The 113,460-nt window shown below is 70.6% G+C and carries 102 protein-coding genes and 1 pseudogene (2 of these 103 running past the window's edge); 52 read left to right on the forward strand and 51 right to left on the reverse strand.

From position 1 onward, the window contains the following. Both OG570_RS18590 and OG570_RS18595 read right to left on the reverse strand, forming a co-directional pair. Positions 1 to 542, reverse strand: the 5' portion of a protein-coding gene (locus OG570_RS18590) for a hypothetical protein (RefSeq protein ID WP_326957956.1). 1,318 nt of this gene lie to the left of the window's left edge; the window shows 542 of its 1,860 coding nt (coding positions 1-542); its start codon is at positions 540 to 542; its stop codon lies beyond the left edge, outside the window. Positions 543 to 711: 169 nt separating this feature from the next. Then, on the reverse strand, positions 712 to 1,710 hold the full coding sequence (locus OG570_RS18595) for a hypothetical protein (RefSeq protein WP_326951655.1): 999 nt from the start codon (positions 1,708 to 1,710) through the stop codon (positions 712 to 714). A 247-nt stretch (positions 1,711 to 1,957) separates the two neighbouring features. On the opposite strand from OG570_RS18595, the gene OG570_RS18600 reads away from it, so the two are divergent. The 3 genes from OG570_RS18600 (at position 1,958) to OG570_RS18610 (ending at position 4,007) form a co-directional block, all read left to right on the forward strand. Then, complete coding sequence (locus OG570_RS18600; RefSeq protein WP_326957958.1) at positions 1,958 to 2,530, forward strand: papain-like cysteine protease family protein; 573 nt, start codon at positions 1,958 to 1,960, stop codon at positions 2,528 to 2,530. After that, positions 2,527 to 3,294 carry a hypothetical protein gene (locus tag OG570_RS18605; protein ID WP_326944292.1) on the forward strand — a complete coding sequence of 256 codons (768 nt, stop codon included), beginning with the start codon at positions 2,527 to 2,529 and terminating at the stop codon, positions 3,292 to 3,294. The genes OG570_RS18600 and OG570_RS18605 overlap by 4 nt, the downstream gene beginning before the upstream one ends. Before the next feature lie 71 nt (positions 3,295 to 3,365). Then, complete coding sequence (locus OG570_RS18610) at positions 3,366 to 4,007, forward strand: dTMP kinase (protein WP_326957961.1); 642 nt, start codon at positions 3,366 to 3,368, stop codon at positions 4,005 to 4,007. Here OG570_RS18610 and solA read toward each other — a convergent pair. From solA to OG570_RS18625, 3 genes are all read right to left on the reverse strand, one after another. Further along, positions 4,004 to 5,131 (reverse strand): N-methyl-L-tryptophan oxidase, encoded by a 1,128-nt coding sequence (gene solA, locus OG570_RS18615; protein WP_326957964.1) that lies wholly within the window; start codon positions 5,129 to 5,131, stop codon positions 4,004 to 4,006. The two genes, OG570_RS18610 and solA, sit on opposite strands and share 4 nt — an antisense overlap. Beyond that, a complete protein-coding gene (locus tag OG570_RS18620) occupies positions 5,128 to 7,317 on the reverse strand; it encodes an FAD-dependent oxidoreductase (RefSeq protein WP_326957966.1) in 2,190 nt (729 codons plus the stop codon). Before OG570_RS18620 ends, solA begins: the two co-directional genes overlap by 4 nt. A 63-nt stretch (positions 7,318 to 7,380) precedes the next feature. Then, positions 7,381 to 7,854, reverse strand: coding sequence for a hypothetical protein (locus OG570_RS18625; RefSeq protein ID WP_326944288.1), 474 nt, complete (start codon positions 7,852 to 7,854; stop codon positions 7,381 to 7,383). A 64-nt stretch (positions 7,855 to 7,918) separates the two neighbouring features. Between OG570_RS18625 and OG570_RS18630 the strand changes: the two genes are divergently transcribed. Then, on the forward strand, positions 7,919 to 8,890 hold the full coding sequence (locus OG570_RS18630; RefSeq protein WP_326957968.1) for a helix-turn-helix transcriptional regulator: 972 nt from the start codon (positions 7,919 to 7,921) through the stop codon (positions 8,888 to 8,890). Here the strand turns inward: OG570_RS18630 and OG570_RS18635 are convergent. Further along, a complete protein-coding gene (locus tag OG570_RS18635; RefSeq protein ID WP_326944286.1) occupies positions 8,887 to 9,672 on the reverse strand; it encodes an IclR family transcriptional regulator in 786 nt (261 codons plus the stop codon). The two genes, OG570_RS18630 and OG570_RS18635, sit on opposite strands and share 4 nt — an antisense overlap. A gap of 164 nt (positions 9,673 to 9,836) precedes the next feature. Here OG570_RS18635 and OG570_RS18640 point away from each other — a divergent pair, with 164 nt between their 5' ends. From OG570_RS18640 to OG570_RS18675, 8 genes are all read left to right on the forward strand, one after another. Beyond that, the gene (locus OG570_RS18640; RefSeq protein ID WP_326944285.1) at positions 9,837 to 10,154 is read left to right on the forward strand and encodes a bifunctional 3-phenylpropionate/cinnamic acid dioxygenase ferredoxin subunit; all 318 of its coding nucleotides are present in this window, start codon (positions 9,837 to 9,839) and stop codon (positions 10,152 to 10,154) included. A 182-nt stretch (positions 10,155 to 10,336) separates the two neighbouring features. Continuing rightward, positions 10,337 to 11,014: an MtrAB system response regulator MtrA gene (gene mtrA, locus OG570_RS18645; protein ID WP_005150760.1), complete on the forward strand. Its 678-nt coding sequence runs from the start codon at positions 10,337 to 10,339 to the stop codon at positions 11,012 to 11,014. Between the two features lie 7 nt (positions 11,015 to 11,021). Next, positions 11,022 to 12,746: an MtrAB system histidine kinase MtrB gene (gene mtrB, locus OG570_RS18650; protein ID WP_326944284.1), complete on the forward strand. Its 1,725-nt coding sequence runs from the start codon at positions 11,022 to 11,024 to the stop codon at positions 12,744 to 12,746. After that, positions 12,743 to 14,455: an LpqB family beta-propeller domain-containing protein gene (locus OG570_RS18655; RefSeq protein ID WP_326944283.1), complete on the forward strand. Its 1,713-nt coding sequence runs from the start codon at positions 12,743 to 12,745 to the stop codon at positions 14,453 to 14,455. Before mtrB ends, OG570_RS18655 begins: the two co-directional genes overlap by 4 nt. Before the next feature lie 970 nt (positions 14,456 to 15,425). Then, a complete protein-coding gene (locus OG570_RS18660) occupies positions 15,426 to 15,677 on the forward strand; it encodes a hypothetical protein (RefSeq protein ID WP_326957970.1) in 252 nt (83 codons plus the stop codon). Positions 15,678 to 16,603: 926 nt separating this feature from the next. Then, positions 16,604 to 17,293 carry a ribosome hibernation-promoting factor, HPF/YfiA family gene (hpf, locus tag OG570_RS18665; RefSeq protein WP_326944281.1) on the forward strand — a complete coding sequence of 230 codons (690 nt, stop codon included), beginning with the start codon at positions 16,604 to 16,606 and terminating at the stop codon, positions 17,291 to 17,293. Positions 17,294 to 17,499: 206 nt separating this feature from the next. Further along, positions 17,500 to 20,385, forward strand: coding sequence for a preprotein translocase subunit SecA (gene secA, locus OG570_RS18670; RefSeq protein WP_326944280.1), 2,886 nt, complete (start codon positions 17,500 to 17,502; stop codon positions 20,383 to 20,385). A gap of 87 nt (positions 20,386 to 20,472) precedes the next feature. After that, the gene (locus OG570_RS18675; protein ID WP_326960076.1) at positions 20,473 to 21,672 is read left to right on the forward strand and encodes a cytochrome P450; all 1,200 of its coding nucleotides are present in this window, start codon (positions 20,473 to 20,475) and stop codon (positions 21,670 to 21,672) included. 183 nt (positions 21,673 to 21,855) lie between these two features. On the opposite strand, the gene OG570_RS18680 is transcribed toward OG570_RS18675, so the two are convergent. Further along, the gene (locus OG570_RS18680; protein WP_326944278.1) at positions 21,856 to 22,317 is read right to left on the reverse strand and encodes an Rv3235 family protein; all 462 of its coding nucleotides are present in this window, start codon (positions 22,315 to 22,317) and stop codon (positions 21,856 to 21,858) included. Positions 22,318 to 22,528: 211 nt separating this feature from the next. On the opposite strand from OG570_RS18680, the gene OG570_RS18685 reads away from it, so the two are divergent. Then, positions 22,529 to 22,903: an HAD-IA family hydrolase gene (locus OG570_RS18685; protein ID WP_247063642.1), complete on the forward strand. Its 375-nt coding sequence runs from the start codon at positions 22,529 to 22,531 to the stop codon at positions 22,901 to 22,903. A 4-nt stretch (positions 22,904 to 22,907) separates the two neighbouring features. Here OG570_RS18685 and OG570_RS18690 read toward each other — a convergent pair whose 3' ends face one another. Then, the gene (locus tag OG570_RS18690) at positions 22,908 to 23,669 is read right to left on the reverse strand and encodes a TrmH family RNA methyltransferase (RefSeq protein ID WP_326944277.1); all 762 of its coding nucleotides are present in this window, start codon (positions 23,667 to 23,669) and stop codon (positions 22,908 to 22,910) included. Positions 23,670 to 23,703: 34 nt separating this feature from the next. Here OG570_RS18690 and OG570_RS18695 point away from each other — a divergent pair, with 34 nt between their 5' ends. Both OG570_RS18695 and OG570_RS18700 read left to right on the forward strand, forming a co-directional pair. Beyond that, entirely contained in the window at positions 23,704 to 25,110 is a 1,407-nt protein-coding gene (locus OG570_RS18695; RefSeq protein WP_326944276.1) for a WS/DGAT/MGAT family O-acyltransferase, read from the forward strand. Continuing rightward, entirely contained in the window at positions 25,107 to 25,598 is a 492-nt protein-coding gene (locus OG570_RS18700; RefSeq protein ID WP_247057468.1) for a DUF6912 family protein, read from the forward strand. Before OG570_RS18695 ends, OG570_RS18700 begins: the two co-directional genes overlap by 4 nt. 493 nt (positions 25,599 to 26,091) lie before the next feature. Here OG570_RS18700 and OG570_RS18705 read toward each other — a convergent pair whose 3' ends face one another. From OG570_RS18705 to rsgA, 4 genes are all read right to left on the reverse strand, one after another. After that, complete coding sequence (locus OG570_RS18705; protein ID WP_326957972.1) at positions 26,092 to 26,955, reverse strand: NAD-dependent epimerase/dehydratase family protein; 864 nt, start codon at positions 26,953 to 26,955, stop codon at positions 26,092 to 26,094. A 51-nt stretch (positions 26,956 to 27,006) separates the two neighbouring features. Beyond that, entirely contained in the window at positions 27,007 to 27,792 is a 786-nt protein-coding gene (locus OG570_RS18710) for a hypothetical protein (protein WP_326957974.1), read from the reverse strand. Between the two features lie 69 nt (positions 27,793 to 27,861). Beyond that, positions 27,862 to 28,749 (reverse strand): hypothetical protein, encoded by an 888-nt coding sequence (locus OG570_RS18715; RefSeq protein WP_247057462.1) that lies wholly within the window; start codon positions 28,747 to 28,749, stop codon positions 27,862 to 27,864. Positions 28,750 to 28,851: 102 nt separating this feature from the next. Beyond that, complete coding sequence (gene rsgA / locus OG570_RS18720; protein WP_326957976.1) at positions 28,852 to 29,874, reverse strand: ribosome small subunit-dependent GTPase A; 1,023 nt, start codon at positions 29,872 to 29,874, stop codon at positions 28,852 to 28,854. Between the two features lie 114 nt (positions 29,875 to 29,988). Between rsgA and OG570_RS18725 the strand changes: the two genes are divergently transcribed. Genes OG570_RS18725 through OG570_RS18735 form a run of 3 tightly spaced genes read left to right on the forward strand, consistent with a single transcriptional unit; the run spans position 29,989 to position 32,153 of the window. Continuing rightward, positions 29,989 to 30,747, forward strand: coding sequence for an SOS response-associated peptidase (locus OG570_RS18725; RefSeq protein ID WP_326944272.1), 759 nt, complete (start codon positions 29,989 to 29,991; stop codon positions 30,745 to 30,747). Then, positions 30,744 to 31,352 carry an alpha/beta hydrolase family protein gene (locus OG570_RS18730; RefSeq protein ID WP_247057457.1) on the forward strand — a complete coding sequence of 203 codons (609 nt, stop codon included), beginning with the start codon at positions 30,744 to 30,746 and terminating at the stop codon, positions 31,350 to 31,352. The genes OG570_RS18725 and OG570_RS18730 overlap by 4 nt, the downstream gene beginning before the upstream one ends. Positions 31,353 to 31,397: 45 nt before the next feature. Then, positions 31,398 to 32,153: an aminoglycoside phosphotransferase family protein gene (locus OG570_RS18735; protein WP_326957979.1), complete on the forward strand. Its 756-nt coding sequence runs from the start codon at positions 31,398 to 31,400 to the stop codon at positions 32,151 to 32,153. A 164-nt stretch (positions 32,154 to 32,317) separates the two neighbouring features. On the opposite strand, the gene ybaK is transcribed toward OG570_RS18735, so the two are convergent. Next, entirely contained in the window at positions 32,318 to 32,794 is a 477-nt protein-coding gene (gene ybaK, locus OG570_RS18740; protein ID WP_326944270.1) for a Cys-tRNA(Pro) deacylase, read from the reverse strand. Between the two features lie 194 nt (positions 32,795 to 32,988). Here ybaK and OG570_RS18745 point away from each other — a divergent pair, with 194 nt between their 5' ends. Further along, positions 32,989 to 33,624, forward strand: a complete 636-nt coding sequence (locus OG570_RS18745; RefSeq protein WP_326944269.1) for a sigma-70 family RNA polymerase sigma factor — start codon at positions 32,989 to 32,991, stop codon at positions 33,622 to 33,624. Next, on the forward strand, positions 33,621 to 33,941 hold the full coding sequence (gene rsrA / locus OG570_RS18750) for a mycothiol system anti-sigma-R factor (RefSeq protein ID WP_247057449.1): 321 nt from the start codon (positions 33,621 to 33,623) through the stop codon (positions 33,939 to 33,941). Before OG570_RS18745 ends, rsrA begins: the two co-directional genes overlap by 4 nt. A gap of 66 nt (positions 33,942 to 34,007) precedes the next feature. On the opposite strand, the gene OG570_RS48285 is transcribed toward rsrA, so the two are convergent. Beyond that, positions 34,008 to 34,082 carry a 50S ribosomal protein bL37 gene (locus tag OG570_RS48285; protein ID WP_371827656.1) on the reverse strand — a complete coding sequence of 25 codons (75 nt, stop codon included), beginning with the start codon at positions 34,080 to 34,082 and terminating at the stop codon, positions 34,008 to 34,010. A gap of 139 nt (positions 34,083 to 34,221) precedes the next feature. Between OG570_RS48285 and OG570_RS18755 the strand changes: the two genes are divergently transcribed. Both OG570_RS18755 and OG570_RS18760 read left to right on the forward strand, forming a co-directional pair. Beyond that, positions 34,222 to 34,434 carry a biotin/lipoyl-binding carrier protein gene (locus OG570_RS18755; RefSeq protein ID WP_326944268.1) on the forward strand — a complete coding sequence of 71 codons (213 nt, stop codon included), beginning with the start codon at positions 34,222 to 34,224 and terminating at the stop codon, positions 34,432 to 34,434. Positions 34,435 to 34,436: 2 nt separating this feature from the next. Beyond that, positions 34,437 to 35,957 (forward strand): sensor histidine kinase, encoded by a 1,521-nt coding sequence (locus tag OG570_RS18760; protein WP_247057445.1) that lies wholly within the window; start codon positions 34,437 to 34,439, stop codon positions 35,955 to 35,957. Positions 35,958 to 36,416: 459 nt separating this feature from the next. Here the strand turns inward: OG570_RS18760 and OG570_RS18765 are convergent, their stop codons facing one another. Further along, a complete protein-coding gene (locus OG570_RS18765) occupies positions 36,417 to 36,671 on the reverse strand; it encodes a WhiB family transcriptional regulator (protein WP_247057443.1) in 255 nt (84 codons plus the stop codon). 274 nt (positions 36,672 to 36,945) lie between these two features. Beyond that, a complete protein-coding gene (locus OG570_RS18770) occupies positions 36,946 to 37,872 on the reverse strand; it encodes a diacylglycerol/lipid kinase family protein (RefSeq protein WP_326944267.1) in 927 nt (308 codons plus the stop codon). Positions 37,873 to 38,207: 335 nt separating this feature from the next. Between OG570_RS18770 and OG570_RS18775 the strand changes: the two genes are divergently transcribed. Then, positions 38,208 to 38,678, forward strand: a complete 471-nt coding sequence (locus tag OG570_RS18775) for a hypothetical protein (protein WP_326944266.1) — start codon at positions 38,208 to 38,210, stop codon at positions 38,676 to 38,678. A 142-nt stretch (positions 38,679 to 38,820) separates the two neighbouring features. Here OG570_RS18775 and OG570_RS18780 read toward each other — a convergent pair whose 3' ends face one another. Both OG570_RS18780 and OG570_RS18785 read right to left on the reverse strand, forming a co-directional pair. Further along, on the reverse strand, positions 38,821 to 39,303 hold the full coding sequence (locus tag OG570_RS18780; RefSeq protein ID WP_326957981.1) for a GNAT family N-acetyltransferase: 483 nt from the start codon (positions 39,301 to 39,303) through the stop codon (positions 38,821 to 38,823). A gap of 1 nt (position 39,304) precedes the next feature. Beyond that, positions 39,305 to 39,895, reverse strand: a complete 591-nt coding sequence (locus OG570_RS18785) for an acid phosphatase (RefSeq protein ID WP_326944264.1) — start codon at positions 39,893 to 39,895, stop codon at positions 39,305 to 39,307. 79 nt (positions 39,896 to 39,974) lie between these two features. Here OG570_RS18785 and OG570_RS18790 point away from each other — a divergent pair, with 79 nt between their 5' ends. Further along, the gene (locus tag OG570_RS18790; RefSeq protein WP_326957983.1) at positions 39,975 to 40,466 is read left to right on the forward strand and encodes a hotdog fold domain-containing protein; all 492 of its coding nucleotides are present in this window, start codon (positions 39,975 to 39,977) and stop codon (positions 40,464 to 40,466) included. A gap of 54 nt (positions 40,467 to 40,520) precedes the next feature. On the opposite strand, the gene OG570_RS18795 is transcribed toward OG570_RS18790, so the two are convergent. From OG570_RS18795 to OG570_RS18810, 4 genes are all read right to left on the reverse strand, one after another. Further along, on the reverse strand, positions 40,521 to 41,198 hold the full coding sequence (locus OG570_RS18795) for a hypothetical protein (RefSeq protein WP_326957985.1): 678 nt from the start codon (positions 41,196 to 41,198) through the stop codon (positions 40,521 to 40,523). An 88-nt stretch (positions 41,199 to 41,286) separates the two neighbouring features. After that, positions 41,287 to 41,721 (reverse strand): MarR family winged helix-turn-helix transcriptional regulator, encoded by a 435-nt coding sequence (locus OG570_RS18800; RefSeq protein WP_247057428.1) that lies wholly within the window; start codon positions 41,719 to 41,721, stop codon positions 41,287 to 41,289. Then, positions 41,718 to 42,176, reverse strand: coding sequence for an SRPBCC family protein (locus OG570_RS18805; protein ID WP_326957987.1), 459 nt, complete (start codon positions 42,174 to 42,176; stop codon positions 41,718 to 41,720). The genes OG570_RS18800 and OG570_RS18805 overlap by 4 nt, the downstream gene beginning before the upstream one ends. A 65-nt stretch (positions 42,177 to 42,241) precedes the next feature. Further along, positions 42,242 to 42,847, reverse strand: a complete 606-nt coding sequence (locus tag OG570_RS18810) for a dTDP-4-dehydrorhamnose 3,5-epimerase family protein (RefSeq protein WP_326944261.1) — start codon at positions 42,845 to 42,847, stop codon at positions 42,242 to 42,244. A 371-nt stretch (positions 42,848 to 43,218) separates the two neighbouring features. On the opposite strand from OG570_RS18810, the gene OG570_RS18815 reads away from it, so the two are divergent. After that, positions 43,219 to 44,400, forward strand: a complete 1,182-nt coding sequence (locus OG570_RS18815) for an NAD(P)-dependent malic enzyme (protein WP_247057421.1) — start codon at positions 43,219 to 43,221, stop codon at positions 44,398 to 44,400. A 52-nt stretch (positions 44,401 to 44,452) separates the two neighbouring features. Here the strand turns inward: OG570_RS18815 and OG570_RS18820 are convergent, their stop codons facing one another. Further along, entirely contained in the window at positions 44,453 to 45,865 is a 1,413-nt protein-coding gene (locus tag OG570_RS18820; RefSeq protein ID WP_326957991.1) for a bis-aminopropyl spermidine synthase family protein, read from the reverse strand. Positions 45,866 to 45,966: 101 nt separating this feature from the next. Here OG570_RS18820 and OG570_RS18825 point away from each other — a divergent pair, with 101 nt between their 5' ends. Genes OG570_RS18825 through OG570_RS18840 form a run of 4 tightly spaced genes read left to right on the forward strand, consistent with a single transcriptional unit; the run spans position 45,967 to position 49,305 of the window. Continuing rightward, positions 45,967 to 47,052 carry an ABC transporter ATP-binding protein gene (locus OG570_RS18825; RefSeq protein WP_247057417.1) on the forward strand — a complete coding sequence of 362 codons (1,086 nt, stop codon included), beginning with the start codon at positions 45,967 to 45,969 and terminating at the stop codon, positions 47,050 to 47,052. Beyond that, the gene (locus OG570_RS18830) at positions 47,049 to 47,732 is read left to right on the forward strand and encodes an ABC transporter permease (RefSeq protein ID WP_326944258.1); all 684 of its coding nucleotides are present in this window, start codon (positions 47,049 to 47,051) and stop codon (positions 47,730 to 47,732) included. The genes OG570_RS18825 and OG570_RS18830 overlap by 4 nt, the downstream gene beginning before the upstream one ends. Beyond that, entirely contained in the window at positions 47,729 to 48,421 is a 693-nt protein-coding gene (locus OG570_RS18835) for an ABC transporter permease (RefSeq protein WP_247057413.1), read from the forward strand. Before OG570_RS18830 ends, OG570_RS18835 begins: the two co-directional genes overlap by 4 nt. Beyond that, positions 48,418 to 49,305 (forward strand): ABC transporter substrate-binding protein, encoded by an 888-nt coding sequence (locus OG570_RS18840; RefSeq protein ID WP_326957993.1) that lies wholly within the window; start codon positions 48,418 to 48,420, stop codon positions 49,303 to 49,305. The genes OG570_RS18835 and OG570_RS18840 overlap by 4 nt, the downstream gene beginning before the upstream one ends. On the opposite strand, the gene OG570_RS18845 is transcribed toward OG570_RS18840, so the two are convergent. The 4 genes from OG570_RS18845 to OG570_RS18860 all read right to left on the reverse strand — a co-directional run bounded on the left by OG570_RS18845 (position 49,295) and on the right by OG570_RS18860 (position 53,009). Further along, the gene (locus tag OG570_RS18845; RefSeq protein ID WP_326957996.1) at positions 49,295 to 50,593 is read right to left on the reverse strand and encodes an erythromycin esterase family protein; all 1,299 of its coding nucleotides are present in this window, start codon (positions 50,591 to 50,593) and stop codon (positions 49,295 to 49,297) included. The genes OG570_RS18840 and OG570_RS18845 overlap by 11 nt on opposite strands. A gap of 82 nt (positions 50,594 to 50,675) precedes the next feature. Next, complete coding sequence (locus OG570_RS18850; protein ID WP_326957998.1) at positions 50,676 to 51,293, reverse strand: LysE family translocator; 618 nt, start codon at positions 51,291 to 51,293, stop codon at positions 50,676 to 50,678. Positions 51,294 to 51,492: 199 nt separating this feature from the next. After that, positions 51,493 to 52,473: an LLM class flavin-dependent oxidoreductase gene (locus OG570_RS18855; protein WP_326958001.1), complete on the reverse strand. Its 981-nt coding sequence runs from the start codon at positions 52,471 to 52,473 to the stop codon at positions 51,493 to 51,495. 17 nt (positions 52,474 to 52,490) lie between these two features. After that, positions 52,491 to 53,009 (reverse strand): GNAT family N-acetyltransferase, encoded by a 519-nt coding sequence (locus OG570_RS18860; RefSeq protein ID WP_326958003.1) that lies wholly within the window; start codon positions 53,007 to 53,009, stop codon positions 52,491 to 52,493. Between the two features lie 203 nt (positions 53,010 to 53,212). Between OG570_RS18860 and OG570_RS18865 the strand changes: the two genes are divergently transcribed. Continuing rightward, positions 53,213 to 54,718: a S8 family peptidase gene (locus OG570_RS18865; RefSeq protein WP_326960078.1), complete on the forward strand. Its 1,506-nt coding sequence runs from the start codon at positions 53,213 to 53,215 to the stop codon at positions 54,716 to 54,718. A 69-nt stretch (positions 54,719 to 54,787) separates the two neighbouring features. On the opposite strand, the gene OG570_RS18870 is transcribed toward OG570_RS18865, so the two are convergent. From OG570_RS18870 to ald, 6 genes are all read right to left on the reverse strand, one after another. Next, positions 54,788 to 58,531 carry a multifunctional oxoglutarate decarboxylase/oxoglutarate dehydrogenase thiamine pyrophosphate-binding subunit/dihydrolipoyllysine-residue succinyltransferase subunit gene (locus OG570_RS18870; protein ID WP_326944252.1) on the reverse strand — a complete coding sequence of 1,248 codons (3,744 nt, stop codon included), beginning with the start codon at positions 58,529 to 58,531 and terminating at the stop codon, positions 54,788 to 54,790. Between the two features lie 540 nt (positions 58,532 to 59,071). Continuing rightward, complete coding sequence (locus OG570_RS18875; protein WP_326958005.1) at positions 59,072 to 59,677, reverse strand: DUF4291 domain-containing protein; 606 nt, start codon at positions 59,675 to 59,677, stop codon at positions 59,072 to 59,074. 235 nt (positions 59,678 to 59,912) lie between these two features. Continuing rightward, the gene (locus tag OG570_RS18880) at positions 59,913 to 63,662 is read right to left on the reverse strand and encodes an ABC transporter ATP-binding protein (RefSeq protein WP_326944249.1); all 3,750 of its coding nucleotides are present in this window, start codon (positions 63,660 to 63,662) and stop codon (positions 59,913 to 59,915) included. A gap of 95 nt (positions 63,663 to 63,757) precedes the next feature. Further along, positions 63,758 to 64,642 carry an ABC transporter permease gene (locus OG570_RS18885; protein ID WP_326944248.1) on the reverse strand — a complete coding sequence of 295 codons (885 nt, stop codon included), beginning with the start codon at positions 64,640 to 64,642 and terminating at the stop codon, positions 63,758 to 63,760. After that, positions 64,642 to 65,709 (reverse strand): ABC transporter ATP-binding protein, encoded by a 1,068-nt coding sequence (locus OG570_RS18890; RefSeq protein ID WP_326944247.1) that lies wholly within the window; start codon positions 65,707 to 65,709, stop codon positions 64,642 to 64,644. Before OG570_RS18890 ends, OG570_RS18885 begins: the two co-directional genes overlap by 1 nt. A gap of 508 nt (positions 65,710 to 66,217) precedes the next feature. Next, positions 66,218 to 67,333: an alanine dehydrogenase gene (gene ald, locus OG570_RS18895; protein WP_326958007.1), complete on the reverse strand. Its 1,116-nt coding sequence runs from the start codon at positions 67,331 to 67,333 to the stop codon at positions 66,218 to 66,220. 172 nt (positions 67,334 to 67,505) lie between these two features. Between ald and OG570_RS18900 the strand changes: the two genes are divergently transcribed. Continuing rightward, on the forward strand, positions 67,506 to 68,441 hold the full coding sequence (locus tag OG570_RS18900; RefSeq protein ID WP_326958009.1) for a zinc-binding dehydrogenase: 936 nt from the start codon (positions 67,506 to 67,508) through the stop codon (positions 68,439 to 68,441). A 63-nt stretch (positions 68,442 to 68,504) separates the two neighbouring features. Here OG570_RS18900 and OG570_RS18905 read toward each other — a convergent pair whose 3' ends face one another. Continuing rightward, positions 68,505 to 69,404, reverse strand: a complete 900-nt coding sequence (locus tag OG570_RS18905) for a zinc metalloprotease (RefSeq protein ID WP_326944245.1) — start codon at positions 69,402 to 69,404, stop codon at positions 68,505 to 68,507. 158 nt (positions 69,405 to 69,562) lie between these two features. Further along, complete coding sequence (locus OG570_RS18910; RefSeq protein WP_326958012.1) at positions 69,563 to 71,125, reverse strand: PucR family transcriptional regulator; 1,563 nt, start codon at positions 71,123 to 71,125, stop codon at positions 69,563 to 69,565. 50 nt (positions 71,126 to 71,175) lie between these two features. On the opposite strand from OG570_RS18910, the gene OG570_RS18915 reads away from it, so the two are divergent. Beyond that, positions 71,176 to 71,796, forward strand: a complete 621-nt coding sequence (locus OG570_RS18915) for a class I SAM-dependent methyltransferase (protein WP_326958014.1) — start codon at positions 71,176 to 71,178, stop codon at positions 71,794 to 71,796. A gap of 32 nt (positions 71,797 to 71,828) precedes the next feature. Here the strand turns inward: OG570_RS18915 and rdmE are convergent, their stop codons facing one another. Next, complete coding sequence (rdmE, locus tag OG570_RS18920) at positions 71,829 to 73,385, reverse strand: aklavinone 12-hydroxylase RdmE (protein ID WP_326958016.1); 1,557 nt, start codon at positions 73,383 to 73,385, stop codon at positions 71,829 to 71,831. Positions 73,386 to 73,576: 191 nt separating this feature from the next. On the opposite strand from rdmE, the gene OG570_RS18925 reads away from it, so the two are divergent. Both OG570_RS18925 and metX read left to right on the forward strand, forming a co-directional pair. Continuing rightward, a complete protein-coding gene (locus OG570_RS18925; protein WP_247057373.1) occupies positions 73,577 to 74,887 on the forward strand; it encodes a bifunctional o-acetylhomoserine/o-acetylserine sulfhydrylase in 1,311 nt (436 codons plus the stop codon). Then, complete coding sequence (gene metX / locus OG570_RS18930; protein ID WP_326958019.1) at positions 74,884 to 75,999, forward strand: homoserine O-acetyltransferase MetX; 1,116 nt, start codon at positions 74,884 to 74,886, stop codon at positions 75,997 to 75,999. Before OG570_RS18925 ends, metX begins: the two co-directional genes overlap by 4 nt. On the opposite strand, the gene OG570_RS18935 is transcribed toward metX, so the two are convergent. Then, positions 75,996 to 76,214, reverse strand: coding sequence for a hypothetical protein (locus tag OG570_RS18935; protein WP_247057370.1), 219 nt, complete (start codon positions 76,212 to 76,214; stop codon positions 75,996 to 75,998). The genes metX and OG570_RS18935 overlap by 4 nt on opposite strands. Before the next feature lie 11 nt (positions 76,215 to 76,225). Next, positions 76,226 to 77,104, reverse strand: a complete 879-nt coding sequence (locus OG570_RS18940; protein WP_326958022.1) for an AurF N-oxygenase family protein — start codon at positions 77,102 to 77,104, stop codon at positions 76,226 to 76,228. Positions 77,105 to 77,183: 79 nt separating this feature from the next. On the opposite strand from OG570_RS18940, the gene OG570_RS18945 reads away from it, so the two are divergent. Continuing rightward, positions 77,184 to 77,813 carry a TetR/AcrR family transcriptional regulator gene (locus OG570_RS18945; RefSeq protein ID WP_247057366.1) on the forward strand — a complete coding sequence of 210 codons (630 nt, stop codon included), beginning with the start codon at positions 77,184 to 77,186 and terminating at the stop codon, positions 77,811 to 77,813. Positions 77,814 to 77,841: 28 nt separating this feature from the next. Here the strand turns inward: OG570_RS18945 and OG570_RS18950 are convergent, their stop codons facing one another. Both OG570_RS18950 and OG570_RS18955 read right to left on the reverse strand, forming a co-directional pair. Next, on the reverse strand, positions 77,842 to 78,348 hold the full coding sequence (locus tag OG570_RS18950; protein WP_326944237.1) for a hypothetical protein: 507 nt from the start codon (positions 78,346 to 78,348) through the stop codon (positions 77,842 to 77,844). Between the two features lie 46 nt (positions 78,349 to 78,394). Then, positions 78,395 to 78,985, reverse strand: coding sequence for an SACE_7040 family transcriptional regulator (locus OG570_RS18955; protein WP_247057361.1), 591 nt, complete (start codon positions 78,983 to 78,985; stop codon positions 78,395 to 78,397). 322 nt (positions 78,986 to 79,307) lie between these two features. Here OG570_RS18955 and OG570_RS18960 point away from each other — a divergent pair, with 322 nt between their 5' ends. The 7 genes from OG570_RS18960 (at position 79,308) to OG570_RS18990 (ending at position 87,689) form a co-directional block, all read left to right on the forward strand. After that, entirely contained in the window at positions 79,308 to 80,120 is an 813-nt protein-coding gene (locus OG570_RS18960; protein WP_442788279.1) for an SGNH/GDSL hydrolase family protein, read from the forward strand. A 137-nt stretch (positions 80,121 to 80,257) separates the two neighbouring features. Further along, on the forward strand, positions 80,258 to 81,871 hold the full coding sequence (locus OG570_RS18965) for a carboxyl transferase domain-containing protein (protein WP_326958026.1): 1,614 nt from the start codon (positions 80,258 to 80,260) through the stop codon (positions 81,869 to 81,871). Positions 81,872 to 81,873: 2 nt separating this feature from the next. Further along, a complete protein-coding gene (locus tag OG570_RS18970) occupies positions 81,874 to 83,859 on the forward strand; it encodes an acetyl-CoA carboxylase biotin carboxylase subunit (protein ID WP_326958028.1) in 1,986 nt (661 codons plus the stop codon). Next, on the forward strand, positions 83,856 to 85,010 hold the full coding sequence (locus tag OG570_RS18975) for an acyl-CoA dehydrogenase family protein (RefSeq protein WP_247057353.1): 1,155 nt from the start codon (positions 83,856 to 83,858) through the stop codon (positions 85,008 to 85,010). The genes OG570_RS18970 and OG570_RS18975 overlap by 4 nt, the downstream gene beginning before the upstream one ends. Positions 85,011 to 85,068: 58 nt before the next feature. Then, a complete protein-coding gene (locus tag OG570_RS18980; protein ID WP_326958030.1) occupies positions 85,069 to 85,581 on the forward strand; it encodes a GNAT family N-acetyltransferase in 513 nt (170 codons plus the stop codon). Positions 85,582 to 85,640: 59 nt separating this feature from the next. Next, a complete protein-coding gene (locus tag OG570_RS18985; RefSeq protein WP_326958032.1) occupies positions 85,641 to 86,486 on the forward strand; it encodes an SDR family oxidoreductase in 846 nt (281 codons plus the stop codon). Between the two features lie 132 nt (positions 86,487 to 86,618). Continuing rightward, a complete protein-coding gene (locus OG570_RS18990; RefSeq protein WP_247057346.1) occupies positions 86,619 to 87,689 on the forward strand; it encodes an alpha/beta fold hydrolase in 1,071 nt (356 codons plus the stop codon). Here the strand turns inward: OG570_RS18990 and OG570_RS18995 are convergent. The 5 genes from OG570_RS18995 to OG570_RS19015 form a co-directional block, all read right to left on the reverse strand. Beyond that, positions 87,678 to 88,541, reverse strand: a complete 864-nt coding sequence (locus OG570_RS18995) for a peptidoglycan recognition protein family protein (RefSeq protein WP_326944228.1) — start codon at positions 88,539 to 88,541, stop codon at positions 87,678 to 87,680. The genes OG570_RS18990 and OG570_RS18995 overlap by 12 nt on opposite strands. Before the next feature lie 2 nt (positions 88,542 to 88,543). Further along, entirely contained in the window at positions 88,544 to 88,765 is a 222-nt protein-coding gene (locus tag OG570_RS19000) for a hypothetical protein (RefSeq protein WP_326944227.1), read from the reverse strand. A gap of 46 nt (positions 88,766 to 88,811) precedes the next feature. Beyond that, positions 88,812 to 90,017 carry an acyl-CoA dehydrogenase family protein gene (locus tag OG570_RS19005; RefSeq protein WP_326958034.1) on the reverse strand — a complete coding sequence of 402 codons (1,206 nt, stop codon included), beginning with the start codon at positions 90,015 to 90,017 and terminating at the stop codon, positions 88,812 to 88,814. A gap of 17 nt (positions 90,018 to 90,034) precedes the next feature. Beyond that, complete coding sequence (locus OG570_RS19010; RefSeq protein ID WP_326960082.1) at positions 90,035 to 91,330, reverse strand: acyl-CoA dehydrogenase family protein; 1,296 nt, start codon at positions 91,328 to 91,330, stop codon at positions 90,035 to 90,037. Positions 91,331 to 91,430: 100 nt separating this feature from the next. Continuing rightward, positions 91,431 to 92,258 (reverse strand): SDR family NAD(P)-dependent oxidoreductase, encoded by an 828-nt coding sequence (locus tag OG570_RS19015; RefSeq protein WP_326958036.1) that lies wholly within the window; start codon positions 92,256 to 92,258, stop codon positions 91,431 to 91,433. Positions 92,259 to 92,358: 100 nt separating this feature from the next. Between OG570_RS19015 and OG570_RS19020 the strand changes: the two genes are divergently transcribed. Continuing rightward, positions 92,359 to 93,192 carry a helix-turn-helix transcriptional regulator gene (locus OG570_RS19020; RefSeq protein WP_326958038.1) on the forward strand — a complete coding sequence of 278 codons (834 nt, stop codon included), beginning with the start codon at positions 92,359 to 92,361 and terminating at the stop codon, positions 93,190 to 93,192. Here the strand turns inward: OG570_RS19020 and OG570_RS19025 are convergent. Beyond that, a pseudogene (locus tag OG570_RS19025) lies at positions 93,187 to 94,391 on the reverse strand (low temperature requirement protein A). The gene OG570_RS19020 and the pseudogene OG570_RS19025 sit on opposite strands and share 6 nt — an antisense overlap. A gap of 152 nt (positions 94,392 to 94,543) precedes the next feature. On the opposite strand from OG570_RS19025, the gene OG570_RS19030 reads away from it, so the two are divergent. The 4 genes from OG570_RS19030 to fxsT (OG570_RS19045) all read left to right on the forward strand — a co-directional run bounded on the left by OG570_RS19030 (position 94,544) and on the right by fxsT (OG570_RS19045) (position 102,328). Continuing rightward, positions 94,544 to 95,437, forward strand: a complete 894-nt coding sequence (locus OG570_RS19030; RefSeq protein ID WP_326958040.1) for an effector-associated domain 2-containing protein — start codon at positions 94,544 to 94,546, stop codon at positions 95,435 to 95,437. Between the two features lie 175 nt (positions 95,438 to 95,612). Beyond that, on the forward strand, positions 95,613 to 97,052 hold the full coding sequence (locus OG570_RS19035; protein WP_326958042.1) for a VMAP-C domain-containing protein: 1,440 nt from the start codon (positions 95,613 to 95,615) through the stop codon (positions 97,050 to 97,052). Then, the gene (locus OG570_RS19040; RefSeq protein WP_326958044.1) at positions 97,030 to 98,079 is read left to right on the forward strand and encodes an AAA family ATPase; all 1,050 of its coding nucleotides are present in this window, start codon (positions 97,030 to 97,032) and stop codon (positions 98,077 to 98,079) included. Before OG570_RS19035 ends, OG570_RS19040 begins: the two co-directional genes overlap by 23 nt. 1 nt (position 98,080) lies before the next feature. Then, positions 98,081 to 102,328: an FxSxx-COOH system tetratricopeptide repeat protein gene (gene fxsT / locus OG570_RS19045; RefSeq protein WP_326958046.1), complete on the forward strand. Its 4,248-nt coding sequence runs from the start codon at positions 98,081 to 98,083 to the stop codon at positions 102,326 to 102,328. A 4-nt stretch (positions 102,329 to 102,332) separates the two neighbouring features. On the opposite strand, the gene OG570_RS19050 is transcribed toward fxsT (OG570_RS19045), so the two are convergent. Next, on the reverse strand, positions 102,333 to 104,171 hold the full coding sequence (locus tag OG570_RS19050; RefSeq protein ID WP_326958048.1) for an HEXXH motif domain-containing protein: 1,839 nt from the start codon (positions 104,169 to 104,171) through the stop codon (positions 102,333 to 102,335). A gap of 22 nt (positions 104,172 to 104,193) precedes the next feature. After that, positions 104,194 to 104,322 (reverse strand): hypothetical protein, encoded by a 129-nt coding sequence (locus tag OG570_RS19055; RefSeq protein ID WP_326958050.1) that lies wholly within the window; start codon positions 104,320 to 104,322, stop codon positions 104,194 to 104,196. Positions 104,323 to 105,018: 696 nt separating this feature from the next. Between OG570_RS19055 and OG570_RS19060 the strand changes: the two genes are divergently transcribed. Together OG570_RS19060 and fxsT (OG570_RS19065) are read left to right on the forward strand one after the other, a co-directional pair. Continuing rightward, complete coding sequence (locus tag OG570_RS19060; protein ID WP_326958052.1) at positions 105,019 to 105,948, forward strand: NB-ARC domain-containing protein; 930 nt, start codon at positions 105,019 to 105,021, stop codon at positions 105,946 to 105,948. After that, entirely contained in the window at positions 105,873 to 107,699 is a 1,827-nt protein-coding gene (fxsT, locus tag OG570_RS19065; RefSeq protein WP_326960084.1) for an FxSxx-COOH system tetratricopeptide repeat protein, read from the forward strand. The genes OG570_RS19060 and fxsT (OG570_RS19065) overlap by 76 nt, the downstream gene beginning before the upstream one ends. 60 nt (positions 107,700 to 107,759) lie before the next feature. On the opposite strand, the gene OG570_RS19070 is transcribed toward fxsT (OG570_RS19065), so the two are convergent. Both OG570_RS19070 and OG570_RS19075 read right to left on the reverse strand, forming a co-directional pair. Further along, positions 107,760 to 107,954, reverse strand: a complete 195-nt coding sequence (locus OG570_RS19070; RefSeq protein ID WP_326958054.1) for a hypothetical protein — start codon at positions 107,952 to 107,954, stop codon at positions 107,760 to 107,762. 78 nt (positions 107,955 to 108,032) lie between these two features. Beyond that, positions 108,033 to 109,214 (reverse strand): TetR/AcrR family transcriptional regulator, encoded by a 1,182-nt coding sequence (locus OG570_RS19075; protein WP_326958056.1) that lies wholly within the window; start codon positions 109,212 to 109,214, stop codon positions 108,033 to 108,035. Positions 109,215 to 109,363: 149 nt separating this feature from the next. Here OG570_RS19075 and OG570_RS19080 point away from each other — a divergent pair, with 149 nt between their 5' ends. Together OG570_RS19080 and OG570_RS19085 are read left to right on the forward strand one after the other, a co-directional pair. Further along, the gene (locus tag OG570_RS19080) at positions 109,364 to 110,575 is read left to right on the forward strand and encodes an acetyl-CoA C-acetyltransferase (protein WP_247057317.1); all 1,212 of its coding nucleotides are present in this window, start codon (positions 109,364 to 109,366) and stop codon (positions 110,573 to 110,575) included. An 8-nt stretch (positions 110,576 to 110,583) separates the two neighbouring features. Beyond that, positions 110,584 to 112,755 (forward strand): 3-hydroxyacyl-CoA dehydrogenase NAD-binding domain-containing protein, encoded by a 2,172-nt coding sequence (locus tag OG570_RS19085; protein ID WP_326944210.1) that lies wholly within the window; start codon positions 110,584 to 110,586, stop codon positions 112,753 to 112,755. On the opposite strand, the gene OG570_RS19090 is transcribed toward OG570_RS19085, so the two are convergent. Further along, positions 112,746 to 113,255: a hypothetical protein gene (locus OG570_RS19090; RefSeq protein WP_326958058.1), complete on the reverse strand. Its 510-nt coding sequence runs from the start codon at positions 113,253 to 113,255 to the stop codon at positions 112,746 to 112,748. The two genes, OG570_RS19085 and OG570_RS19090, sit on opposite strands and share 10 nt — an antisense overlap. 158 nt (positions 113,256 to 113,413) lie before the next feature. Here OG570_RS19090 and OG570_RS19095 point away from each other — a divergent pair, with 158 nt between their 5' ends. Next, positions 113,414 to 113,460: the 5' end (the start) of a GH92 family glycosyl hydrolase gene (locus OG570_RS19095; RefSeq protein ID WP_326958060.1), read on the forward strand. Its footprint extends 2,290 nt past the window's final position; only the first 47 of its 2,337 coding nucleotides appear in the window; its start codon is at positions 113,414 to 113,416; its stop codon lies beyond the right edge, outside the window.

Consider the following 113,460-nt stretch of genomic DNA (forward strand, 5'->3'; position numbering starts at 1 on the left):
CGTTGCCAGGCCCGCTTGCGCAGGGCCGCCAGGACGCCCGCGGCCACCTGCTTCGCGATCGCGGAGGTGACCGCGGCGACGGGTGGGGCGGCCTGGTTCGCGGCCAGTTCTCCACCGGCGGCCACCAGGCCGACGACGAACTTGGTCACCGCGGCGGGCTCGCTGTAGGCGGCCAGCACCACCTTCAGCCGGCTCAGCGCCGCGGCCGCGGTCAGCCCGGAGAAGTCTTCGCTGAGGACGATCTGCGCGATCACCGTGCGCGGGAACTTGACGTCGTAACCGCGGATTCCCGGGGTGAGACCGAGCATTACGGCGGTGAGAACGCCGCGCACAGCGGAATCCGCGGGTTCGCCGTTGTCGTGCGGTTGAACCAGTGCTGTCGGCGTCTTTTCCTGGTATTCCTCCAGCGTTTTCCGCAACGCCGTGGAACGGCCGGAGCCGCCGGTTCCTTCGAGGACCAGAACCGGCGACGGTGGTCCTCCGGCGTCGGTGACCTGTGCTTCCGCCAGCGCGCCGAGTGTGGTGGAGAGGTTTTCTGGCACTTTTCTCCTTGCCGTCCAGTCTCCCCCGACTGGAAGGCAATACTTTAAACGCCGATCCCGGGACCCGTCCCGGAGTAGTTGTGCTCAAACACACTCTTCACCCATTCGAGTGAATCGTGCACTCGCAGGGTAATCAAATTCCGTTCAATTCGGCGGGGCGTTGCGCCAATCAGTTCCACTCCACCGCGACCCCGGCCAACCCCGGACCCGCGTCGTTGAAGAAGGCGCTGCTCACGCCGCCCATGTCGCACGCCAGCTCCTCCGCCACCACCGGCAGGGCGTCGTCGCGGGCGCGGACCTGGCGGGTGCAGCGGGCCGGGAGGGCGTTGCGGTCGAACCTCAGCTGGACCAGGTAGCTCGCGCAGCGGTCGCGCAGCATCCGGTAGTAGCCCGGCGACGCCGAACCCGAGTCGTCGCGGACCTCGAAGCAGAACACGTGGATGTCGCCCTCGGCGAGCTTGCGGTCGAACAGCAGCTCCGTCGCCATCGTGTCCGCGTCCGGGTTGCGGCGCATCCGGCCGACCCGGCAGCCCTCGTCCGTGATCAGCTCGACGTCGTCGATCCGGCAGCCTGGATCGCCGTTGTAGACCGTCAGGTAGCGGTCCGGGCCGTGCCGGCGCGCTCGCGTCACCAAGCGGGTCCTGAGGCTGACCTGGCGGTGCTCGGCGTCGAACGTGATCGTGTCGTGGACCGACAGCAGCTCGAGGTCGCCGTTGTAGTGGTTCGACGACGGGTACGCGCCGAGCTCGGCGAGCAGGTCCTCGACGATCGACCCCATGTCACCGGAACGGAGGTCGTGGAACGACGCCGCCGGCTGGTGGCCGCGGCGGACCAGTCGCGGGCCGATCAGCACCACGAGGGCGTCCGCGGGCAGCTGGAGGACCGATTCCAGGGCCCGGACCGCCGGCAGTGCCTTGGGCACCTCGGGCTGACGCAGCCCGCGTTGCCAGTAACTCAGCGTCGACTGTCCGATTTGGACCCCGCGCAGCGCGAGGTGCGCGCGCAGCCGGGCGAGCGAGAGGCCGCGGTAGGCGATCGCGAGTCTCAAGGCATGGTGGAATTCGCCGGTCCGGAGCGCTTCGGTCAGCTCTTTCGGCAGTTCGGCGACCGATGCCCGGGTCGCCCGGGCGCCATCGATGATCAGTGGAAGGTTCCCGTCTTGTACCACCGCTCGTCCCTTCACCCGACCAGTGTGTGCGCTGGGCGTGAACACCGCGGAACGTTCACGTTAGCAGCGTAGAGTGGGCGTGCCGACCCCCGTTCAGGGTGGTTGGCCACGTGATGGTGACTGTTCCGCGTTCCGGCTACCCCCCGGAACGGTCCGTTCCTCCAGATGGCGTTCTTGCTCCGGGTGATGGCGTTGTTCACCGTGGTGACCACCGCTGGTTCGCCCACGTTCGAGCAGGAGGCCGTCCGTGCTGGTGAAGTCGAGCAGAGTCCACACCGCACTGGCGGTGAGCCTGGCGCTGTGCCTGGTCGTGCCGGCCACCGCCGCCGCGTCCGGCACGCCGTCGAGCGTCCGGAACCAGATCTCGATGCAGGCGCAGCAGCGGACCCAGTGGTGCTGGGCGGCGTCGGGCAACACCATCGCGGCCTACCACGGCGTCACCGTCAGCCAGACGCGCTTCTGCCAGCTGGCGCACAACACGACAGGGACCGACTGCGCGAACCTGCCGGGCACGCTCGCCGACCCGCAACGCGCCTTCGCCCGGCTCGGGTTCACCTCGCCCGGCCGCTACCTCGACAGCCGCATCCCCTACGCCTCGATCCGGACGCAGACCGCCGCGAACCGGCCGGTCGAGACCCGGGTCGGCTACCGCTCGGGCGGCGGCCACACGCACGTCCTCTACGGCTACGACACCAGCGGCGACTGGGTGTACTGGGGTGATCCGGGGCCGGCCAAGCGCTACAACTGGTCGACCTACGGGTACTACACGCAGAATTCGTCCTTCACCTGGACGCACACGCTCACGGGGATCACCCGATGAGCAGGCGGGCGCTGGTGCTCGCCGTGCTGACCGGCGCGGCGCTGCTGATGACGGCACCGGTGTCAGGCGCGGCCCAGGCCGCCGGCATCAGCAGCGCCGACGCCGCGGCGGCCCGGAGCGCGGCCGCCGCGCCCGGGCTCCAGGACACCCTGGTCCGGTTCTTCGCCCAAGCGCCCGGCGCGTCGGCCGCGCCGGTCTCGGTGCGGATCGCGCCGGACGCCTACCCGGTCTACGACCTGTCCCCGGACTTCGTCGTCGGCACGCCGGGCGCGGCACCGGGCGCGTTCTCCTACTTCGCCGTGCCCGTCCAGGCTTCCGACGGCCGGACCGCGACGCTCTGGTCGGTCCGCGGTGACGACGGCGCGTGGCAGGTCGGCAACATCGCTTCGGGCGACGTCGAGACGTCCTTCGCCCGCAAGCTGCCCGCCGGCGCCCAGCTGCTGCACGAACCGCAGGTCGACGCCTGGTACGCGGTCGGCGACGGCCGCGTCACGCCGCTCGCCGGCGGTGCCGCGCTGAGCCTCGCCGACTACCAGCGGGCGGTCGGGGCGAAGTACGCGGACAAGCTGCCCGGCTCGGCCTACGACCGCGACGGCGAGGCCGGCGGCTACGGCGCCACGGGCTCGGTGATGCCCCGCGGCGACGGCGGCCCGGCACCGTCCAGCAACGACACCGGCTGGGTCCCGCTGCTGATCCTGGCCGGCGTCCTCCTGGTCAGCGGCGCGGGTTACTACGTGCTGCACCTGCGGCGGACGACCGCCTAGTCGTACCGGCGGGCTCGGCGTCGATCCCCTTCCACCGAGCCCGCCGGTCCACCACCGTTACTGTGACGCCCATGGGGCGACTGGTGGTCATCGAAGGACTCGACGGCGCGGGCAAGCGCACGCTGACCGAGGGGTTGACGAACGCGTTGCGCGCCAAGGGCGCGAGCGTCGCGAAGCTGGCTTTCCCGCGGTACGGCGAGAGCGTGCACGCGGACCTCGTCAAGGAGGCGCTGCACCGCGGGCACGGCGACCTCGCCGACTCGGTGTACGGCATGGCCGTGCTCTACGCGCTGGACCGCAGCGGTGCCGCGGACGAGATCCGCGCCCTGCGTGACGCGCACGACGTCGTCCTGCTCGACCGGTACGTCGCTTCGAACGCCGCGTACGCGGCCGCGCGCCTGGGGCAGGACGCGGCCGGCGAGGTCGTGAAGTGGGTGTGGGAGCTGGAGGTCGACCGCTTCGGCCTGCCGCACCCGGACGCGCACCTGCTGCTGCGGGTCGCCGCGTCGGTCGCGGCGGAGCGCGCCGAACGCCGAGCGGCGGCCGAGACCGACCGCGAGCGCGATGCCTTCGAGACCGACGACGGCCTCCAGCGGCGCTGCGCGGCGGTGTACGACGAGCTGGCCGCCGCGGGCTGGTTCTCACCGTGGCACGTCCTGGACGGCGTCGCGGGCGTCGACCTCGAAGCCCTCGCCGCGACCCTGCTCGGCTAAAGCAGGCGCGCCGGGTCGAACTGGGCGATCGGGTGCGCGGTCGTCCCGTCGACGACCAGGTCCGCGACGATCTCGCCGACCACCGGCGCGAACTTGAAGCCGTGGCCGGAGAAGCCGCACGCCAGCAGCACCCGCTCCTCGGCCGGGTGCGGGGCCAGCACGAAGCTCTCGTCGGCGGTGTCGGTGTACATGCACGTCACCGCGCGGAGGAACGCGCCGGGCAGCGTCGGCAGGTGGCGCTTGACGACCGTGGCGATCTCGTGGACCTCGGCGTCGGTCACCGTCCGGTCGAGGCCGTCGGGTGTGCACGGCCGGCCGCCGCTGTGGAACGCGACCTTCACGCCGTCGCCCGCCGCGTTGTGCGCGGGGAAGCCGTAGAACGTGTAGCCGTCGCCTTCCCAGATGTAGACCGGGTGCCGGCGGAACGGCTCGACTCCACCCGACGGCGCGAACCAGAACTGCACCTGCCGCCGCACGGTGAACGCGACGCCGAGGTCGCGCAGCAGCTCGCCGGCCCACGCGCCGGGGCACAGCACCAGCCGGTCGGCCGTGTAGTAGTTGTGCGACGTCCCGACGCGCACGCCGCCGGCCGTGGTGCTCCAGGTGAACACCTTCTCCTCGTGGTGCAGTTCGGCGCCGCACCGCGCGGCGAGCTGCAGGTGCGCGGCGACGCTGCCCTCGGGTGACACCAGCCCGGCACCCGGTTCGTACAGCGCGACCTCGTCCGGCGTCGGCGACGTCGTCGGGTACCGGCGGCGCAGCTCGCGAGCGTCGAGCAGTTCGTGCGGCACACCGAACGCTTCCGCCGACGCGACGCTTCCGGTGATCGTCCGCGACGCCGCCGTGCCGACCATCAGCCCGCCGCAGCGGGTGAACAGCCGGCGTCCGCTGTCGCGCTCGAGGCCGTCCCACAGTTCGTGGGCCCGCAGCAGGAGCGGGACGTACTCGGGGCCTTCGAGGTAGGCCTGGCGCGTGATCCGCGAACCGCCGTGGCTCGACCCGAGGTGGTGCACCGGCGCGAACTGGTCGAGGCCGAGCACCCGTTGCCCACGTTGCGCCAGCCGGTACGCGGCGGCGCTGCCCATGCCGCCGAGGCCGAGCACGATCACGTCGTAGTGCGTCATGTGACCCTCCCGGGAACGCGCGTGCCGAAGTACTCGATCTCCACCCGCGTCCCCGGCACGCTGTACTCCACCGGAAGCCAGGCGTAGGCGATCGTTTCGTCCCCGCTGGTGACGTACCCGGCCGCGCGGCCCTCGACGTACACCGGCTCCTTGCCCAGCACGACGCCGTCGACGCGCAACCGGGTCAGCCGGCGGCTCACGGTGGCTTCGGACCGGCCGGCGAGCGCGTCACGGCCGAGGAAGTAGCCCTTGTCCAGCCGGACGGCGGACCCGAGCCCGGCCTCGTACGGATCGTGCTCGGTGGTGACGTCGACGCCCGGCACGCGCACCCCGGCCGCCAGCCGCAGGCTGGTGTACGCCTGGTGCCCGGCGGCGACGATCCCGCGTGCCCGCAGGGTGTCCCACAGCCGGCGGCCCACATCCGCCGTGGCGTGCAGTTCCCAGCCGGGAACGCCCACAGTGGACAGTCGCAACGCGACGACCGGGACGTCGTCCACGTAGGTCTCCTCGGCCGAGCAGTCCGTTGTGGACAGTTCGGGTAGGACGTCGTCGGCGTGCGGCCCCCAGACGCCGACGCAGCAGGTGCCGGGCGTGGTCTCGTGGAGCTGCACGGCGCCGTCGCCCGGCAGGTGGCGCCGCAGCCAGTCGAAGTCCGCCCGGCCGGTGGCGCCGACGTGGAACCGCTCGTCGCCGAGCCGGGCCACGGTCACCTGGCCGCGCACTCCGCCGTCCTCGCTCAGCAGCAGCGTGCGGGTGACCGAGCCCGGCGGCCCGGCCAGGTCGCCGGTCGTCATGGCCTGCAGGAACGGCAGCGCGCCCGGGCCGGTGACCGCCAGCCGCGGCCCGGCGGTCAGGTCGAACATCGCGACGCGCTCGCGAGCCGCGAGCGCCTCCGCGCTCCCGATCGGCGACCAGTGCCGCGCGGCCCAGCCGGTGCGCGCCGAGACGCCGGGCAGGTCCGCGTTGGCCTGGTACCACTGCGGCCGCGCCCACCCGCCGGACGGCAGGAAGTGCGCGCCCAGCTCGGTTTGCCGCTCGGCGAAGGGACTGCTGCGCAGCAGCGCTTCCCGGGGATCCAGCGGGTGCACGATCTCGTGGACCTCGGCGAACCGGCGGCCCCGCACCGAAACGCGGTCGAAGCGGGCCAGGTCGCAGCCGTGGACGGCCAGCGCCGGCTGCCCGTCGACCAGCCAGCGCGCCAGCTCGCGCGCGACCCCGGCGGAGTGCTCGTCCCGGACGGCCTCGGCCACCCAGAAGCCTTCGAGGTCCGGGTGCTCGCCCAGCAGCGGCAGCCCGTCCGGCGTGCCCGGGAGCGTCACGGTGGAGACGGTCTCGGCCTTGGCGTCGCGGAGTGCGGGCAGCAGCGCGGCCGCCGCCTCCCACGCCGCGTCGAAGTCGTCCGAATCGACGTCGAGCGCGCCGACGCCGAGCCGGTCGACGTGCTCGCGGACGTAGAGCGCGCGGTCGTGGTGGCGCAGCACGGGTTTGCCCGCCTGCGCGTGGTCGTCGTTGTGCCCGGCCAGTTCCGCCAGCGGCGACGTCCGCGCGTACCGGTGCGGCAGCGGCACGTGCGGCACCGCCAGGCCGACGAGCGCGCCGGCGCCGGCGCACGACACGACGACGTCGGCGCGCAGCCGCCCGGAAGCCGTGACGACGCCGGTGACGCGCCCGCCGGCGCGGTCGATCGCCACGACGTCGTCGTCGAGGAACTTCGCGCCCCGCCCGGCGGCCCGCCGGGCCTGGGCTTCGGCCGCGTGCCCGGCGTGCAGGAGGCCGTCGCCGGGGACGTGGAACCCGCCCAGGACCCGGGTTTCGTCGAGGAGCGGGTGCAGGTCGGCGCACTCGTGGGGCGCGCGCAGGAAGCCGCGCACGCCCCACGACGTCGCCCAGCCGCGCCGCCGCTTCAGGTCCGCGAGCCGCTCGGGCGTCGTCGCGAGCTCCAGGCTGCCCACCGGGTTGAAGCACCACCGGCCGTCGAGCGTGAGGCCGCTGCACTTCGCGACGGTGTACTTCGCGAACTCCGTCAGCGTGCGGTCCGCGTCGGTGCGGAACACGAGCCCGGGGGTGTCGGGCCGCTCGCCGCCGCCCAGCACCGTGACGTCGGTCCAGCCGCGTTCGGTCAGCTCGTCGGCGAGCGCGCAGGCGACGAGGCCGGCGCCGATGACCACCACCCGGGGCTGTGCCATCGCGGGATCCCTCCGGGCAAAGTTGCGTCTTCGGCAACAACGTGCGTCATGCGCGACTTGCTGTCAAGCGCCCGAAAAGGTGCCGGTTCCGGCCCGGGTGAACTCCATGACCCAGTTGGATTCCCAGGTCTTCCCGCCGTCGGCCGAGAACTCCTGCTCCCACCGCGGCGACGGCCCCGCGGTGCCCGACCAGAGGTAGTGCGCCTTGATCGGCCGGCCCTCGTGGACGTCGTCGCCGTAGAAGTCGCCGCGGCCGTCGGCGAAGGTGCCGACGACCGGCGGCTGGAGGACCCCGGTGCGGTCGTTGGCCCAGTAGATCGACCACTCCTTCCGCTCGACGTCGAACAGACGCAGCGTGAACCCGCGGAAGCCGCGGGCGGGGAAGCGGATCTCCTCGGTGTTGCCGCCGCCCTCGAAGAGGGTTCGGCAGGTGGTGGTGCCGGGGTAGACGTCCCAGTCGTCGCTGCCGGCGAAGATCGTCTTGAGCCGCCGGCTGACGACGGTCCAGGAGCCGTGGAGGAAGTCGAAGTCGTTCATGACGGCGATCCTGGGGCGCCACCACTGACACCTTCTGTCAGTGGTGGCTGGCAGACTCCGGCGGGTGCGAGCGAGCCGGCTGGTGTCCCTGCTCCTGCTGCTGCAGAACCGCGGCCGGATGAGCGCGTCGCGCCTGGCCGCCGAGCTGGGCGTGACCGCCCGGACCGTCTACCGCGACGTCGAGGCCCTGGCCGCGGCGGGCGTGCCGATCTACGCCGAGCCCGGCCCGAGCGGCGGCTACCAGCTGATGGACGGCTACCGCACCCGGCTGACCGGCCTGACCGCCGACGAGGCCGGGTCGCTGTTCCTCACCGGGCTGCCGCAGCCCGCCGCCGAGCTGGGCCTGGGCGCCCAGGTGGCCGCGGCCGAGCTGAAGCTGACGGCGGCGCTGCCGACGCCGTACCGGGACGCCTCGACGCGCATCCGGCAGCGGTTCCACCTCGACGCGCCCGGCTGGTACCGCGAAGCGGACCCGGTGCCGCAGCTGCTCGCCGCCGCGGAAGCCCTGTGGCGGGACCAGGTCGTCGAGGTCCGCTACCGCCGCTGGTCACCGCGCCCCGGCGTCGTGACGCGGCGGCTGCACCCGCTCGGCCTGGTCCTCAAGGCCGGCGTCTGGTACCTCGTCGCGGCCGGGCGGTCGGAGCCGCGCACCTACCGCGTCACGAACATCGTGGCCCTGACGCCGCTCGACGAGCAGGTCATCCGGCCCGACGCCTTCGACCTCGCGGAGTTCTGGCGGGCGCACGTCGAGCGGTACGAAGCGGCGGACATCGACGAGACGGCCGTCGTCCGCCTCTCGCCGGCGGGCATCGCGGCCCTGCCGGACATCCTCGGCCCGAAGGCGGCCCGGCTCGTCTCGCACACGCTCGAACCCGCGGACGCCGAGGGCTGGCGGCGCGCGACCGTCCCGCTGGAGAGCGTCCCGCACGCCGCCGCCGGACTGCTGCGGCTCGGCGCGGACGCGCAGGTCCTCGCACCCGCGGAACTGGTGGCGCACATGGGAAGGACGATCCGGGCGATGGCCCGGCTCTACTAGTCCCGGAAGTAACCCAGCTGCGCGGACAGGTCGTCCGCCGCCTCGGCCATCGGCCGCACGATCTGCTTCACCCGCTGCTTCGAGAGCCGGTACGACGGGCCAGACGCGCTCATCGCGGCGACGACGTCCCCGCCCGGGCCGTGGATCGGCACCGCGACCGCGTGCATGCCGAGCTCGAACTCTTCGTAGCAGGCCGCGTAACCGTCCTCGAGGATCCGTTCCAGCTCGGTCATCAGCTCGTCCGGCTCGACGGTCGTGCGCGGCGTGTACTGCTCCAGCTTCCGCTTCAGCACCCGCTTGCGCTCGGCTTCGGCCATGTACGCCAAGAGGATCTTGCCGCTGGAGGTCGCGTGCAACGGCGTCCGCTGGCCGGTCCAGTTCTGCGTGGTGATCGCCGCGGCGCCGCGAGCCTGGCTGATGTTGATCGCGACGCCGTCGTCGGCGATGGCGATGTTCACGGTCTCGCCGAGCTCCTCGGCGAGGCTCAGGCAGCTGGTGCGGCCGAGCTTCGCCAGGTCCATCCGCCCGGTCGCGGCGCCCGCCAGCCGCACGATGCCGAAGCCGATCGCGTACTTCCCGCGTTCGCCGAGCTGCTCGACCAGGCCTCTCGACTCCAGGACGCTGAGCAGGCGCGACGCCGTCGACTTGTGCACGCCCAGCTCGCCCGCGATCTCCGTGATGCCGGTTTCGCCGTTGCGGGCGAGCAGCTCCAGCACGCTGATCGCCCGGTCGACCGACTGCACCTGGCTCTGAGTTGCGTTGCCCGAGTCCTGGTTCCGCATAGCGCAACACTATCCGTTTTGCGCACTCCCTATCGGCTGAGTGGGCGAATCTCTTGACGCGACCGCCCGCCGGACCGGATTGTTGCGCAAGAAGCGCAGCGTCGCGCAATGCGCAACTTTCACGAACCGTCCCGGCATCCCGCCAGTCGTTTCCGGAGGCCCTGATGATCCGCGCCTGCGCCGTCACCGACCTGCCCGAGGGCGAAGCCCGCCGCCTCGACGGGCCCGTCCCGATCGCGGTGTTCCACACCGAAGCCGGCTTCTTCGCCGTCGACGACACCTGCACCCACCAGGACGCATCCCTGGCCGACGGCTGGCTGGAGGGCTGTTTCGTCGAGTGCCCGCTGCACGCCGCCCGGTTCGACCTGCGCACCGGCGCGCCCACCTGCCTGCCGGCCAAGAAGGCCGTGCGGACGCACCGCGTGGTCGTCGAGGACGGCGTCGTCTTCGTCGACGCGCCGGTCCCGGCCGTCACCCCCTGAGCCGCCCCTTCCCGCAGGTCCGTGAAGGTCACCTTGAGGGACCCGGAGTCCCTGAAGGCGGCCTTCACGGACCGTCCAGGGGCACCCGGATGGAGCAGGGACCCGTGCCGATCTTGATCTTTCTGGTGGTCAAACACGCGGGTCGCGCGTACGGGCGTCGGAACTAGTGCGAATATGTGGTCATGAAGGCACGTGTTCTCGTGGTCGACGACGACCCTGCACTCGCGGAGATGCTCACCATCGTGCTCCGTGGGGAGGGGTTCGACACGGCGGTGGTCGCCGACGGCTCACGCGCGCTTCCCGCGCTGCGTGAACTAAAGCCCGACCTCGTCCTGCTCGACCTGATGCTGCCCGGGATGAACGGGATCGACGTCTGCAAGGCGATCCGCGCCGAGTCCGGGGTCCCGATCGTCATGCTCACCGCCAAGAGCGACACGGTCGACATCGTCCTCGGCCTGGAGTCCGGCGCCGACGACTACGTCGTCAAGCCGTTCAAGCCGAAGGAGCTGGTCGCCCGGGTCCGCGCGCGGATGCGCCGCACCGAGGCCGAACCGGCGGAGTCGCTCACGATCGGCGACCTGGCGATCGACGTGCCCGGCCACGAGGTCACGCGCGAGGGCAAGGCCATCCCGCTGACCCCGCTGGAGTTCGACCTGCTGGTGGCGCTGGCCCGCAAGCCGCGCCAGGTGTTCACCCGCGAGGTGCTGCTCGAGCAGGTCTGGGGCTACCGGCACGCGGCCGACACCCGGCTGGTGAACGTGCACGTCCAGCGGCTGCGCTCCAAGGTCGAGAAGGATCCGGAACACCCCGAGGTGGTGTTGACCGTTCGCGGCGTCGGGTACAAGGCCGGCCCGCCGTGATGGCTCCATGACCGTGGAGACCGGCAGACGGCTCCCCGCGTTCGCGCGATCGACGGCACGCCTGGTGCGGCGTGTCGTCGTTTTCGCGCGCCGTCGCGCGGTCGCGTTCAACGAGCTGTGGAAGCACTCGCTCCAGTTCCGCGTGACCGTGTCGACCCTCGCGCTGTCCTCCGCCGTGGTGTTCGTGCTGGGCATGGTCCTGCAGAACCAGATCACCGAGCGGCTGCTGGACACCAAGCGCGACGCCGCCACCGCGCAGACCCGCGCGGCCGCGGAGACCGCCGCCGGTGAGCTCGTCGGCCTCGGCAGCGAGACGTCGGACGCGCTGCGCAACCGGCTCGAGAACGCGCTGAAGAAGATCGCGATCACGCCGACCAGCCAGGACGCGGCGGGCTCGGCGGCCGGCACGTTCATCCCGGTGCTCGCCAGCGGCGGCCACGACCAGTCCGGCAGCGAACCCGAGTTCGCCGGGCCGTTCGAGAACGTCCCGCCGCGGCTGCGGCAGTTCGTCGAAGCCGAGCAGACGAGCTACCTCGAGCACACCGTCCCCGACATGAACGGCGGGCGCACGACGTACCTGATCGTCGGGACGTCGCTCAAGACCGTCGCCAGCCCGCTGCAGCTGTACTTGCTGTTCCCGCTGACGACCGAGCAGAACACCGTCTCGACCGTGCAGAACACGCTGCTGGTCGGCGGCCTCGTCCTGCTGCTCCTGCTGGCCGGCATCACGAACCTGGTGGTGCGGCAGGTGGTGCGGCCGGTCCGGCAGGCCGCCGCCGCGGCGGAGCAGTTCGCCGGCGGCGACCTCGACCAGCGCGTCGCCGTGGTCGGCGAGGACGACCTGGCGAAGCTCGCCGTGTCCTACAACGGGATGGCCGCCAGCATCCAGCGCCAGATCCGCCAGCTCGAGGAGTTCGGCGGCCTCCAGCGCCGGTTCACCTCCGACGTCTCGCACGAGCTGCGGACGCCGCTGACCACCGTCCGGATGGCCGCCGACGTGCTGCACGCGTCCCGCGAGCAGTTCCCGGCCGGGCTCGCGCGCTCCACCGAGCTGCTGGTCGACGAGCTCGACCGGTTCGAGGCCCTGCTCGGCGACCTGCTGGAGATCAGCAGGCTCGACGCCGGCGTCGAGGAGCTGTCCGCGGAGTTCATCGACGTCCGCCCGATCGCCACCCGCGCGGTCGAGCAGGTGCGGGTCATCGCCGGCAACGCGGGCTCCTCGGTCGAGCTCGTGCTGCCCGACGAGGAGATCCCCGCCGACGTCGACTCGCGGCGCGTCGAGCGGATCCTGCGCAACCTGCTCGCCAACGCCGTCGACCACAGCGAGGGCCGGCCGGTGGTGCTCACCGTCGCGGCCAACGAGACCACCGTCGCCATCACCGTCCAGGACCGCGGCGTCGGCCTGCGGCCCGGCGAGGCGGACCTGGTGTTCAACCGGTTCTGGCGCGCCGACCCGTCGCGCAACCGGCGCACCGGCGGCACCGGCCTCGGCCTGGCGATCAGCCTCGAGGACGCGCGCCTGCACGGCGGCGAGCTCGACGCGTGGGGCGCACCCGGCCAGGGCGCCTGCTTCCGGTTCCGCTTCCCGCGCCACCAGGACGTGCCCATCGGCGAGTCGCCGCTGGGCCTGCCGCCGCCCGAGCGCGTCCCGGGCGAGGTGCCGCTCGGGATCATCGAGGTGACCCCGGCGCCGGAGGCGATCTTCGCCGAGCGTGAGGAAGTCGGTCAGTGAAACGCGTTCTGCTCGCAGTGTTGTGCCTGGTGCTGGTGGCGGGCTGCGCCAACGTTCCGCTCGAGTCCCAGCCCGTCGTCGTCCCGGGGGAGCGCCAGGGCCAGGGCCAGAACGCCGAGGCACCCGAGCCGCAGGCGAACATCGACGCGCTGACGCTGGTCCGCGACTTCATCGGCGCGACGCTCAAGCCCGGCCAGAACAACGGCGCCGCGCGCGCCTACCTGGACGACCAGGGGCAGGCGACCTGGCGGCCCAGCCGCAGCCTGACGATCATCCAGGACACCTTCGGCACGGTCTACGACACCGAGCCGCAGCCGGACCCGAACACGCAGGTCGTCAACGTGCGCGGGTTCGACGTCGGCACGCTGGACCAGAACAGCGCGTTCGTCCCGGACTACAGCCCGGCGCTGCTCCACGTGAAGGTGCGCAAGCAGCCGACCGGCCAGTGGCGGATCGTCGACCCGCCCGCCGACCTGTACGCGACGGAGTCCGACTTCGCCGAGAACTACACCGCGGTGCCGGTGGTCTTCTACTCGGAGTCGGCCAACACGTTCGTCCCCGACCGGCGCTACGTCGTGGCGAAACCGCAGGCCGGGCTGCCGGGCCGGGTGATGGACATGCTGGTCGCCGGCCCGTCGACGAGCCTGGCCGGCGCGGTGAAGAACCTGCTCGGCGAACCGGTGGAGATCGACACCAACGTCAAGAGCCTCGACGACGGGACGCTGGTGGTGCCCCTGACCGGGCTGACCGGCGTCAGCGACGACACCCGCATCCTGATCGCCGCGCAGATCGTGCTTTCGCTGCAGTACGTGACGTCGGCGCGGATCCGGATCCTCGCCGACGGCGCCCCGCTGGTGCCGAACCACCCGGACTGGCGGCTGAGCGAGCTGCCCGCGTACGGCGCGGCGCTCTCGCCGAGCCAGGACCTGCTGGGGCTGATGACGGTCGGCGGCCGCGTCCGCTCCCTCGGCGACGGCGCCCCGATCGCCGGCCCGGCAGGCAACGGCGGCTACGACGTCGTCAACGCGGCCCAGTCGACCGACGGCAAGCGCCTCGCGGTGGTGGAGCGCGCGGGCGGCGGCGTCCACCTGCGGATCGGCGACCTCGGCCGCGAGCTGCCGCAGCTCAGCGTGGCCGGCAACACCCTGAGCCGGCCGACGTGGCGCCCCGGCTCGTCCGAGGTGTGGACGGTCGTCGACCAGCAGTCGGTGGCCCGCGTCGTGCTGACCCCGAACGGCCAGTGGACCCCCCTGCTGGTGAACGCCGCCGACCTGATCCAGCAGGGCGACATCTCGGAGCTCAGGTTCTCCCGCGACGGCGCCCGGGTAGCGGCGGTGGTCAACGGCCAGCTGTGGGTGGCCTCGGTGGTCGGCTCGGGCGGCGACTCGGTCAGCCTGCGCGAGCCCCGCCACCTGCAGCCACACGACCTCCACGACGTCGTCGACGTGGACTGGCTGGCCCAGGACACCCTGGTCGCGGTCACGACGAGCGTGTCCCAGCCGGTGGTCCGCGTGACGGTGGACGGCCAGCGCATGGACGCGTTCAACAGCTCGAACCTGACACCCCAGGTCCACGGCGTAACCGCGGCCCCCGGCAGGCCGATCGTGGTAGCGGACGCGAGCGGCCTGTGGACGGCCTCGGTGCTGGGCGAGGTGTGGCGCCCCCAGAGCCATTCGGCGAAGGACGCGGACCCCTTCTACCCGGGCTGACGGTTTCAGTCGATCGGGTGATGGTTGAGGGCCCGAAACTGTCGGTGGTGGTCGCGACACTTTCCGTGTGGTCATCAACGCGCTTCTGGAACTCCTGATCCCCAGCCGCTGCGCCGCCTGCGGAGCCCGCGGCGCGCCTTGTTGCGCCCGCTGCGGGGGCGTTTGGGGCGCGGTGCGGGAGGTCGCCCGCGTGCCCACGGCGGGCGTGGTCCGGGTGTTCTCCCTGGCCAGGTATACCGGCGTCGGTAGGCGGTTGTTGATCGCGTACAAGGAGCGGGGTCGCCGGGATCTGGCCCCGGCGTTGGGGTCGGCTCTGGCGGAGGCGTTGGTCGTGTTGCCGTTGCGGGAAACCGTGGTCGGCGGGCGACCACAGGTCGCGGCTGGAGCTGTTTCCGCAGGTCAGTCGCAGCAGGCTGCTGAGAGCGCAGGAACCGTGTCCGTCGGAGGGCCACAGCCGGCCGCTCGGAGCGCCGAAACCGGTTCCCGACGCCGGCCGCCAGGCCTGCCTCCGCGCGCCGGAACCGGTTCCCCGCGATGGCTGCCGGGCCTCTCTCCGAGCGCCGGAACTGCTGCTTGCGGTCACCGGCTGCCGGATTCCGGTCGCGCCACCGGAGCCACGTCGATCGACCGGTCATCGGATCGGGCGCGGAGCGCCGGTGCACCTTTGGGGCTCCGGCCACCAGGCCTTGCCTGCGCGACCGAAGTCGCTTCCGCCCATCAGCCACCGGACCAGGCCCGGAGCGCCAGCTGCGCTTCCGAGCACTCGCCAGACATGTCCCACGAGACCGGAACCATGTCCGCCCACCGGCGCCCAGGGCCGGCCCCGAGCACCGGATCCGTCCTCGCACACCGCAAGATCTGCCTTGTCCCAGCACCCAGCCGCCCCTCCGCATCCCGGGTCCGAGGTGGCCCCCACGTCGAACTCCTGGCAGCAGCCGCGGCGAAAGTCTTGGCCACCCGCGGTTTCGAAGTGGCCGTCGCACCGGCGTTGGAACTGGCCGGGACCGCCCGCGACGCCGTCGGGCTCGGCCACGCCCAGCGCGCCGCCAACCTGGCCGGCCGGCTGCGATTCCGGGAAGCCGGCCGTCCGCCACCCGGTTTCCCGGTGGTGGTCCTGGACGACGTGGTGACCACCGGAGCCACCGCCGCCGCCTGCGTGCACGCACTGGCGGCGGAGGGCATCGCGGTCGCGGCCGTCCTCACCCTCCTCGCGGCTGGGTGACCCCCCTCCGTGGGCATAACTCTGGTGCCCACCGCCTCAAACTCCGCTACCACGCCACCCATTGCCAAGACTTCGGAGCCCGTCTGACCGAAAGCACTCAAGCCCGGCGCCACCAAATCCCGATGCTGCCAAGCCCGGCGTCGCCAGACCAGGCTCAGCGAGCCATCCAGCCGGTCCAAAAAAGATTCCCACCCGGGTGAATCCGCGACATCCGACCGCCAGCCACCGCCCAACCCCACCACCCCGCCCCCAGAACCCGACCCCAAACCAGAACGGCGGTTTCACCAGGTCACACCAGTCTCCACAAGCCCCACCGACCCCACCCGCACCACAAGATCCCCAGCCACCGAAAGCACCCGCCAAACCCAGCCCCCGCGGCCGGGTGACCCGGGTGTCACCTGGACGAGTGACTTCCGGCGGGAACGCGAGCGGCGCCGCGGCCGTTGTCCGGGCATGAGGGTGTCGATCAAAGCCACTCGGGTGCCGAACCACTCCACCGGAGTGGTGGCTGTGCCGGACAAGGCCGTCACCCTCGGCGTCCTTGCAGCTGGAGTGATGCGCCGTCCGTGTGATGCCACGGCAACCGGCGAGCGTCCGACCAGCGGGTGTTTTCTGGTGTTCACTCCCCGCTCACTGCGCGGGGTGACGGAGTCTCATTCCCCGACATCCCCCGGCTCGGGGGCTGTTGTAACGGGCGTGAGGAAGCTAACGTGCTCCGCTATCAGCAATCCCCGCAGGCAGGGAGGTGACGAGCCCATGTCCCTGGCGCCGGAGGTGCGCTGAGTCCGCGCTCGGGCATCCGGCACGAGACGTCGTGAACCGATCCGAGTTCCTTCTCAGCCCGCGATCCGGGCTTCCGTCCCCGCTACACCGGCGCCGTGTGTGAACTCAACAGCTCGCAGTCATCTCAGCGAGGGAGGTCGTGTATGGACATCGTCGTTAAGGGCCGCAACGTAGAGGTGCCCGAGCACTATCGGGCACTCGTCAGCGAAAAGCTGGCCCGCCTCGAGCGCTACGACAGGAAAGTCATCCGGTACGACGTGGAGCTGTTCCACGAACCCAACCGGCGCCAGGCCAAGAGCTGCCAGCGCGTCGAAATCACCGGAAAGGGGCGTGGCCCGGCCGTACGCGCTGAAGCGTGTGCCGCCGACTTCTACGCAGCGCTCGATTCCGCAGTCACCAAGCTGGAGAACCGGCTGCGGAGGACACACGACCGGAGGCGCGTGCACTACGGACGCAGCCGACCGGAGTCGGTCGCCGAAGCGACCTCGGTATTGCCGGGTGGTACCTCCCCGGCCGCCGCCGCCAGTCCCGCCGCGCGTACCGCGGTGTTGGACGCACCCGAGGCCGAACCGCAGCTGAACGGTTTCGCGAGTGCCGACGAGATCACCCTGCCCCAGCAGCAGAGCTGGGCCGACGACGACCTGGGCCACCAGCCCGGCCGCGTCGTCCGCGAGAAGCAGCACACCGCCGATCCGATGACGGTGGACCAGGCTCTCTACGAGATGGAACTGGTCGGCCACGATTTCTACCTCTTCAACGACTCCGACGCGGGGCGGCCCAGCGTGGTCTACCGGCGGAAAGGCTTCGACTACGGCGTGATCCGGCTCGGCTGAGCCGGCTCTGAGGAGGCCTTCGCCGATGGCCCGCACGCGCTCGCGTGCGGGCCATCCGCATGTCAGGACGTACGGCGTGTGCACACGACGCCCCGGGTTCCCTACGATGGGGTGGAACGGTGGCGCCGACCCACGGCGGCCGCCGTGGGAGAACCTGCCCGGGACCGGCCTGGGCGCGCTCATGATCAGCTAGTGAGGTCGACCGGATGGTGCTGAACCGCCTGCTCCGCGCGGGCGAGGGCAAGATGGTGAAGCGGCTGCGCAACATCGCCGATCACATCAACACCCTCGAAGACGACGTCAAGGACCTGACCGACGCCGAGCTGCGGGCCAAGACGGACGAGTTCCGCAAGCGGCACGCCGGCGGGGAGTCCCTGGACGACCTGCTGCCGGAGGCTTTCGCGGTCGCCCGCGAGGCCGCCAAGCGCGTGCTCGGCCAGCGGCACTTCGACGTCCAGCTGATGGGCGGCGCCGCCCTGCACCTGGGCCAGGTCGCCGAGATGAAGACCGGTGAGGGCAAGACCCTGACCTGTGTCCTCGCGGCGTACCTCAACGCCATCCCCGGCAAGGGCGTCCACGTCGTCACGACGAACGACTACCTGGCCAAGCGCGACTCCGAGTGGATGGGCCGCATCCACCGCTTCCTCGGTCTCGAGGTCGGCGTCATCCTGTCGGAGCAGCAGCCGGACGTCCGGCGCAACCAGTACAACGCCGACGTCACCTACGGCACGAACAACGAGTTCGGCTTCGACTACCTGCGCGACAACATGGCGTGGAGCCTGGACGACTGCGTCCAGCGCGGCCACAACTACGCCATCGTCGACGAGGTGGACTCGATCCTCATCGACGAGGCCCGGACGCCGCTGATCATCTCGGGCCCGGCGGACCAGTCGTCGCGCTGGTACGTCGAGTTCGCGCGGCTCGCCCCGCTGATGAACGGCATCGACACCACCACGATGGGGTCGCGCGAGCGGCTCGAGAAGACGAACCTGATCAACTCGAAGTACCACTACGAGGTCGACGTCCGGAAGCGCACCGTCGCCGTCACCGAAAAGGGCGTCCGGTTCGTCGAGGACCAGCTCGGCATCGAGAACCTGTACGAGGCCGCGAACACCCCGCTGGTCGGGTACCTGAACAACGCGCTGAAGGTGCAGGAGCTCTTCCACCGCGACAAGGACTACATCGTCCGCAACGGTGAGGTCGCGATCGTCGACGAGTTCACCGGCCGCGTGCTCCACGGCCGCCGCTACAACGAGGGCATGCACCAGGCGATCGAGGCCAAGGAAAAGGTCGAGATCAAGGCCGAGAACCAGACGCTCGCCACGATCACGCTGCAGAACTACTTCCGCCTCTACGGGAAGCTGTCCGGCATGACCGGTACGGCCGAGACCGAGGCCGCCGAGTTCCACCAGACCTACAAGCTGGGTGTGGTGCCGATCCCGACGAACCGCCCGATGGTCCGCGCCGACCAGCCGGACCTGATCTACAAGACCGAAGAGGCGAAGTACGAGGCGGTCGCCGAGGACATCGCCGAGCGGCACGAGAAGGGCCAGCCGGTCCTGGTCGGCACCACGAGCGTCGAGAAGTCCGAGCGGCTGTCGAAGCTGCTGGTCAAGCTGAGCGTGCCGCACGAGGTGCTGAACGCGAAGCACCACGACCGGGAGGCGCTGATCGTCGCGCGCGCCGGCCAGAAGGGCGCCGTCACGGTCGCCACGAACATGGCCGGCCGCGGTACCGACATCGTGCTGGGCGGCAACCCCGACCTGATCGCCGACCACGTGCTGCGCGAGCAGGGCCTGGACCCGGTCGAGCACTCCGAGGAGTACGAGGCCGCGTGGCCCGGCATCCTCGAGAAGGTCAAGGAAGAGTCGAAGGCCGAGGCCGAGGTGGTCCGCGACGCGGGCGGCCTGTACGTGCTGGGCACCGAGCGGCACGAGTCGCGCCGCATCGACAACCAGCTCCGCGGCCGGTCCGGCCGGCAGGGCGACCCGGGCGAGTCCCGGTTCTACCTGTCGCTCGGTGACGAGCTCATGCGCCGCTTCAACGCGACCATGGTCGAGCGCGTCATGACGACCATGCGGCTGCCCGACGACGTGCCGATCGAGCACAAGATGGTCTCCAAGGCCATCAAGAGCGCGCAGACGCAGGTCGAGCAGATCAACATGGAGCAGCGCAAGGACGTCCTCAAGTACGACGAGGTCATGAACGAGCAGCGCAAGGTGATCTACGCCGAGCGCCACCGCGTGCTCGCCGGCGAGAGCCTGCGCGACCAGATCGAAGGGATGCTCGTCGACGTCGTCAACGCCTACGTGGACGGCGCGACGGCCAACGGCTACGCCGAGGACTGGGACCACGAGAAGCTGTGGACGGCGCTGAAGACGCTGTACCCGGTCAGCCTCGACTGGGACGACCTGCTGGAGGACGGCGACCTCGACGCGAACACCCTGCGCGAGGCGCTGGTGCAGGACGCCCGCGACGCCTACGACAAGCGCGAGGCGGAGATCAACGCGCTCGTCGGCCCGGAAGGCATGCGGACCCTGGAGGGCCAGGTCATGCTGACCGTCCTCGACCGCAAGTGGCGTGAGCACCTCTACGAGATGGACTACCTCAAGCAGGGCATCGGCATGCGGGCGCTCGCGCAGCGCGACCCGCTGATCGAGTACCAGCGCGAGGGCTTCGACATGTTCCGCGCGATGCTCGACTCGCTGAAGGAGGAGGCCGTCGGCTTCCTGTTCAACCTGCAGGTCGAGCGGGCCGAAGCGCCGCCCGCCGAAGACGCCGCCGCGTTGCCGGCGGGTGTCGGCAACGGCAACGGCCAGGCCGTGCCGGAAGGCCGGCACGCGCGGCCGGCGCCGCCGCAGCCGCCGACGACCGACACCGATTCCGTCCCGGCCGCGCTGCGTGGCAAGGGCCTGGGCGGCAACAGCCAGCAGTCGGGGCTGACGCTGTCGGGCCCGGGTGAGGACGGCGAGGTCGAAGCGCACGCCGAGGAAGCGGGCGACGGCGCGGGCGGAAGCGGAGCCACCCGGCGGGACCGCCGGGCCGCCCAGCGCGACGCCGCCAAGAAGGGCAAGAAGGGCCCACGTCGCTGACGTGAGCCGCTGATGTGAGCCGGAACCGGGGCGCGTGGACAACTCCACGCGCCCCGGTTCCGTGAACGGGGGATGGTCGTGACGACGATGTCGGCGGAGATGCAGGAGTTCTTCGCGCTGTTCGGCGCCGAGCGGCGGCCGGACCCGTACCCGCACTACCGGCGGTGGCGCGAGCGGCTGCCGGTCGCGCTCCTGGCCGAGGGGATGTTCGCCGTCAGCGGCCTCGCCGAAGCCACGCAGGTCCTGCGCGACCCGGCGTTCGGGCACCCCGAACCGGAGTACCTGGACCCGGCGGACCGGCGGCCGGACCAGCCGGTCGACGAGTCAGGACGCGTGGTCCGGGCGTTCCTGTCGCTGAACCCGCCCGACCACACGCGGCTGCGGCGGCTGGTCGCGAAGGCGTTCACGCCGCGGATGGTCGAGCGGCTGGCGCCGCGGATCGACGAGATCACCGTGGACCTGATCGACCGCGCGCCGAGCGAGTTCGACCTGATGACGGCGCTCGCGAAGCCGTTGCCGGTCGAGGTGATCGCCGAGCTGCTCGGCGTCCCGCTGGACGACCGCGAGCAGTTCGCGGAGTGGTCGCACGCGATGGCGCGGGCGCTGGACCCGCCGTTCCTGCAGAGCCCCGAGACGGTCGAACCGGCGGTCCGGGCGCGGCAGTCCTTCATCGCGTACTTCCGCGAGCTGGCCGCGAAACGGCGGAGCGAGCCGGGGGAGGATCTCCTGTCCGCGCTGGTGGCGGTGTCCGACGCGGGTGACGTCCTCAGCGAGGGCGAGCTCCTGGTGACGCTCACGCTCCTGCTCATCGCCGGCCACGAGACGACGACGAACCTGATCGGCAACGGCGTCCTGGCGCTGCTCCGCCACGACGGCCTCGGGCCGGCCGCGGCGGCGCCGGACCGGGTGGTCGAAGAGGTGCTGCGCTACGACTCGCCGGTCCAGCTGACCTCGCGGACGGCGGTGCGCGACACGACGCTCGGCGCGCTGCCGGTCCCGGCGGGCAGCCAGGCGATCGTCCTGATCGGCGCGGCCAACCGCGACCCGGCGAGCGGCCCGGAGGCGTTCGACTCGGAGGCGTTCGACCCGGCCCGGGTGCCGGGCAAGCACCTGGCGTTCGGCCAGGGCATCCACTTCTGCCTCGGCGCGCCACTGGCCCGGCTCGAAGCCCGCGTCGTGTTCCGCGAGCTGGCCCGCCGCCGCCCGGATCTAGCGCTGAACGGCACCCCGGCCTGGAACCCGACGACCACCCTGCGCGGCCTGGCGACGCTGCCGGTCCGGTCGTGAGTGGCGGAGAGGGTTAGAACCCGAATCACCACTCACGACCGTCCCGCCGGGATCAAGCCCGGTCCAGCCGGCTGAACGACGCATCGGCCGTTCGCGACCGTCGAGACGGGACTGTCCCGACCGGCCGCTCGCGACTGTCGCGCTAGGACTGTCCCGGCGGGGCTCTTGCCGTGCCCGCCCGCTTCACGCCGCTGCCCGCTGGGGCCGGTGGTCCAGCCGCCTCGGTTTCAGCAGCGCGAACCGCACGCACTGCCACCCCGTCGTGGTGCGGGTGAAGCGGGCCGCCAGCGCGAACGACCGGCCGTCGGCCTCCACCCGGGCGCATGCCTCGATCACACCCGCCACCGGGTTGCACGTGTGGACGGTGTGCGTCCGGTGCCGCGGCTGCGGCAGGCGTGGCCCGCTCAGCCCGGCGTACACCTCCGGCGCCACCAGGCCCCGGATCTGCGGTACCGGACGACGGCCGTCGTAGGCCTCCAGCAGCATGTTCAGCAGGTGGCCCACTTCGGACGCCTCGAGCTGCCTCGACGCCGGCCAGCGCGCGCCGGCCCGGCGGTGCTCTTCCGGTGTCACGGCCGCGAGCCGTTCGGCCCGACGGGGCGCCTCGTAGCGGATCAGCGTTCTCAGGCGATGTTCCTCGGTCATTTCCTCCCCTCCCGGTCGCGGCATTTCGCCGCTTCCGCAGGCTTAGAGGGACGCGCGGCCCGAATCGCGTCAGGAATCGCTCGATTCGGGGGAGAATCGCCGAAGCGATGGCTTCGCCGGTTACCGTGCGCTAGGGGCACATCGCATTGTCGGACTCCGAGAGACAGCGCCCCGTTACCCGGCTATGGTGTGCCGGGTGCTGAAGGGGTTATTGGTCGATTTCGCCGGAGTTCTCACCGATCCCGACGCCGACCGCTTCTACGAATACCTGATGACCGCGCGCAAGCGGGGCGTCCGTACCGCGTTGCTGTCCAACGCACCCGGGGCGTCGGAGCAGGTCAAGAAAACCATGTTCGACTATTTCGACGCGCTGGTGTTCTCCGGCGAGGTCGGCGTGGCCAAACCGGATCCGGCGGTCTACCTGATCGCGGCGGACCGGCTGGCCCTGCCCGCCGTGCACTGTGCGTTCGTCGACGACTCCGCAGCGAACATCTTCGGCGCCGTCGAAGCGGGCATGGTCGGGGTGCACCACCGGTCGGTCGGGGAAACGCTCGCCGAACTCGGTGTGCTGTTCCCCGATCAGTGAACGATCAACGCGCGCGGCGGACCAGTTCGAAGGAAAGCACCGCGGCGGCGGCCGAGACATTGAGCGACTCGACGTCACCCGGCATCGGGATCGACACCCATTCGGTGACGAGCTCGCCGACGTCCGCGCCGACGCCGTCCGTTTCGCCGCCGAGTACAAAAGCCGCGCGCTGCGTCAGGTTTACGTCGAACAATGCGGTCTTCGAGGACGCGCCCAGCGCGTAGATGCCGTAGCCCGCTTCGGTCAGCATTTCGGCCGCCTCGCGCGCGGAGCCGCAGCGCAGCACCGGGGCGCGGAACGCGACCCCGGCCGAAGCCTTGACCACCAGCGGGTCCAGCGCCGCGACGCCGCGGCGCGGCACGATCACGCCGTCGAGCCCGGCCGCGGTCGCGGTGCGCAGGATCATGCCGACGTTCGCCGGGGTCGTGATGCCGTCCAGCAGCAGCACCCGCGATGGCGGCTGCCGGTCCTCCAGCGCCGAGGCCAGCGCGCGCATCCGCGGCGCGACGACGTCGGCGAGCACACCCTGGTCCTGCTTGCCGTTGCCGGCGAGCACCTTGACCCGGTGAGCGCTGGCGCGCTGCACCGGCACGCCAGCGTCCTTGGCCGCACGCTGGATCTCGGCCGCGCCCGGCCCGCGGGCGGTGTCGGCGAGGATCACCTTGTCCACGCGCAGGCCGCCGTCCGCCAGTGCCTCGAGCACCGGCTTCCGGCCGTACACGGTCAGGAAGCGGTCTTTCGGCGAGACAGTCGACTCATCACCCACACCGGGCAGTCTCGCATTGTGTAAGGATCGGCCCATGCCCGACCGCCTTTCCGCGCTGGACGCCTCGTTCCTCTACGTCGAGGACCACGCGACCCCGATGCACGTCGGCGGCGTGGCGATCTTCGAGCGGCCACGCTCCGGGTTCAGCTACGCGCAGCTGCTCGACCTCGTCGGCGCGCGCCTGGCGTACCTGCCGCGGTACCGGCAGCGCGTCGCGGAGGTGCCGGGGCACCTCGCGCGGCCGGTGTGGGTGGACGACGTCGACTTCGACCTGAACTACCACGTCCGGCGCTCGGCGCTGCCCCAGCCGGGCCGCGACGACCAGCTGTTCGACCTGGTGGCGCGGCTGATGTCGCGGCGGCTGGCGCCGGAGCGGCCGCTCTGGGAGGCGTATTTCATCGAGGGCCTGTCCGGCGACCGGATCGCGCTGGTCACCAAGACCCACCAGTCCGTTGTGGACGGTGTCGGCACGATCGAGCTCGGCCAGCTCATCCTCGACCCGACCCCCGCCGAGCCGGAGCCGTTCGAGGACATCTGGACGCCGCGGCGCGAGCCGAGCCGCACCCAGCTGGTGCTCGACGCGGTCAGCGAGGGCGTCCAACGGCCGGCCGAGGTCGTGGAGAACGTCCGGTCGGCGGCGAACGACGCGGTCGCGGCGGCCGGGAAGTTCGCCGAGACCGTCGGCGGCGTGGCGTCGGCGCTGCGCACGCTCGTCAACCCGGCGCCGCCGGGACCGCTGAACGTCCGGGTGTCCGGCGGGCGCGTGTTCTCGGTGGTCCGCACGCGGCTCGAGGACTTCCGCAAGATCCGCGCGGAGCACGGCGGCACGGTCAACGACGTCGTCCTCGCGGCCATCACCGGCGCGTTGCGCGAGTGGCTGCTGTCGCGCGAGGAGACGCTGACCCCCGACGCGACGGTGCGGGCACTGGCGCCGATGGCGGTGCGCGACGCCGAGACGGCGGAGTACTCGACGCCGGGCCTGGTCGGCAACCAGGTGGCCGCGTACCTGGTGGACCTGCCGGTGGGCGAGCCCAATCCGGTGCTGCGGCTGCAGCACATCGGGCACGCGATGACCGAGCACCTCGACTCGGGCCGGTCGGTCGCCGCGCGCGGGTTGCTCAAGGTCGGCGGCTTCGCCCCGGCTACCCTGCATTCCCTCGGCGCACGTGCGGCGGGGTCGTTGTCGGGGCGGATCTTCAACGTCATGGTGACCAACTCGCCGGGCCCGCAGGTGCCGATGTACGCGGGAGAGGCGAGACTGGTCGAGATGTTCCCGGTGATGCCGCTGATGCGCACCCAGGCGCTGGCGATCGGGGTGACGTCGTACCACGGCGGCGTCTACTTCGGACTCAACGGCGACCGCAAGGCCGCGTTCGACGTCGACCTGCTGGCCGGGATGATCGAAGAATCCTTGGAAGAGCTGAAGGGTGCGCACTGGTGAGGGTCTATCTGCCTGCGACCATCGCGATGCTTCGCGACTTGGAAGCGTCGGGGGAGTTCCGCGCGCGCAACGGGACGGCGTTCGCGCTGACCCCGGCGCTGCGCGAGACGTACGTGAGCGGGTCGGACGAGGAGCTCGAGTACGCGGCGCTCCTGGACGCGGCCCGCGCTTCGCTGCGCCTGATCGCGGCGGAGGAGAAGGGCGAGCCCCGCCGGGTGGTGGTGTCGGCGGACGTCGAGGGCATCACACTGCGCCCGGACCTGGACGCCCCGGTGGTCCGCATCGGCGGCCCGATCCCACTGTCGGCGGTGGCGGCGGTCCACGTGGACAGCCCGGAGGCAGCGGACGCGGTCTCGGCGGCAGCGGGCGTGATCGACGCGGCCGACCTCGGGGACCTGGACGCGGAGTTCATCCTGGGCGACGCGGAGGATCACGAGCTGGCTTGGTACGCGCCGCAGGAACTGCCGTTCCTGCTGGAGTTGCTCTGAGTTGTCGGGTTTGAGCTGGCTGGCTCGACCTGTCGGCCTTGAGGTGTCCGACTCGACCTGTGCGGTTTGGGCTGTCGGGTCGAGTTGCCCAGCTCGGTCTTGTGCGGCACGAGCCGTCCGGCTCGAAGTTGTCCAGGTCGAGTTGCCCGGCTTGACCTGTGCGGTTGAGCTGTCGGGCTTGGGCAGTTCAGCTTGAGCTGTTCGGGTCGAGTTGCCGGCTTGAATCGGGAAGCTCAAATTTTGTCGGCTTGAGCTGTCCGGCGACGACCGACGGTGCCCGAGTTATCCGGCCCGACCTGCGCAGCAGGAGTTGTCCACAGGCTTGTGTGCATGTGGACAACTTCCGCGTCAAGTCGCTGATCTGGGGTTTCCGTCGGGGTGGGCCGATAGACTGGACCTGGGCACGCCCCCCAGGGATCGGGTGGGGGCCGGTCTTCGCCGGCCCGGGCCCAAACCCCTCAGCGCAGCTCGGACCGTCAGTGCGTCCCGGACCTCAGCGCGGCTCGAACCACTCCGGGCCCGGCTCCGGCAGCTCGCACCGCCAACCGGTCGCGTCCGCCAGCTTCCGGGACACCACCCGCTGCGACCGGGCCATCGGTTCCGCCAGCGACAGTCGCGATGCCAGCCACTTCGGCACCGTTCGCGCCTTCCGGACTCCCGCCGCCTCGGCCATGACCCGGCCCAGATGCTCCTTCGTCACCGGCGTCGCCCCGACGTTGTAGATCCCCGAAGGCGCCTTCAGCGACGCGACCGCGCCCGCCGCCGCGTCGGTTGGGTGGATCGCCGTCGTCCAGTCCTTTCGGGAGCCCAGGACGAGCGGTGACAGCAGCGCGCCCGTCCTCACCAGGTTCGCGATGCGCAAGCGGATCACCGTCCGACCCGTGGCCTCCAGCGCGGCCACATTGCCGTGCGCCCGCACCGAAGACGCCGTCACGCCCCGCGGTGATATGGGCGCCTCTTCGTCCAGCTCGTGGTCGCCGCCGTCCGCGTAGACGAACGAAATGCCCTCCTGGACCACGGTCCGCAGCTCGTCCACCCGACGCACCGCCGCCGCCAACGTCGCGCTGCCCGACAGCCGGACGTGGTCGTTCTCGGCCCAAGACGCCTTGCGCGTCATCTCGCGTGGGCCCGGGATGCGCGTCGCGAGGTTCAGGACCGCGTCGTGGCCCCGCAACGCCGTGGCCAGCGATGTCTCGTCGAACAGGTCGCCTGGCACCGGCTTCGCACCCGTCCGTTCGACCGCCGGCACGCGATCCGCACCGCGGACCAGTCCGCTCACCTCGTGGCCGGCCTCCAGCAGCCGCGCCACCGCCGGGACGCCCAGCACGCCCGTCGCCCCGATCACCATCACCCGCATGTCCTGACTCCCTTCGTCCCCGCGTGGACGAGGCGGTCGGCGGGAACGTGACTACGGTGTGAGCGTCCCCACCTGGTCCGGCGGCGGGGCCTGGACGTCGACCGGGGCGCCCCACTCCGTGTAGCGGGTCGTGATCTTCGCGCCCGAGCCGGGGGAACCGTCTGAGCCCGCGAGGATCGGCGACAGGTCCAGCACGATCTGCAGCGGCCGGTGGGTGTCGTCCAGCCAGAGCTCGACCGGGAACTTGCCGCCCAGCTGCCCCACCTCGTCCGCGGCCAGGCCCGCGGGCAGGTCCGCGCCGAGCTTCGCCAGGTCGAGGTCGACGCGGTAGTGCTCCGCGGCCACCCCGCCGAGGTCGGCGCGCTCGGCCGAGACGATCGTGCCCGCCGCCGCGACTTCGCGCAGCGGGTGCGCCGGGTCGTTCTGGGCCGCGAGCTGCCCGAGGCTGCCGCCGAGCACCTGGGAGAACGGGTCGGTGCCGTCCGGTGCGACCTCGACCCACGGCTTGGCCGTGCCGACCTGGTCGCGCGAGCCCTCCGGCACCTTCGCGTACAGCTTCCCGGCCACCAGCCGCAGCTCCATCGGCTCGCCGATGAAGTCCGTCGTCATCACCTGGGACGTCCCGCCGGCGCCGAACCGCGCCTGGCCCTGGCCCTTCGACCGGACCGAGCCGACGGCGACGTCCGTGGCGAACTTCGCCGACCCGCCGCTCGTGGTGGCCGCCGTCGCCGCGTCGGCCAGCGCGCGGGCGTCGGTGAACGTGGGTGGCGGTGAAGCGGAGCTGTCGCACGCGCCGGCGAGCAGGGCGAGCAGCAGCACGACGGCGGCTTTGCGCATGCGCCAACCAAAACACAGCGGCTCCCCCGAACCCGTTCGGGGGAGCCGCTGGTCACGCACGGTCGCTGGTCAGCGGCCGCCCTTGAGCAGCTCGCCGAGGTCGGCCACCTGGTCCGCGGGCGGGGCCGCGACGTCGACCTGGGTGCCCCAGTCGGTGTACTTCATCGTGAACTTCGAGCCGTCCGCGCTGGGCACGCCCATGGCCTGCATCAGCGGGCCCTGGTCCATCGTGACCTGCACCGGCAGGTTGTCCTTGTCCAGCCAGAACTCGGCCGGGATCTTGACGTCCTTGCCCTTGAGCGACTCCGCGACCTTCGCGCGGCTCGCCTCCGGCATCGACTTCGTGAACTCGTCGATGGACTTGGCGACGTCCATCTCGACGACGTAGTGGTTGACCTTCTGGCCGTTCAGCTCGGTCTGGTCCGACGAGACGATCCGGCCGGTCTTCGAGACCTGGTCGAGGATCTTGCTCGGGTCGCTCTGCTCAGCGGACTGCGAGCTGCTGCCCAGCATCTGCGAGAACGGGTCGTCGCCGCCCGGCGCGAACTTGATCCACTCCTTGCCCGCACCGAGCTGCTTGGCCTGCTCGGCCGGCATCTTGATGTAGAACGCGCCGTCGACGATCCGGATCTCGCTCTGCTGACCGGCGGCGTTCGACGTCATCGACATCTTGGTGTTCGCGCCGTCGAAGCTCATCGCACCCGAGGCGGTCATCGACTGGCCGCCGACCGAGCTCTCCATGGTGAACTTCGCGGACTTCGACTTCTCGGTGCCCTGCTTGGACGCCGAGGCGAGCTGGATGGCGTCGGTGAACGGCGACGCGAGGCCGCTGCCGCCGTCGGCCTGGGACTGGTTGCTGCCCGCGGCGGCCGGCTCGGCGGTGCCGGAGTTGCCACTGCACGCCGTCAGCGTGAGCACCAGCGCGGCGCCCGCGGCGACCAGGGTGGTCTTGCGCATCGAAATCCCCTCAGGAGTTGGATCTTCCGCTCGGCATATCGCCTGATCGGGTGATTGGTTACCGATGTGACGATGACGGTGCGGAGCCGGTTCCCGGTTGTCTCAGGATTCCGTGGGGCGGGTCACATCGAGGCCGCCGCGCGAGGCCAGCAGGCGCCGCAGGGACGCGAGCCGGTCGGCTCCCGCCTGGCCGTCGGTGACGACGTCGTCGAGCGCGCAGTCCGGGTCCTCCGGCGGCCCGAGGTGCCCGCAGGCCGACGGGCACTCCTCGGCGGCCGCGGCGAACTCCTCGAAGGCGTCGACGATGTCGTCCGCGGTCACGTGGGCCAGCCCGAACGAGCGGACGCCCGGGGTGTCGATCACCCAGCCGCCGTCGGGCAGCGGCAGCGCCACCGCGGCGACGGACGTGTGCCGCCCCTTGCCGACCCCGCTCACCACGCCGACGGCCAGGTCGGCGTCCGGCACCAGGCGGTTGACCAGGGTGGACTTGCCGACGCCGGAGTGCCCGACCAGCGCCGTCACGCGGTCCTTGAGCATCTCGGCGAGGCCTTCGGGCGTTTCGTCGTGCCGGGAGACGATCGCCGGGATGTCGAGGCCCGCGTAGCTCGCGAGGAGCTCGTCCGGGCTGGCGAGGTCGGCCTTCGTCAGGCACAGCACCGGCTCGACGCCGCCCGCGTAGCAGGCGACGATGCAGCGGTCGATGAACCCGCTGCGCGGCGGCGGGTCGGCGAGCGCGGTGACGATCAGCAGCCGTTCGGCGTTCGCGACGACCAGCCGCTCGAACGGGTCGGTGTCGTCGGCCGTGCGCAGCAGGGAGCTGCTGCGCGCGTCGACGCGGATGATGCGCGCGAGGGTGTCCGGCTTGCCGGAGACGTCGCCGACCACTCCGACCCGGTCGCCGACCACCACCGGCGTGCGGCCCATCTCCCGGGCGCGCATCGTGGTGATCACCCGGCCGGGGTCGGCGTCGATCGCGCAGGTCCAGCGGCCGCGGTCCTTGCCGATGACCATCGCGGAGACGGCGTCGGCGTGCTCGGGACGGCGCTTGCTGCGGGGGCGGGTGCCCTTGCCTGGGCGGACGCGGACGTCGGACTCGTCCAGCTTGCTCCAGTCGTTGCTCGCCAAACCGTCCGCCTTCCTGTGCACCGGTGCCCCGAATGATCCCATGCCGCTCGCCAGGGCCCTGGCCTGCGTGTAACGATGGCGTCCCGGACGCTCGAAGCACGAGGGAGGTCGGCCATGTGCGGCCGTTACGCCGCCACGAAGGACCCGGCGAAGCTGATCGAGGAGTTCGAGGCGATCGACCTCACCGAAGGGCGGGTGCGGACCGACCACAACGTGGCGCCGACGAAGAACGTCGTCACCGTCGTGCAGCGGCACCCGCGTGACGACGAGGGCCAGGTCCTCGAGGACGAGCCCGCCGAGCGCTCGCTGCGGCTGATGAAGTGGGGCCTGGTGCCGTTCTGGGCCAAGGACCCGTCCGTCGGCTCGCGGATGATCAACACGCGCGCCGAGACGGCCGCCGAGAAGCCGGCGTTCCGCCGCGCGCTGGTGTCCCGCCGTTGCCTGGTGCCCGCCGACGGCTGGTTCGAGTGGCGCCGCGCAGGCAAGGAGAAGGAGCCGTTCTACATGACCGGCCCGAGCGACGCGTCACTCACGTTCGGCGGGATCTGGGAGAGCTGGCACCCGAAGGACGACGAGAACGCGGCGCCGCTGATCACGTTCTCGATCATCACGACCGACGCCGCCGGGCAGCTCACCGACGTCCACCACCGGATGCCGCTGATCGTGCCCCAGTCCCATTGGGACGGCTGGCTGGACCCGGACCGCGACGACGTCACCGACCTGCTGGTGCCCACGCCCGACGACATCGTCGCGTCGCTGGAGCTGCGGCCGGTGTCGAGCTTGGTCAACAACGTCCGCAACAACGGACCCGAGCTGCTCGACCGCGTCGACCCGCAGCACGAAGCCGCCCTCTTCGACGCGCCGAAGTCATGACGGCCCTGCCGATCGAGACCGCGCACGGCCCGGCCCGGGTCTACCTGCACTGCGCCGAGGAAGGCGTGGCGGTGCTGATGCTGGGCCACGGCGCGGGCGGCGGCATCGGCGCGAAGGACCTGGTGGCGGTGACGCGCGCGGCGACGGCGGCCGGGGTGCACGTGGCGCTGGTCGAGCAGCCGTACAAGGTGGCGGGCCGCCGCGCGCCGGCCCCGGCGAACCAGCTGGACGCGGCGTGGCTGACGATCGCCGACGAGCTGTCGGAGCGTTTCGACGGCCTCCCGTTCGTCTTCGGCGGCCGGTCGTCGGGAGCCCGGGTGGCCTGCCGGACGGCGTCGGCGGGCCAGGCCGTGGCGGTGCTGTGCCTGGCGTTCCCCGAGCACCCGCCGGGCAAGCCGGAGAAGACCCGCCAGCCGGAGTTCGACGCGGTGGAGGTCCCGACGCTGGTGATCCAGGGGGAGCGCGACCCGTTCGGCCGCCCGAAGCCGGGGCCGCACCAGGAGCTGGTCCTGGTGGACGGCGACCACAGCCTGGGCAAGGACCTGGAGAAGGTCTCCCGGGCGGCGACGGAGTGGCTGTCGCGGGTGCTGCGCCCGCTGGCCTGAAACCTGGTCGCGGACGTCCGGCGCGTTCGCTAGCGTCGCCTCCTCGTGGAGGAGATTCCGCTGACCGGCGGGAACATGAACGCCGGCGTCGTCCGGGTGGGGAACACCGTGCGGCGGCCCGCGGGTCCGTGGACGCCTGCGGTGCACGCACTGCTTTCACACCTGCGCGCGGCCGGCTTCTCCGGCGCGCCCCGGCCGCTGGGCCTGGACGAGCACGGCCGCGAGGTGCTCGAGTTCATCCCGGGCGACGTGCCGTGGCCCGGCCGGATCGACCTGCTGGCACCGGACGCGGCGGTGATCGCGGTGGGCCGCCTGGTCCGCGACTTCCACGACGCGGTCACCGGCTTCGTCCCGCCCGCCGGGGCGTCGTGGCAGGTGCTCATCCCCGCCGACGGAGCCGAGATCATCGCCCACCACGACCTCGCGCCGTGGAACCTGGTGGCCGGCCCACGCTGGGCCTTCATCGACTGGGACACCGCGGCGCCCGGCACCCGGCTGTGGGACCTCGCGTACACCGCGCAGACCTTCGCCCTGCTACCCGAAAGCGTGACGTCGACCCAGGCCGCGCGCTTGCGGCTGCTGGTCGACGCCTACGGCCTGGACGAGCGGCAACGCCGCGAACTGCTCCGGCTGCTGGCCCCGCGCACGCGGTCGATGCACGACTTCCTGGCTGCGCAGGCGTTGGTCGGGAACGAGCCTTGGACGAGGCTCTGGAACGAAGGGCACGGCGAGGCGTGGCAGGACCAGGCCGACCACCTCGAACGGCACCACGAAACCTGGGAACGCGCGCTGCTCACCTGAAGCCGGCTCACGCGACCGCTGCCGAGTTGTCCACGTTGCTCTCGGTTATCCACAGATTTGCCGCCGAGCCTTTTCGGACGCCGAATCCCGATACGCTGGACAGGGGACGCCCCCCGGGACGGGTGGGGGCTGTCCGGAGGCCGAGGTGACCGCATTTGCGCAGGTCAGGCCGCGATCGGGGCCACCACCGCCCCCGTCAGCCGGATCAGCTCCCCGGGCGCCAGCTCCACTTCCAGCCCCCGCCGGCCCGCCGAGCAGAACACCGTCTCGAACTTCTCCGCCGAGGCGTCGATCACCACCGGCAGCCGGCTTCGGTGCCCCAACGGCGAAATCCCGCCCAGCACGTACCCCGTCGCCCGCTGAGCGGCCGCCGGGTCCGCCATTTTCGCCTTCTTGCCGCCCGCCGCGGCCGCCAAACCCTTCAGGTCCAGCTGGCCGGTGACCGGGACCACGCCCACCGTCAGCTTGCCGTCGACCTCCGCCACCAGGGTCTTGAACACCCGGGCCCGGTCCAGGCCGAGGGCCTCCACCGCCTCCAGTCCGTACGACTCGGCACGCGGGTCGTGGTCGTACGCGTGCAGCGTGTGCGCCACCTTCTGCTTCGTCAGGAGCGCGGTCGCCGGGGTGCCCTTGCCAGCCATGGCACGGAAGTCTAGGGAATGCCCGGGTAGTCCGATCGGTTGTACCGGACGTGACCACAACCCTCGCCACCACACGCTCTCGCAGCAGCCGCCGCCCTGAGGCACCGGCGACCCGCGGTGTGCCCGGCCCCCGCGTAAACTCGACGTCGCCGTATGCGTACACGCGCATCGACGCCGAGCGGGAAGGGAACGGTTTGCCGAGCACGCAGAACTCAGCGCCGGAAGAAGCGACCGAAGCCGAGCGCGCCGAGCGCTTCGAACGGGACGCCATGCCCCTGCTCGACCAGCTGTACTCGGCCGCGATGCGGATGACCCGCAACCCCGCCGACGCCGAGGACCTGGTCCAGGAGACCTACCTGAAGGCGTACGCCGCCTTCGCGTCGTTCAAGGCCGGCACGAACCTCAAGGCCTGGATGTACCGCATCCTGACGAACACCTACATCAACGGCTACCGCAAGCGGCAGCGGCAGCCGGTGCAGCAGCCCACCGAGGAGATCACGGACTGGCAGATCGCCAAGGCCGAGGCCCACACCTCGAGCGGGCTGCGGTCGGCCGAGGTCGAGGCGATGGACAATCTCCCCGACACCGACGTCAAGGCCGCCCTGCAGAAGCTGCCCGAGGAGTTCCGGCTGGCCGTCTACCTGGCCGACGTCGAGGGCTTCGCCTACAAGGAGATCGCCGAGATCATGGAAACGCCCATCGGCACCGTGATGTCCCGCCTGCACCGCGGGCGCGCCCAGCTGCGTGACCTGCTCGCCGACGTCGCGCGCGAGCGCGGGTTCATCCGCGGCACCAAGGAAGGCGCCAAGGAAGAGGTGGCCGGGCGATGAACGACATGTGCGAGGGCGCGTCCGACAAGGTCCGCTGCGAAGAGGCGCTCGCCGACATCTACCTGCTCCTCGACCGGGAGTGCAGCGCCGAACGTGACGCCGCGCTGCGGCACCACATCGAGGACTGCCCGCCGTGCCTCGAGGAGTACGGCATCGACGAGCACATCAAGCAGCTGCTGGCCCGCAAGTGCGGTGGCGACCACGCCCCCGCCGAGCTCAAGAGCCGGCTGCGCGCGTCGATCCGCCAGACCGTCGCCACGCGCGGCGGCGTGACGGTCGAGCGCACCGAGATCAGCATCGAGCAGCGCTCCGAGTAACAGCGCCCGAGCACGACGAAGGCCCCCGCGCAGGAGTGCGGGGGCCTTTGCGGTGTCGACGCCGGTTCAGGAGTTGGGCTTACCGCCGTGGTTCGCGCTGTTCTTCTTCCGGCTGCGACGCTTGCGGGCGCGCTTCGACATGTTTACTCCTCGTCGTCAAAAAGTGGCCACGGCCGCGGCGCTGGCGCCTGCCGGGCTGGGGGCAACCACTCAAGTGTGTCATGACGTCCCGTTCTGGTTGGATGGGGCTGGTCCGGGTGCCGCGCGAGGAGGGGTGTCGATGGCCGAGATCAGGGCCGAGATGGTCGGCACCGTGCTCCAGGTCGTCGCGGAGCCGGGCGCATCGCTGAACGCGGGTGACACCGTGCTGATCCTGGAGTCGATGAAGATGGAGCTGCCGGCCGTGAGTGAAAAGGCGGGCACGCTGACCAGCCTCGCCGTGGCGAAGGGTGACCGCGTCCAGCAGGGCGACGTCCTCGGGACGGTCGAGTAACCGTGTCGACGCTCGCCGAACTGCTCGCCGACAACACCGGCCTCCCCGGGGAGGCCGCGGACCACCTCCAGACCGTCGTCGCCGAATGGCAGCTGCTGGCCGACCTGTCCTTCGCGGACTTCCTGCTCTGGGTCCCGGTCAGCGAGGAACTGCAGCCCGACGGCGGCGACTTCGTGTGCGTCGCGCACGCGCGCCCCACGACGGCGCCGACCGCGCACCCCGAGGACGTCGTCGGCACGCGGTTCACGGTCCAGGAGCACCCGCAGCTGGCGAAGGCCATGCGTGACGTGCGGATCTGCCGCGAAGAGGACCCGCACTGGTACCGCGACCTGCCGATGCGGCGGGAGGCGATCCCGGTGACGTTCGCCGGCACCGTCGTCGCCGTGCTGAGCCGCGAAACGAACCTGGCCGCGCCGCGGGTGCCTTCGCCGTTGGAGATCGCCTACCTGGGCAGCGCCGGCGACCTGTGCCAGATGATCGTCGACGGCACCTTCCCGCCGAGCGGCACCAACGCGACCGACACGCACACGTCGCCGCGGGTGGGCGACGGGCTGATCCGCCTCGATTCGAGCGGCACGGTCGTGTTCGCCAGCCCGAACGGCCTGTCCGCCTACCACCGGATGGGCCACGAGTCCGACTTGGTCGGCACGCGCCTGGCGCCGTTGACGCGGTCGCTGATCCGCGACCCGTTCGACGCGACCGAGGTGTCGCACCGGATCATCGAGGCCCTCGACGGGAAGCCGTCGAGCCGCACCGAGGCCGATTCGCGGCGCGGCGCCGTGGTGCTGTTCCGCGCGTTGCCGCTGCGCCCGGCCGGGCAGGCGGCGGGCGCGCTGGTGCTCGTCCGCGACGTCACCGAGGTGAAACGACGTGACCGCGCGTTGCTGTCGAAGGACGCGACGATCCGCGAGATCCACCACCGGGTGAAGAACAACCTGCAGACGGTGGCGGCGCTGCTGCGCCTGCAGTCCCGGCGGACGTCGTCGGAGGAGGCGCGGCTCGCGCTGGCCGAGTCGGTGCGCCGGGTGACGTCGATCGCGCTGGTGCACGAGGCGCTGTCCATCTCGGTCGACGAGCGCGTCGACCTCGACAAGCTGCTCGACAACGTGCTGCCGATGGTCGGCGAGGTCGCGACGGCCGAGTCGCAGGTCGGGCTGTCGCGCAAGGGCTCGTTCGGGGTGGTGGTCGCGGAGATCGCGACGCCGCTGGTGATGGTGCTGGCCGAGCTGGTGCAGAACGCGATCGAGCACGCCTTCCCGGCCGGCCGGTCGGGCAAGGTCGAGCTGATCGTGGAGCGCTCGGCGCGCTGGCTGGACGTCGTCATCCGCGACAACGGCCGCGGTCTGCCCGCGGGCTTTTCGCTGGAGCGGTCCGACGGCCTGGGCCTGCAGATCGTCCGCACCCTGGTGGAGTCGGAGCTGCGCGGTTCGCTGTCGCTGCGGAAGGTGCGCACGGAGGAGGCGGCGACCCGGGTGACCGGGACGGAAGCCGCGTTGCGGATCCCGCTTTCCCGGCGGCTCTGAATCACACCTGGTGAATCAGTTGCTTTGAATCAATCGCTTGAATTGACCTTGCCGCTCGATCGGGTGGGTTTCGCGATGATCAACACCGGGCATTTCCCGTCAACGGCGTGATTCCGGGCGTTTCTGGCGTGATCGGGTGCGGATCTCGCGTGATTGACGGCGTAACTCACGTGATTGGGCAGGCGTCACGCGTGATTGGAAGGGCATCACGCGTGATTGGGAGGACGACACGATGAAGGCCCGGCGCCTGGGTGCAGGTGCCGGGCCGTTCAGCGTCTCGCGGGAGGACTTGAAGTCCTGGTGAGGTTTCACCGCACCCGTTGCCGGGTGGTTTCACCCCACTTGTTAAGCTGGAGCCGGGTAGGTATCACCACAGAAGGCCTGGACACGACAGTGTCAGCCCGGGTGAATTTCCCTGGTGGCTCGGGTGTAGCTTGTGCGATGTAGCCAGATGAAGAGTCAGGCGTTGGTACGCGTGCCGATGTGCGTGCGGCGGCGCTTGACTGCGCGTCGCTCGTCCTCGCTCATGCCGCCCCACACGCCGGCGTCCTGGCCGCTGGCCAGAGCCCAGGCCAAGCAGTCGGAGGCGACGGTGCAACGGTGGCACACGGCCTTGGCCTGACTAACCTGCGACAGAGCAGGACCGCTGGTTCCCACCGGGAAGAACAGCTCGGGGTCCTCGTCTCGGCAGGCCGCGTCGTGGCGCCAGTCCATGTTCGTGAGCTCCTTCATATGGCGCGGGAGGGCCGCGCCACAGTCGTCAATGGCGGTCGTCTTTTTGGGTGCTTGTGAATGCTTTCACGAAGCACCGCGTTGGACAAGTGTTTCTTGAAGATCGGTGAGTCAGCTCACCCGGCCGAGCGACACGTCTGACCTGCGGTTTCTCTCCGACACGGCCGCTCGAAGGGAAGGCTGATGCGGTGAGTGGAGCTTCTGCGTCGACGAACGGCAGATTGCACTTTGCCGCAGGCGATCAGCTGTCCCGTCGTCACACGATTACCGTGAGTGCATCCGGGACGCTGAAGAACTCGACCCGGGCCCTCTGGCCGACGAGGTCGCCGTCCACCTGGAAGTTTACCGGTTCAGCAGCGTCGATGCGGATCATCGGCAGGTCGTCGTGACGCACGAGACGCTTGCCCTTTTGGTTGCTCTTCGTAGCCAAAGCGCGCCGTACATGCTTGAACACCGTGGGCAACCCCAGACCGTTCAACGCGAACAGACCCAATCCCGTCTCGAACGAGCAACCCGGGTTGAGGTGGATCGGACGCTCGCCCAGGTAGCTCCACGGATCGGTGTTCGACACGAAAGCGGTCAGCGCTTCGGCGGGTTCCTCACCCGGGACGCGGATCGTGAGGGCCGGACGGCCCAGCGGCGGCCGGAAGTAGGAGCGGACGGCGGCCCGTAAGTAGAGCCCGGCCGTCGTCTGCTTGCCCCGGCGCTTCGCGACGCGGCCGACGACGTCGGCGTCCCAGCCGAGGCCGGCGTTGAAGGTGAACCAGTGCCCGTCGGCCAGGCCGAGCCCGACCCGGCGTGAGCGGTCGTTCTCCAGCGCGTTGAGCAGCTGGTGGGTGGCCTCGACGGGATCGGCCGAGATGCCGAGGGCGCGCGCGAACACGTTGGCCGAGCCGCCGGGGACGACGCCCAGCGCGGGCACCCGCCCGATCTGCGACGGATCGCCGTCGGCGTCGGCGAGCAGGCCGTTGACGACCTCGTTCACCGTGCCGTCGCCGCCGTGGGCCACGACGAGGTCGATGCCGTCCCGTGCGGCCGAGCGCGCGACGGCCATCGCGTGGCCGCGGTAGTCCGTCTCGACGACGTCGAGCTTGACCTGGCTGGCGAGCGCGTGGGCCAGGACGTCCCGGCCACCGGCGGTGGTCGAGGTGGCCTGGGGGTTCACGATGAGGATTGCGCGCACCACCGCAGGGTAGGTGACGCCAGCCGCGCCCGAGAACCTCTCGGCGGCGCAAGGTGACCGGAAGCACCGGTCCGGCAACGCTCCGAACAGCACCTGTGACCCTGTGCCGGGCGGTCCTCCTTCGCGTGACGAGTTGTCCGCTCGTCGTGACAAGTGCACCCGGGCCGACCGCCCGCTCATCGACGACACCTGAATTTTCGACGCCCGGGCGGTCCCGCGAAAACGGCCGTCCGGGTGGCATACGATCCAATCAGCTCACGCACGGTTACTCGCCCTGGTCGAGTCTGCTGTGCTCCCGCAAAGCACTCGGCCAGCACCCCCGGAAGGTCCCCGCTGTGAAGCTCTCGCCCGCTCCCCGTGAGGTCCGGCTGGCCGGCGTGGTCACCGGGGTACCGTCGCTGGCCCTGCTGGTGTTCGGGGTGATCGTGCTGGTGAACGGCCTGGGCACGCCGGCGCGGCCGGGCAACAACGTCTACGTCGAGGCCGGCACGTTCATCGTCGTGGCGCTGGCGTTCCTGGCCGCGTCCGCCGGCCTGGTCCTCGGCCAGACCTGGGCGCGCTCGCCGGGCGTGGTGATCGCGCTGATCGTGGTCGGCCTGGGCTGGTACCTGCTGGGCCCGTCGGGCGAGCCGGTGTGGGGCGTCCCGATCGCGCTGTTCGGCATCGTCACGCTGGTGCTGCTGTTCCGCCGCCCGTCCCGCGAGTGGGCCCTGGGCCTGCGCGAGGGCGAGTCCGAGACGGAGGCCGCCGAGCGCGGCGGCCTGGCCGGACGCCGCGCGGAGCGCGAAGGCCAGGACGAGGACTGACACCGCAACTCGCGTGATCAGCCCCGCCACTCGCGTGACTGAGCCCGCAACTCACGTGATTGGGGCCGGAACTCGCGAGTTACGGCTCTGATCACGCTGGATCCGGCTTGGGTCACGTGGGATCCGGCGCTGATCACATGGGTTACGCCTGGGCGGCCAGTGCTCGGAGGGGTTCGTCGGCCAGGCGGTCGACCGTCCACTCGTCCATCGGGACCGCGCCCAGGGCCTTGTAGAACTCCGTCGCCGGGTTCCAGTCGAGGACCGACCACTCCAGCCGGCCGTAGCCGTTGGCGACGCACTCCGCCGCGAGCGTCGCCAGGAGCGCTTTGCCCAGGCCGGAGCCGCGGTGGTCCGGGAGGACGAACAGGTCCTCCAGGTAGATGCCGTGCACGCCGCGCCAGGTCGAGAAGTTCAGGAACCAGAGCGCGAAGCCGACGATCTCGCCGTCCACTTCGGCCACGTGCCCGAACAGCTTCGGCGCCTCGCCGAACAGCGCCGTGTGCAGCTGGTCCGTCGTCAGGTGGCACTCGTCCGGGGCGCGTTCGTACTCGGCGAGGGCGTAGACCAGCCCGACGGCGGCCTCGACGTCGTCGGGCCGGATGCGGCGGATGCGGTCGTCGGGCACGTCAGTCCTCCAGCGAGGGGGGCAGGTTGAGGTGTTCGATCTGGGGTTCGCCGCGCTCGTCGCCGAGCACCGCGATGCCGGCCGCGTCCAGTCCGAAGTGGACGCCGGACGTCGCGGGCAGGCCGATCCAGCGGGCCACCAGCACCCGGCTGAAGTGCCCGTGGCCGACCAGGATCACGTCGCCTGCCTCGGTGTCACGGCGGGCGCGCTCGAGCACCTTGTCCGCGCGAGCGCTGACTTCGTCCGCGCTCTCGCCGCCGAGGACCGGGTGTGTCCACACCGTCCAGCCCGGCACGGTCTCGCGGATCTGGGGCGTCGTGATGCCCTCGTAGTCGCCGTAGTCCCACTCGGAGAGGTCCTCGGTGACCTCGTCGACGCGCAGGCCGGCCAGCGCGGCCGTGCGCAGCGCGCGCTTGCGCGGGCTCGACAGCACCAGCGACGGCCCGCCGAGCAGGCTCCGGAGCGTGCCGCCGGCCGCGAGGGCCTGGCCTTCGCCCGCCGAGGTCAAGGGGATGTCCGTGCGTCCGGTGTGCCGCCCGTCGACCGACCATTCGGTCTGGCCGTGGCGGAGGAGGAACAGCCGATTTGCCACGCGCCGACTATAGGCGGCCGGTTGCGGCCCGGCCGGGCGCCTGCTTAGCTACTGGCCAGTAGGCAAGCAAGGGAGACGCATGGCCGAGACGCCGACGTTCGCGCTGTGGCACAAGCTGGCCGCCAAACCCGGCGGGAAGCAGCTGTTCAGCGCCGCGATGTGCCTGCGCGTGCCCTACTTCGGCACGGTGCTGCCCTCGGTGCGCGAGCTGCGTCCCGGGCACTGCGAGGTGAGTGCCCCGAAGTGGTGGGGTGTTTACAACCACATCCGCACGTTCCACGCGATCGCGGCCTGCAACCTCGCCGAGATCGCGATGGGCATGCTCGCGGAGGCGACTGTCCCTTCGACGCACCGCTGGCTGCCGAAGGGCATGGACGTCCAGTACATCGCGAAGGCCGAGACGGGCCTGCGCGCGGTGGCGTCGCTGCCCGCGCTGCCGGAGTTCGGGGACGAGGGGTTCGAGCTCCCCGTCCCGGTGACCATTTCCGACGCGCGTGGCAAGCCGGTGGTCACCGGGACGATCACCATCTGGGTGACCCCGAAGAAGCCCGCGGCGGCCCTCCGGTCGTGAGTGGTAATGCGGGTTCTAACCCGCATTACCACTCACGACCGGCCGCGGCAGGGCTCAGAGCGGCTTGTACTGCACGTACGACGTCTGCTCGAACGTGTTCTCGCCGGCCGGCGACGGGAGGCCGAGGCGCCGGTCGACGAGCTTGCCGAGCGGGCCGCAGCCTTGCGTGGCCGGCAGCGTCAGGTCCGGGTCGATGACACCGCGGTAGGCCGTCACCGGGTTCTGGGAAATCACCTTGGGCGGGACCGCCGGGTCGTCGTGGACGACCGTGTGCAACGGCTTCGCCGCGGTGCCGATGCTGCAGTCGTTGCCCAGCAACGGGTTCCGCAACACCGCGTAGATGTCCAGCTCGCCGCGGCGCTCGTCGTTGCTCTGGAAGTCCGAGAAACCGCCGTAGCGCAGCTGGATCGTCGTGCCGGGCAGGCCGGGGACGCGGGTCGGAGCGTGGCGCAGCGCGCCGAACGCCTGGGCGTACTGGCCGTCGATCCGGCCTTCGCTGAACGTCAGCCGCACCTCTCCGAGCGGGATCTCGTAACCGTCGATGGTCAGTTTTCCTTGGGAGACAAAGGCTTCACAGCGCCACGTGCCGGGGTCGGCGGTCGCGGGCGGGGCCGGGCAGTCGGTGAAGTCGAACGTCGGCAGCTCGTCGGCGCGTGCCGGCGAGGCGAACGCGAGAGTGGACCCCAGTGCGGCCACGGCGACCCCGGTCGCGGCCAGTGCGAGAAGTTTCATGGGAGCCAGCCTGGCGAGGACGGCCGAGGAGGACATCCGGGATCGCCCCCAGGGGATGTCCCGAAATTTCGCTCGACCGAGTGCGTCCTCACGGGCTGAGTTTTGCCAGTGAGTCCGTGAAATCGCTGTCGACGCCGTCGAAGAACGACGCGTCGGCGGCCTCGACGTCCTTCAGTGCCTTCGCGACCAGTTCGAGGCCCGGCGCGGTGATCCGGAGCCGCTTCGCGCGGGCGTCGGCCGGGTCGTCCGCACGCTCCATGAGCCCCCGCTCGGCGAGCTTGCGGACGACCTGGCTGGTCATCATCGTGTCGGTGCCGGCCTGCTCGGCCAGCTGCCGCTGGGTCGGTGGCTCACCCGAGCGGGTGAGCCACCACGTGGTGGTCAGCAGCACGAACTGGACGTGCGTGAGGTCGTGCGGGGCCAGTGCGGCCCGCATCGCCCGCTGCCAGGCCAGGGTCACGCGCCACAGCAGGAAGCCGGGGCTGCGCTCGGGGCCGGGCAGGCGGGACTCCGGGGCGGTCATGCCCGCGAGGATGCCGTGACACGCGGGCCGGGGGCGCCGCCACCCGGACCCCCGGAAGCCTCGGCCAGCCGCGCCAGCGCGCGCATGGCGTCCGGGGTGTCCTCGGTGACCTGCGGGCCCAGCTCGTCGGGCCCGTCGATGGTGACGCGGTAGGTGATCGCCGTGCCGCCGTCGACGTCGGTCAGGACGTGCTCGAACCGCAGCAGCGCGTCCGGCAGCCGCGTCTCGTCGGTGAACCTCCGGCCGTCGGTGACCTCGGTCAGGGTGAACGGGATGGGCGGCAGGCCGTCCATGGTCATCGTGCCGCTGGTGCCGACGGCGAACGGGCCGTCGAGGACCACCGACCGGACGGCGGTGTCCCACTCCGGCCAGCGGGCGGTGTCCGCCCAGAGCGGCCAGATCGCGGCGGCGGGGGCGGCGGACGTCTCGGTGTGCTCGTACTCGTAAAGTGCCATGCGAGCAGACTATATGCGCGCATGCTAAATGGGCAAGGGACCGCCGGACCCGGTCCGGGCGGCGGTCAGTGGGCCGAGCGCAGCTTGTCGTAGTAGGCGACGCAGTCGTCGTACGCCGGGAGCAGGCCCTGTTCCGCGGCCTCGGCCAGCGTCGGGGCGGCGCGGTCCTTGTCGGACAGGATGTGCGTGATGTCCGACGGCCACGGCAGGTCCAGCGCCGGGTCGAGCGGGTTGATCCCGTGTTCACCCGTCGGGTTGTACGGCTCGGAGCAGAGGTAGGCCATCGCGGTGTCGTCCTCGAGCGCGATGAAGCCGTGCCCGAGGCCCTCGGCGAGGTACGCGGCGTTGAACTTGCCGGCGTCGAGCCGGATGGCGTCCCACTTCCCGAAGGTCGGCGAGCCGACGCGCACGTCGACAACGACGTCGAGCAGCGACCCGCGGGCGCAGTAGACGTACTTCGCCTGGCCGGGCGGGGTCTCGGCGAAGTGGACACCGCGGATCGAGCCGCGCTTGGACACGCTGTGGTTGGACTGGCCGAGCCGCAGCCGGTGGCCGACGGCGGCGCGGAAGACGTCTTCCTGGAAGGGGGCGGTGAACAGGCCCCGGTCGTCGGGGAACGCCCGGGGGGTGAACTCGAAGGCGTCCGGGACGCTCAGCCGGCGGAATTGCATGGCGTCACCTTATCGGGCGCCAAGAAAACCGGACGGACGTCTTGGTAATTGGGGAAAAGCCCGGAATGTGTGACGTCAACCGCACCGAGGGGTCACCGGCGGCAAGGCTCCTGTCACAATGAGGGGACCGCCGCGTCCGCGGCCATCGCCACACCCACGGCACCGATGGCCGACGAGACGCTTCGCCGACAGGCCGGCGCTACCGCGCTGGGCTGCCGTGCCGGAGGATGAGCCCAGGTCAGAGGGCGTGCCTTCGCCTGTTGCCTGGTCCCCCCGCTCGCAGGCCCAGGAGAATCCGAGTGACCCACGTTCGAACCGCGAGTTCCGTCATTCCTACTGAGGGAAAGCCGGAAACGACGACAGGAAACCCCATGAACGACCCCACCGGCACTGTTGCGCCGGTCACCGACGAAGAGATCTTCACCGGGCACGAGGGCGGCAAGCTCTCGGTGGCGGCCACCCGCCCGATTTCCAGCCCGCGTGACCTTTCGATCGCCTACACCCCCGGTGTGGCGAAGGTGAGCCGCGCGATCGCGGAGGACGCCGCCAAGGCCAAGCGGTACACGTGGGCGGACCGGCTGGTCGTGGTGGTGAGCGACGGGACCGCGGTGCTCGGCCTCGGCGACATCGGCGCCAGCGCGTCCCTGCCGGTCATGGAGGGCAAGTCCGTGCTCTTCAAGACCTTCGGCGGCCTCGACTCGATCCCGCTGGTGCTGGACACCACCGACGTCGACGAAATCGTCGAAACCCTGGTCCGGCTGCGCCCGTCGTACGGCGCGGTCAACCTCGAGGACGTCTCCGCGCCGCGCTGCTTCGAGCTGGAGGACAAGCTCAAGGAAGCGCTCGACTGCCCGGTCATGCACGACGACCAGCACGGCACGGCGATCGTCACGCTGGCCGCGTTGCGCGGTGCGAACCTGGTGCTGGACCGGGCGATCGCCGACCAGCGCGTGGTCATCTCCGGCGCCGGCGCGGCCGGGGTGGCCTGCGCGCGGATCCTGCAGGAGGCCGGCATCGGGGACGTCACCGTGCTCGACTCGCGCGGCATCATCCACACCGGCCGCGACGGCCTGAACCCGGTCAAGGAGCAGCTGGCCTCGACGACCAACAAGGCCGGCCTCCGTGGTTCGCTCGCCGACGCCCTCGAAGGCGCCGACGTCTTCCTCGGCCTGTCCGGCGCGACGATCGACGAGACGCTGCTGGGCCGGATGGCGGGCGGCGGCATCGTGTTCGCACTGTCCAATCCGGACCCGGAGGTCCACCCGGACGCCGCGGCGCGCTACGCGTCGATCGTGGCCACCGGCCGCAGCGACTTCCCGAACCAGATCAACAACGTGCTGGCGTTCCCCGGCGTCTTCCGCGGCGCGCTGGACTCCGGCGCCCGGGCGATCACGGAGAACATGAAGCTGGCGGCCGCCGAGGCGATCGTCTCGGTCGCGATGGACGACCTGGGCCCGGACCGCATCGTCCCGAGCCCGCTCGACCCGCGCGTGGCCCCCGAGGTCGCGGCCGCGGTGGCGAAGGCCGCGGAAGCGGACGGCGTCACCGCCTGACAGTCACCGTCAAAAGCGGCACTTTCACGTGAAAGTGCCGCTTTTGGCGTGTTCAGAGACCCAGCAGAGCCGGCAAGCGGTGGCGGGGGACGTCGACCAGGCGCAGGTCCTGGAGGTCCGGCGGGACGTCCAGGGAGACGTTCGCCAGGCGGGCGTGGGCACGGGTCAGCACCTCGCTCTGGTGCTCCACCGCGTCCGCGACGACCACGGCGTGCCGGTTGTCCGGCGTGCTCCGCAGGTACCGCAGGGCGTACTTGCCCGCGACCAGCGCCGCAAGCGCCGTCTGGGACGCCTGGTCCGCCAGGTCCGGGTGCGCGTTCGGCAGCAGCAGCGCGAGCCGGCGGGCGTTCGTGCCCAGGAGCGCGCGCAGCAGCCACGGGCCGGGGTCGGCCGAGAGGTCCATCGCGACCGCGTCACCCTCGGGGCCGGAGATCGACCAGTCCACCGGGCGTGACTCGAACGAGAGCCCGCTCGCGACGGCGATCTCCTTCAGCTTCTCCAGCAGTGCCGGTTTCGTCCCGGCGGCCTCGACCGACTGCGGCCCGTGCGTGTAGATCGCCTTGCCGCTGCGGACTTTCCTGGCCTTCGCCGTCGGCTGGCAGACGTACAGGTCCGCCGCGCTGCCGATCGCCTGCGCGCCGAAGTAGCTGTTGAAGCCCGGCAGGATCGCCTCGAAGGTCAGCCCGAGCGTGGCCAGCGAGCGCTGCACCTGCGCGCCCAGCGCCGGGTGCCGCGGGCTGTAGCCGTACGCGAACAGCAGCCGCCCCTCGCTCGGCTCCCGCAGCGCCTGCACCCCGCGCGCGGCGAACAGGCCCATCCCCTCCGGCGTGTACGGCGGGTCGCTGAACACCAGGTCGGCGCGCCCGGCCACGGCGGGCGGCAGGCCGACGCGCAAGTCGGCGTGCGCGGTCCTGATGTCCCCGGCGCCGCGGTCGTCCAGGTAGGCGAGGACGCGCTCGTCGAGGTCGACGACGGTCAGGTCCGCCGCCGGGCAGACCGCCCGCACGGCCAGCGACGTCAGGTCGTGGTCACCGAGGAACAGCAGGCGCGCGGACGCCAGGTCGTAGCGCGCGTCCAGCCACAGCGCGCGGCGCAGCACCGTCTCCGGCGTGGCCTGGACGTGGTCGAGCGCGGCCAGCGGCGCCGGCACCTCGGCCACCCACTCGGCGACCTTCGGCAGCAACTCGTGCGTGGCCACGGCTTCGTCGAGCGGGTCGGCGTAGCGGGGGACGCTGTACTGCAGGTACGACGCGGCGACGCCGGGAGACAGGCGCAGCCGGTCGCCGCTGCGGTCGAGGTCGTCGCCCAGCGCCGCGAGCACGTCCTCCACGCTGCGGCGCGGCGCGGTGCTCAGCCGGACCAGCTCACCGAGGTCGTGGTCGCCAGTGCGCAGCAGGTCGATGACGCGGTACAACGGGCGGACGCCGACGCCGTGGGCGGCGAGGACGTCGTCGAGTGCCTTCACGGGCTCCGAGCTTAGGCGTCCTCTCCCCACCTGCCGGAACAGCGTGCCAACCACCGCCGACTCGGCTACCGTCGAACGGACCTGACACGGGGAGTGGGCAAGTGACGATCGAATTCCGCGACGTGACCAAGCAGTATCCCGATGGGACGGTCGCCGTCGACAAGCTGAACCTGACGGTCGAGGACGGCACGATCACCGTGTTCGTCGGGCCGTCCGGCTGCGGCAAGACGACGTCGCTGCGGATGATCAACCGGATGATCGAGCCCACCGGCGGCCAGGTGCTGCTGGACGGCAAGGACGTCGCCGAGGGCGACCCGGCGCTGCTGCGCCGCGGCATCGGCTACGTCATCCAGCACGCCGGCCTCTTTCCACACAGGACGGTCCTGGACAACATCGCCACCGTGCCCCTGCTGTCGGGCTGGGACAAGGCGAAGGCGCGCAAGCGGGCGGCCGAGCTGCTCGAGACCATCGGCCTGCCGGTCGAGGTCGGCAAGCGGTACCCGGCCCAGCTTTCCGGTGGCCAGCAGCAGCGCGTCGGCGTCGCCCGCGCGCTCGCCGCGGACTCGCCGGTGCTGCTGATGGACGAGCCGTTCTCCGCGGTCGACCCGGTGGTGCGCGAAGGCCTGCAGGACGAGCTGCTGCGGCTGCAGTCGCAGCTGGGCAAGACGATCGTGTTCGTCACGCACGACATCGACGAGGCCGTCCGGCTCGGCGACAAGGTCGCGGTGCTGCGGGTCGGCGGCAAGCTCGCCCAGTACGGCACCCCCGCCGACGTCCTGCGCCACCCGGTGGACGACTTCGTCTCGTCGTTCGTCGGGCGCGACCGCGGCTACCGCGGCCTGTCGTTCCTCTCCGCCGACGGCGTCGAGATCAAGGACCTCGAGCTCGTCGAGATCGGCTCTTCGGTGCCGGCGAGCGACGGCTGGCGCCTGGTCGTCAACGCCGAGAAGCAGCCGCGCGGCTGGCTGCCGCCGAACTCCACAGTGGACGGCGAACTGTCCGAAGACGACCTCGTCGCCGGTGGTTCCCTGTGGATCCGCGGCACCCCGATCCGCGGTGCGCTCGACGCCGCGCTGTCGTCGCCCGCCAGCCTCGGCGTGGTCGTCGACGACGACCACCGCGTGCTCGGCGGCGTGCTCGCTCGGCAAGTGCTCGATGTGATCGAGGCGACCCCGCAGGCGTCATGAGCTTCTTCGACGAGCTCGGGACGTACCTGAGCAGCGGCAACAACCGCGAGCAGATCCTCGGCGACCTCGGCGACCACATCTACCTCGCGCTGCTGCCGCTGGTCATCGGCATCGTGCTGGCGATCGCGGCCGGCTGGTTCGGCCACCGCTGGGCACCCGCGCGGTCGGTGCTCATGGTGCTGGCCAACCTGCTCTACACGATCCCGTCGCTCGCGCTGTTCGTCGTCATCCCCGGCCTGATCGGGTCGAAGATCCTGGACAGCATCAACGTCGTCGTCGCGCTGACGATCTACACCACCGCGCTGCTGGTCCGCCCGGTGCTCGACGCGCTGGACGCGGTGGCGCCGTCGGTGATCGCCGCGGCCACCGCCGTCGGCTACAAGCCGGTGCGCAAGTTCTTCGCCGTCGAGCTGCCGCTGGCGGTCCCGGTGCTCGCGGCCGGCGTGCGGGTGGCGTCGGTCAGCAACATCAGCCTGGTCAGCGTCGGCGCGCTGATCGGCACCGGCGGTCTCGGCGTGCTGTTCACCGACGGCTTCCAGCGGGAGTACTTCTCGCCGATCGTCGTCGGCATCGTGCTGACGCTGGTGCTCGCCCTGGTCGTCGACCTGCTGCTCGTCGGCCTGCGGAACCTGCTGACACCCTGGGAACGCGCCGGGAACACGGGGGTGGCCGTCGCATGATCACCGATCTCTTCCACTGGTTCGGCGACCCGGCGCACTGGTCCGGCCCGGACGGCATCCCGCAGCGGCTGCTGGAGCACCTCGGTTACACGGTGCTGGCGCTGGTGATCTCGCTCGTGATCGCCGTCCCGCTGGGGCTGTTCGTCGGCCACACCGGCCGCGGCGGCGTCGCGCTGGTGAGCGTCGGCAACGCGATCCGCGCGCTGCCGACGCTGGGTCTGGTCACGTTCCTCTTCCTGCTCTTCACCGAGAGCGTCACCTCGACGATCATCGGCCTGGTCGTGCTGGCCGTGCCGCCGATCCTGGCCGGCACGTACGCCGGGCTGCAGGCGACCGACCACGGCGTCGTCGACGCCGCCGAGGGCGTCGGGATGACCGGCTGGCAGCGGCTCTGGAAGGTCGAGGTGCCGATCTCGCTGCCGCTGGTCCTGGGCGGCATCCGCAACGCCGTGCTGCAGCTCGTGGCGACCGCCGCGGTGGCCGCGTACGTCGGACTCGGTGGCCTGGGCCGGTTCCTGCTCGACGGACTGGCCATTTTGGACTACTCGGAGGTGATCGCCGGAGCGCTGCTCACCACGCTGCTGGCGATCGTGCTCGACGTCCTGTTCGCACTGCTGAACCGCGCGCTGGTGCCCAAGGGCGTCCGGCTGGCGACGGCCGCGGCGACCGGCAAGAAGGTGACCGCATGAAACGGCTGGCCGGTCTGATCGCCGTCGCGGTGCTGGTCGCGGGCTGCGGCAACCCGCTGGCGGGCGGTGGCGAGGGCGGCTCGAACGGCGACATCATCATCGGCGCGTCCGACGTCGGGGAAAGCCTGCTGCTGGCCCAGATCTACGCCGGGGCGCTGAAGAACGCCGGGGCCACGAACGTCACCGTGCGGCCGCCGGTCGGCAGCCGCGAAGTCGTCGTCAAGGCGCTGCAGGACAAGTCGCTGTCGGTCGTGCCGGACTACAGCGGGAACCTGTTGCGGTACTTCGACAAGGACACCCAGGCCACGAAGCCGGAAGACGTCTACGCGCAGCTGAAGGCCAAGGTGCCGGCCGGGTTCGAGGTGCTGGATCAGGCGCCGGCCGAGGACAAGGACCTGCTCGTCGTCGGCAAGCAGCTGGCGGATTCCGGCGTCAAGACGTTCTCCGACCTGGGAAAGCGCTGCGGCGAGCTGGTGTTCGGCGGGCCGGGCCAGTGGAGCAGCCGCTGGAAGGACAAGATCAAGACGCTCTACGGCTGCGAGTTCAAGGAGATCCGGACCACCGACACCGGCGGCCCGGTGACGGTGGCGGCGCTCAAGTCCGGCGACGTCCAGGTCGCGGACCTGTTCAGCACGTCGTCGACGATCGCCGCGAACGGGTTCGTGCCGCTCACCGACGACAAGAACATGTTCCCGGCGCAGAACATCGTGCCGCTCATCGCCAAGGGGACGCTGTCGGAGCAGGAAGCCGCGGCGCTGAACCGGGTGTCGGCGGCGCTGACCACCGACCAGCTCACCCAGCTGAACGTCGAGTTCACCGAGGAGAAGCGCAACCCCCTCGACATCGCCGAAGACTTCCTGGCCCGCAACAACCTCAAGTCCTAGCCATCGCCGCTTCGCGCACGTCGTGAAGGTGGATGAGCAGGTCGTAGGACCGCGCGAGCGCGATGTCCACCGGGTCGACGGGGAACGCCGTCCCGATGTCGTACGTCGGGCGGGCGACGTCCAGCCAGGCGCGCGCCGCGGCCGGGGCGGTCCGGATGTCGAGGTAGTAGTCCTGGTAGCGGACCTGGTCGAGGGTGTCCTCGTTCGATCCGGGGCCGGCGGCGCCGACCGTGAACTTCTGCCAGGTACCGGCTTCGTCCTGCGACAGGAACGAACCGCGGTCGAAGGTGAAGCCCGTGGCGACGTAGTTCGCACCCAGCGTGTCGCGCAGGAACGAGCCCTGCGTCTTGGGGTAGCGCCCGGGATCGCCGGAGACGTAGCCGACGTGGCCGTTGTGGGCGGACAGCAGGATCTTGGCGCCGGTGTGCCGCTGCCACCAGACGACGTTCGCCGCCATCACCTCGTCGCGGAAGCGCTGGGACGTCGCGACCGAAGCCGGATCGGCGAGGTCGATCGTGAGGAACTTCGCGGTCTGGGCGATGGACCGGGCGTCCTGCGCCACCCAGTCGTCGCCGAAGCTCTGCACCAGATCGAGAGCTTCCTGAGCTTGGGCCGCGAGCCGTTGCCGCTCCGCGAGCGGCTTGGCGAGGTAGGCGTAGACGTCGTCGATCGGGCGCAGGCCGGTGTAGAGCTCGTTCAGCCGGGCCAGCGACTCGGGGTGGGTCCGCTGGACGTAGCCGGTCACCCGGCCGAAGAACTCGTCGTCCACGGTCGGGGCACTGAGGTCGTCGCCGAGGAAGTGGACGGTGCGGCCGGGGTGGTGGCGGTTGTAGTCGCGCATCCACTCGATGAGGTGGACGAACTCCTCGCGGTCCCACGGCGAGCCGGCGAGCGCGGCCTTGGCGACCGTGCGCGCGTCACCGGTGCCGGTCTGGAGGAACTCGTCGATCTCGAGGCCCGCGGACCAGCTCATTTCGAGGGCGAAGGTGGTGAAGCCCTTCTCCTCGACGAGGTAGCGGAAGAGCCGCTCCTTCATGGCGAAGAACTCGTGGGAGCCGTGGGTCGCTTCGCCGAGGCCGGCCACCTGGGCGTCGCCGATCATCGCGCCCAGCGCCCGCAGGTCGGCGGTGTCCCGGCCGGGTTCGGTGGTGCGCAGAGGATGCGCCGCCTGCTGCAGTGCGCGGACGGGGTCCGGCTGGGCCGCGTCGGCGGTCGCCGGGGTGAAGAGCGTCCCGGTCGCGATCGCCGCGACGGCGAGGACGGCGGTGGTTTTCCGGTTCCTGGTCATGGGGAGAATCCTGGCCGGGGCCCGGGCACCGCACCCTGGGGCCGGCCGCCGACTTCGGGGTAGCGCAGGCGCTACCTCCCGGTCAGTGGTCGAGAGCCAGCCGGACGCCGAGGCCGATGAAGATGCCGCCGGTGGCGACCTCCAGGCGCCGGCGGGCCTTGCGCTTGCGGCGCAGCCGGCCGCCGATGCGGCCGGCGAGGACGCCGACGGCGCCGTCGACGAGGAACTCGAACACGATCAGGATCGCGCCGAGGATCGCGAACTGCAGCCCGATGCGCCCGAGCGCCGGGTCGACGAACTGCGGGAGGAACGCGATGGTGAAGGTGACCATCTTCGGGTTCAGCAGGTTGGTCAGCAGCCCGGAGAGGTAGGCGCGCTTGGTGCTGGGTGCGGTGTCGTCGGGGAGGCTCCGGCGTTTCCGGATGGTCTGGACGCCGAGGTAGATGAGGTAAGCGGCACCGACGACCCGCACGACGGTGAAGGCGACGGGCACGGCGGCGAACAGCGCGGCCAGCCCGGCCGCGGCGACGGCGACGTGGATCGCCTCGCTGGTGGCGACCCCCGCGGTGGCGAGCAGCCCGGCGCGCGGACCGCCGCGCATGCCGCAGCCGAGGACGAACAGCATGTCCGGCCCCGGCACGACCATCGCGATCACGGTGGTGACGACGAAGGCCAGCAGGAGGTGCGGGTCGACGGGCATGGCCCGATCCTGACACGCGGCCCGCGCCCGGCGAACCCCTTTTCCGGCGGGCAGCCCCGTCTTCTCGCGGCAGGCGGACGCTCGAACCGACCTTGCCGGGTCCCAGCCCTCTTCGGGGGGTGTCCGACGCGGGTCGGAATCCGCTTCGGCCCGGCCTGGTCGTCCACATTGCGGCCGGGCTGTGGACGACCGGTGGCCGTCAGGCACGCAGGGCGGCCGCCACCTGGCCGGCCGCCTCGATGCCTTCCTCCGGCGGCTCCTCCGGCAGCGGCAGCAGGACCACCGAGCCGCTGCCCGCTTCGTGCAGGGCGTGGACGCGGGCGACGCACGAGGCCAGGTCGCCGCAGACGGCCAGCTGCTCGATCCACTCCGGACGCAGGCCCGCCGCCAGTTCGTCCACTGTGGACGCCGAATCCACCAGCGCCAGCAGCTCGTCGGCGAACGGCAGGTCCTGGACCTGCACCCGCGCGCCCGGCGTCAGCGACTCGGCCACCGTCAGCCGCGCCCGTTCGGGGTCGCCCAGGGCCAGCCAGTTGTACGTCACCACCGTGTGGCTCGCCGGAGCGCCGTCCCGCTCGCGTCCCGGGGCGATGGCCGCGAGCGCCGAGCGGACGTACTCCGGCGGGGACGGCTCGGCGAGGATCGTGCCGTCCGCCGTCGCGCCCGCGATCGCCAGCGACTTCGGCCGGCGGACGCCCGCCACCAGGGGCGGCGGCGACGCCGGCGGGAACACCAGCTCCACCTCGTCCAGCGAGACGTACCGCCCGGACACCGAGACCCGGTCGCCCGCCAGCAGGCGCCGGACCGCGACGAGCGTCTCCTCCAGCGCCGCGAGCGGGGACGCCGGGTACGCGCCGATCTGCTTCATCCACGCCGGCACGCCGTGGCCGAAGCCGGCGATCAGCCGGCCCGGGTGCAGCTCCGCCAGCGCCGCGAGCTCCATCGCCGCGATCGCCGGGTTGCGCGCCACCACCGGCATCACGCCGATGCCGATCTTGATCGTCGACGTCGTCTCCAGCGCCGTGGCGACCGTCGAGATCCCGGCCGCCCAGAAGCAGTCCTCGACGAGCCACAGCTCGTCGAGCCCGGCGGCCTCGGCCTGCCGCGCCAGCTCACGCAGCCGGGACGGCGGCTGCTCGCGGTTGATCCGGACACCGACCGACGAACGGGGTGCGTACATGCGTGCGGGGCTCCTGTTCAGATGCGGGAAAAGGCCGGCGCGTAGGTGAACGCGCCCTGGTGCGTGGCTCGGTACGCCGCGAGCGGGCGGGCCTGGAAGTGCTCGGCCCAGCCCGGTTCCGGCGGCGTGACGCCGAGCGTCGCCGCGAGGACGAACCCGAAGCGCGAGTAGTAGCCGGGGTCGCCGAGCAGCACGACGAGGCCGTAGCCCAGGGCGTCCGCCGCGCCGAGCACCGTGTGCACCAGCGCCGAACCGACGCCGTCGCGGTGGTGCGCGGGCCGTACGCCGAGCGGGCCGAGGCCGACCGAGACGCCGGTGTCGTCGCCGAGCCGCGCCGGGCTGCAGCAGACGTGCCCGACGACCTCGCCGTCGCGGACCGCGACGAACGACAACGCGCCGATCAGGTCCCCGTCGGCGCGCAGGTCGTCGACGAGCGGGGCTTCGACGGGAGTCACGCCCGGTTCGCGGCGGAAGGCTTCGGCGTGCACCGAGTGGACGGCGGCCTGGTCACCGGGTGTCTCGCGGCGGATGAGCATGACCGTCAGCATGCCGTGGGACGCGGTTCGGGGCGACGCAGTTTTCCGGCCGACTTTGGTAGGGGACCGTTCGAGTGGTTCCGAAACCGGACAAACAGGTCGATCTTTCTATTTTGACCAGGGTCGACCTACAGTTCGGGCACCTTTCACCCCTGCCCAGAAGGGACGAAACCTTGCGGAGCTCTCGGGGAATCTTCAGGAGAATCGGTGTGGTGGCAGCGGTCTCGGCGGTGACCGTCCTGGGCGGCACCGCCGTCGCGACCGCGCGGGAAGGCACGATCGCCGGCGCCGGCGGCGCCGACGCCGTCAAGGACAGCTACATCGTCGTGCTCAAGGGCGGCACGGCCCAGGGCGTCACCGGCCGGCACGGCGGCACCGTCGAGCGGACGTTCTCGGCGGCCCTGCACGGCTTCACCGCCGCGATGTCCGAAGCGCAGGCCAAGCGCGTCGCGGCCGATCCCGATGTGTCCTTTGTGGAGCAGAGCCGGGTCGTGCGGGCGAGTGCCGACCAGCTGAACCCGCCGTCGTGGGGCTTGGACCGGGTCGACCAGCGGAACCTGCCACTGGACCAGAAGTACAGCTACAGCACCACGGCGTCGACCGTGCGCGCGTACGTCATCGACACCGGCATCAACCTGACGCACAGCACCTTCGGCGGGCGCGCGACGTCGGGCTACGACTTCGTCGACAACGACGGCGACGCCACCGACTGCCAGGGGCACGGCACGCACGTCGCCGGCACCATCGGCGGCGCGCAGTACGGCCTGGCCAAGGAGGTCAAGCTGGTCGGCGTCCGGGTGCTGAACTGCAGCGGCTCCGGCACGACGGCGGGCGTGATCGCCGGCGTCGACTGGGTGACGGCGAACGCGATCAAGCCCGCGGTGGCTAACATGAGCCTCGGCGGTGGCGCGTCGAGCACGCTGGACGCCGCCGTCCAGCGCTCGATCGCGTCGGGCGTCACCTACGGCCTCGCGGCGGGCAACGACAACGGCGCCAACGCGTGCAACGGCTCCCCGGGCCGCGTCCCGGCGGGCATCACGGTCGGTGCGACGACGTCGACCGACGCCCGCGCGAGCTACTCCAACATCGGCACCTGCCTCGACATCTTCGCGCCGGGCAGCGGCATCACGTCGTCGTGGATCGGCAGCACCACCGCCACGAACACGATCAGCGGGACGTCGATGGCGACCCCGCACGTCGTCGGCGCGGCGGCGCTGTACCTGGCCGCCAACCCGGGTGCGACGCCGCAGCAGGTCCGCGACGCGCTCGTCGCGAACGGCACCACGGGGAAGGTGACCAGCCCGGGCACGGGCTCGCCGAACGTCCTGCTCTACACGGGCACCGGCACCACCCCGCCGCCGACCTGCGGCACGGTCACCAACGGCACCGACGTCGCCATCCCCGACCGCGGCGCCGCGGTGACGAGCAGCGTGAGCGTCTCGGGCTGCGCGCGCAACGCGTCGGCGACGTCGGCGGTGGAGGTCCACATCGTCCACACCTACGTCGGCGACCTGGTGATCGACCTGGTCGCGCCGGACGGTTCCGCGTACCGGCTGAAGAACTCCGGCAGTGACTCGTCCGACAACATCAACACGACCTACAGCGCGAACGTCTCCGGCGAAGCCGCGAACGGCACCTGGACGCTGCGCGTCCAGGACGTCGCGTCGGCCGACACCGGGCGCATCGACACCTGGTCGCTGACCGTCTGACCGGCTCCGCTCGCGACGACGAAGGCCCCCGCACACCGTGGTGCGGGGGCCTTCGCCGTGGTCAAGCGGTCAGTCGAACGCCTTCGAGATCAGCGCCTTCTGCTCCACCTCGTGCACCTTCGACGAGCCGGCCGACGGCGCCGCCATCGGACGCCGTGAGACGACCTGCAGGCCCGAGAGCACCTCCGGGAACTTCCGGGGCAGGTTCAGGCCGAAGAACGGCCACCCACCCTGGTTTTCCGGCTCCTCCTGGACCCACGCGACCTGCGTCGCGTTGGTGTAGCGCTCCAGCGCCGCCAGCAGCTTCTTCTTCGGCAGCGGGTAGTACTGCTCGATCCGCACGATCGCGACGTCGTCCGCCTCGCGCTTCGTCCGCTCCGCCACCAGCTCCCAGTACAGCTTCCCGGAGGTCAGCAGCACCTTGCGGACCTTCGCCGGATCCGGCGTCACGTCGTCGATGACCGACATGAACCGGGACTGGCCGGTGAAGTCGCCGGTCGCCGACGTCGCGGCCTTGTTGCGCAGCATCGACTTCGGCGTGAAGACGACCAGCGGGCGCTGGATGCCGTCGAGGGCGTGCCGGCGCAGCAGGTGGAAGTAGTTCGCCGGGGTGGAGGGCACCGCGACGGTCATCGAGCCTTCGGCGCACAGCGCCAGGAAGCGCTCGATGCGGCCGGAGGTGTGGTCCGGGCCCTGGCCCTCGTGGCCGTGCGGCAGCAGCAGCACGACGTCGGAGCGCTGGCCCCACTTGGCTTCGCCCGAGGAGATGTACTCGTCGATGACGGTCTGCGCGCCGTTGACGAAGTCACCGAACTGCGCTTCCCACATCACGAGCGCCTCGGAGTTCGCCACCGAGTAGCCGTACTCGAAACCGACGGCCGCGTACTCCGACAGCGCCGAGTCGTAGATCATCACGCGGCCCTGGCCGTCGGCCAGGTTCTGCAGCGGCGAGTACTCCTGGCCCGTCTTGCGGTCGATGAACACCGAGTGCCGCTGGGTGAACGTGCCGCGCCGCGAGTCCTGGCCGGACAGCCGGATGAGCCGGCCTTCCAGCGCGAGGGACCCGAACGCCAGCAGCTCGCCGAACGCCCAGTCGATGTCGCCTTCGCGGGACATCTTGTGGCGGCGCTCCATGACCGGCTTGACGCGCGGGTGCGGCGTGAAGCCCTCGGGCACGTTCACGAACGCGTCGCCGATGTGCTCCAGCGTCTCGCTGCTGATCGACGTCGTCACCTTCGCCGGGACCTGCTGCTCTTCCTCGACCGAGGGGCTCGCCTTCGCCGGGTGCTTCTCCAGCTCGCGGACCTCGTTGAAGACGTGCTCCAGCTGGCTCGAGAAGTCGCGCAGCGCGGCCTCGGCCTCCTCGACGGAGATGTCGCCGCGGCCGATCAGCGACTCGGTGTAGCCCTTCCGGACCGAGCGCTTCGTGTCGATGATGTCGTACATCGCCGGCTGCGTCATCGAAGGGTCGTCGCCCTCGTTGTGCCCGCGGCGGCGGTAGCAGATCAGGTCGATCACGACGTCCTTGTGGAACGCCTGCCGGTACTCGACGGCCAGCTTGGCCACCCAGTGCGCGGCCTCCGGGTCGTCGCCGTTCACGTGGAAGATCGGCGAGCCGATCATCTTCGCGACGTCGGTGGCGTACTGGCTGGAGCGCGAGTGCTCCGGCGCGGTGGTGAAGCCGACCTGGTTGTTGACGATCACGTGCACGGTGCCGCCGGTGCGGTACCCGCGCAGCAGCGACAGGTTCAGCGTCTCGGCGACGACGCCCTGGCCCGCGAAGGCCGCGTCGCCGTGCATCAGGACCGGCAGCACGGTGTAGCCCTCGCCGCCCTTGTCCAGGAGGTCCTGCTTCGCGCGGACGATGCCCTCGAGCACCGGGTCCACGGTCTCCAGGTGCGACGGGTTCGCCGTCAGCGACACCTTCGTCTCGCCGTCGCCGAACATCCGGAAGTACTTGCCCTCGGCGCCGAGGTGGTACTTCACGTCACCGGAACCGTGCGCCTGGCCCGGGTCGAGGTTGCCCTCGAACTCCTGGAAGATCTGCGAGATCGGCTTGCCGACGATGTTGGCCAGCACGTTGAGCCGGCCGCGGTGCGGCATGCCGATGACGACCTCGTCGAGCTCGTGCTCGGCGGCCTTGTCCAGCAGGGTGTCGAGCAGCGGGATCGCCGTCTCGCCGCCTTCGAGGCTGAACCGCTTCTGGCCGACGTACTTGGTCTGCAGGAACGTCTCGAACGCCTCGGCGGCGTTCAGCTTCGAGAGCACGTACTTCTGGACCGCGGGGTCCGGCTTCTCGTGCGGGATCTCGACGCGCTCCTGGATCCAGCGGCGCTCCTCGGGGTCGAGGATGTGCGTGTACTCGATGCCGACGGTGCGGCAGTACGAGTTGCGCAGCACGCCGAGGATGTCGCGCAGCTTCATCCGCTCCTGGCCGGCGAAGCCGCCGACCGGGAACTCGCGGTCCAGGTCCCACAGGGTGAGGCCGTGGCTCAGCACGTCGAGGTCGGCGTGGCTGCGCTGGCGGTAGTTCAGCGGGTCCGTGTCGGCCATCAGGTGACCGCGCATCCGGAACGCGTCGATCAGCTCGATCACGCGGGCGGTCTTGTCGACCGGGCCCTCGGGGATGTCGGCGACCCAGCGGATCGGCTCGTACGGCAGGCGCAGGCTGGTGAAGACGTCGTCGTAGAAGCCGTCTTCGCCGAGCAGCAGCTGGTGGATGCGCTTGAGGAACTCGCCGGACTCCGCACCCTGGATGATGCGGTGGTCGTAGGTCGAGGTCAGCGTCATGATCTTGCTGATGCCGAGGTCGACCAGCGTCTTCTCGCTGGTGCCCTCGAACGCCGCCGGGTACTGCATGGCGCCGACGCCGATGATCGCGCCCTGGCCGGCCTGCAGGCGCGGCACCGAGTGGTTGGTGCCGATGCCGCCCGGGTTGGTCAGCGAGATGGTGGTGCCGGCGAAGTCGTCCGCGGTCAGCTTGTTGTTGCGGGCCTTCTTGACGATGTCCTCGTAGGCCTGCCAGAACTGCAGGAACGACATGTCCCCGACGTTCTTGACCGAGGCCACGACGAGGTTGCGGGAACCGTCCTTGCCCTTCATGTCGATGGCGAGCCCGAAGTTGACGTGCTCCGGCGTGATCGCGAACGGCTTGCCGTCGATCTGCTGGTAGTGCCGGTTCAGGTTCGGGTAGTCCTTCAGCGCCCGCACCATGGCGAAGCCGATGAGGTGCGTGAAGGAGATCTTGCCACCGCGGGTGCGCTTGAGGTGGTTGTTGATGACGATGCGGTTGTCGGCCATCAGCTTCGCCGGGACCGCGCGCACGCTGGTCGCGGTCGGCACGGACAGCGACGCGTCCATGTTCTTGGCGATCGCCGCCGCGGCGCCGCGGAGCTGCTTCGACTCCGGTTCGTCCTTGGCCTGCGGCTTCACCTCGGTCTTGGCCGGGCTGGTCGACGCGGCCTTGGGCGCGGTCTTCGAGGCGCTCGCCGCGGTCGCGGCGGGCTTCGGAGCCGGCTTGGCGGGCGCGGTGGTGGTGGCGGGCGTCGACGTCTGCTTGGCCGCGGACTCCGCGTTCTGCACCGCCTTCGTCGACGGCGCCGTGGCCTGTCCGTTGGTCGCGGGCTTGGCGCCGGCCTGCTGCTGCCGGGCGTTGTCCGCCTTGGTCTGAGCGTTCTGCGTCGGCTTGAAGTCCGCGAAGAAGTCGTGCCACGCGGCATCGACTGAAGATGGGTCAGCGAGGAACTGGTCGTACATCTCTTCGACCAGCCACTCGTTGGGGCCGAACTGTGACGCAGGGCTGCTGCTGGACACGGCTTGGGCTCGCCTCTATCCGTCTCGATCTCGATCTTGAATCCGTTGATGCGCCTACCAGGCTAACCCCCTCGATGAGTGCGATGTGATGGAACCGGCCTGTGTGAGGCGTGGCGCACTAGGGCATCGGTCACTGACACGATCAAGATGTGCTAAGAGAACCTTAAGCAGTGGACCGGGTACAGGGTTTTCGCCAGGGTTGGCGGGCTCGTCGCCGAGCGCTCCGCCGCCGTTCACCCCGGCCGGTTCTGCTGGGTGGATGTGGCTGGTCGAATGTCCGTCGTTCTGGGACCAGGGCCTGGTCAGGCCGCTGGTCACCGAGTCCGGCGCGGTTGTGCTGCGGTGCGATTCGTGCGCGGCCGTGTGGCCGACCGTGGCCGACTTCGAGGAGCAGGAGCACGTCGAACCCGATGAGCCGGACTGGCTGGTCGGCGCCGGCGTGCACGTCCGGCCGGGGACGTTCCGCTGGGCGGTGCGCCCCGACGTCGAGGCCGCGGGGGCTGGGTTCGCTGAAGTGGCGGGCGCTGCCTTGACCCGGGTTCAGCCGTCGGCGTCGATGGCCCGCGCGAGGTCTTCGGGGAGCTCGTACGGCGGCTCGTGCGGGACGAGTTTCACGGCCTTGTGCAGCTCGTAGTCCCGCAGGTGCTGGTGGATCCGGTGCATCACCGGCGTGACGTCGGTGACGGCGGTGATCCACTCGTCGACGTAGCGGTCGACGGCCTCGCCGCTCAGGCCGACCTGGATCGCCCGGAAGTTCTGCGCCTGGTGGTTGAGGTCACGTTCGGGGTCCCACTGGATCCGGACGGGACTGGTCTTGACCTGTGCTTCCCAGGCTTCTTTCTCCTGGTCGCGGCCGGGGTGGCTCAGCGCCGCGTGGGCCAGGGCCCACTCGAAGCCGTCGCGGGTGATGTCGATCGCCAGTACGACCTCCTGCCCGGGCTTGGTCCCGTAGCCGCACCGGTAGGCCATCCACCGGAACGACGGCTTGATCCACGTCATCCGGTCCCGCTTGAACGGCGCGACGAACGTCTGCTTCGCCAGCGCCGGCTCGGCGATCGCGGGCGAGTAGGCCTGGTAGACCCGGACGGTGGTCTCGGTCTGCACGGCACGGATCTGCCGGTCGGGCGCCCGCTGTTGTTCGAACATCCCGCCATGCTCCCGCGCCCCGGCGGCCCCGGCGAGTCCTTTCCCGGCGGGCGAACCCGCAACTCGCGTGATTCCCGACGTAAGTCGTGTGATCAGACCCGCAACTCGCGTGATTGAAGAGCCAACTCGCGTGATTGGAGGGTCGACACGGCGAGGCCGGCCTCGTTCCGGCGTGTCGACCCTCCAATCACGCGTGTCGACCTCCCCATCACGCGTGTCGACCCTTCGATCACGGTCAGCCGAGGGACCAGAGGCGGGCGTAGTAGCTTTCCGCGGCCAAGAGCTCTTCATGGGTTCCGGTTTCGACGATCCGGCCGTGGTCGAGGACCACGATGCGGTCGGCGCGGGCCGCCGTCGCTAGGCGGTGGGCGACGACGAACGTCGTGCGGCGGCGGGCCAGGTGCTCGGTCGCGCGCAGGACCGCGGCCTCCGTGGACGGGTCCAGGGCCGCCGTCGCCTCGTCGAGCAGCAGGACGTCCGGGTCCACCAGCTCCGCCCGGGCCAGCGCCACCAGCTGACGCTGCCCCGCCGACAGCGACCGCCCGCGCTCGCCCACCGGCTGCAGGAACCCGGCCGACAGCGCCGCGACGCCGTCGAGCGCGCCCACCGCGCGGACCGCGGCCTCGACCTCGGCGTCCGTCGCCGCCGGGCGGCCGTACCGGACGTTGTCCGCCACCGTGCCGGAGAACAGGTGCGCCTCCTGCGGCACCACACCCATCCGGTGGCGCAGGCCGGCGAGCTCGTACTCGCGGACGTCGGTGCCGTCGATCCGGACCGTGCCGCCCGTGGCGTCGTAGAAACGCGCGACCAGCTTCACCGCCGTCGACTTCCCCGCGCCGGTGGCGCCGACCAGCGCGATCGTCTCCCCGGCCGCGACGTCCAGCGAGAACTGCGCCAGCGCCTTCGCCTCCGTGCCCGCGTAGGCGAAGTCGACCTCCTTGAAGCTGACCTCACCGCGCAGCCGCTCCGGGATCGCCAGCGGGTGTTCCGCCGGCGGGACGGACGTCGGCGTCCGCAGCAGGTCGCCGATCCGGTTCAGGCCGACGCGGGCCTGCTGGTAGCCGTCGAACACCGAGGACAGCTGCTGGATCGGGGAGAAGAACTGCTGCAGGTACAGCAGGAACCCGAGCAGCACACCGGCCGACAGGGTCCCGGCCGACACGCGGTTCGCGCCCGCGACCAGCACCGTGGTCGTCGCCAGGTCGGACATCAGCGCGACCAGCGGGAAGTACGTCGCCACGTAGCGCTGCGCCCGCAGCCGCGAGCGGCGGTAGTCGTCACTGCGTGACGCGAACGCCTCGGCGGAACGCTCTTCGCGGGTGTAGGCCTGGGCGACGCGCAGGCCGCTCATGTTCTCCTGCATGTCCGCGTTGACCAGGCTGACCCGCTCGCGGGCCTCGTTGTAGGCCTTCGACGCCGCCCGCCGGAAGATCACCGTCGCGACGGCCAGCACCGGCACCATCGCCAGCGCGTACAACGCCAGCCCGGCGTCGGTGACCAGCAGCGCCACCGTGATCCCGGCCAGCGTCAGCGCGCTCACCACGGCGGTGGCCAGCCCGGTCTGCAGGAACGTCGAGAGCGCGTCGACGTCGGTCGTCATCCGGGTCATGATCTTCCCGGACAGCTCCCGCTCGTAGTAGTCGAGCCCGAGCCGCTGCAGGTGCGCGTAGCTGCGGACGCGCAGCGCGTACAGCACGGTCTCGCCGACGCGCGAGGTCAGCCGGGTCTGCGCGAGCACCACCAGCCAGTCGGCCGCGATCACCGCGGCGCCGATCCCGGCGGCGAGCCAGATCACCCACTCCACGCCGGTGCGGACGCCGTGGTCGACGCCGAACTGGTAGAGCCCCGGCAGCGCGATCGAGGCCAGCGCGTCCGCCGCGACCAGCGCGATCACCACCGCGAGCGGCCAGCGGACCGGCCGCAGCAGCCCGGCCAGCCGGAACCGCGGGTCGGGCGCCGTGACGTCCACATCGGACAGCCGCGGCTCGTCGGTGGCCGGGGGCAGCTTGCGGACGCCTTCGATCAGCTCCGGGGTCGGCGGCAGGTCGAGACCGCCACCGCCCGGGCCCGCGAACCCGCTGCTGTTCGGGTTGGCGCGGCGCTGCTGCGCGGCTTCGGCCAGGTGGTCGACCTCGTCCTTGCCCTCGTCACGCGGCCAGAGCGCCGCGGTGACGCCGGCCGGGCCGCGGTCGAGGCCTTCGCAGCGGACCTTCTCCTCGACGCCGTCACCCGGGCCCGCGACCAGCTCGCGGAACAGCGGGCAGCGCGCCATCAGCTCGGTCTCGGTGCCGACGTCGACGACGTGGCCGTCGTCGAGCACCGCGATCCGGTCGGCCAGCGCGAGGGTGGAGCGCCGGTGCGCGATCAGCAGGGTCGTGCGGCTCGCCGTGACCGAGCGCAGCGTGTCGTGGATCGCCGCCTCGGTGACGGTGTCGATGGCCGACGTCGCGTCGTCGAGGACCAGGATCCGCGGGTCGGTGATCAGCGCCCGCGCCAGCCCGAGCCGCTGCCGCTGGCCGCCCGACAGGGTCAGGCCGCGCTCGCCGACCAGGGTTTCGTAGCCCTCCGGCAGCTCGCGGATGAACTCGTCGGCCTCCGCCGCGCGCGCCGCCGCGACGATCTCCTCGTCACTCGCGTCGGGCCGGCCGTAGGCGATGTTGTCGCGGATCGAGGAGGAGAACAGGAACGCTTCCTCGAACACGACGCCGATCGCCTGGCGCAGCTGCCGCAGCGGCACGTCCCGGACGTCGAGCCCGCCGACGCGGATCGCGCCCGCGTGCACGTCGTAGAAGCGGGGCAGCAGCAGCGAGATCGTCGACTTCCCGGACCCGGCTGTGCCGACCAGCGCGAGCGTCTCGCCCGGGTGCGCGGTCACCGAAAGGCCGTCGAGCACCGGTTCGCTGCGGGTGTAGCCGAACCGGACGCCGTCGAGCTCGATGCCGAGCGGGCCCGCCGGCAGCGGGCGCGCGCCGGCGGCGTCGACGACCTCCGGCTGTGCGTCGATCAGCTCGTAGACGCGTTCGGCGCCGGCGCGGGTCAGCTGGGCCTGCACGACCAGGCCGGACAGCATCCGGGCCGGGCCGATCAGGGTGGCGAGGTAGGTCGCGAAGGCGAGGAAGGTGCCGAGCGTGATCGAGCCGTTGAGCGCCAGGACACCGCCGATGCCGAGCACCGCGACCTGGCCGGCGGCGGGCAGTGCGGCCGTGGTCGCCGTCGGCACCGCGGACAGCTTCGCCGCGCGAAGGCGCTCCCCGAACAGCTTGCGCGCCGTGCGCTCCAGCCGGCCGACCTCGCGCGACTCCTGGCCGAAGCCCTTCACGACGCGGACGCCGGTGACGGTCTCCTCCACCTGCTGCGCGACGTCCGCCGCGCGCTGCTGCGCCGACCACGTCGCCGGGAACAGCCGCTTCCGGCTGCGGGTCACGACGATGCCGACCGCGGGCGTGACGACCAGCGCGATCAGCGTCAGCACCGGGGACATCCACAGCATCGCCACGAACGACAGCAGCGCGAAGATCACCGAGCCGAACGACAGCGGGATCTGCATCAGGATCCCGGTGACCAGCTGCAGGTCCGAGATCGCGCGCGAGACGACCTGGCCGGTGCGCAGGGCGTCCTGCTTGCCGCCGTCGAGGCGCGACACCGCGTTGAACACCCGCTGGCGCAGGTCGTGCTGGACGTCGAGCGCGAGCTTGCCGCCGAAGTACCGGCGCAGGAACGCGGTCGCGAACGCGACCAGCTGCAACGTCACCAGGACGACCGCGATGCCCGGCAGCGCGCCGGTCTGCCCCGCCACCGCGTCGTCCACCGCCGCGCGCACCAGCAGCGGGCTGGCGGCCTGGACGCCGACGCTCAACATGGCGGCGACCAGCGACAGCACGACTGTCGCGCGGTGCTCCCACGCCGCGGCGGACAGCCTGCGGACCCAGCCGACGGTCTCGGCAGGTGGGAGCTCTTGACGGGGACGAGGCGGAGCGATGGTCACGTAGCAACACTAAGCGCCGCCACCGACAGAATATTTCCGAAAGCCGTGAGGGCCCCTTCCCGACGTCGGGAAGGGGCCCTCACGGGATCGCTCGATCAGGTGATGTCGCGCTTCTGGTTGCCCAGCCAGCCGAAGCCGAAGAAGACCATCGTCCAGGCGAAGAAGATCAACGCCGACACCCACCACGAGATCACGCCGGGCGCAGCCGCGGTGTACTGCAGCAGCAGCTGCGCGCCGGTGTTGACGTCGGCGGGCAAGTTGAGCGAGTTGAACCCGAACGCGTCCGCGGCGATGCCGCCGACGATGCCGTTCGCGGTGCCGTTCGGCAGGATCCCGCCCAGCAGGGTCGTCTGGCCCCAGAGCAGGATCACCAGGACGTTCTCCACGATCAGGAACCACACCAGGAACAGCACCACCGCGAGCGGCACGTTGCGCAGCACCGCGCCGAACCCGATGCCGAACAACGTCACCAGCACCGCGGCCAGCACCGTCCCGCCGAGCGCGGCCAGCCACTGGCCCGCCGACGGCCAGCGGCCCGAGTCGACCGACACCATGACGGCGATCGCCGAGACGCCGAAGCTGACCAGGCCGTAGATCGCGCCCCACCCGATGTAGGTGAGCATCTTCGCGGTCAACGCCGAGATCCGGTTCGGCGCGGTCAGGAACGTCGTCGTGATCGTCTTGCTGCGATACTCGCCCGCCAGCGCGAAGATGCCGAACAGCCCGGGGACGAGCTGCGCGATGTTCACGCCGTGCGCCAGCGCGAGCAGCCCGACCGGCACCTGGTTCGGGTCCAGGCCGATCAACGTGGTGACCTGCCTGGCGTCGCTGTCCGAGCTCAGGAAGTCCGCGAAGTCGTTGGTGATCTTGCCCCACGCGAACGTCAGCCAGAACGCCACCAGCGCCAATGGGATGAGCAGCACCCACCACGTCTTCAGCGAGAGCGTCTTGCGGAACTCCGCCTTGATCAGGTTACCCATCACTGCTGCGGACCTCCCCAGCCCTGCGGCGGACCTTGTTGGTACTGCTGCTGTTGCGGCCCCGACGGCGGCCCCTGCGGCGGGTACTGCTGCGGCGGGTACCCGGGCGGCGGCGGCCCCTGGTACTGCGGCTGCGGGGGATAACCCTGGGGGCCACCGCTGAACTGGCCCTGGGTCAGCTGGAAGAACATCCGCTCGAGGTCGGCGTGCTCCTCCTGCATCCCGTAGACGGCGATCCCGGCCTTCGCGGCGAGGTCACCGATCTGCTGGACGCTCGACCCGGCGACCGCGACCCGGCCGTCCGGCGTCGGCGAAACCTGGGTGACGCCGTTCTCCTGCAACGCCTTCACCAGCGCGGCGGCGTCCGCCGGCTGCACCAGCACCCGGGACTGCTGGCCCTTGCGCAGCTGGTCCAGCGACCCGTTGTAGCGCGTCACGCCCTGGCTGATGATGACCACCTGGTCGATCAGCTGCTCGACCTCGTTGAGCAGGTGGCTCGACACGAGGACCGTGCGGTGCTGCTCACGGGCGTAGGAGCGCAGGAAGTTGCGCAGCCAGAGGATGCCCTCCGGGTCCAGGCCGTTCGTCGGCTCGTCGAGCACCAGCACCTGCGGGTCACCCAGCAACGCCGTCGCCAGCGCGAGCCGCTGCCGCATGCCGAGCGAGAACCCGCCCGCCTTCCGGTCGGCGGCGCTGCCCAGGCCGACCAAGCCCAGCACCTCGTCCGCGCGGGTGTCGGGCACCCCGATCGCGGCGGCGTAGACGCGCAGGTGGTTCCGCGCCGTCCGGCTCGGGTGGAAACCCTCGTTCTCGAGCACCGAGCCCACCACCCGCGCCGGGTTCCCCAGCTGCGAGTGCGGCCGCCCGTTGATCGTCGCCGACCCCTGGGTCGGCGTCACCAGCCCGAGCAGCATGCGGAGCGTCGTCGTCTTGCCGGCACCGTTCGGGCCCAGGAAGCCCGTCACCGAGCCCGGCTCGACCGTGAAACTCAGGTTCTGCACCGCGTTCACCGTGCCGAACTGCTTGCTCAGGTTCTGCACCACAATCCGGCCACTGCCGTCGTGCATACCGTCCCCTTACGTTCCCGCTGATGGGGCGCATCCTGCCCTACTCGGGCGAGACGTGCGCCCGGAACGGGCGAATCGGCGGAGAGCGACCTTCGTCACGTTCCGCAACCGGTTCCGGACACCGGGGGTAGCGGCGGCGAGCGTCTGACCAGAGGGTTTGCTCCCGCGCCCGCGGGGCCGCCGGACCGAGTTGATAAAGAATTTGCCAGACTTGCCGACCCGGTGCAGCAAAGTCCTCCGAAGCCCTCTAAGCTTGTCAGTGGCGGCCCGCTCCCAATGACCCCCAGGTTGGTTGAGCGGGCCGTCGTTATGTCTTCGCTTCGCTTCGACTCACTTCGTTGTGTCTCCCGGGGGCCGAGCCCCCGGACCCCCCACGGTGCCTCTCGTGCGCCTTCCAGCGTGGCTGGTGTTCGCTGGCTTGGCTTCGACTTTGGCTTGATCCTTGTGCAACGGAGCGGGCCCCTGTCTTGCGACAGGGGCCCGCTTCTTTGGTTCTTTGGTTCTTTGGTCAGGCTAGGACTTTGGTCAGGGGGGTGTGCGGGAGGTCGTGGGCTACCGCTACTGGGGCGTTCGTCAGGGCTCCTGCCTGGGTGTTCAGGCCCTTTGCCAAGGCCTCGTCCGCCTGTAGTGCTGCCTTCCAGCCCTTGTCGGCCAGTTGGACTGCGTACGGCAGTGTGACGTTCGTCAGGCCGTAGGTTGAGGTTCGGGGGACTGCTCCCGGCATGTTTGCCACGCAGTAGAAGACCGACTCGTGGACCGTGTACGTGGGGTCGTCGTGGGTTGTGGGGCGGGAGTCTGCGAAGCAGCCTCCCTGGTCGATTGCGATGTCGACTAGGACGCTGCCTGGCTTCATTCGGGAGACCAGCTCGTTCGAGACCAGCTTTGGTGCTTTTGCTCCTGGGACCAGTACTGCGCCCACTACCATGTCCGCCTGCAGTACCGACTCTTCTACCGAGAGCCTGGTTGAGGTCACTGTTCGGATTCGGCCGCCGAAGTCGTTGTCGATCTGGCGCAGGCGGTCGACGTTGGTGTCCAGGATCTCGACGTCCGAGCCGAGGCCCAGTGCGACGCGGGCGGCGTTGATGCCGGCTACGCCGCCGCCGATGACGACTACGCGTGCGGGGTGCACGCCGGGGATGCCGCCGGGCAGCACGCCGCGGCCGCCGCTCGGCTTCATCAGGGAGTACGCGCCGACCTGCGGGGCCAGCCGGCCCGCGACCTCGGACATCGGGGCGAGCAGCGGCAGCGCGCCGTTGGCGGTCTGGACGGTCTCGTACGCGATCGCGGTGGTGCCCGCGGCCAGCAGCGCGTCGGTCAGCGGCCGGTCGGCGGCGATGTGCAGGTAGGTGAACAGCACCTGGTCGGCGCGCAGGCGCGGGTACTCCTCGGCGATCGGCTCCTTGACCTTGAGCACGAGCTCGCCCTGGGCCCAGGTCTCGTCCGCGGTGGCGAGGATCTTCGCGCCGGCGGCGACGTACTCCTCGTCGGAGATCGAAGAACCGACACCGGCACCGGTCTCGACGAACACGTCGTGCCCGCGCCCGACCAGCTCGTGCACGCCGGCCGGGGTCAGCGCGACCCGGTACTCGTGCTTCTTGATCTCACGGGGAACGGCGATACGCACGGTCGGCCTCCTGGGTCGGTCTGCGTCCGGAAACGGTGCGGTGGTGTCCTTCACGGTGAGCCACCCGGACGGCGGTGTCATCGTGCTGAGCGGACAGTTGTTCGACGCATTCATGGTGCTGAGCCGACAGGCCATTGACTTCGACCGCGCTTGAGGTTGCAGCCTGTGCGGCATGCGCGTGGTGTGGATGCGGGAGTTCGGCGGTCCGGAAGTGCTCGTCCCGGGGGAGGCCCCGGACCCCGTCGCGGGGGACGGCCAGGTGGTGGTCGAGGTGGCGTTCGCGAACATCACGTTCGTCGAGACGCAGCTGCGGGCGGGCGGCCCGGGACCGTTCCGCCCCGAGCTGCCGATCGTGCCCGGCAACGGCGTCGGCGGCGTGATCAGCGCGGTCGGCCCGGGGGTGGACCCGGACCTCGCCGGGCAGCGGGTGGTCACCTCGACCGGCGGGTCCGGCGGGTACGCCGAGCGCGTCGCGGTGGACGCGGCGGCGGTGTTCCCGGTGCCGGAAGGCCTGGCCCTCGACGCGGCGGTGGCGCTGCTCGCGGACGGCCGCACGGCGACGGGCCTGATCCACGCGACCGGGGTACGGCCCGGCGACCGGGTCCTCGTCGAGGCGGCGGCGGGCGGCGTCGGCGGTCTGCTGGTGCAGCTCGCGAAGGCCGCGGGTGCGACGGTGGTGGGCGCCGCGGGCGGCCCGGCGAAGGTGGCCCAGGTGCAGGGGGCCGACGTCGTCGTCGACTACCTGCGGCCGGACTGGACGTCCGCGGCCGGTGCGGTCGACGTGGTCTTCGACGGAGTGGGCGGCGCCATCGGCACGGCGGCGTCCGGCCTGCTGCGTCGCGGCGGCCGGATGGCGATCTACGGCCTGGCGAGCGGTTCGTGGGCGGAAGAGTCCGAAGTGGACGCTGCCGCCCGCGACGTCACGCTGGTCCGTTCGCTCGGCGGCCCCGAGGACATGCGCACGTTCACGAAGTCGGCGTTGACGGAGGCGGCGGAAGGCCGCTTGACCCCTGTGATCGGCCGCCGTCTCCCGCTGGCCCAGGCGTCCGAAGCCCACGCGGCCATGCAATCCCGCACCACAGTGGGAAAGACGCTGCTGGTGCCGTGAAAGCCGTGAAGGCCTCCTTACCGGCTCTTATGGCCGGTAAGGAGGCCTTCACGGCTTTGAGCGTCAGGCGCGGTAGGCCGACCAGGAGCTGGTCATGCGCGTGCCCTGGCCCGCGGTGAACTCGTACATGCAACCGTCGTAGCTGTAGTCCATGAAGTTGTGGATCGGGTCGCTGCCCGCCGCCGAGCAGGTGTTCTTGCTCGCCGGGCAGCCGGACGTCGCGGTCGCTTCGGCCGGGGTGTCGGAGACGTAGTCGCCCGAACCGGAGCAGCCGCCCTGGAAGGTGTGGTAGAGCCCCATCCAGTGGCCGACCTCGTGGGTCGCCGTGTCGCCCTCGTTGTAGTTGGTCGCCGAGCGGCCCGGGAGGGACTCGTCGAGGATGACGACGCCGTCGAGCTTCGGCGACGCGGTGTAGTTCCACGGGAACGTCGCCCAGCCGAGCAGGTCGTCACCGAGGTTGGCGGTGTAGATGTTCAGCGCGTTCTTGCCGCCCTTGCGCAGCGCGTTCTTCATGTTGCGCTCGGCGGACGTGCCGTCGGTGATGCCGTTGTACCAGGTGGAGTTGTTCGTGTAGTCCGTGCTCACCAGGCTGAAGCTGAAGCCCTTGCTGCCGTACGCGCTGTTGAGCACCGAGATCTGCTTGGTGATCGTGGCGGCCGGCAGGTTGCCGGTCGAGCCGCTGGTGATCACGTGGAAGTACACCGGGATCGACGTCGCCGCGGGCGCCAGCGCGGCGCGCTTGCCGGCCAGCTTGCTCTGCATGTCGGCTTCGACGCGGGCGGCTTCGGCCGGCGACAGGCTGTCGGCGTGGCCGTCCTTGCTGCGGTCCGCGGACTGCGTGGGCGTGAAGCAGTCGCCGCTCGGCGCCGCGACGGCGCTCCCGGCAGTGGCGCCCGGGACGGCCAGGGAAACCAGGGAGAGCGCGGACACCGCGCCCAGCTTCAGGGCCCTGCGAAAACTCATGGACACTCCTCTGCGACGACCCGGCTACCGCGGGTGGTGCAGCGAAAATGCGCCGGACAATCGCGAGAATCCACCTTCTTTCGGTGGGAAAGGACAATCCGTACGATCGGCGCGATCCATGCGGAGTAGTGCATGGGTGACGTGTTGGGCCGATCGGCTCAGCTCCAGCGCAACGCCACCAGCTGGGTGATCAGCGCGAGCCGGACGTCGGGGTCGTCGAGGTCCAGCGGGACCAGCTCCAGCAGCTTCCGCATCCGGTACCGCAGGGTGTTGGGGTGGATCCGCAGCTCGCGCGCCGCCGCGCGCGGGTCGCCGGGGTGCCGCAGCCACTCGTAGAGCGTGTCGGTGTACCCGGCTTTGCTCGTCTCGTCGTGGACGCGCAGCGCGCCGAGCGGCCCGAGCTCCGCGACCTTCGCCGCCACCGCCGCCGTCGCCCCGCGGTGCAGCGCCAGCGCCGTCCAGGCTTCGTCGAAGGTGATGACGCGCTCGTCGAGGATTTCCGCGCGCAGCAGACCGAGGGCTTCGTCGGCTTGGGCGCGCGACGTCGACAGGTCGCCGATCTCGCCGGGCGAACCGGCCGCGGCCCGCGGGGCGCCGCCGCGCCGGGACGCCGGCTGCGTCGCGAGCGCGTCGCGCAGCTCGGCCCAGCCACCGGAGCCGGCGCGGTCCGGGACCACGGCGTAGAGCAGGCCGCCCAGCTCGGTCGCCACCGGACGGCGGCCGATGCCCTGGGAAAGCCGTTCCAGCAACGCGAGCCGCAGGCCTTCGGCGTCGCGGCCGTCGCCGCCGGTGACCTCGATGACGACCACGCGGTGCGGCTCGTCGGACAGGTCCAGCTCGGCCATCGCCTTGCGCGGGTTGGCCCGGCCTTCGAGCACACCGCGCAGCAGCTCGGCCGACGCGCGGCGCTGCGCGTCCGTGTAAGCCCGGCGGCGCAGCAGGTGCAGGGCGACGACCGGGGCGGCGTCGGCGAAGGCGGCCGCGCGCTCGTCGGACACCGGCCCGGCGACCACCGCCCACATCGAGCCGAGCAGCTCCCCGCCCATCCGGATCGGCACGATCAGCCGCGGCAGCGTGCCGTCGCGCTGGGCCGGCACGAAGATCGTCTGCCGCCCGCGCGACAGCTCCCGGAACACGCCGCGCGAGCGGAACCGCGCGAGGACGTCGTCCGGGATGCGCCGGCCCATGATCGTGGCGACGCGCGCGGGGTCGGTGAGGTCCTGGCGGGCGGAGTAGGCGAGCACGCGCGAGTTGGTGTCCTCGATGGTCACCGGAGCGTCCACAACGGACGCGACGGCGTCGGCGAGCCGGAACAGGTCGCCGGAGCCGGTGTCGTTCTCGAGGTTCTCGGACTCGTCGGCGAGCGCGTCGAGGACGGTCCGCAGCAGCCACACGAGCTGCGCCCACGACGTCGCCGCGTGCACCTGGATCAACGCGATCCCGGCGGCTTTCGCGGCCCGTTTCACTTGGGTTTTCCCGGCGACGGGCGGCTTGAGCAGTACGGCGGCCGCACCCTGTTCGGCGCTCTGTTTCACCAGCTCGGCGGCATCTTCGGGCCCGGTGGTGGCCACCCCGAGCACCAGATCCCCGGCGGCGAGGGTGAGACCCCCGCCGGGCTCGGCGATCACGACGTCGGCGACGGCGGGCGAGTCGTCGGGCACCTGGAGCGCGTGGAGCAGCGTCGGCCCCACCCGGTCGACCACGCTGCGCACCGACACCACGGCCTCATTCTGGCCGAAAACGGATCGCCCGGCTCGCTAGGGTCGGCAGGGTGAGCGAACCCCGGCGGATCGTCGAATCCGGCTACGACAGCTCGGCGGAGCGCTACCTCGAGTGGAGCGCGCGCATCACCGACGACCCGCGGCTGCGGTTCCTGCGGGAGCTGACCGGCCGGCTCGCCGACGGCGCCGCGGTGCTCGACCTCGGCTGCGGCGCGGGCGTGCCGTGCACGGCGTCGCTCGCCGAGCGGCACGACGTCCTCGGCGTCGACGTCTCCGCGGCGCAGCTGGATCTCGCGCGCCGGAACGTTCCGGGCGCGCGGTTCGAGAAGGGCGACATGGCGGAGGTGTCGTTCCCGGGCGGGAGTTTCGACGCCGTCACGGCGTTCTACTCGGTGCTGCACGTACCCCGCGAGGAGCAGGGCGACCTCTTCAAGCGGATCGCCGGCTGGCTGCGGCCCGGTGGCTGGTTCCTGGCCGCGCTCGGCTGCAGCGAGGCGAACGGCGTCGAAGCCGACTGGCTCGGCACGCCGATGTTCTTCAGCAGCCACGCCCCGGCGGAAAACCGGCGGCTCCTCGAAGCCGCCGGTTTCACGCTGGTCGCGGACGAGCCCGTGACGATCCACGAGCCCGAAGGCGAAGCGACCTTCCACTGGGTGCTGGCCCGGTCGTGAGTGTTCAGGGCGGTTCTAACCGCCCTGAACACTCACGACAAGCCGCGGCAGACCGGCTGACGCGACAGGACCGCGTCCAGGACCCGCTTCAGCTCGGCCGCCGGGTCGTCGACCGGTTCCTTCGCGCGCCACGCGACGATGCCGTCCGGGCGGATCAGGGACGCGCCTCCCGGGGCCAGCCCGTACTTCGCCGCGAACTCCTCGCCCTCGATCGCGTGGCAAGCCAGTCCGATGCCGGAAGCGGCGGTCGTCCAGCGTGAGCCGTCACCCGCGCACAGCAGGACCCACGAATGACCTAACAAGTCCACTGTGGACGTCATGCCCGGCGCGCGGAACCCGGGACGTCCGGTCGGCGCGTGGACGTCTTCGACGCGTGCGCCGTCGTCCGGCTCCTCCGCGAGCACCGCCGTCGAGCGGTAGCGGAAGCCGAGGACCGCCGCCAGGGGGTCCTCGGCCTTCGTCAAGCCGGAGACGTCCAGGTCGGGGTGCATGCGCTGCTTCAGGTTGTGCAGCGACATGTCGACAATCATCCGCGCGATCGGCTTCCGCTCGGCCTCGTAGGTGTCCAGCAGCGCGTCGCCCGCGTCGCCGCGGAGGACCGACGCGAGCTTCCACGCGATGTCCGCGCCGTCGCCGACCGCGGTGTTGCCGCCCTGGCCGCCCGACGGCGGGGTCACCTTCGCCGCGTCGCCGGCCAGGAAGACGCGGCCGGCGCGGAACCGCTCCGCGATCCGCGCGGCGATCTCCCACGAGCCCGTCCAGACGATCTTCGGGTCGAGCTCGGGCAGGTCGGTGGCGGTGCGGATCATCGCGACCAGCCGGTCGTGGCCGAAGTCGTCCGGGCTCTCGCCGCGCTCCGGGTGGTAGTCCGGGGCGAAGACGTACCGGCCGGCGACGTCGGTGTTCGACAGCCCGGCGGTGAACTCCGGGTTCTGCAGGTAGAAGAGATCCGTCACGCCCGCCTTGACGCGGTCGCCGAGGTCGGCGTCGAACACCACGCCCAGGCAGTGGCTGAGCCCGTCCAGCCCCTCGGTCGGGATGCCCAGCAGCTGCCGGATCCCGCTGCGCCCGCCGTCGGCCGCGACGACGTAATCCGCGCGCACCACCGTCTCCTCGCCGGAGTCGCGGTGCCGCAGCGTCGCGGTGACGCCGTCGTCGTCCTGCTCCAACTCGATCAGTTCGGTCCGGAACCGGACGCGCGCGCCCGCCTTCTCCGCGGCCGCCAGCAGGATCGGCTCGACGACGTCCTGCCCGGCCATGCCGTGCGGCATCGTGGTCGTGGCCGAGACGTCGAACTCGCTGCCGTCCTCCACGAGCCGGTGGAAGACCTGCCCGGCCAGGCTGGTCGCGACCGTGATCCGCAGGCCCTGCGACGCCCGCGGGCTCGCGTGCAGCACGTCGTCGTCGATGCCCGCCCAGTGGAACAGCTCCATCGTGCGCCAGTTCTGCCCGGACGCTCGCGAGTGGACCGACGTTCCGGTATGCCGTTCGACCGTCAGCACGTCCACTCCTGCCTGCGCCAGGAACATCGACGACGACAGCCCGCCGAGCCCGGCCCCCACGACCAGCACCTGTGTCCGTTCCGCCATGACAACCTCCCGTGAAGTCTCCCTGTAGAAAGTATCTTAGATACAAAGAGATTCGACTCGCAAGATAATTCTCGGCGACAACCCCGGGTAGCCTGTCTCCCAGGACGTGGGAACGGTTGGGTACTCCGTTCGGCCGAAGTAGCTTCGGACAAGCAGCCCTCCAGCACCCCCTTGAGCCGCAAGGAGAACCGATGAGCGCGGACGACACCTCGGCGTGGTCCTTCGAGACCACGCAGATCCACGCGGGCGCCGCGCCGGATCCGGCGACGGGCGCGCGGGCGACGCCGATCTATCAGACGACGTCGTACGTCTTCCGCGACAGCCAGCACGGCGCCGACCTGTTCAGCCTGGCCGAGCCGGGCAACATCTACACGCGGATCATGAACCCGACCCAGGACGTCCTGGAGCAGCGGGTCGCCGCGCTCGAAGGCGGCGTCGCGGCGCTCGCGTTCGCGTCCGGCTCGGCCGCCACCACCGCGGCGATCCTCAACCTGGCCAACGCGGGCGACCACTTCGTCTCCAGTCCGTCGCTCTACGGCGGCACCTACAACCTCTTCCACTACACGCTGCCGAAGCTGGGCATCGAGGTCTCGTTCGTCGAGGACCAGGACGACCTCGAGCAGTGGCGCGCCGCCGTCCGCCCGAACACCAAGCTGTTCTTCGCCGAGACGCTGGCCAACCCGGGCAGCAACGTCCTCGACATCCGCGGGGTCGCCACCACCGCGCACGAGGCCGGTGTCCCGCTGGTCGTCGACAACACCGTGCCGACGCCGTTCCTGCTGCGCCCGATCGAGCACGGCGCCGACATCGTCGTCCACTCGGCGACGAAGTACCTCGGTGGCCACGGCACCACGGTCGCCGGCGTGCTGGTCGACGGCGGCACGTTCGACTTCGGCAAGGACGCGGCGAAGTTCCCGGGCTTCAACGAGCCGGACCCGAGCTACCACGGTCTCAAGTACTGGGAGGCGCTCGGCCCGGGCGCGTACGCGGCCAAGGCGCGCGTCCAGATCCTGCGCGACACCGGCGCGGCGATCTCGCCGCTGAACAGCTTCCTGATCCTGCAGGGCATCGAGACGCTGTCGCTGCGCATCGAGCGGCACGTGTCGAACGCGCAGGCGCTCGCCGAGTGGCTCGAGCAGCGCGACGAGGTCGAGAAGGTCTACTACGCGGGCCTGCCGTCCAGCCCGTTCTACTCCGCGGCGCAGAAGTACCTGCCGCGCGGCGCGGGCGCGGTCCTGTCGTTCGACCTGCGCGGCGGCGTCGCGGCGGGCCGGAAGTTCGTCGACGGCACCGAACTGCACAGCCAGCTGGTGAACATCGGCGACGTCCGCAGCCTGATCGTGCACCCGGCGTCGACCACGCACAGCCAGCTTTCGCCGGAGGAGCAGCTGGCCAGCGGCGTGACGCCGGGCCTGGTCCGGCTCGCCGTCGGGCTGGAGGGCATCGAGGACCTCAAGGCCGACCTGGAGGCCGGATTCCGGGCGGCCAAGGCGGATCTGTGACGGCTGAGCCCGTCACCGGGGCCTGGCGGATCGGTGATCCGCCAGGCCGCAGGCAGTTCGTCACCGGCCCCGAGCTCACGCTCGAGGCCGGTGGCGCGCTGCCCGGGTACACCCTGGCTTACGAGACTTGGGGGACGCTGAACTCCGACGCCTCCAACGCGATCCTCGTCGAGCACGCGCTGACCGGCGACAGCCACGCCGCCGGGCCGGCCGAGCCCGGCCACCCCAGCGCGGGCTGGTGGGACGGCCTGATCGGGCCCGGGAAAGCCTTGGACACCACGGAGTTCTTCGTCGTGGTCCCGAACGTGCTCGGCGGCTGCCAGGGCTCGACCGGGCCGTCGTCACCCGATCCGGACGGGACGCCGTGGGGCAGCCGCTTCCCGGTCGTGACGGTCCGGGACCAGATCGCGACCGAGGCCGTGCTGGCCGACGCGCTCGGGATCACGCGCTGGGCGGCCGTCGTCGGCGGGTCGATGGGCGGGATGCGCGCGCTCGAGTGGGCGGTATCGCTGCCCTCTCGGGTGGCGACGGTGCTGGTCCTGGCGTCGACGGCGCGCGCGTCGGCCGAACAGATCGCCTGGGCGGCCCCGCAGCTGCACGCGATCCGCGCCGACCCGGACTGGCACGGCGGTGACTACTACTCGGCGCCGGCCGGGCCGTACCGCGGCCTCGGCGTCGCGCGCCGGATCGCGCACGTGACCTACCGCAGCGAGCCGGAGCTGGCCGACCGGTTCGGCCGGAACTACCAGAACGGCGAGGATCCGTTGCGGGGCGGGCGGTTCGCCGTCGAGTCCTATTTGGACCATCACGCCGAGAAGCTGGCCGGCCGGTTCGACGCGAACAGCTACCTGGTCCTGACGGAGTCGATGAACACCCACGACGTCGGCCGCGACCGCGGCGGCGTCGCGGCGGCCCTCGGGCGCGTGACGGCTCGCGCGGTGATCGGCGGGGTGGACAGCGACCGGCTTTATCCGTTCTACCAGTCGGCGGAGATCGCGGCCGGGATCAAGGGCACGACGGAGCCTGCGGTGGTGACGTCGCCGTACGGCCACGACTCGTTCCTCATCGAGACCGAGCAGATCGCCGCGTTGGTGAAGGCGTTGCTGGGTTAGCGGCCCGCGACCCGTTCGCCCAGCCGCACCAAGCGGTTCGCGACCCGGCGGGACGCGCCGGCCGCGACGTCACCGAGGCGCTCGGCCGCCTTGTCGGACAGCTTCGCCACCCGCCACGCGACGTCGTCGGCGCGTTCGCCCGCTTCGTCGCCCGCCGTGCTGATCCGGTCCGCCAAGCGGCCGGTGCCCGCGACGAGAAGATCCTTGAGTGCCATGGCTTTCCCTCCTAGAGCATCCCGGCGCGGCGCCAGAGCACCGCGCTCGGCCCGCCGATCAGGTCGTTCTCCCGCAGGAACCGCACCAGTTTCCGGGCGCCGAAGGAGAGCGTCTCCCGCCGGTGCGCGCTCGACCGCGCCGCCGCGACGGCCACCGCGGGGTCGAGCCCGGCGCGCTGGTACTGCCGCGGCCGGGACAGCAGCCGCGACATCAGCAACGCGCCCGCGGCAACGACAACGCGCGTGAACTCCTTGCGCCACCACGGCGCGCCGGCCAGCGAACGGACCAGGTCGTCACGCGCGTAGCGGACGTGCCGCGCCTCTTCGGTGACGTGGATCCGCATCACCGCGCGCACCACCGGCTGCACCGACTCGTCGTCGAGGTGCTCGCGCTGCAGCGCGTCGAAGATCTCCTCGCCGATCAGCGTGGCCACCCACATCGCGGGCCCGTGCAGGATCAGCGGCAGCGCCTGCGCGGACCGTTGCAGCCAGCGGTTGTTGCGGTAGGGCCGGCCGCCGACGCGCTCGATCAGCGTCGCGAACATCGTGGAGTGGCGGCATTCGTCGGCGACCTCGGTCAGCGCGTAGTGCACGTGCCGCGTCGTCGGGTCCTGCCGGTAGGACGCGCGCAGCAGCATCTGCATCAGGATGATCTCGAACCAGATGCCGACGCTGACGGTGTTGACCAGCTCTTGGCGCGACAGCTCGATCCGTTGCGCGCGCGTCAGCGTGTCCCACAACGGCGTGCCGTACAGCGAAACCAGCCGTTCGGGGATGAAGAACTGGTCCTCGTTGAGCGGCGCGGCCCAGTGGACGTCGACGTCCGGGTCGTAGGAGAGCCGGGCGCTCGACTTGAGCAGCCTCTCGGCCGTCGCTTCCCGATCACCCATGCGTGCCTCCCCGTGTCCTGAAACAGGAGAACGCATGAAACAAGTTCCGTCAAGTTGTAAAGCAGCCTAGGGTTGCCCCATGCGCAACCTCCTGCAGCACGCGCTCGACGCCGAGCTGCCCGGTGACGAGACGTCCGAGCGGATCATGGGCGCGGCCCTGACCCAGGCCGAGGACTTCGGGCTGCGCCGGTTCACCGTGGACGACGTCGCGCGCCGCGTCGGGCTCTCGCGCGTGACGATCTACCGCTACTTCCCGAAGAAGGACCAGCTGCTCAACGCGCTGATCCTGCGGGAGATGAAGCGGTTCCTGACGAAGGTCGACGCCGTCCTCGAAGCGCAGCCGACGCCGGAGGAGAAGCTCATCGAGGGGTTGAGCTTCTCCCTGGTGTACCTGCGCGGGCACCGGCTGCTCAACCGCCTGCTGCGCACCGAACCGGAGCTGATCCTGCCGCACCTGACGGTGCAGGCCGGCGGCCTGTTCGCGGCCGCGCGGGCCCGGATCGCGACGCACTTCCGCGCGGAGGTCGCCGCGGGCCGCCTGAGCCTGCCGGACGACGACATCGACGGCATGGCCGAGCTGCTCATCCGGATCGTGGTCTCCCTGGTGCTGACACCCGAGACGGTGCTGCCGGTCGACGACGACGTCGAACGCCGTCGCGTCGCGGAGCTGTACCTGACCCCGATCGTGCGATCCCTGCGCCCGGCGTGAAGCGGCACTTTCACGTGAAAGTGCCGCGCTAGTCCGAGACGGCTTCCGAGATCCAGGGCGCCACGGGCAGGTCGCGGTCCAGGCACTCCACCGACAGCCGGATCGTCCAGCGCAGGGCCTGCAGCACCAGGCTGTCGACCTCGTCGGGCGCCGCGTTGGCCAGGGCGATCTCGACCTGCTCCTGCGCCGCTTCGGTGTTGCCGTGCACCTCGGCGAGCAGCGTCCGCACGGCCGTCCGCACCGGCGGGTCGGCCTGGTCGATCGAGACCTCTTCGCCGTCCTCGTCGAAGACCTGGACCTTGACCGGCGCACTGCCGCCGTCGCCCAGGGTGGAGACCATCGCGCTGCACTCGCCGAACAACAGCAGCATCAGGTCCTTGGTCTCGTCCGCGCGGGCCTGCGGTTCGGCGGCCGTCGGGGCGAGCTCGCCGAGCGCCACGGCGTCGTTGCCGAGGCTCAGCGCGGTCAACGCGCGCTGCGCCTTCTCTACGAGCTGCCGTTCCGGCTCGCTCCAGTCCGGGTCCACGTGCCCCATCAAACACCAGCGACGGCGCTCATGGGGATACCTTGATCCGGGTCGGTCATCCGGCCGCGCGCAACGCACCCAGCGCGAGGCGGCAGAGCAGTTCCGCGAGTTCGGCGTCACCGAGATGGCGGTTGTACGGCGTCGAGTTGATCAGTCCGAACACGGCGTGCGCCGCCGACCGCGCCTGGCGTTCGCCCAGCTCCGGCAGCGCGTCGCGGATCGCGCGGACCCACACCTCGACGTACTGCCGCTGCAGCGCGCGCACCTGCTTGCGGTCGGTGTCGGTGAGGTTCGCGAGGTTGCGCTCCTGGACGGTGATCAGCGCCGGGTGCTCGAGCGCGAAATCGACGTGGAACCGGACCAGCCCGCTCAGCGTGTCGTCCGGTTCGCCGGGCCGGCTCGCCCGCGCGGTGCCGCCGTCGAGCAGGTAGCGGCTGATCGAGTTCAGCATCTCGCCGAGGATGGCGTCCTTGCTGCGGAAGTGGCGGTAGAGCGCCGGGCCGGAGATGCCGACCGCGGCGCCGATGTCGTCGATGCCGACGCCGTGGAAGCCGTGGTGGGCGAACAACTCGGCGGCCGCGGACATGATCTGCTCGCGTCTGTTCGCCTTCTCGCCGTTCACGAGGGGAGTCGGGTTCGCCGCCATCCGGCCATATTAGGGGTGGCCGGTTAGCGGTCGCTAACTTCCCTGGTGAGCGTCTACGACGCAGATCGCAGGCCACGGTGTTCCGCGGCCGATGTAGCGCGGGTGGATCCCACCGGACCACGCTGCCAACGCCGCGCCCGACGGCGCCACGCGCTCGGTGAAGGCCTGGAAACCGCGCAGCAGGTGACGGCTGACCGGTGCGAATTCCACCCACCTGACTTAAGTAGTGGGCCAAGAGGGTTACTTACGAGTAATCGCTCTTCCTTGTGAAGGCCTCACCTGGTGTGATTTTCCCATCGGTTCTGTCACAAAGGAGTGGCCCATGGGGGTTCCGATCCGTACCGCGCGACGCTTTCTCCTGCGGCTGACCACAGCACTGGGTGCCGTCGCCCTGTCCACCCTCGGCGTCGTGGGCACCGCTCATGCCGCCGGGGCCGTCTACGCCGCGCTCGGCGACTCCTACTCCTCCGGGGTCGGGGCCGGCAGCTACGGCAGTTCCGGGAGCTGTTACCGCAGCTCGAACGCCTACGCCCAGCTGTGGACCAACGCCCACGCCGGCACGGCGCTCACGTTCCTGGCCTGTTCCGGCGCCAAGACGCCGGACGTCATCAGCCAAGCCAATTCGATCCCCGCCAACGCGACCCTGGTCACCGTCACCGTGGGCGGCAACGACGCCGGCTTCACCGACGTGATCCAGACCTGCACCCTCGGCAGCGACGCGGACTGCACCAACCGCGTCAACACCGCGAAGACCTACGTCAACAACACCCTCCCGGCGCTGCTGACGAACACCTACAACGCGATCAAGGCGAAGGCGCCGGGCGCGCGGCTCGTCGTCCTGTCCTACCCGCGCTTCTACACCGTGCCCGGCTCCTGCTGGGTCGGGCTGAGCGACACCAAGCGCACCGCGATCAACTCGGGCGCCGACACGCTGGCGTCGGTGACGGCGTCGCGCGCGGTGGCGGCGGGCGCGACGTTCGTCGACGTCCGGTCGGCGTTCACCGGCCACAACATCTGCTCCTCGGTCGGCGACTACCTGCACAGTCTCACCTGGCCGGTCATCGAGTCGTACCACCCGACGGCGGCCGGCCAGTCCGGCGGCTACTACGCCCCGCTCCGGGGTGCCATCGGCTGAACCCGGTCCCCTCCGGTCGTGAAGGCCATCCCGGTGCGTCCGGGGTGGCCTTCACGGCGTCCGGGCGACTGGACAGTCAGGTTAGCGGTCGCTAACATCGGGACGGAGGTTAACGACCGCTAACTTCGAGGGAGCCCATGGACACGCCGGCTCTGGGGACGTCTGCTGCCCCGGACAGCGAGGCTTACGCCCGCAACGCCACATCCCACGCGGAGCTGGTCGAAGACCTCCGCAAACGCCTCTCGAGCGCCCGCCTCGGCGGCCCGGAGAAGTCGCGCACCCGGCACGTCGAACGCGGCAAGCTGCTCCCGCGCGACCGCGTCGACACGCTGCTGGACCCGGGTTCGCCGTTCCTCGAGCTGTCGCCGCTGGCCGCGAACGGACTGTACGACGACGAAGCGCCGTCGGCGGGCATCATCACCGGGATCGGGCGCGTCTCCGGCCGCGAGTGCGTGATCGTCGCCAACGACGCCACCGTCAAGGGCGGCACGTACTACCCGATGACGGTGAAGAAGCACCTGCGCGCCCAGGAGGTCGCGCTGCACAACAACCTGCCGTGCGTCTACCTGGTGGACTCCGGCGGCGCGTTCCTGCCGCGGCAGGACGAGGTCTTCCCGGATCGTGAACACTTCGGCCGGATCTTCTACAACCAGGCGACGATGTCCGCGCGCGGCATCCCGCAGATCGCCGCGGTGCTCGGCTCCTGCACCGCCGGCGGCGCGTACGTCCCGGCGATGAGCGACGAGGCCGTGATCGTCCGGAACCAGGGCACGATCTTCCTCGGCGGCCCGCCGCTGGTGAAGGCCGCGACCGGCGAGGTCGTCACGGCCGAGGAGCTGGGCGGCGGCGACGTCCACTCGCGCCAGTCCGGCGTCACCGACCATCTAGCCGACGACGACGCGCACGCGCTGCGGATCGTCCGCTCGATCGTCTCGACGCTCGGGCCGCGCACGCCGCGCCCGTGGGACGTCCTCCCGACCGAAGCGCCGGCCGTCGACCCCAACGAGCTCTACGGCGTCGTGCCGACCGACTCGCGCACGCCGTACGACGTGCGCGAGGTGATCGCGCGGATCGTCGACGGCAGCCGGTTCGGCGAGTTCAAGAAGGAGTACGGCGCGACGCTGGTCACCGGGTTCGCCCGGATCCACGGCCACCCGGTCGGCATCATCGCGAACAACGGCGTCCTGTTCGCCGAGTCCGCGATGAAGGGCGCGCACTTCATCGAGCTGTGCGACAAGCGCTCGATCCCGCTGCTGTTCCTGCAGAACATCACCGGCTTCATGGTCGGGCGCGCCTACGAGGCCGGCGGCATCGCCAAGCACGGCGCGAAGATGGTCACCGCGGTGGCCTGCGCGCGGGTGCCGAAGCTGACCGTCGTGATCGGCGGCTCGTTCGGCGCCGGCAACTACTCGATGTGCGGCCGGGCGTACTCGCCGCGGTTCCTCTGGATGTGGCCGAACGCGCGGATCTCGGTGATGGGCGGCGAGCAGGCGGCGTCGGTCCTCTCGACGGTCCGCCGCGACTCCATCGAGGGGCGCGGCGGCGAATGGTCCACAGAGGACGAAGAGACGTTCAAGGACCCGATCCGCGAACAGTACGAAGCGCAGGGCAGCCCGTACTACTCCACCGCGCGGCTGTGGGACGACGGCGTCATCGACCCGGCCGACACCCGCACGGTCCTCGGCCTCGCGCTCTCGACCGCGGCGAACGCTCCCTTGTCCGATGTCAACTACGGCGTCTTCCGGATGTGATCATGTTCGACTCAGTGTTGGTCGCGAACCGTGGCGAGATCGCGGTGCGGGTCATCCGCACGCTGCGTGACCTCGGCATCCGCGCCGTCGCCGTCTACAGCGACGCCGACGCCGAAGCGCGGCACGTCCACGAGGCGGACACCGCCGTCCGGATCGGGCCCGCCGAAGCCGCTCGCAGTTACCTGTCCATTCCGGCCATTGTGGACGCCGCCGTGTCGTCGGGCGCGCAGGCGGTGCACCCGGGCTACGGCTTCCTGGCCGAGAACGCCGCGTTCGCGCAGGCGTGCGAGGACGCCGGGCTGGTGTTCATCGGCCCGCCGGTCGCCGCGATCGACGCCATGGGCGACAAGATCCGCGCCAAGGCGACGGTGTCGAAGGCCGGCGTCCCGGTCGTGCCCGGAGCGTCCGATGTGGACATCCCGGCGGGCGGGTTCGCCGCGGCCGCGGCCGACGTCGGGTACCCGCTGCTGATCAAGCCGTCCGCCGGTGGTGGCGGCAAGGGCATGCGATTGGTGCACGCTGAGTCCGAATTGGACGAAGCCATCGAGTCGGCGCGGCGTGAGGCCAAGAGTTCCTTCGGGGACGACACCCTGCTGATCGAGCGGTTCGTCACGACCCCGCGGCACATCGAGATCCAGGTCATGGCCGACACGTTCGGCAACGTCATCCACCTCGGTGAGCGCGAGTGCAGCCTGCAGCGGCGGCACCAGAAGATCATCGAGGAAGCGCCGTCGGTGCTGCTCGACGAGGCGACCCGCGACAAGATGGGCACGGCGGCCGCCGAGGCTGCCCGCTCGGTCGGCTACGTCGGCGCGGGCACGGTCGAGTTCATCATGTCGGCGCACAACCCGGACGAGTTCTTCTTCATGGAGATGAACACCCGGCTGCAGGTCGAGCACCCGGTCACCGAGCTGGTCACCGGTCTCGACCTCGTCGAGTGGCAGGTCCGCGTCGCCGCCGGCGAACGGCTTTCCGTCGCGCAGTCGGACGTTTCGTTGCATGGCCACGCCGTCGAAGCGCGGGTGTACGCCGAGGACCCGGCGCGCGGGTTCATCCCGACCGGCGGCACGGTGCTGGCCGTGCACGAGCCGTCCGGCGACGGCGTGCGCGTCGACTCCTGGCTGGCGCCCGGCGCGGTGATCGGCTCGAACTACGACCCGATGCTGGCCAAGGTCATCGCCTGGGGCCCGGACCGCGCGGCCGCGTTGCACCGGCTCGACCGGGCGCTGGCCGACACGGCGGTGCTGGGCGTCGGCACGAACACCGCGTTCCTGCGGGGATTGCTGGCGGATGAGGACGTGCGCTCCGGGCGTCTCGACACCGAACTGGTCGACCGTCGTCTGTCCACATTGGTCTCCTCGGAGGTGCCCGCGGAGTTCTTCGTCGCGGCCGCGTTGGACCGCCTGCTGGAGCTGCAGCCGTCGGGTTCCGTTGTGGACCCGTGGGACGTCCCGGACGGCTGGCGGATGGGCGCGGCCGGCGGCGTGACGTTCCGGCTGAAGTCCGGCCAGACGTCGGCCGTGGTGCGGGTGGCGGGCACGCCTGCCGCGGCGACCGTCTTCGTCGACGACGCGGCGCCGGTGCTCGTCTCGGCTCGTCGTGACGGGTCCCTGCTGGAGGTTCGCCAGGGCGGCGTGTTCCACCGGTACCGGCACGCGTCCGGTCCTGATCGGACGGTGTGGCTGGCTCGCGACGGTCAGAGCTTTCCGTTCGGGGAGCAGGAATTCGTGCTGTCGTCACGCGGCGAGGCCGCCGGCGCCGGGCCGGTCGTCAGCCCGATGCCGGGCACCGTGCTCGTCGTCAAGGTGGCCGCGGGTGACGTCGTGCGCGCCGGGACGCCGCTGCTGGTCGTCGAGGCGATGAAGATGGAGCACACGGTCACCGCGCCGATCGACGGCGTCGTCAGCGAACTCCCCGTCCGGGCCGGCCAGCAGGTCGCGCTCGACGAAACCCTTGCCGTAGTGACGCCCCAAGAGGAGCAGCAGTGATCGACTTCCGCCTGGACGAGGAATACGAGTCCCTCCGCAAGACGGTCGAGGACTTCGCGCACGCCGAGGTGGCGCCGGTGATCGGCGCGCTGTACGAGAAGGAAGAGTTCCCGTACGAGATCGTCGCGAAGATGGGCGAGATGGGCCTGTTCGGCCTGCCTTTCGCGGAGGAGTTCGGCGGCATGGGCGGCGACTACTTCGCGCTGTGCCTGGCCTTGGAGGAACTCGCCCGCGTCGACTCGTCGGTCGCGATCACGCTGGAGGCGGGCGTTTCCCTCGGCGCGATGCCGATCTACCGCTTCGGAACGCAGGAGCAGAAGGAAAAGTGGCTGCCGTCGCTGTGCGAGGGCACGGCCCTGGGCGGCTTCGGCCTGACGGAGCCCGGTGGCGGTTCGGACGCGGGTGCGACCCGCACGCGCGCGCGTCAGGACGGTGACGACTGGGTCGTCAACGGCAGCAAGGCGTTCATCACGAACTCGGGCACGGACATCACCCGCCTCGTCACGGTCACCGCCGTGACGGACGTGATGGAGAACGGCCGCAAGGAGATCTCGGCGATCCTCATCCCGTCGGGCACGCCGGGCTTCGAGGTCGCGCCGAAGTACTCGAAGGTCGGCTGGAACTGCTCGGACACGCACGAACTGTCCTTTTCGGACGTCCACGTCCCGCTGGCGAACCTGGTCGGCACGCGCGGCCGCGGGTACGCCCAGTTCCTGTCCATTTTGGACGAAGGCCGCGTCGCGATCGCCGCGCTGTCGGTGGGCCTGGCGCAGGGCTGCGTCGACGAGTGCCTGGGTTACGTGAAGGACCGCGTCGCGTTCGGCAAGCGCATCGGCGAGTACCAGGCGATCCAGTTCAAGATCGCCGACATGGAGGTCCGCACCCACACCGCGCGCCTGGCGTACTACCAGGCGGCGTCGAAGATGCTGCGCGGCGAGCCGTTCAAGAAGGAAGCGTCGATCGCCAAGCTGGTGGCCTCGAACGCGGCGATGGACAACGCCCGCGACGCAACGCAGATCTTCGGCGGGTACGGCTTCATGAACGAGTACCCGGTGAGCCGCTTCTACCGCGACGCCAAGATCCTGGAGATCGGCGAGGGCACGAGCGAGGTCCAGAAGATGCTGATCTCCCGCCACCTCGGCGTCGGCTGAGCTGCTCGCCTTCGCCGAAGGCCCCACGTGCGTGCTCCCGGTCCGGTAAACAGGGGGCATGGACAACATCGTCATCCGATCGGGTGACTCCGGGGACGTCGACATCCTGCTGCGCTTCTTCGACGAAGCCGTCGAGTGGCTGGTCGCGCGGGGCAGCTCGAAGCAGTGGGGGACCGAGCCGTGGAGCGGCGTTCCGAAGCGGGTCGAGCGCGTCCAGGGCATGGCCGCCGATCCCGGGCTGCGGATCGCGATGGTCGAAGGCCGGCCCGCCGGTGCGCTGATCGTCTCCGAGGACCACGATCCGCACGTGCCCGCCGTCGACGAGCGTGAGCTGTACGTGCGGCTGCTGATCACCTCCCGGCGCTTCACCGGGCAGCGCGTCGGCGGGCGGCTCGTCGAGTACGCGCTCGACGAGGCCAAGCGCCGCGGCATCGACCTCGTGCGCGTCGACTGCTGGGCCGGCGGCGACGGCGACCTGCAGCGCTACTACGAGAGCCAGGGCTTCAAGCCGACCGTGCGGTTCGACGTCGACGGCTGGACCGGTCAGGTGCTGGAGCAGCGCGTGGGGTAGCGCGATCGCGGCCGGCGAGCGACACTGTTGACGCGTTGCCAACAGACGAAGGAGTCGCCGTGGCCGAGAATCTCGCGGGCAAGGTCGTCGTCATCACCGGCGGCGGGCAGGGGATCGGCGCGGCGACCGCGTCGGCGCTCGCCCGGCTGGGCGCACAGGTGGTGATCGGCGACCTCGACCAGGTCCGGGCCGAGAAAACGGCCGGTGAGCTGGGCGCCGACGCGCTGCCGCTGGACGTCACCGACATCCGCGGTTTCACCGGGTTCCTCGACGAGGTCGAACGCCGCCACGGCCGCATCGACGTGCTGATCAACAACGCCGGGATCATGCCGCTCGCCGGCCTCGAAGAAGAGAGCGACGCGACGACCCGGCGGCAGCTCGAGATCAACCTGCACGCCGTCATCCACGGCACCCGCGAAGCGATGAAGCGGATGCGCCCGCGCCGCAGCGGGCACATCGTCAACGTCGCGTCGTTCGCCGGCAAAGCGGGCTTTCCGGGCGCGGCGACGTACTGCGCGACCAAGCACGCCGTCGTCGGGCTGTCCGAGGCCGTGCACCTGGAGCTGCACGGCTCCGGCGTGCACGTCTCCTGCGTGATGCCCGCGATCGTGCGGACCGAGCTCGCGAGCGGCCTCGGCGAGGCGAAGCTGTTCAAGTCCGCGAGCCCGGAAGACGTCGCCGACGCCATCGTCGGCGCGCTGCGGAAGCCGAAGTTCGACGTCTTCGTGCCCCGGTCACTGGGTCCTATGGGCAAACTCACGGGACTGCTGCCGCGCCGGGCCGCCGAACTGCTCGCGCGGACGTTGAAAGCGGATCGGCTTTTGGCTTCAGCGGCCCATTCCCCGGCCCGTGCGGCGTACGAAGCGCGGGCCGCGGAGAGCGCTCCCGGGGCGGGCCCGGAGTAACTCGGACGGCCCAACGACTGTCCGAATCGGACGTGCTTGCGGGGTGCTTGCCGGTGTGGTGATGTTGAGCCGCGCGCGTCCGCACTGGCAAGATTGCCTGGAATCCCCGGGGGACATCCAGGAGGCAAGAGAATGGCTTCACCGCCCGCACGGCTGGCCGCCGCGGCGTCGAACGTGGTCGGCAAGGTGCTGCACGGCGGGGTCGCCGATCTCCGCCCGATGCCGCGGGTGCTGATCGACCAGGGCCCGAACCGCTCGGTGTACCGGATGACGCACAGCAGCCGTCCGGTGTCGGGGCCGCCGATCCTGCTGGTGCCGCCGCTGGCCGCGCCGGCGATCTGCTTCGACCTGCGCCGCGGCTGCAGCCTCATCGAGCACCTCGTCGAGGCCGGCCGCAACGCCTACCTCGTCGACTACGGCATGGTCGCGTTCTCCGACCGGCGCCTGGGCATCGAGCACTGGATCGACGAGGTGCTGCCGCGCGCGATCCGCAAGGTCAGCGCCGACAACGGCGGCCAGGCCGTACACCTGGTGTCGTGGTCGCTCGGCGGCATCTTCTCGCTGCTGGTGAACGCCGACCAGCCGGACCTGCCGATCGCGTCGATCACGGCGATCGGCTCCCCGGTGGATTTCACGGCGATCCCGATCGTCGCCCCGTTCCGCCCGCTGGTCGACCTGACGGGCGGCCACCTGCTGACGCCGATCTACCGCGCGTTCGGCGGCGCACCGTCCTATTTGGTCAGCCGGGTGTTCAAGGCGACGGGCATCAGCAAGGAGATCACGAAGCCGATCGCGATCCTCAAGAACCTCGACGACCGGGACTACCTGGCCCAGATCGAGGCGGTGGACCACTTCATGGACAACATGTACGCCTACCCGGGCCGCACGTTCGGCCAGCTGTACCACCGCCTGTTCCGCACCAACGACCTGGCGGAGGGCAAGGTGGACCTCAACGGCCGGGTGATCTCGCTGTCGACGGTGAAGGTCCCGACACTGGTGGTGGCGGGCCAGAACGACACGATCGCGCCCCAGGCGTCGGTGGAGCGCGTGGTGGAGCTGCTGGACAACGCGCCCGAGGTCCGCTTCAAGACCGCGCCGGGCGGGCACCTGGGCGTCCTGACCGGCCGCAAGGCGCGCGGCACGACGTGGCGCTACCTCGACGAGTTCCTCGACGACCGGATCGCCGCCGGCTCAGCCGACTAGGTCGAGGTCGAACGGCTCGGCCGCGCTGTAGCTGACGTCCGCCCACACCGCGCCCGGCAGCTCGTAACGCCGGTGCGACGTCAGCTTCGGGTCGTAACCCGGCTGCTGCGCGGGGTCGTGGCCGACGCCCGCGTGGTCCGAACCCCACGCGAGGATGCCCGGCACCCACATCGGCTTCGCGGAGCCGTCGTCGCCCAGCCGCGGCCGGACGACGATCGCCGAGCCCGGGCTGCCGGACAGGAAGACGCGCACCGTGTGCGCACCCGCGTCCGGCGGGGTGACCGTGATGCGTTCCAAGATCTCGACTCCTGTCGTGCCGGGTGCGCCGGTGGTGGCGCGCTGGCGGAGCCAGCCGGTGTCGATGCCGGCCGGGTCGATCTTGCGGCCGGGTGGCACGCAGACGTCCTTGTGCCCGGCGTAGCGCTCGACCCCGCGGGACATGTAGCGCAGCAGCGCGGCGACGAGCTTCGGGTAGGCGTCGCGCTGCGCGTCGGTCCAGCCGCCGTTGCCCGCGGACTCCGCTTCGATGCCGAGGAACTCGTCGTTCAGGTCGAGGAACCCGAGCCAGCGGGACGCGCCGGCGTGGTAGGCGCAGCCGGCGGCGACGACGTAGATCGTGCCGCTGCGGCCGAGGCCGAGGTTGCACAGCGGCCCGGCCAGGTCGGGGCGGCCGCGGGTGACGAGGTCGAGGGAGGGGTAGTCGCCCGGCGCGGAGTCGGCGGTGGCGGTGTGGTGCCCGACGACCCCTTCGACGACGCGCATGCCGCCGTGGCCACGGGTCTGCCACCCGGCGACCTCGACGACGGGGTACCCGGTGCTGCGGGCGGCGTCGACGAGCCAGGGGACGTACACGGTCAGCCCTCCAGCGCGTCGTAGGCGCCGGAGTCGGCTTCGGTGTCGGACGAGTCGTGCGCGGCGATCCGCGCGGCGAGCGCGGCCCGAGCTTCGTCGAGGGTCTTCGGGTTCTGCCGCCCGGAATCCCACCCCTCGGCGGCCCACTCCTCGGGCGTCTTGATCGGAGTGGTGTCACCGGGCTCGTACACCACGGCGTCGTCGGTCCTGGCAGGTTCGGTCAAGGTCGGCCTCCGCGGGCGAGCGTACCGGAGGCCGACCGTCGGCGACCTACTTCAGCTGAGCACTCGTCTTCCCCAGCACCCGCCGAGCCACGATGAGCTGCTGAATCTGCTGTGTCCCCTCGAAGATGTCGAGGATCTTCGCGTCCCGGGCCCACTTCTCCAGCAGCGACTCCTCGCCGTAAGCCCCGGTCAGCTCGACGCACTTCAGCGCGATGTCCACCACCGAACGCCCGGCCTTGGCCTTCGCCATCGACGCCTGCAGCGAGTTCGGCTTGCGGTTGTCCGCCATCCACGCCGACTCCAGCGTCAGCAGGTACGCCGACTCGTAGTCCGCTTCCAGGCGCAGGAACTCCGCGGCCGCCGCGTGCTGGGTGTGGGCCGGGCGGTCGTAGTCGATGACCACGCCCGCGTCGGTGAGGATCCGGCGCGTCTCCTCCAGCGCCGCCCGCGCGACGCCGATCGCCATCGCCGCCACCAGCGGGCGGGTGTTGTCGAACGTCTGCATGACGCCCGCGAAACCCTTGGCCGTGTCGATCTCCGGCGTGCCCAAGAGGTTCTCCGCGGGGACGCGGCAGTTCTCGAAGCGCAGCACCGCGGTGTCCGACGCGCGGATGCCGAGCTTGTGCTCGACGCGCACCACCTCGAAGCCCGGCGTGCCCTTCTCGACCACGAACGACTTGATCGCCGCGCGGCCCTTCGTCTTGTCCAGCGTCGCCCACACCACGACCGCGTCCGCGCGCTCGCCCGACGTCACGAAGATCTTCTCGCCGTTGAGGATGTAGTCGTCGCCGTCGAGACGCGCGGTCGCCGTGATCGCGGCCGAGTCCGATCCGCACGACGGCTCGGTGATCGCCATCGCCGCCCACAGCCCGGAGAAGCGCTTGAGCTGCTCGTCGGTCGCGACCGAGCCGATCGCCGCGTTGCCCAGGCCCTGCCGCGGCATCGACAGCAGCAGGCCGACGTCACCCCAGCACATCTCGATCGTGCCGAGGACGACGTTCAGGTTGGCGCCGTTGCGGTTGCCCTTCTTGGCGTCGTCGGAACCGGAACGCCGGACGCCCGCCGCCCCGGCGCCGCCTTCGCCGGACGAGTTCAAGCCGTCCAGCAGCGCCGCGAACATGTCCAGCTCGGCGGGGTAGGTGTGCTCCGCGCGGTCGTACTTGCGCGAGATCGGCCGGAACACCTCGGCCGCGGCCTGGTACGCCTGGTTGATCAGCGCGCCGGCCTTCTTGGGAGCTTCCAGGTTGATCATCGGTTCAAAGCCCTTTCCTAAAGAAGGACGGCGCCTTCCATGACGCCGATGGCCCGCAGGTCCCGGTACCAGCGCTCGACCGGGTGCTCCTTGACGAAGCCGTGCCCGCCGAGCAGCTGCACGCCCGCGTTGCCGATCTGCATGCCCTTGTCCACGGCCAGCTTCCGGGCCAGCGCGACCTCGCGGGCGTAGGACTTGCCCTGCTCGGCCCGGGACGCGGCGCGCAGCGTGACCAGCCGCAGCCCCTCCAGCTCGATCGCGATGTCGGCGACCGAGAACGCCACGGCCTGCCGGTGGCTGATCGGCTCGCCGAACGCCGTCCGGTCGTTGACGTAGGGCACGACGTAGTCGAGGACGGCCTTCGCGGTGCCGGTGGCCAGCGCCGCCCAGCCCAGCCGCGAGAGCCGGACGAGCTCGGTGAAGACGTCGAGCTTGCCGCCGCCGAGCAGCGCGCCCGCCGGCAGTGCGACGCTCGAAAGGTGCAGCTTGCCGGTCGCGGCGCCGCGCAGGCCCATCGCCGGCTCGGCCTCGATGGTCACGCCCGCGTTCGACGACTCGACGAGGAACAGCGCCGGGCCGCGGCCTTCGAGGTCGGCCGAGACGATGAACAGCTCCGCCTGCGCCGCGCGCGGGACCAGCGACTTCACGCCGTCGAGCTGGTAGCCCTTGGGGGTGCGGCGAGCCTTCGTCGCGGGCTTGAACGGGTCGTACAGCGCCCGCTGCTCCTGCAGCGCGAGCGCCGCGGCGGGCACGTTCTCGCCGACGAACGCGGGCAGGTAGTCCGCCTGCTGCTGCTCGTCGCCCCAGCTGACCAGCGCGGTGCTGACCGCGGACGGCGCGAGCACCGCGACCGCGAGCCCCAGATCGCCGTGCGCGAGGGCCTCCGCGACCAGCGCGTTGGTGACGACCGAGCGTTCGGTGCCGACGCCGCCCAGCTCCTCGGGGATGCCGACCAGGCTGATGCCCAGCTCGGCGGCCCGGCTCAGCAGGCCTTCCGGGGCTTCGAGCTTGGCGTCGGCGTCCGCGGCGGCCGGGCGCAGCTGCTCGGCGGCGAACTCCGTCACGGTCTCGACGATGAGCTGCTGGTCCTCGCTCGGCGTGAGGTCGAACAGCCCGGTGTCGGACGTCGGCGCGAGCCGGGCGGGCTTGCCCAGCTTCCGCACCGACGTGAACGACCGGGTCGCCGCGCCGGCGGCGCGGAAGCCGTTGCGCGTCCCCGCCGTGACCAGGCCTTCGATGGGCTTGCGCAGCCCGGCCCGATCCACGACCTTGCTCCCGGCCAGCCGGGTCAGCGCCGAAAGGCCCCAGCCCATCGCGTCCCGTTTCCTTGGCGCAGCCATGTGGCCCTCCATCCCGTTACCTACTCGTGAGTAGGTTAACGTGGGATGCGGCTCGGCGCCAGTGCGGGGTCACTTACGAGTGAGTCAGCCGGGCCGAGACGTCCCAGAGGGTGCGCGCGACGGCCGCGTCGCTGTCCGCGGGCCGCCGCCGGGCCGGCTTCGGCGTCTCACCGGATCGCCCGCCCGGGCCGAGGTAGGCGTTGCCCGGGACGTCCTCGGTCGCGGCGAAGAGCGTGGGCAGCGCGCCGTACTCCGTCTTCTTCTGCGTGATCAGCGGGTAGAGCGCCTTGACCACCACCGCCTGGACGCCGCCGGCGTGCCGGTCGAGCCCGGTCCGCGCGACACCCGGGTGCGCCGCGACCGCCAGCACCTTGCTGCCGGCCTCGGTGAGCCGGCGCTGCAGCTCGAGCGTGAACAGCAGGTTCGCCAGCTTCGACTGGCCGTAGGCGCGCATCGGCGAGTAGCGGCGGCGGTCCCAGTTCAGGTCGTCCAGCTCGATCTTGCCCGTCCGGGACAGGCCGGACGCCACGGTCACGACCCGTCCGGTCAGGTGCGGCAGCAGCAGGTTCGTCAGCGCGAAGGGCCCGAAGTGGTTGACGGCCATGTGCGTCTCGAAGCCGTCGACGGACTTGCCGTACGGCACGGCCATCACGCCCGCGTTGTTGACGAGCACGTCGAGGTCGCCGGACCAGCCGTCGGCGAACGCGCGCACCGAAGCCAGGTCGGCGAGGTCGAGGCGGCGGACCTCGGTGTCGCCGGGCGGCGGCGTGACGCGGGCGGGGTCGCGCACGGCGAGCACGACGTGCGCGCCGCGAGCGGCCAGGTCGCGGGCGGTGATGGCACCGAGGCCGCCTGCGGCACCGGTGACGACGAAGGTGCGGCCGGAGAGTGAATTGGTCATGCGCTCAGCGTCGCCGCGACGGGCGGGCCGTGGCAGAGCGCGTCGAACGGGGGATCGGCGATCCCTGGCACGCCCGGCGGAAGCGCCGATAATCGAGGGTGTGGACCGACTCGAACTCGCCGACTTCCTGCGCCGCCGTCGTGAGGCACTGAGCCCGGAGGACGTCGGGCTGCCGCCGGGGCAGCGTCGCCGTACCGCAGGCCTGCGCCGCGAGGAGGTCGCGACGCTCTCGGGCATGTCCACCGACTACTACACGCGGCTGGAGCAGCAGCGCGGGCCGCGGCCGTCGGAGCAGATGCTCGTCGCCATCGCGCGCGGCCTGCGCCTCTCGCTCGACGAGCGCGACCACCTGTTCCGCCTCGCCGGCCACACTGCGCCGACGCGGGTTTCGCGCAGCGACCACGTCAGCCGGCCGTTGATGCGCGTGCTGGACCGGCTGCACGACACCCCCGCCCAGGTGATGTCGAACCTCGGCGAGACGCTCGTGCAGAACCAGCCGGCCAAGGCGCTGCTCGGCGACGAGACCGGCTACACCGGGCCCGCGCGCAGCGCCGTCTACCGCTGGTTCACCAACCCGGACGAGCAGCTGATCTACCCGGCGGCCTACCGCCCGCGGCACGCCCGGTTCCTGGTGGCGAACCTCCGGACCGCGAGCGGCACCGACGCCCGGGCCACCGAGCTCGCGCGGCTGGTCCGGGCGAAGAGCGCGGAGTTCGCCGAGCTGTGGGACGCGCACGAGGTCGGGGTGCCGTCGGAGCGGCGCAAGACGATCGTCCACCCGAACCTGGGCGAGATCGACCTCGACTGCCAATTGCTGTTCACCGACGACCTCGCGCAGGTGCTGCTGGTGTTCACGGCCACGCCCGGCACCGAGGACGCCGAGAAGCTGCAGCTCCTTTCGGTCGTCGGCCCGGAGCTGCTCGAGTCGTCATGAGTGCTCGGCGTGCACCTGCTTGCGCCACTCCGCGAACTGCAGGCGTTCGAAGGCGATGAGCGCGAGCACGACCGCGGCGACGATCAGCACCAGCACGGCAGCGGGCACGTGTTCCAGCAACGGCGTCGCCGCGACCAGCAGGACCGCGATGACGAGGCGCTGATGGTTCCAGCTGCCGAGGTTGCGCTTGCGCAGGGAGCTCAACGCGATCAGGTAGAGCGCGAGCCCGCCGGTCAACGTCCAGGCCGGCACGCCGTGCAGCGCTTCGCCGGGTGCGTGGTGCTCGGTGTCGGCGACGTAGAGGAGCGCCTTCTTCAGGCCGAGGGCGACCAGCACGATGCCGGCGATCAGCGGCAGGTGCAGGAACGTGTAGGAGTCGGTGGCGAGCTTCGCGCGCTCGCGCCCGGTCGCCCGCGTCAGCCGGTGCTCGGACACGCGCGCGACGACGTCGAAGTACGTCCACCACATCCCCGCGGCCAGCGCGAGCCCGCACACGGCCGCCCCGGTGACCGGCCACGACATCGGCAGCGCCCCGATCCCGATGCCGATCGCGACGATCGACTCCCCGAGCGCGATGATCACGATCAGCCCGAACCGCTCGGCGAAGTGCGCGGGCGAGTTCAGCCGCCAGCCGTCGGGCCCGGTGAGGTAGACGTTGAGGTAGTCGACGAGCAGCGCGACCACCCAGAGCCCCAGCTGCCACGGCCCGCTCAGCGCCGTCGCCACACCGAGCAGGATGACGCTCGGCAGCAGTCCGACGAACATCCGGAGCAACACGCGCTTCAGCCCGGGATCGTGCCGCGCGGCGCCCAGGTAGGCGACGAGGTGCAGCAGCCGCACGAGCGCGTAGCAGACCACGAACAACACGGGCGCGAACAACCCGCCGGGATGATCGACAAAGGCCTCGGGAATGGTGAGCGAGACGAGGAACATCACGGCCATCGCCCCGAACATCGCGAGCCGCGCGATCCCGTGGCGACGTGGATGGTGGTCCCGAGCCAGGCGTAGGAGCACCAGCACCACCACAGGACAGCGAGCATGGCCAGCCCCTGCCCGACCCCGAGCGGGCTCAGGTGATCGGCCATCAGCTGGGTGGTCTGGGTGATGGCGTAGACGAAGACCAGGTCGAAGAAGAGCTCGATGGTCGAGACGCGGTGGTCCTCATCCGCGCTCACCAGGTGGAGGCGTCTCGTTGGCACGCCGAATTATGGACGAAACAAGGACAAGGAGGTCCCGTTTCGCCGTAACGCCCTGCGCGAACATGGCCGGGCGTGCACAGGTCTGGGACACTGATTGCGGGACGTGGGGAGGTGTTGTGCCTGTGCATTCAGCCGCGCTGCACCGGACGATCATGGCCGTGGACGTCGTCGGCTACAACAACCCGAAGCGGACTGTCGCTCATCTCCGCGAGGTGCACGAAGGTCTCTGGGGCGTGCTGCGCCGGACGTTCGCCGAGACGGGCGTCCCGTGGGAAGCCTGTTTGATCGAGAACACCGGCGACGGCGCGATGTTCCTGCTGCCACCGGACACGGCCAAGGCCGACCTGGTCGCGCAGCTGCCCGAGCGGATGCTCGGCGAACTTCGCCGTCACAACGCCGTGCACGCGGTCGAAGCCGGGCTCCAGCTCCGCCTGGCGATCCATGCCGGCGAGGTCCATCGGGGCAGCCACGGCTCGATCAGCCCGGCGGTCAGCCACACGTTCCGCTTGCTGGACGCGGAGGAGGCCAAGGTGGCCCAGAAGCAGACAGGCGCCCAGCTGGCCATCATCGTCTCGGAAGAGTTCTACCGCGAGGTCGTGAAGCACGACCCGGCAGCCGACTCCGACGCGTACCGACAGATCCTGGCGGAGGTCAAGGAGACGACAGCCCAGCCGTGGCTGCGCCTGCTGGGCGGCACCCCGGGAAACGTCCTCACGGTGCCCCCGCCGGCCCCGCACCGCATCCTCCCGAGGCCGCGGAGCCCGTTCCCGGAATTGATCGAAGCTCTGCTGGCGGTTCCCTGCGTGCGTGACGCGCAAAGCCGGAGATTGCTGCTGGAGGTTTTCCGGCGCCGCGAAATCGCCGAAATCGTGCCCTATCACGCAGAGGACCGCCTGCACGTGATCGCACTGGCGCGAACTTGCCAGCGTTTCGACGGCGGACTGTCGGACCTCTTGGATGCGGTCCGGACCATTGAACCGGAATCACCGCAGGTCGAAGCCCTGTCGATCATCATCGGAGCATGGCCGGATCCGCAGACCCGGTAACGCTTGTCCAGCTTTTGCCCTGTTCCGGCCGGGATTGATCGGTAAACTCACGTTCCCTGGCCACGAGGACGTCGGGGAGGTGGTTCGTCAGGTGCCGGCCGATGATGGGGGCTACGGGCCCGGACGCGAGTTCCGTGCCGGGCCGGGTACCACGATCGCGGTCCGGGAAGCGATCGTGAACGTCCTCGCCACAGCGGGTTTGGCTGTCGATCCCGCCGGCCGCGCATTGTTGCTCGACTTGATCCACGACAACCTCGGATTCCAGCTGACGATCCCGGATCAGGTGACCGGCCGCGATCACCTGATCGAAGTCGTCAACGCCTGCGCGAAGGCCGACGGCGGAATGAACGCGCTTGCCGGCGCCGTCCGGATGATGCGCCCGGACACACCGGAGTCGGACCACGTCCGGCGGCTGACGCACCAGCCGCGGATGTACGACCTCCTGCCGGATGCGGAACTGATGTGGCTGCGCTCGATGTTGTCCGGGCTCATCCCGCCGCGGCTGAGCGCGTCGGTCCGCCGGGCGGCCGGGTCGGGCGAGCCGCCGTCCGACGTCCGCGACGCGTGGGCGGCGTTCTGCGTTCTGACCGATTTCAACACTCCGGCGAGCGGTCTGCCGCCCGCACTGGCGTTCGTCGAGTACGTCGCGGCGAAATGCGCACCGGGACTGGCCGGCGAATTGCGTGCCTGGAACACCCTGCAGGCCCGCCGGCTTCAGGCCGAGCCGGGATTGCGTGAACTGCGGGCGGATCCGCAGCCGGATTCTCCGGCCGGGGCGAGACTGCACCTGATGATCGTCGTCCAGCCCGACGGCATCGATCCCGGCCGGCACCAGGTCTCCTTCTGGCGTCAGGACGATCCCGAGGTATGGCCGCCGGCCAGGGGCGGCCTCCACACGGTGGCGGGCGACCAGCTCGAGCGGCACGTCGACGCCCTCGTCGTCGACGCCGAAAAGGCGTGGGCGGAATATCGCGGCGAAGTAGCCCTGGAGTTCGTCCTGCCGAGGGCGCTGCTGAACCTCCCGGTCCACCGGTGGTGCAAGGAACACGAAACCGGCGACCCGCGGCCCCTGTTTCTCGACTATCCGATCGTCCTGCGGTCACTGGAACGGATGCGATCACCGCAATGGCACCGGGCCTGGCGAATGCGCTGGGAAGCGATGGCGACCGAGCCATCGGCCGAACGGGTGTATTTCTGCACGGCGGACGACACGGGGGAGCGGCATCGCCTCGACGCTATATTGAGTGAAGAGCAATGGATTGTCATGGTTCTTGCGGCAGCGCCGTCATTGCGGCCGCGGCCGGGCGAAGACGAGCTGGCGGCAGGATTGCGGTCCGGGCTGCCGGCATTATTATGGCACCCCGAGGCTTCGCTGGATCTCCTACGAGAGGTGGTCACGTGGCTCGTCGACGGCAGTCTCAACGATCTTCCCGTCCAGGTGCAGAAATCACGGCGCGCCGCATTCCGGAAACTGACCATTCCGGTGGATCTGCGGCCGGTACGCGATCTCGTCATCCTGTGGGACGACCCGTCACGACTCGTTTTCCTCGACAGTCCGCCGTTCCGGCCGGCCCCGCCGCCAGGGAACGCGGATGAGCGAGGCCGGGCGTCCTGAGACACCGCCGGGCTGGTGGGTCTACCGCGGCACCGGTCTTCCGGCGCCGGAGCGGGCCGGGCTGCTCCCGCCACCGCCGCCGTGGCGCGAGTTCGACGGCGGGCCACTCCTGGACGAGATTTCGGTGCCGTCCGACAATGGTGAAATGAAGCGGCGGCTGGGCGCGGCCAGCACGGAATCGGTGCCCAGGGCCGACATTCACGAGGTCGACATGGTCAACGCGGCCCTCTACCTGCGCCGGCCCCTCCTCGTGACGGGACGTCCCGGCAGCGGGAAGTCCAGCCTGGCGTTTCGGATCGCCCGGGAACTGGGCCTCGGCCGGGTGCTCCAGTGGCCGATCACGTCGCACACCACAGTAAAAGCAGGACAGTACGGCTACGACGCGATCGGCCGTGCCCAGGCGGCCGGCACCCGGTCGGTAGGCGGCGGAGAGGCGGAACCGCCCATCGGCGACTTCGTCCGGCTCGGTGAGCTGGGCACCGCTTTCCTGCCTCGTAGGAGGCCCCGCGTCCTGCTCATCGACGAGCTGGACAAGTCCGAAGCCGACCTGCCCAACGACTTGCTCAGCCTGTTCGAAGACGGCGAGTTCGAAATTCCCGAGCTGATCCGGATGGCGCAGCGGACGCCGGTGGTCGAGGTGTTCACCGCCGATCCCGACTCCACCGCCGAGATCATCGGCGGCCGGGTCCGGTGCCATGCCTTTCCCGTGGTCATCATCACCAGCAACGGTGAGCGGGACTTCCCGCCGGCCTTCCTCCGCCGCTGCCTGCGCTACGAAACAAAGGACCCGGACGTCGGCCAGCTGGCCGCGATGGTTGCCGCGCACATGCTCGACCCGTCTGACGAGCACCGGTCGCGCATCATCGAGGAGTTCGTCAGCCGCAGTGAGGCATTCGGCGGGCTGCCGGTCGACAAGCTCCTGGAGGCGGTTTACCTGGCCACGTCGGGGGCCTACCGCGAAGACGACGTCTCCTGGCCGAGGCTGGTCGACGCGCTCTGGCGGCAACTGAATTCCCTGGTTTCCTGACGTGTCGCGGGAGCCGGCCGAGGTGCCCACGGTCTCCGAGCTGAGCTGGAGCGAAGTGGGCGACGCGGTGTGGCTGGCGATGGCCATCGGGGATTCCGCTCCTCGCGCGCACCCCGAATTCGAGTCGCCCGAAGAACCGGCCGATCCGGAGGACCTGGACCACGGGTCGCCGGAACCGCCGGAAGAACCGGCCGGGCCGACGATCCCGCCGCTCGGCCGGGGGCCTGAGCTGCTCGTCACCGCGCTGGTCAAGAGCGCGGAGATCCTGGGGGCGAGCGGTGCCGAAGGTGTCAACGGACCTTCGCGGTTCCTGCCGGAGGCGGCCGCGGTCACCCGGGCGCTTCGTCCGCTCAAGCAGACACGTCCGTCGCGCCGCGAGCAGGACGTCGTCCTGGACGAAGACCTGACCGCGGAACAGGCGGCGCAGGACCGGCTCTGGCTTCCGCAGACGAAGCCGGCCACGCTCCGCGCCCTCGACTTGACCGTCGTGGTCGACTCGAGCCCGTCGATGGCGTTGTGGCAGCCCACGGTGGCGGCCTTTCTCGCACTGCTCCGGCAGCTCGGCGCGTTCCGGGCCATTCAGATCCGGTTGGTGGAGACCGACAAGCGAACCGGCGACGTCGTGTCCGGGCCGGTGCTGCGAGGTGGCACGCCGGGCGCGCCGGAACGGCAGCCCGCGGAGCTGCTCGATCCGTCCGGCCACCGCTTGATGCTCGTGCTGACCGACGGGATGGGTGAGTCCTGGCGCGAAGACCTGGTTTCCCCGCTGCTCGCCCAGTGGGGCCGGACGATGCCGGTGTGCATCGTCCAGGTGCTGCCCCAGCGGCTCTGGGGCCGGTCGGGCCCGCAGTTCCACCAGGCCAGGCTCACGACGCCAGGGCCGTTCCGGCCGAACCGGCGGTACGGGCTCGAACTCCCGGATTCCTGGCTGACCGGCGAGGACCCGGGGACGGCGGGCGCCGGCGCGGTGCCGATCCCGGTCGTCGAGCTCGACGCGCGCTGGCTCTCGTGGTGGGTCCGGTTGGTCAGCCGGGTGCAGCCCGACCCGGTGCAGGCGGTCGTCATGCTCGCGCGGACGCAGCCCCAGCCCGCGGAGCCGTGGGACGAACTGCACGGGCCGGAGCTGTCCGCCGGAGATCGTGTCAGGCACTTCCACGGGATCGCTTCACCGTCGGCGTTCCGGCTGGCGACGTTGCTGGCCGCGGTGCCGGTGAGCCTGCCGATCGCCCGGTTCGTCCAGTCCGAACTCGTGCCGGAAGCGGCCACCGCCGATCTCGCGGAGGTGTTCAGCAGTGGCCTGCTCGACGTGCCGCCGGCCACGGAAACTGTCAAGAACTGGGACGACATCGTCTACGAAATCCCTTCTCCCGTGCGAGAAGCGCTCCTGGCCGCAGGACGACGGTCGGACACGGCTAGGGTCGTCGTCACCACCACCCGGCGCTTCGGTGACCGTTATCCGGTGCTGCTCCGGGTCGCCGAGGCGCTGGAGGATCCGGTCCGTGCGCCGCTGCCCGAATCGCACGCCGACCTGGTCGCCGGGGTCGCGATCGAACGGGCTGTCATGCGGACCTTGTCCGGGCCCTACGCCGGACGGGCCGATCGCCTGCTGCGCTGGGAAGCCGAGCTGGCCGGCACGAGCGGGACGGCGACGGAGAGCGGAACCGTCACGAATCCCCTGTCCACGACCGAGAATCTCGTCGCCGACGTCCACGACCAGGCGGCCGACTCCCTGCAGCGGGTCCGCCAGTTCACGACCGACGCGCCCACGGTGTGGGGCGCCGTACCGGCTCGCAATCCGGACTTCACCGGCCGGCAGCTGCTGCTCGAAGAACTGGCCGAGGAACTCCACAGCAGCGGCCGCGCGGTGCTCTTCGGCACCGGCGGTCTCGGCAAGACCCAGATCGCGGCGGAGTACGTGTATCAGAACCTCGGGCGGTACGACCTGGTCTGGTGGGTCAGTGCGGCGCAGGGGACGCAGATCCGCGCGTCACTGACGGAACTCGCTCGGCAGCTCGGACTGGCCGGTGCCGCGGAGACCGTCACCGCGGTGCCCGCCGTGCTCGAAGCCCTCCGGTCCGGTCAGCCGTACCGCCGGTGGCTGCTCGTGTTCGACTCGGCGGACGAACCCGAGGCGGCGCTGCCGTTCCTGCCGTCCGAAGGGCCGGGCGAGATCGTCGTGACGACGAGGAACCCGGACTGGCCGGAGAACTTCCCGCAGCTCCTTGAAGTGCGGCCGTTCACCCGTGTGGAAAGCACCGAACTGCTGAGCCTGCACGATCCGCAGCTCGGCGCGGAGCAGGCCGACCGCCTCGCGGCGCAGCTGGGCGATCTGCCGCTCGCGCTCGCCCAGGCCGCCTCGCTGCGGACCGAGATCGCCATGCCGGTCGACGAGTATCTGCGGCGCCTCGAAGAGAAGACCACGGAAATCCTGGCCACGTCGGCCCCGACCGAGTACGAAGTGCCGATCGCCGCCGCGTGGAACGTCTCGTTCGACGAGCTCGGAACCCGCAACCGCGCCGCGCACCAGCTGCTTCAGGTCTGTGCGTTCTTCGCTCCGGAACCGATCTCCCGCAGCATCTTCACCGGTGTCCGCAGGCTTTCCATCGCTCCGGAGCTCGACGCCGCCATGCGTGACCCCACCCAACTCGACCAGGCACTGAGGGACATCAACCGATGGGGGCTGGCGAAGGTCGACCACCGGTCCGACACGCTGCAGCTGCACTGGCTGGTCCAGCTGGTGCTGCGCAACAGGATGAGCGACCAGCACCGGCGGGATCTCCAGCACGGCGCGCACCTGCTGCTGGCGAACCGGGATCCCGGTGATCCGGCCGCGGCCCGGCTCTGGCCGCAGTACCACACGTTGCTTCCGCACATCTACGCCGCCGAGCTGATCGACTGCGACGACGACTGGGTGCGCGAGCTCGTCATCAACCTGTTGAAGTTCTTGTACTTCTGGGGTGACCACACCGGTGCGACGTTGCTCGCCCAGCGCGTGACGGCGTCCTGGACCGAGCGGTTCGGAGAAGCTGACCCGCTGACGCTGGAAGCGTCGGAACGGCTCGGCTTCTTCCTGTGGGTGCTCGGCAGGTACGAGGAGGCGGAGGTGATCAACAACCGCACGCTCCGGCTCTACCAGCAGAAGGAGACTGCCGGCCAGCGGTCCGAGCAGACCTTGAACGCACAGTTGTCGGTGGCCGTGGTGCTGAAGGCCAGAGGGGACTTCGTCGGCGCGCGCAGGCTCAACCTGGCGACCTTTCACGAGGCCGTCGCGATCCTCGGCAGCGATGAGCCGAAGACCCTGACCGCCGCCCACGATCTGGTCGTCTCGCTGCTCCTCACCGGCGAGTACGAAGAGGCGCGGCGGATCGGGGAGGACACCTACGCGCGGTGCGCGGAAATTCTGGGGCCGGACAACGCGGCCACCATCAGCACGTTGAACATCCTGGCGATCTGCCGGCGCGAGATCGGTGACTACGCCCTGGCGCGAATGGAACTGCAGAAGATCGTCGAGCGGGTCCGCAACCTCTTCCGGGACGACAACGCGGGCGTCGTCCGCCGGGAGTACCACCTGGCGGTGGCGTTGCGGAAGGACGGTCAGCACGCGGCGGCGCTGACGCTGTCCAGGAGCACCCTCGAGCGCTTCCGCTCACGCTACGGGCTCAGCCATCCGAATACGCTGCCCTGCGCGCTGGCGCACTCGATCGACCTGCGGTACGCCGGGGAACTCGAAGCAGCAGGCGAGCTGGGCCGACAGGCGGTGGACCTGTACCGGGCGAGTCTCGGCGACCGCCACCCGCACACGTTGATCTCGGAGATCGACCTCGGCGTGACGCTCCGGCTGCTGGGACAGACCACGGCGGCGCGGAAACAGGACGACAACGCTTTTCGGAACCTGCGCCGGATCCTCGGCGCCGATCATCCACACACCATCGCCGCGGCGATCGATCTCGCGAACGACCAGGTGGCTCCCGGCTCCTCGCGGATGTCGGCAGAGCGGCTGCTGGTGCGGGACACCGAAAGCCTGGCGCGTGCCCGTCGCACCGTCGGCGAGGACCACCCGATCACTCTGGCGGCCCAGCTCAACCGGGCTCTCGACCTGCGTGGGGTCGGCCGGGACCGGGAATCCGTCCTGCAGCAGCAGGACGTCGTCGCCCGCTACCGCCGGGTGCTCCGCGGCGACCACCCGATGACGGTGGCCGCCGAACGCGGGAAGCGTGCAGTGTGCGACATCGACCCGACCCCCTTGTGACGGCTCACCGGTCGGTCGTGGCCAGCCAGCGAGCAACCTCTTCGGGCGTCGGGGCCGGGTTCGTCCGCTTCCGGATCCCCCGGTGCACCGCTCGGACCAGTTCGGGCCGGTTCAGGATGACGGCTGCCGTGTTCTCCTCGTGGGTCATCCGCAGGGCGAGCCCCAGCCCGACCAGGGCGACTGGCACGTCGGGATCCCGGCGGAGTTCGGCCCGGTAGCCTTCGAGAGCGGCCTCCCCGTCGCCGTTCACGAGGGCGAGGTCCGCCTCCGAAGCGTCGGAGACGTCCCGCCAGACCTGCCGGGCCCGGCGTTCACCGTCTGCGCCGAGGCGGACCCGGAGCAGGTCCGCCCGTGCCTCCGCCCACCTGCCGTCCGGGTCGGTGACCAGGATCGTGGCGGCGGAATCGGCGCCGGGGACGGTGGCGCCGCCCAGCCAAGCGCCGACGAAGCGGTCGACCGTCTCCGGCGCCGGGCGGTGGTGGCGGAGACGCCAGCCCGCGTAGTGGTCGGCGGCCATCAGCGCCGACCAGCCCGCGGCGGCTGTCGTCACCTCGTCGTGCCGCCAGTCTTCGAGGCGATCCGCGAGGTGATCGAGGAACCGGTGTCCGGCTTCGGTCAGCTCGGCGTCCTCGCGGATGTCGGCCAGGGTGTTCCCGACCTGGTGCCGCCAGTGCGCGAACTCGAAAGCGGCGAGTTCGTCGTCCGGCTGGTTGCCGCTGAGCGCGCGGTAGAACTCCGTGACCGCGAAGAACGCGTAGATGCCGTGGATGACGCCGCCGAGCGGCCGCGGATCGTCTCGCCACGGTGCGTAGAGCCGTTCAGCCCGGTCGCTGGAGTGGAGAGCCGCGATCTGCAACAGGCCGCCGAGCCGGATGTGCTGGAACTCGTGGACCAGTGCCGCGGCCAGGGTCGCCGGGTCTTCAGGGCGGCAGATCACCGCGCTGCCGAACGCCTCCCCGCTCGACGCGCTCGGCAGGCGGAACGGGAACGGGGGATCGGGCACGATCGTGTCGAGGCCGGCGGGCAGAGCGTCCGCGTACCCCGGGACCAGCCGGGTGATCAGCTCCCAGGCCCGGCCGAGCATGTTGCGCCAAAGCCCCAGGTCTTCGGGTGAGAGCCGGTAGGGCGACCGTGGACCGTGGAGCCCGCGGTAGGGGTCGACGTCGTCGATGCGGATCGCCAGCCGCTGCCCCCCGGAGTCCAGCTCGACCGTCCGGACCCCCCGCCAGCCGGGCGCGTCGGCCGAGGAGTCGGCCGGGATCACCACGATGCGGCCGCAGGCCGAGATCTCGATCCGGCCGGCCACACTGCGGACCTCTACCGTGGCGCTGTCGGGGAGCCCGTCGATGTGGGCGATGCCGAGGGTCGGCAGGGCTGCCAGTCCGCGCCACGCCGGGACCTGAATGCGAAAGCCGGCGACGCCGGCGCGTATCGCCGCCGCGGCCGCCAGGGCGTGCAGGTGTCCGATGTGGACCCAGAGCGGGCGGCCGTCGGTGACGTCCTGATGCCGGAGCAGGCGGGTGGTGTAGCCGACCCAGCTGCCCGTGTAGGGGTGGGTGAGCACGTCTTCGAGCGCTCGCGGGTCGGCCTCCTCGGCCAGGACCAGCAGGTCCCACGCAATATCAACGGAAGCGAGCGGTCCGTGCCGGTCCGGGTGCCCGGTCGTTTCGTCGATGATCGCGCGCAGCAGAAGCAGCCGCCGGCTGCGCTCCGCCGCTCGTAACCGCCGGACCGGCGCTGGGCCGCCTTCTGAGCGGGCCAGGAGATCGAACTCCGCCCACGAGACGTCGTGCACGAGCGGCTCGGTGGGGGTTTCGACGGGGACACTACTGCGGATGGACACGGTCCACCCTAACGGATGCCGCCTACTCGACCCGTTTCGCGCCTTGGCTCCCGCTCGCCGTGATCGGGATGTGCGCCGTGCGCTCGACGGCGTGGCGCACTGATCTGCGCAAGAGCGCGGAGTCGAGTTTCCGCAGCTCGGACAGCGGCATGGCACTGAGGTCCAGGAGCTCGGATTGGATCCCCGGTCGCCTCTTGCCGCCCGGCGATCGCATCGCGATTCCCCTCTCATTGAGATCCCGCTTGGAGGCGCGCGTAAAGTAGCACGCCCGTCGATCACCCATTCGGGGGCGTGCCGTAAAGGGCAGCGTACTCCGGGTGGCCTGAGGTTTCGCCGTTTTCGCGAACAGGGTAACTCCGCAGTGTAATACCGGGAGTCACGGTACGAAGCGGTGAGCCGCGGTCGCGAATCGGTGACGAAAGACCGGTGCCGGGTGGTGAATAGATTCCGAAGGGATCTACCGTGGATGGGCCGCCAGTGCGGTCGCGGGTTCCGCTCGCCGGGTGCGGCCTGCCGGGCTCTTGCTGGGGAAGCGCACAATGGATCTGCTTGGCGGCCACCGGGTGTCTGTCCGATGTGGGCGAAGCCGGGCCCGTATCGCTTGGCGCTGTGCGGCGTGACGAAGTTCCGGCTTCGGCAGGAACCGAGAACCCTCGGACAAGTGAAGTATCCCAACGGACTCGCGTCGTGAACCCGGCGGCGCCGGGTTTTGCCGTGCTGACCGGAGTTCGTGTTCGAACGCGTACCGATATATCCCGGTGTTGTCCGTATTCGTGAGCGGCGATCGGCATATGAGTGGTGCGGTGGCATTGCCAGGTGCGACAAGGCGTGGGCTAGCATCCGATTCGTGAGTGACGCGACGCCGCAGGAACTCCAGCAGTCGAGTTCTTCGAGTGGACCTGAACCTGTTGTCCATCCTGTTATCCCGGCAGACCGCGCATCTTTGCCGCCGGTCGAAGCGAACCCGTGTGAGAGCACAGAGATCGTACCGGAGGTTCCCGTAGTGGTCAGCCAACGCCGTTCGGATGATGACGCCCCGCCCGTCTGGGGCTCTGTGCCCCCGAAGAAGCTGCACTTCATCGGAAGGTTTGCGCTGCTCGATCGATTGGGCGATCAGCTGGGTGCCGGAAGGAGCGTCTTCCTGCCATCGGTGCTGCTCGGAACGAGCGGCGTGGGCAAGACGCAGATGGTGGTGGAGTACATCTACCAGCACCGGGGGGACTACGACGTCGTCTGGTGGGTCCAAGCCACCCAGGAAACCCAGATCCGCGCGGGACTCGCCGAACTCGCCCAGTGCTTGAAGCTGCCCGGCGCCGGCGAAGCGGACACCGCCGTGTCTGCTGTCCGGGAGGCCCTGCGTCTGGGGCGGCCATACCGCCGCTGGCTGCTGGTCTTCGACTCAGCGGAGGACCCGAACCTGGTCCGCCCGTTCTTCCCGGTCGACGGGCCCGGGCAGATCCTGGTGACTTCTCGCAATCCAGGCTGGGCTTCCGCTGCGCGGGCGCTGGAGGTAGGCGTCTTCCAGCGTGCCGAGAGCAAAGAGCTGTTAGGACAGTCAGGGATCATCGGCCCAGAAGCCGACAAGATCGCGGAGAAACTCGGTGACCTGCCGCTGGCGGTCGAACAGGCCGCCCGCTGGCGGGCGGAGACCGGGATGTCCGCGAAGCAGTACCTGTCACTCTGCGAGGAAAGATCGCCGAAATCCTCAGTACGTCAGCGCCGAACGACTACGAAGTTTCCGTCGCCGCCGCGTGGAACGTGCCGCTCGACCAGCTGAGCGAGAGTAACCCGGATGCCAGTCTGCTTCTCGCGGTATGCGCTTTCTTCATGCCTGGTCCCATCTCGCGCCGACTGTTCGCCGATGTGCCTGGCGTGCCACCCGAACTCGCCGCCCTCCTGCGCGACCCGATACTGCTGGGCCAGGCGATTCGCGACATCAGCCGATACGGCCTGATCGAGATCGACCACCGCACCGGCTCCCTGAGTCTGCATCCGCTGGTGCAGGTCGTGTTGCGCAACAGAATGGACGACGCGCAGCGGCGGGAGATGCGTCACTGCGCGCACCTGTTGCTGGCCGGCTGGGAGCTGGGTGATCCCGCGGCGTCGGAAAACTGGCCGCGGTACCGGGAAATACTACGGCACGTCGATGACGCCGAACTGGCCGAGTGCCGGGACCCGCAGGTGCGTCGGCTCGTCGCCCTCCTCTTCGCGTTCCTGCACCACGCTGGTGAACACCTGAGTGCCATCTCGCTCGCGAAACGGGCGGTGCTGGCGTGGGCAGCCGGTCGGGGCCGGCGGCTCCCAGGAGATGAACAGCCCGCCGAAAACCTGGCGGAGTTGAGCGCGTCCGAGAGGCTCGCCTTCTATCTGTGGTGCGTCGGGCAGTACGGCGAGGCCGCCGAAGTCGCGAAGCAGACGCTGGATCGTTTCGTCGAGATTTTCGGGCGAGACCACAGGGTCACGTTGAACGCGCAACTGACCTACGTGCTCAGCTTGAAGGCAAGCGGCGAGTTCGCCGAGGCACGGAACATCAACGAGATGATCCATCTCAAGGCGCGGGACAGCCTTGGAGTCGAGGACCCGTTCAGCGCGGCAGCCGCACACGAGTTCGCGGTCGCGTTGTTGCTGTCCGGCGAATACGTAAAGGCCCGCATGCTGGCGAACGAAGTGCACGAGCGCCGTGTCGCGATCTTCGGTGCCGACCACGTCAACACGGTCGCCACGTGGATGGTGGTCCTGCTCGCACGCCGGGAGGCCGGGGACTATGCCGGGGCCGACCTCGAGACCGGTCGCATCGTCGAACGAACCCGTCGGCTCGGCGAAGAGAACAGCGCCGATTTGCTCCGCCGCCTTTATTTCCTTTCGGTCGCGCGTCGTAAGAACGGCGATCACGACGCTGCACTCGAGCTGTCGGGTGAAGCCCTGCCCAGGTTCCGCGCCCGGTACGGCAGCACGCATCCGAACGCGATGGCTTGCGCCCTGGGGCAGTCGATCGATCTGCGATATGCGGGAAAGTTCGTCGAAGCCCGCGAACTCGGTGAAGAGGTGCTGGGGCGTTACCGGCAGACGCTCGGCGAAACCCACCCGCACACGGTGGCAGCCGCCCTCGATCTCGGCGTGACCCTGCGGCTCGGCGGTAACCCGGCAGGGGCACGTGTCATGGACGAGCTGTCGTTGCAGCGGTTTCGCGAGCGGCTCGGCGCCGGCCATCCGTACTCGATCGCGTGCGGGATCAACCTGGCGAGCGACCTCTTCGCCCTGGAACGAGTGGCGGAGGCAGCCGAGATGGACGCGGCTCTGCTCGACAAGGCTCGTAACGCCCTCGGAGAGGACCACCCGACGACGTTGGCTGTCCAGCTCAACCGTTCGCTCGACCTTCGTGAGCTGGGCGAAAACGCGGCCGCCGACTCGTTGCACAACGATGTGCTGAAGCGGTCCGCCCGAGTGCTGGGGAGCAACCACCCGAGCACGCAGTCAGCCGCGCGTCGAGTCCGTGCCGATTGCGACATCGACCCGATGCCGCTGTAGCGGGCCTTGCCGAGCGATGGCCTCACGCGCCACCCGGAATTGGTTCCGGGTGGCGCGCCGTCACTCGACGCGAGTCGCGCCTTGACTTCCGCTCACGGTCATCGGGATGTGGGCGACGCGCTCGACCACGTGCCGCAGCGCTTCGCTCAGTTCTTTGCTGTCAAGGCTTCGCAGCGTCTTCAGCGGCACCGAACTGAGATCGAGAAGTGAGGACTCGATCCCTGCTTCATCGCCGGATCGTGGACTCTGCGTCACGTTTCCCCTCTCGACGGAGAACCAAGCCTGCGGCCATGATCCCGTAACTGCCGCCGTTGCGACAGGGGTGGAGGCCGGTCAGGCGACGGCGAGGATCGTGTGCAGCAGCGTCGTCAGTTCGGTTTCGAAGTGGGGGCGGGCTGCCACCCGGCGGGTGCGGGCCAGGTCGTTCGCGATGGTCAGGGCTGCGTGGACCGTGATCTTCGCTTCTCGTGGCGGCAAGGACGGGTGAACCACGGATAGCAGCGTGACCCACTGGGCCACGTAATCGCGCTGCACCCGCAGGAGGTCGGCTTTGTCGCGGTCCGGCATCGTGACCCGGTCCGCCGAGAACGAGACCAGCAGCTCCGGCGTGTGCAGAATCGTGCGGACGTACGACGCCGCCAAGCGGCGTAGTGCCGTCGGTTCGTCGGGGGCCTGTAGGGCTTGCTCTGCCGCCAGGGCCAGGCGGTCGGCCGCTCGGTGGCCGATCGCGACCATCAGGGCCGCCTTGCTCGGGAAGTGGCGGTAGACGCTCGGGCCGGCTATGCCCGCCGCCGCTCCGATGTCCTCCATGCTCACGTCGTGGAAGCCTCGTTGGGCGAACAGAGCCGTGGCCTCCGCCAGGACCTGCTCTCGGCGGGACGGCGTACCCAAGCGCAACGAGGGCGTGTCCGAAGGCGTGGAGGCGGGCAACGGGAGTGTGGCGTTCAGCACACCCAGGGCCAGCTCGACCAGCAGCTGAGCGAAGCGGCGGCGGGCCACGGCGGTGTGGTGGACCGACACGCTGCCGAACACCGACAGCGCCGCCCAGCACAGCAGCTCGGCGTCTTCGGCCGGCAGATCCGGGCGCCGGACCAGCAGTGCCTTCGACCACGACGCCAGCGCCAGCGTCGACCTGCGGGCGATCTCCCGCTGGTCTTCCTTCGGGAGGTGGCGGCCTTCCCAGCGCCACAGCGCGGCGATCTCCCGGCGCTCGACGGCCTGGGCCGCGAGCCGCGTGAGCAGGTCTTCCAGCTGGTCAACGGGCGGAACCGAGTCCGACAGCGCCGAAGCCGTCGCGGCCTCCAGGTCCTCGAAACCGCTCAGGACGACGTACGCGAGGATCGCCTGCTTGTCCGCGAAGTGCCGGTACAGCGCCGGGCCGGTGACGCCTGCCGCGTCCGCTATGTCCTTGATGCCTACCCCGGGAAAGCCGCGCGCGCGGAACAGCCCGGCGGCGACCGCGGCCAGCTGGGCCTTGCGGTCGCGCGGTCGCGCGGCACGTACGGAGTCGGTCATGGTGAGTCGACGATAGCGGCTAACGGCACAACGGCAACCCATTGACACCATGGGGTTATCCGGCGATATGTTAATGGCCATTAGCACTACTGGCCGGTATCATCGGTCAGGGTACGAAGACGTCCCATCCGCTCGCGAGGAGTTTTTCTGTGAGTAGCGAGGCCTACATCTACGAGGCGATCCGCACGCCTCGCGGCAAGAACAAGGGCGGTGCCCTGCACGGCACCAAGCCGGTCGACCTGGTGGTCGGCCTGATCGAAGAGCTCAAGGTCCGCCACCCGAACCTCGATCCCGCCGTGATCGACGACGTCGTGCTCGGCGTCGTCTCGCCGGTCGGCGAGCAGGGCGCGGTCATCGCGCGCACCGCCGCGCTGAACGCCGGCCTGCCCGAGACCGTCGCGGGCGTGCAGCTCAACCGCTTCTGCGCCTCCGGCCTGGAAGCCACCAACACCGCCGCGCAGAAGGTCCGCTCCGGCTGGGACAACCTGATCATCGCCGGCGGTGTCGAGTCGATGTCGCGCGTGCCGATGGGCTCCGACGGCGGCGCGCTGTTCATGGACCCGGCCACCGCGTACGACAACTACATCGTCCCGCAGGGCACCGGCGCCGACCTGATCGCGACCATCGAGGGCTTCTCGCGCGAAGACGTCGACGCGTGGGCCGTGCGCTCGCAGGAACGGGCCGAGGCGGCCTGGTCCGGCGGCTACTTCGCCAAGTCCGTCGTCCCGGTCAAGGACATCAACGGCGTGACCGTCCTGGACCACGACGAGCACCGCCGCCCCGGCTCCACCGTCGAGAGCCTCGGCAAGCTCAAGCCCGCGTTCGCCGGCATCGGCGAGCTGGGCGGCTTCGACGCCGTCGCGCTGCAGAAGTACCACTCGGTCGAGAAGATCAACCACGTCCACACCGGTGGCAACTCCTCCGGCATCGTCGACGGCGCCGCGCTGGTGCTCGTCGGCTCCGAGCAGATCGGCAAGACCTTCGGGCTGACGCCGCGCGCCCGGATCGTGGCGACCGCGTCGATCGGCTCCGAGCCGACGATCATGCTCACCGGCCCGACCCCGGCCACCGAGAAGGTGCTGAAGACCGCGGGCCTCAAGCCCGAGGACATCGACCTGTGGGAGCTCAACGAGGCGTTCGCGTCCGTCGTGCTCAAGTGGATCAAGGACCTGCACCTCGACGAGGAGAAGGTCAACGTCAACGGCGGCGCGATCGCCATGGGCCACCCGCTCGGCGCCACCGGCGCAATGCTGGTCGGCACCGTGGTCGACGAGCTCGAACGCCGCCAGGCGCGCCGCGCCCTGGTGACCCTCTGCATCGGCGGCGGCATGGGCGTCGCCACCATCATCGAGCGGGTGTGAGGACCGAAATGGCTGAGAGCAAGACCATCCGCTGGGAGCAGGACGAGGACGGCATCGTCACGCTGACCCTCGACGACCCGAAGCAGTCGGCGAACACCATGAACGCCGACTTCCGCGAGTCGCTCGGCGTGACCGTGGACCGCCTGGAGGCCGAAAAGGACTCCATCACCGGCGTCGTCATCACGTCCGCGAAGAAGACCTTCTTCGCCGGCGGTGACCTGAACGACCTCATCCAGGCGAAGCCCGAGAACGCCGTCGAGTTCACCGAGTCGTCCGGCCTGATGAAGGGCCAGATGCGGCGGATCGAGCAGCTCGGCAAGCCGGTCGTCGCGGCGATCAACGGCGCCGCGCTCGGCGGTGGCCTGGAGATCGCGCTGGCGACGCACCACCGGATCGCGGCCGACGCCAAGGGCAGCCAGATCGGCCTGCCCGAGGTGACGCTCGGTCTGCTGCCCGGCGGCGGTGGCGTTGTGCGCACTGTCCGATTGCTGGGTATCCAGAGTGCGCTGCTGAACGTCCTGCTGCAGGGTCAGCGCCACCGCCCGCGCAAGGCGCTGGAGCTGGGCCTGGTGCACGAGGTCGTCGACACCGTCGAAGAGCTCGTCCCCGCCGCGAAGGCGTGGATCAAGGCCAACCCCGAAGGCGGCGTCCAGCCCTGGGACGTCAAGGGCTACCGGATCCCGGGCGGCACGCCGTCGAACCCGAGCTTCGCGGCGAACCTGCCCGCGTTCCCGGCGAACCTGCGCAAGCAGATCAAGGGCGCGAACATGCCGGCGCCGCGGGCGATTCTGGCCGCCGCCATCGAGGGCTCGCAGGTCGACTTCGACACCGCGATCACCATCGAGACGCGCTACTTCATCAGCCTCGCCACCGGCCAGGTCTCGAAGAACATGACGAAGGCGTTCTTCTTCGACCTGCAGACGATCAACTCCGGCGGCTCGCGGCCGGACGGCTTCGAGAAGTACACGGCCAAGAAGGTCGGCGTGCTCGGAGCCGGGATGATGGGTGCCGCGATCGCGTACGTGTCGGCGAAGGCCGGCATCGACGTCGTCCTCAAGGACGTCTCGCAGGAGGCGGCCGAGAAGGGCAAGGGCTACGCGGCCAAGATCGAGCAGAAGGCCCTTTCGCGCGGCAAGACGACGCAGGAGAAGTCGGACGCGCTGCTGGCGAAGATCACGCCGACCGCCGACCCGGCCGACTTCGCGGGCGTCGACTTCGTGATCGAGGCCGTGTTCGAGAGCGTCGAGCTCAAGCACAAGGTGTTCGGCGAGATCGAGAGCGTCGTCAACGCCGACGCGGTGCTGGGCTCCAACACCTCGACGCTGCCGATCACCACGCTCGCCGAGGGCGTGCAGCGGACCGAGGACTTCATCGGGATCCACTTCTTCTCCCCGGTGGACAAGATGCCGCTGGTCGAGATCATCTGCGGCGAGAAGACGTCGCCGGCGACGCTGGCGAAGGTCTTCGACTACACGCTGCAGATCAAGAAGACCCCGATCGTCGTCAACGACAGCCGTGGCTTCTTCACCTCGCGCGTGATCGGCACGTTCATCAACGAGGCCGTCGCCGCGCTGGGCGAGGGCGTCGAGCCGGCGTCGATCGAGCAGGCGGGTTCGCAGGCCGGCTACCCGGCGCCGCCGCTGCAGCTGATGGACGAGCTGACGCTGACCCTGCCGCGCAAGATCCGCAAGGAGACGCGCGAGGCGATCGAGGCCGCGGGCGGCACCTGGAAGGCGCACGCGTCGGAGGGCGTCATCGACCGGATGGTCGAGGAGTTCGACCGCAAGGGCCGCTCGACGGGCGCGGGCTTCTACGAGTACGGCGAGGACGGCAAGCGCACCGGGCTGTGGCCGGGGCTGCGCGACGCGTTCAAGTCCGGCTCGGCCGAGGTCCCGTTCGAGGACCTCAAGGAGCGGATGCTGTTCGCCGAGGCGCTCGAGACGGTGAAGTGCTTCGACGAGGGCGTGCTGACGTCGATCGCGGACGCCAACATCGGCTCCATCTTCGGCATCGGCTTCCCGGCGTGGACCGGCGGTGTCATCCAGTACATCAACCAGTACGACGGTGGCCTGCAGGGCTTCGTCGACCGGTCGCGCGAGCTGGCCGCCCGGTACGGCGACCACTTCGAGCCGCCGCAGTCGCTGGTGGACAAGGCCGCCAAGGGCGAGATCTACGAATAAGCGCTGACGTCGGAGGCCGCCACCGGGAGTTCCCGGTGGCGGCCTTCGTTGTTATTGACGACGAGGTCGACTTCCTTGGCTGCCTCGGCCTCGGTCTTCCAGGTGGTTCCGCGTGTGTTGTCGCCGACGTGGAAGCCGTAGCGTTCGTCGCCCTTCTCGACGCCGGTGAACGTGAAGGTGAAGGTCCGGTTGTAGAGATTCAGGCGCGCCAGGTCCGGGTCGTCGAGCGTCACCAGCTTGAGCGTGGTGACGCCGATGACCTCGTTCTTCTCGTTCGCGACTGTGACCTGGGCGCCGTCGTCGATGTCGTCGTGCCCCGACAGCCCGCACGGGTAGCAGTTGAAGCTCAGGCTGCCTTTGATGTCGAAGGTCCGGGGCTTGGCCGTGCCGATCGAGACGGCGACCGCGACGGCGATGGCCAGGACCGTGCCCAGAGCGAAGGCGAGAACGGGCTTCCGCGTCAGGAGTCTGACGGGCGAGGTGGTTTCGAGTTCGGACATCGGCGGCCTCCGTGATCGAGCTGGTTGTGGGGTCGCTCGGCCGTCGCCCGATGTTGCCGGGGTGATCGACTCGTTACGTCGTCGGGTGCCCGGGCGTGTCCGCCTGTTTGTCCGCTCCAGTTCGCCGGAAAGCCATCGAAGCGGGTTAATCTCCGCCCATGCGCCGTCCCGTCACGGTGGTCCTCGCCGCCGTCCTGCTTGCCTC

Origin of the sequence: Amycolatopsis sp. NBC_01286 (assembly GCF_035982555.1) — a bacterium.
Taxonomy (GTDB): Bacteria; Actinomycetota; Actinomycetes; order Mycobacteriales; family Pseudonocardiaceae; genus Amycolatopsis.

What these genes read in the sequence shown, in the direction of transcription:
- OG570_RS18605 (WP_326944292.1), top strand. Translation starts at nt 2,527, where the DNA reads ATGAGCAGGCGGGCGCTGGTGCTCGCCGTGCTGACCGGCGCGGCGCTG.
- OG570_RS18610 (WP_326957961.1), top strand. Translation starts at nt 3,366, where the DNA reads ATGGGGCGACTGGTGGTCATCGAAGGACTCGACGGCGCGGGCAAGCGC.
- solA (WP_326957964.1), bottom strand. Translation starts at nt 5,131, where the DNA reads ATGACGCACTACGACGTGATCGTGCTCGGCCTCGGCGGCATGGGCAGC.
- OG570_RS18620 (WP_326957966.1), bottom strand. Translation starts at nt 7,317, where the DNA reads ATGGCACAGCCCCGGGTGGTGGTCATCGGCGCCGGCCTCGTCGCCTGC.
- OG570_RS18625 (WP_326944288.1), bottom strand. Translation starts at nt 7,854, where the DNA reads ATGAACGACTTCGACTTCCTCCACGGCTCCTGGACCGTCGTCAGCCGG.
- OG570_RS18635 (WP_326944286.1), bottom strand. Translation starts at nt 9,672, where the DNA reads ATGCGGAACCAGGACTCGGGCAACGCAACTCAGAGCCAGGTGCAGTCG.
- OG570_RS18640 (WP_326944285.1), top strand. Translation starts at nt 9,837, where the DNA reads ATGATCCGCGCCTGCGCCGTCACCGACCTGCCCGAGGGCGAAGCCCGC.
- mtrA (WP_005150760.1), top strand. Translation starts at nt 10,337, where the DNA reads ATGAAGGCACGTGTTCTCGTGGTCGACGACGACCCTGCACTCGCGGAG.
- mtrB (WP_326944284.1), top strand. Translation starts at nt 11,022, where the DNA reads ATGACCGTGGAGACCGGCAGACGGCTCCCCGCGTTCGCGCGATCGACG.
- hpf (WP_326944281.1), top strand. Translation starts at nt 16,604, where the DNA reads ATGGACATCGTCGTTAAGGGCCGCAACGTAGAGGTGCCCGAGCACTAT.
- secA (WP_326944280.1), top strand. Translation starts at nt 17,500, where the DNA reads ATGGTGCTGAACCGCCTGCTCCGCGCGGGCGAGGGCAAGATGGTGAAG.
- OG570_RS18675 (WP_326960076.1), top strand. Translation starts at nt 20,473, where the DNA reads ATGTCGGCGGAGATGCAGGAGTTCTTCGCGCTGTTCGGCGCCGAGCGG.
- OG570_RS18680 (WP_326944278.1), bottom strand. Translation starts at nt 22,317, where the DNA reads ATGACCGAGGAACATCGCCTGAGAACGCTGATCCGCTACGAGGCGCCC.
- OG570_RS18695 (WP_326944276.1), top strand. Translation starts at nt 23,704, where the DNA reads ATGCCCGACCGCCTTTCCGCGCTGGACGCCTCGTTCCTCTACGTCGAG.
- OG570_RS18705 (WP_326957972.1), bottom strand. Translation starts at nt 26,955, where the DNA reads ATGCGGGTGATGGTGATCGGGGCGACGGGCGTGCTGGGCGTCCCGGCG.
- OG570_RS18710 (WP_326957974.1), bottom strand. Translation starts at nt 27,792, where the DNA reads ATGCGCAAAGCCGCCGTCGTGCTGCTGCTCGCCCTGCTCGCCGGCGCG.
- OG570_RS18715 (WP_247057462.1), bottom strand. Translation starts at nt 28,749, where the DNA reads ATGCGCAAGACCACCCTGGTCGCCGCGGGCGCCGCGCTGGTGCTCACG.
- OG570_RS18725 (WP_326944272.1), top strand. Translation starts at nt 29,989, where the DNA reads ATGTGCGGCCGTTACGCCGCCACGAAGGACCCGGCGAAGCTGATCGAG.
- OG570_RS18730 (WP_247057457.1), top strand. Translation starts at nt 30,744, where the DNA reads ATGACGGCCCTGCCGATCGAGACCGCGCACGGCCCGGCCCGGGTCTAC.
- ybaK (WP_326944270.1), bottom strand. Translation starts at nt 32,794, where the DNA reads ATGGCTGGCAAGGGCACCCCGGCGACCGCGCTCCTGACGAAGCAGAAG.
- rsrA (WP_247057449.1), top strand. Translation starts at nt 33,621, where the DNA reads ATGAACGACATGTGCGAGGGCGCGTCCGACAAGGTCCGCTGCGAAGAG.
- OG570_RS18755 (WP_326944268.1), top strand. Translation starts at nt 34,222, where the DNA reads ATGGCCGAGATCAGGGCCGAGATGGTCGGCACCGTGCTCCAGGTCGTC.
- OG570_RS18765 (WP_247057443.1), bottom strand. Translation starts at nt 36,671, where the DNA reads ATGGACTGGCGCCACGACGCGGCCTGCCGAGACGAGGACCCCGAGCTG.
- OG570_RS18790 (WP_326957983.1), top strand. Translation starts at nt 39,975, where the DNA reads ATGGCCGAGACGCCGACGTTCGCGCTGTGGCACAAGCTGGCCGCCAAA.
- OG570_RS18795 (WP_326957985.1), bottom strand. Translation starts at nt 41,198, where the DNA reads ATGAAACTTCTCGCACTGGCCGCGACCGGGGTCGCCGTGGCCGCACTG.
- OG570_RS18800 (WP_247057428.1), bottom strand. Translation starts at nt 41,721, where the DNA reads ATGACCGCCCCGGAGTCCCGCCTGCCCGGCCCCGAGCGCAGCCCCGGC.
- OG570_RS18805 (WP_326957987.1), bottom strand. Translation starts at nt 42,176, where the DNA reads ATGGCACTTTACGAGTACGAGCACACCGAGACGTCCGCCGCCCCCGCC.
- OG570_RS18810 (WP_326944261.1), bottom strand. Translation starts at nt 42,847, where the DNA reads ATGCAATTCCGCCGGCTGAGCGTCCCGGACGCCTTCGAGTTCACCCCC.
- OG570_RS18815 (WP_247057421.1), top strand. Translation starts at nt 43,219, where the DNA reads ATGAACGACCCCACCGGCACTGTTGCGCCGGTCACCGACGAAGAGATC.
- OG570_RS18830 (WP_326944258.1), top strand. Translation starts at nt 47,049, where the DNA reads ATGAGCTTCTTCGACGAGCTCGGGACGTACCTGAGCAGCGGCAACAAC.
- OG570_RS18835 (WP_247057413.1), top strand. Translation starts at nt 47,729, where the DNA reads ATGATCACCGATCTCTTCCACTGGTTCGGCGACCCGGCGCACTGGTCC.
- OG570_RS18840 (WP_326957993.1), top strand. Translation starts at nt 48,418, where the DNA reads ATGAAACGGCTGGCCGGTCTGATCGCCGTCGCGGTGCTGGTCGCGGGC.
- OG570_RS18845 (WP_326957996.1), bottom strand. Translation starts at nt 50,593, where the DNA reads ATGACCAGGAACCGGAAAACCACCGCCGTCCTCGCCGTCGCGGCGATC.
- OG570_RS18850 (WP_326957998.1), bottom strand. Translation starts at nt 51,293, where the DNA reads ATGCCCGTCGACCCGCACCTCCTGCTGGCCTTCGTCGTCACCACCGTG.
- OG570_RS18855 (WP_326958001.1), bottom strand. Translation starts at nt 52,473, where the DNA reads ATGTACGCACCCCGTTCGTCGGTCGGTGTCCGGATCAACCGCGAGCAG.
- OG570_RS18860 (WP_326958003.1), bottom strand. Translation starts at nt 53,009, where the DNA reads ATGCTCATCCGCCGCGAGACACCCGGTGACCAGGCCGCCGTCCACTCG.
- OG570_RS18875 (WP_326958005.1), bottom strand. Translation starts at nt 59,677, where the DNA reads ATGTTCGAACAACAGCGGGCGCCCGACCGGCAGATCCGTGCCGTGCAG.
- OG570_RS18885 (WP_326944248.1), bottom strand. Translation starts at nt 64,642, where the DNA reads ATGGGTAACCTGATCAAGGCGGAGTTCCGCAAGACGCTCTCGCTGAAG.
- OG570_RS18890 (WP_326944247.1), bottom strand. Translation starts at nt 65,709, where the DNA reads ATGCACGACGGCAGTGGCCGGATTGTGGTGCAGAACCTGAGCAAGCAG.
- OG570_RS18900 (WP_326958009.1), top strand. Translation starts at nt 67,506, where the DNA reads ATGCGCGTGGTGTGGATGCGGGAGTTCGGCGGTCCGGAAGTGCTCGTC.
- OG570_RS18905 (WP_326944245.1), bottom strand. Translation starts at nt 69,404, where the DNA reads ATGAGTTTTCGCAGGGCCCTGAAGCTGGGCGCGGTGTCCGCGCTCTCC.
- rdmE (WP_326958016.1), bottom strand. Translation starts at nt 73,385, where the DNA reads ATGGCGGAACGGACACAGGTGCTGGTCGTGGGGGCCGGGCTCGGCGGG.
- OG570_RS18925 (WP_247057373.1), top strand. Translation starts at nt 73,577, where the DNA reads ATGAGCGCGGACGACACCTCGGCGTGGTCCTTCGAGACCACGCAGATC.
- OG570_RS18935 (WP_247057370.1), bottom strand. Translation starts at nt 76,214, where the DNA reads ATGGCACTCAAGGATCTTCTCGTCGCGGGCACCGGCCGCTTGGCGGAC.
- OG570_RS18940 (WP_326958022.1), bottom strand. Translation starts at nt 77,104, where the DNA reads ATGGGTGATCGGGAAGCGACGGCCGAGAGGCTGCTCAAGTCGAGCGCC.
- OG570_RS18945 (WP_247057366.1), top strand. Translation starts at nt 77,184, where the DNA reads ATGCGCAACCTCCTGCAGCACGCGCTCGACGCCGAGCTGCCCGGTGAC.
- OG570_RS18950 (WP_326944237.1), bottom strand. Translation starts at nt 78,348, where the DNA reads ATGGGGCACGTGGACCCGGACTGGAGCGAGCCGGAACGGCAGCTCGTA.
- OG570_RS18955 (WP_247057361.1), bottom strand. Translation starts at nt 78,985, where the DNA reads ATGGCGGCGAACCCGACTCCCCTCGTGAACGGCGAGAAGGCGAACAGA.
- OG570_RS18960 (WP_442788279.1), top strand. Translation starts at nt 79,308, where the DNA reads ATGGGGGTTCCGATCCGTACCGCGCGACGCTTTCTCCTGCGGCTGACC.
- OG570_RS18965 (WP_326958026.1), top strand. Translation starts at nt 80,258, where the DNA reads ATGGACACGCCGGCTCTGGGGACGTCTGCTGCCCCGGACAGCGAGGCT.
- OG570_RS18970 (WP_326958028.1), top strand. Translation starts at nt 81,874, where the DNA reads ATGTTCGACTCAGTGTTGGTCGCGAACCGTGGCGAGATCGCGGTGCGG.
- OG570_RS18980 (WP_326958030.1), top strand. Translation starts at nt 85,069, where the DNA reads ATGGACAACATCGTCATCCGATCGGGTGACTCCGGGGACGTCGACATC.
- OG570_RS18990 (WP_247057346.1), top strand. Translation starts at nt 86,619, where the DNA reads ATGGCTTCACCGCCCGCACGGCTGGCCGCCGCGGCGTCGAACGTGGTC.
- OG570_RS19005 (WP_326958034.1), bottom strand. Translation starts at nt 90,017, where the DNA reads ATGATCAACCTGGAAGCTCCCAAGAAGGCCGGCGCGCTGATCAACCAG.
- OG570_RS19010 (WP_326960082.1), bottom strand. Translation starts at nt 91,330, where the DNA reads ATGGGCTGGGGCCTTTCGGCGCTGACCCGGCTGGCCGGGAGCAAGGTC.
- OG570_RS19015 (WP_326958036.1), bottom strand. Translation starts at nt 92,258, where the DNA reads ATGACCAATTCACTCTCCGGCCGCACCTTCGTCGTCACCGGTGCCGCA.
- OG570_RS19030 (WP_326958040.1), top strand. Translation starts at nt 94,544, where the DNA reads ATGGCCGTGGACGTCGTCGGCTACAACAACCCGAAGCGGACTGTCGCT.
- OG570_RS19040 (WP_326958044.1), top strand. Translation starts at nt 97,030, where the DNA reads ATGAGCGAGGCCGGGCGTCCTGAGACACCGCCGGGCTGGTGGGTCTAC.
- OG570_RS19055 (WP_326958050.1), bottom strand. Translation starts at nt 104,322, where the DNA reads ATGCCGCTGTCCGAGCTGCGGAAACTCGACTCCGCGCTCTTGCGCAGA.
- OG570_RS19075 (WP_326958056.1), bottom strand. Translation starts at nt 109,214, where the DNA reads ATGACCGACTCCGTACGTGCCGCGCGACCGCGCGACCGCAAGGCCCAG.
- OG570_RS19085 (WP_326944210.1), top strand. Translation starts at nt 110,584, where the DNA reads ATGGCTGAGAGCAAGACCATCCGCTGGGAGCAGGACGAGGACGGCATC.
- OG570_RS19090 (WP_326958058.1), bottom strand. Translation starts at nt 113,255, where the DNA reads ATGTCCGAACTCGAAACCACCTCGCCCGTCAGACTCCTGACGCGGAAG.